112 protein-coding genes, 1 tRNA gene and 3 pseudogenes (1 of these 116 cut by a window edge) are annotated in these 110710 nt (G+C 68.8%); 48 read left to right on the top strand and 68 right to left on the bottom strand.

All coding sequences use genetic code 11. The features are described 5' to 3' along the window. The 7 genes from ACG00X_RS18490 to ACG00X_RS18460 all read left to right on the top strand — a co-directional run. A protein-coding gene (locus ACG00X_RS18490) for a nitroreductase family protein (RefSeq protein ID WP_394490189.1) crosses the window boundary here: on the top strand, positions 1-1114 show its 3' portion. The gene continues 401 nt to the left of window position 1, outside the view; the window shows 1114 of its 1515 coding nt (coding positions 402-1515); its start codon lies beyond the left edge, outside the window; the stop codon is at positions 1112-1114. Between the two features lie 10 nt (positions 1115-1124). Beyond that, positions 1125-2150 carry a lantibiotic dehydratase C-terminal domain-containing protein gene (locus ACG00X_RS18485; protein ID WP_394490187.1) on the top strand — a complete coding sequence of 342 codons (1026 nt, stop codon included), beginning with the start codon at positions 1125-1127 and terminating at the stop codon, positions 2148-2150. A gap of 16 nt (positions 2151-2166) precedes the next feature. Next, positions 2167-3330: an ABC transporter permease gene (locus ACG00X_RS18480; RefSeq protein WP_394490185.1), complete on the top strand. Its 1164-nt coding sequence runs from the start codon at positions 2167-2169 to the stop codon at positions 3328-3330. Between the two features lie 22 nt (positions 3331-3352). Continuing rightward, the gene (locus ACG00X_RS18475) at positions 3353-4549 is read left to right on the top strand and encodes an ABC transporter permease (RefSeq protein WP_394490183.1); all 1197 of its coding nucleotides are present in this window, start codon (positions 3353-3355) and stop codon (positions 4547-4549) included. Next, on the top strand, positions 4546-5631 hold the full coding sequence (locus ACG00X_RS18470; protein WP_394490181.1) for an efflux RND transporter periplasmic adaptor subunit: 1086 nt from the start codon (positions 4546-4548) through the stop codon (positions 5629-5631). Before ACG00X_RS18475 ends, ACG00X_RS18470 begins: the two co-directional genes overlap by 4 nt. A 25-nt stretch (positions 5632-5656) precedes the next feature. Beyond that, complete coding sequence (locus ACG00X_RS18465) at positions 5657-6403, top strand: ABC transporter ATP-binding protein (protein WP_394490179.1); 747 nt, start codon at positions 5657-5659, stop codon at positions 6401-6403. A gap of 343 nt (positions 6404-6746) precedes the next feature. Next, a complete protein-coding gene (locus tag ACG00X_RS18460) occupies positions 6747-7457 on the top strand; it encodes an autoinducer binding domain-containing protein (RefSeq protein ID WP_394490177.1) in 711 nt (236 codons plus the stop codon). A 74-nt stretch (positions 7458-7531) separates the two neighbouring features. Here ACG00X_RS18460 and ACG00X_RS18455 read toward each other — a convergent pair whose 3' ends face one another. Further along, the gene (locus tag ACG00X_RS18455) at positions 7532-7918 is read right to left on the bottom strand and encodes a DUF4902 domain-containing protein (RefSeq protein WP_394490175.1); all 387 of its coding nucleotides are present in this window, start codon (positions 7916-7918) and stop codon (positions 7532-7534) included. 126 nt (positions 7919-8044) lie between these two features. After that, a complete protein-coding gene (locus tag ACG00X_RS18450; protein ID WP_394490173.1) occupies positions 8045-8788 on the bottom strand; it encodes an acyl-homoserine-lactone synthase in 744 nt (247 codons plus the stop codon). A 222-nt stretch (positions 8789-9010) separates the two neighbouring features. Between ACG00X_RS18450 and ACG00X_RS18445 the strand changes: the two genes are divergently transcribed. Next, a complete protein-coding gene (locus ACG00X_RS18445; RefSeq protein WP_394490171.1) occupies positions 9011-9457 on the top strand; it encodes a DUF2141 domain-containing protein in 447 nt (148 codons plus the stop codon). A 102-nt stretch (positions 9458-9559) separates the two neighbouring features. Here the strand turns inward: ACG00X_RS18445 and ACG00X_RS18440 are convergent. The 6 genes from ACG00X_RS18440 to petA form a co-directional block, all read right to left on the bottom strand. Next, positions 9560-9635, bottom strand: a tRNA-Thr gene (locus tag ACG00X_RS18440). Between the two features lie 26 nt (positions 9636-9661). Then, positions 9662-10165, bottom strand: coding sequence for a ClpXP protease specificity-enhancing factor (locus ACG00X_RS18435; protein WP_394490169.1), 504 nt, complete (start codon positions 10163-10165; stop codon positions 9662-9664). After that, complete coding sequence (locus ACG00X_RS18430; protein ID WP_394490167.1) at positions 10165-10782, bottom strand: glutathione S-transferase N-terminal domain-containing protein; 618 nt, start codon at positions 10780-10782, stop codon at positions 10165-10167. The genes ACG00X_RS18435 and ACG00X_RS18430 overlap by 1 nt, the downstream gene beginning before the upstream one ends. A 136-nt stretch (positions 10783-10918) precedes the next feature. Beyond that, on the bottom strand, positions 10919-11689 hold the full coding sequence (locus ACG00X_RS18425) for a cytochrome c1 (RefSeq protein WP_394490165.1): 771 nt from the start codon (positions 11687-11689) through the stop codon (positions 10919-10921). 20 nt (positions 11690-11709) lie between these two features. Beyond that, positions 11710-13173 carry a cytochrome b gene (locus tag ACG00X_RS18420; protein WP_394490163.1) on the bottom strand — a complete coding sequence of 488 codons (1464 nt, stop codon included), beginning with the start codon at positions 13171-13173 and terminating at the stop codon, positions 11710-11712. A 21-nt stretch (positions 13174-13194) separates the two neighbouring features. Then, complete coding sequence (petA, locus tag ACG00X_RS18415; protein WP_394490161.1) at positions 13195-13791, bottom strand: ubiquinol-cytochrome c reductase iron-sulfur subunit; 597 nt, start codon at positions 13789-13791, stop codon at positions 13195-13197. Between the two features lie 174 nt (positions 13792-13965). Here petA and mscL point away from each other — a divergent pair, with 174 nt between their 5' ends. Beyond that, the gene (gene mscL, locus ACG00X_RS18410) at positions 13966-14385 is read left to right on the top strand and encodes a large conductance mechanosensitive channel protein MscL (RefSeq protein WP_394490159.1); all 420 of its coding nucleotides are present in this window, start codon (positions 13966-13968) and stop codon (positions 14383-14385) included. Between the two features lie 142 nt (positions 14386-14527). Then, positions 14528-16951 carry a DUF1631 family protein gene (locus ACG00X_RS18405; RefSeq protein WP_394490157.1) on the top strand — a complete coding sequence of 808 codons (2424 nt, stop codon included), beginning with the start codon at positions 14528-14530 and terminating at the stop codon, positions 16949-16951. Between the two features lie 25 nt (positions 16952-16976). On the opposite strand, the gene pdxA is transcribed toward ACG00X_RS18405, so the two are convergent. Beyond that, a complete protein-coding gene (gene pdxA / locus ACG00X_RS18400; RefSeq protein ID WP_394490155.1) occupies positions 16977-17966 on the bottom strand; it encodes a 4-hydroxythreonine-4-phosphate dehydrogenase PdxA in 990 nt (329 codons plus the stop codon). Positions 17967-18064: 98 nt separating this feature from the next. Between pdxA and ACG00X_RS18395 the strand changes: the two genes are divergently transcribed. Together ACG00X_RS18395 and ACG00X_RS18390 are read left to right on the top strand one after the other, a co-directional pair. After that, complete coding sequence (locus ACG00X_RS18395) at positions 18065-18985, top strand: M14 family metallopeptidase (protein WP_394490153.1); 921 nt, start codon at positions 18065-18067, stop codon at positions 18983-18985. Positions 18986-19072: 87 nt separating this feature from the next. Next, positions 19073-19504, top strand: coding sequence for a hypothetical protein (locus ACG00X_RS18390; RefSeq protein WP_394490151.1), 432 nt, complete (start codon positions 19073-19075; stop codon positions 19502-19504). Between the two features lie 10 nt (positions 19505-19514). Here ACG00X_RS18390 and ACG00X_RS18385 read toward each other — a convergent pair whose 3' ends face one another. After that, entirely contained in the window at positions 19515-20261 is a 747-nt protein-coding gene (locus tag ACG00X_RS18385; protein WP_394490149.1) for a Nif3-like dinuclear metal center hexameric protein, read from the bottom strand. An 11-nt stretch (positions 20262-20272) separates the two neighbouring features. Between ACG00X_RS18385 and ACG00X_RS18380 the strand changes: the two genes are divergently transcribed. Continuing rightward, the gene (locus ACG00X_RS18380; RefSeq protein WP_394490146.1) at positions 20273-21448 is read left to right on the top strand and encodes a S1C family serine protease; all 1176 of its coding nucleotides are present in this window, start codon (positions 20273-20275) and stop codon (positions 21446-21448) included. Here ACG00X_RS18380 and tatC read toward each other — a convergent pair. The 13 genes and pseudogenes from tatC to argB all read right to left on the bottom strand — a co-directional run bounded on the left by tatC (position 21424) and on the right by argB (position 28772). Next, a complete protein-coding gene (tatC, locus tag ACG00X_RS18375) occupies positions 21424-22227 on the bottom strand; it encodes a twin-arginine translocase subunit TatC (protein ID WP_394490144.1) in 804 nt (267 codons plus the stop codon). The genes ACG00X_RS18380 and tatC overlap by 25 nt on opposite strands. Positions 22228-22309: 82 nt before the next feature. Continuing rightward, a pseudogene (gene tatB / locus ACG00X_RS18370) lies at positions 22310-22450 on the bottom strand (Sec-independent protein translocase protein TatB); the annotation flags it as partial. A 104-nt stretch (positions 22451-22554) separates the two neighbouring features. Beyond that, positions 22555-22783: pseudogene (gene tatB / locus ACG00X_RS18365) on the bottom strand (Sec-independent protein translocase protein TatB); the annotation flags it as partial. An 8-nt stretch (positions 22784-22791) separates the two neighbouring features. Further along, positions 22792-23028: a Sec-independent protein translocase subunit TatA gene (gene tatA, locus ACG00X_RS18360; RefSeq protein ID WP_394490142.1), complete on the bottom strand. Its 237-nt coding sequence runs from the start codon at positions 23026-23028 to the stop codon at positions 22792-22794. Positions 23029-23149: 121 nt separating this feature from the next. Continuing rightward, positions 23150-23500: a histidine triad nucleotide-binding protein gene (locus ACG00X_RS18355; RefSeq protein ID WP_394490140.1), complete on the bottom strand. Its 351-nt coding sequence runs from the start codon at positions 23498-23500 to the stop codon at positions 23150-23152. Next, on the bottom strand, positions 23497-23823 hold the full coding sequence (locus tag ACG00X_RS18350; protein ID WP_394490138.1) for a phosphoribosyl-ATP diphosphatase: 327 nt from the start codon (positions 23821-23823) through the stop codon (positions 23497-23499). Before ACG00X_RS18350 ends, ACG00X_RS18355 begins: the two co-directional genes overlap by 4 nt. Further along, positions 23816-24208, bottom strand: coding sequence for a phosphoribosyl-AMP cyclohydrolase (gene hisI / locus ACG00X_RS18345; protein ID WP_394490136.1), 393 nt, complete (start codon positions 24206-24208; stop codon positions 23816-23818). The genes ACG00X_RS18350 and hisI overlap by 8 nt, the downstream gene beginning before the upstream one ends. 4 nt (positions 24209-24212) lie before the next feature. Beyond that, complete coding sequence (locus ACG00X_RS18340; protein ID WP_394490134.1) at positions 24213-24653, bottom strand: NUDIX domain-containing protein; 441 nt, start codon at positions 24651-24653, stop codon at positions 24213-24215. Beyond that, the gene (locus ACG00X_RS18335; protein ID WP_394490132.1) at positions 24646-25575 is read right to left on the bottom strand and encodes an ATP-binding protein; all 930 of its coding nucleotides are present in this window, start codon (positions 25573-25575) and stop codon (positions 24646-24648) included. The genes ACG00X_RS18340 and ACG00X_RS18335 overlap by 8 nt, the downstream gene beginning before the upstream one ends. Before the next feature lie 22 nt (positions 25576-25597). Next, the gene (gene slmA / locus ACG00X_RS18330; protein ID WP_394490216.1) at positions 25598-26239 is read right to left on the bottom strand and encodes a nucleoid occlusion factor SlmA; all 642 of its coding nucleotides are present in this window, start codon (positions 26237-26239) and stop codon (positions 25598-25600) included. 78 nt (positions 26240-26317) lie between these two features. Next, positions 26318-27004, bottom strand: coding sequence for a response regulator (locus ACG00X_RS18325; protein ID WP_394490130.1), 687 nt, complete (start codon positions 27002-27004; stop codon positions 26318-26320). 78 nt (positions 27005-27082) lie between these two features. Beyond that, a complete protein-coding gene (locus ACG00X_RS18320) occupies positions 27083-27766 on the bottom strand; it encodes a pyrimidine 5'-nucleotidase (protein WP_394490128.1) in 684 nt (227 codons plus the stop codon). A gap of 100 nt (positions 27767-27866) precedes the next feature. Further along, positions 27867-28772: an acetylglutamate kinase gene (gene argB / locus ACG00X_RS18315; RefSeq protein WP_394490126.1), complete on the bottom strand. Its 906-nt coding sequence runs from the start codon at positions 28770-28772 to the stop codon at positions 27867-27869. A 105-nt stretch (positions 28773-28877) separates the two neighbouring features. On the opposite strand from argB, the gene ACG00X_RS18310 reads away from it, so the two are divergent. Next, positions 28878-29771 (top strand): cation diffusion facilitator family transporter, encoded by an 894-nt coding sequence (locus ACG00X_RS18310; protein ID WP_394490124.1) that lies wholly within the window; start codon positions 28878-28880, stop codon positions 29769-29771. Continuing rightward, on the top strand, positions 29768-30208 hold the full coding sequence (dtd, locus tag ACG00X_RS18305; protein WP_394490122.1) for a D-aminoacyl-tRNA deacylase: 441 nt from the start codon (positions 29768-29770) through the stop codon (positions 30206-30208). Before ACG00X_RS18310 ends, dtd begins: the two co-directional genes overlap by 4 nt. 3 nt (positions 30209-30211) lie before the next feature. Here dtd and ACG00X_RS18300 read toward each other — a convergent pair whose 3' ends face one another. Together ACG00X_RS18300 and htpG are read right to left on the bottom strand one after the other, a co-directional pair. After that, entirely contained in the window at positions 30212-30886 is a 675-nt protein-coding gene (locus ACG00X_RS18300) for a GNAT family N-acetyltransferase (protein ID WP_394490120.1), read from the bottom strand. A gap of 124 nt (positions 30887-31010) precedes the next feature. After that, positions 31011-32891, bottom strand: a complete 1881-nt coding sequence (gene htpG, locus ACG00X_RS18295; protein ID WP_394490118.1) for a molecular chaperone HtpG — start codon at positions 32889-32891, stop codon at positions 31011-31013. 123 nt (positions 32892-33014) lie between these two features. Here htpG and ACG00X_RS18290 point away from each other — a divergent pair, with 123 nt between their 5' ends. Then, complete coding sequence (locus ACG00X_RS18290; protein WP_394490116.1) at positions 33015-33644, top strand: 2OG-Fe(II) oxygenase; 630 nt, start codon at positions 33015-33017, stop codon at positions 33642-33644. On the opposite strand, the gene ACG00X_RS18285 is transcribed toward ACG00X_RS18290, so the two are convergent. The 7 genes from ACG00X_RS18285 to rsmI form a co-directional block, all read right to left on the bottom strand. Then, positions 33645-34772 (bottom strand): 3-deoxy-7-phosphoheptulonate synthase, encoded by a 1128-nt coding sequence (locus tag ACG00X_RS18285; protein ID WP_394490114.1) that lies wholly within the window; start codon positions 34770-34772, stop codon positions 33645-33647. A 221-nt stretch (positions 34773-34993) separates the two neighbouring features. Continuing rightward, on the bottom strand, positions 34994-35422 hold the full coding sequence (locus ACG00X_RS18280) for a hypothetical protein (RefSeq protein WP_394490112.1): 429 nt from the start codon (positions 35420-35422) through the stop codon (positions 34994-34996). A 10-nt stretch (positions 35423-35432) separates the two neighbouring features. Beyond that, the gene (locus tag ACG00X_RS18275; RefSeq protein WP_394490110.1) at positions 35433-36755 is read right to left on the bottom strand and encodes a hypothetical protein; all 1323 of its coding nucleotides are present in this window, start codon (positions 36753-36755) and stop codon (positions 35433-35435) included. Continuing rightward, on the bottom strand, positions 36748-37863 hold the full coding sequence (locus ACG00X_RS18270) for an HD-GYP domain-containing protein (RefSeq protein ID WP_394490108.1): 1116 nt from the start codon (positions 37861-37863) through the stop codon (positions 36748-36750). Before ACG00X_RS18270 ends, ACG00X_RS18275 begins: the two co-directional genes overlap by 8 nt. After that, positions 37860-40955, bottom strand: a complete 3096-nt coding sequence (locus ACG00X_RS18265; RefSeq protein ID WP_394490106.1) for a hybrid sensor histidine kinase/response regulator — start codon at positions 40953-40955, stop codon at positions 37860-37862. The genes ACG00X_RS18270 and ACG00X_RS18265 overlap by 4 nt, the downstream gene beginning before the upstream one ends. A 251-nt stretch (positions 40956-41206) precedes the next feature. Next, positions 41207-42670 (bottom strand): metalloprotease TldD, encoded by a 1464-nt coding sequence (gene tldD, locus ACG00X_RS18260; RefSeq protein ID WP_394490104.1) that lies wholly within the window; start codon positions 42668-42670, stop codon positions 41207-41209. 121 nt (positions 42671-42791) lie between these two features. Beyond that, positions 42792-43715: a 16S rRNA (cytidine(1402)-2'-O)-methyltransferase gene (gene rsmI / locus ACG00X_RS18255; RefSeq protein WP_394490214.1), complete on the bottom strand. Its 924-nt coding sequence runs from the start codon at positions 43713-43715 to the stop codon at positions 42792-42794. Between rsmI and ACG00X_RS18250 the strand changes: the two genes are divergently transcribed. Genes ACG00X_RS18250 through ACG00X_RS18240 form a run of 3 tightly spaced genes read left to right on the top strand, consistent with a single transcriptional unit; the run spans position 43714 to position 45343 of the window. Next, positions 43714-44106, top strand: coding sequence for a YraN family protein (locus tag ACG00X_RS18250; RefSeq protein WP_394490102.1), 393 nt, complete (start codon positions 43714-43716; stop codon positions 44104-44106). The genes rsmI and ACG00X_RS18250 overlap by 2 nt on opposite strands. 16 nt (positions 44107-44122) lie before the next feature. Further along, positions 44123-44701, top strand: coding sequence for an SIS domain-containing protein (locus ACG00X_RS18245; protein ID WP_394490100.1), 579 nt, complete (start codon positions 44123-44125; stop codon positions 44699-44701). Positions 44702-44731: 30 nt separating this feature from the next. Next, on the top strand, positions 44732-45343 hold the full coding sequence (locus tag ACG00X_RS18240) for a BON domain-containing protein (protein ID WP_394490098.1): 612 nt from the start codon (positions 44732-44734) through the stop codon (positions 45341-45343). A gap of 63 nt (positions 45344-45406) precedes the next feature. On the opposite strand, the gene ACG00X_RS18235 is transcribed toward ACG00X_RS18240, so the two are convergent. The 3 genes from ACG00X_RS18235 to ACG00X_RS18225 all read right to left on the bottom strand — a co-directional run bounded on the left by ACG00X_RS18235 (position 45407) and on the right by ACG00X_RS18225 (position 48609). Next, on the bottom strand, positions 45407-46297 hold the full coding sequence (locus ACG00X_RS18235; RefSeq protein WP_394490096.1) for an NAD(P)-dependent oxidoreductase: 891 nt from the start codon (positions 46295-46297) through the stop codon (positions 45407-45409). Positions 46298-46351: 54 nt separating this feature from the next. Continuing rightward, a complete protein-coding gene (locus ACG00X_RS18230; protein WP_394490094.1) occupies positions 46352-47488 on the bottom strand; it encodes a PilT/PilU family type 4a pilus ATPase in 1137 nt (378 codons plus the stop codon). A 77-nt stretch (positions 47489-47565) separates the two neighbouring features. After that, positions 47566-48609, bottom strand: a complete 1044-nt coding sequence (locus tag ACG00X_RS18225; protein ID WP_394490092.1) for a type IV pilus twitching motility protein PilT — start codon at positions 48607-48609, stop codon at positions 47566-47568. A gap of 71 nt (positions 48610-48680) precedes the next feature. Here ACG00X_RS18225 and ACG00X_RS18220 point away from each other — a divergent pair, with 71 nt between their 5' ends. The 5 genes from ACG00X_RS18220 (at position 48681) to ACG00X_RS18200 (ending at position 53614) form a co-directional block, all read left to right on the top strand. After that, positions 48681-49358 (top strand): YggS family pyridoxal phosphate-dependent enzyme, encoded by a 678-nt coding sequence (locus tag ACG00X_RS18220; protein ID WP_394490090.1) that lies wholly within the window; start codon positions 48681-48683, stop codon positions 49356-49358. 44 nt (positions 49359-49402) lie between these two features. After that, positions 49403-50098: a c-type cytochrome gene (locus tag ACG00X_RS18215; protein ID WP_394490088.1), complete on the top strand. Its 696-nt coding sequence runs from the start codon at positions 49403-49405 to the stop codon at positions 50096-50098. After that, positions 50095-51375, top strand: coding sequence for a c-type cytochrome (locus ACG00X_RS18210; RefSeq protein WP_394490086.1), 1281 nt, complete (start codon positions 50095-50097; stop codon positions 51373-51375). The genes ACG00X_RS18215 and ACG00X_RS18210 overlap by 4 nt, the downstream gene beginning before the upstream one ends. 346 nt (positions 51376-51721) lie before the next feature. Then, a complete protein-coding gene (locus tag ACG00X_RS18205; RefSeq protein WP_394490084.1) occupies positions 51722-53269 on the top strand; it encodes a methyl-accepting chemotaxis protein in 1548 nt (515 codons plus the stop codon). Positions 53270-53296: 27 nt separating this feature from the next. Next, positions 53297-53614: an energy transducer TonB gene (locus tag ACG00X_RS18200; RefSeq protein ID WP_394490082.1), complete on the top strand. Its 318-nt coding sequence runs from the start codon at positions 53297-53299 to the stop codon at positions 53612-53614. Between the two features lie 67 nt (positions 53615-53681). Here the strand turns inward: ACG00X_RS18200 and ACG00X_RS18195 are convergent, their stop codons facing one another. Continuing rightward, entirely contained in the window at positions 53682-54068 is a 387-nt protein-coding gene (locus ACG00X_RS18195) for a cold-shock protein (protein WP_394490080.1), read from the bottom strand. 122 nt (positions 54069-54190) lie between these two features. On the opposite strand from ACG00X_RS18195, the gene ylqF reads away from it, so the two are divergent. Next, on the top strand, positions 54191-55144 hold the full coding sequence (gene ylqF / locus ACG00X_RS18190) for a ribosome biogenesis GTPase YlqF (RefSeq protein WP_394490077.1): 954 nt from the start codon (positions 54191-54193) through the stop codon (positions 55142-55144). 22 nt (positions 55145-55166) lie between these two features. Here the strand turns inward: ylqF and ACG00X_RS18185 are convergent, their stop codons facing one another. Genes ACG00X_RS18185 through ACG00X_RS18175 form a run of 3 tightly spaced genes read right to left on the bottom strand, consistent with a single transcriptional unit; the run spans position 55167 to position 56233 of the window. Further along, positions 55167-55682: a DUF4334 domain-containing protein gene (locus ACG00X_RS18185; RefSeq protein WP_394490075.1), complete on the bottom strand. Its 516-nt coding sequence runs from the start codon at positions 55680-55682 to the stop codon at positions 55167-55169. A gap of 48 nt (positions 55683-55730) precedes the next feature. Continuing rightward, complete coding sequence (locus ACG00X_RS18180; RefSeq protein ID WP_394490073.1) at positions 55731-56078, bottom strand: hypothetical protein; 348 nt, start codon at positions 56076-56078, stop codon at positions 55731-55733. Between the two features lie 8 nt (positions 56079-56086). Further along, positions 56087-56233: a hypothetical protein gene (locus ACG00X_RS18175; protein ID WP_394490071.1), complete on the bottom strand. Its 147-nt coding sequence runs from the start codon at positions 56231-56233 to the stop codon at positions 56087-56089. A gap of 183 nt (positions 56234-56416) precedes the next feature. On the opposite strand from ACG00X_RS18175, the gene ACG00X_RS18170 reads away from it, so the two are divergent. Together ACG00X_RS18170 and ACG00X_RS18165 are read left to right on the top strand one after the other, a co-directional pair. Further along, complete coding sequence (locus tag ACG00X_RS18170; RefSeq protein ID WP_394490069.1) at positions 56417-56662, top strand: hypothetical protein; 246 nt, start codon at positions 56417-56419, stop codon at positions 56660-56662. Positions 56663-56783: 121 nt separating this feature from the next. Further along, the gene (locus ACG00X_RS18165) at positions 56784-57602 is read left to right on the top strand and encodes a M90 family metallopeptidase (RefSeq protein WP_394490067.1); all 819 of its coding nucleotides are present in this window, start codon (positions 56784-56786) and stop codon (positions 57600-57602) included. 7 nt (positions 57603-57609) lie between these two features. Here ACG00X_RS18165 and ACG00X_RS18160 read toward each other — a convergent pair whose 3' ends face one another. The 5 genes from ACG00X_RS18160 to ACG00X_RS18140 all read right to left on the bottom strand — a co-directional run bounded on the left by ACG00X_RS18160 (position 57610) and on the right by ACG00X_RS18140 (position 62471). Beyond that, positions 57610-58164, bottom strand: a complete 555-nt coding sequence (locus ACG00X_RS18160; protein ID WP_394490065.1) for a protein phosphatase CheZ — start codon at positions 58162-58164, stop codon at positions 57610-57612. Positions 58165-58290: 126 nt separating this feature from the next. Next, on the bottom strand, positions 58291-59094 hold the full coding sequence (locus ACG00X_RS18155; protein WP_394490063.1) for a DUF2520 domain-containing protein: 804 nt from the start codon (positions 59092-59094) through the stop codon (positions 58291-58293). 13 nt (positions 59095-59107) lie between these two features. Next, positions 59108-59881, bottom strand: a complete 774-nt coding sequence (locus ACG00X_RS18150; RefSeq protein WP_394490061.1) for a class I SAM-dependent methyltransferase — start codon at positions 59879-59881, stop codon at positions 59108-59110. A 78-nt stretch (positions 59882-59959) separates the two neighbouring features. Further along, positions 59960-61984: an alkaline phosphatase gene (locus ACG00X_RS18145; RefSeq protein ID WP_394490059.1), complete on the bottom strand. Its 2025-nt coding sequence runs from the start codon at positions 61982-61984 to the stop codon at positions 59960-59962. A gap of 10 nt (positions 61985-61994) precedes the next feature. Beyond that, positions 61995-62471: a hypothetical protein gene (locus ACG00X_RS18140; RefSeq protein ID WP_394490057.1), complete on the bottom strand. Its 477-nt coding sequence runs from the start codon at positions 62469-62471 to the stop codon at positions 61995-61997. A 192-nt stretch (positions 62472-62663) separates the two neighbouring features. On the opposite strand from ACG00X_RS18140, the gene ACG00X_RS18135 reads away from it, so the two are divergent. Next, positions 62664-63407: a winged helix-turn-helix domain-containing protein gene (locus tag ACG00X_RS18135; protein WP_394490055.1), complete on the top strand. Its 744-nt coding sequence runs from the start codon at positions 62664-62666 to the stop codon at positions 63405-63407. A gap of 119 nt (positions 63408-63526) precedes the next feature. Further along, positions 63527-65536: a PAS domain S-box protein gene (locus tag ACG00X_RS18130; protein WP_394490053.1), complete on the top strand. Its 2010-nt coding sequence runs from the start codon at positions 63527-63529 to the stop codon at positions 65534-65536. Between the two features lie 34 nt (positions 65537-65570). Here ACG00X_RS18130 and ACG00X_RS18125 read toward each other — a convergent pair whose 3' ends face one another. After that, positions 65571-66332 (bottom strand): Crp/Fnr family transcriptional regulator, encoded by a 762-nt coding sequence (locus tag ACG00X_RS18125; protein WP_394490051.1) that lies wholly within the window; start codon positions 66330-66332, stop codon positions 65571-65573. A 173-nt stretch (positions 66333-66505) separates the two neighbouring features. Here ACG00X_RS18125 and ACG00X_RS18120 point away from each other — a divergent pair, with 173 nt between their 5' ends. Both ACG00X_RS18120 and ACG00X_RS18115 read left to right on the top strand, forming a co-directional pair. Continuing rightward, positions 66506-66988, top strand: a complete 483-nt coding sequence (locus ACG00X_RS18120) for an ornithine carbamoyltransferase (RefSeq protein WP_394490049.1) — start codon at positions 66506-66508, stop codon at positions 66986-66988. 164 nt (positions 66989-67152) lie between these two features. Continuing rightward, on the top strand, positions 67153-68937 hold the full coding sequence (locus ACG00X_RS18115) for an ABC transporter ATP-binding protein/permease (protein ID WP_394490047.1): 1785 nt from the start codon (positions 67153-67155) through the stop codon (positions 68935-68937). Between the two features lie 145 nt (positions 68938-69082). On the opposite strand, the gene ACG00X_RS18110 is transcribed toward ACG00X_RS18115, so the two are convergent. The 17 genes from ACG00X_RS18110 to ACG00X_RS18030 all read right to left on the bottom strand — a co-directional run bounded on the left by ACG00X_RS18110 (position 69083) and on the right by ACG00X_RS18030 (position 89299). Then, positions 69083-71173, bottom strand: a complete 2091-nt coding sequence (locus ACG00X_RS18110; RefSeq protein ID WP_394490045.1) for an RICIN domain-containing protein — start codon at positions 71171-71173, stop codon at positions 69083-69085. A 536-nt stretch (positions 71174-71709) separates the two neighbouring features. Continuing rightward, the gene (locus ACG00X_RS18105; RefSeq protein WP_394490043.1) at positions 71710-72960 is read right to left on the bottom strand and encodes an acyltransferase family protein; all 1251 of its coding nucleotides are present in this window, start codon (positions 72958-72960) and stop codon (positions 71710-71712) included. 614 nt (positions 72961-73574) lie between these two features. Next, on the bottom strand, positions 73575-73949 hold the full coding sequence (locus ACG00X_RS18100; RefSeq protein WP_394490041.1) for a hypothetical protein: 375 nt from the start codon (positions 73947-73949) through the stop codon (positions 73575-73577). Positions 73950-75131: 1182 nt separating this feature from the next. Beyond that, positions 75132-76127, bottom strand: coding sequence for a polymorphic toxin-type HINT domain-containing protein (locus tag ACG00X_RS18095; RefSeq protein WP_394490039.1), 996 nt, complete (start codon positions 76125-76127; stop codon positions 75132-75134). Continuing rightward, complete coding sequence (locus ACG00X_RS18090) at positions 76127-76876, bottom strand: Hint domain-containing protein (protein WP_394490038.1); 750 nt, start codon at positions 76874-76876, stop codon at positions 76127-76129. Before ACG00X_RS18090 ends, ACG00X_RS18095 begins: the two co-directional genes overlap by 1 nt. Positions 76877-76909: 33 nt before the next feature. After that, positions 76910-77839: an acyltransferase domain-containing protein gene (locus ACG00X_RS18085; RefSeq protein WP_394490036.1), complete on the bottom strand. Its 930-nt coding sequence runs from the start codon at positions 77837-77839 to the stop codon at positions 76910-76912. After that, the gene (locus ACG00X_RS18080; protein ID WP_394490034.1) at positions 77836-78711 is read right to left on the bottom strand and encodes a triphosphoribosyl-dephospho-CoA synthase; all 876 of its coding nucleotides are present in this window, start codon (positions 78709-78711) and stop codon (positions 77836-77838) included. The genes ACG00X_RS18085 and ACG00X_RS18080 overlap by 4 nt, the downstream gene beginning before the upstream one ends. Next, positions 78708-79376 (bottom strand): malonate decarboxylase holo-[acyl-carrier-protein] synthase, encoded by a 669-nt coding sequence (mdcG, locus tag ACG00X_RS18075; protein ID WP_394490032.1) that lies wholly within the window; start codon positions 79374-79376, stop codon positions 78708-78710. The genes ACG00X_RS18080 and mdcG overlap by 4 nt, the downstream gene beginning before the upstream one ends. A 3-nt stretch (positions 79377-79379) precedes the next feature. Beyond that, entirely contained in the window at positions 79380-80081 is a 702-nt protein-coding gene (locus ACG00X_RS18070) for a biotin-independent malonate decarboxylase subunit gamma (protein WP_394490030.1), read from the bottom strand. Continuing rightward, positions 80081-80941, bottom strand: coding sequence for a biotin-independent malonate decarboxylase subunit beta (locus tag ACG00X_RS18065; RefSeq protein ID WP_394490028.1), 861 nt, complete (start codon positions 80939-80941; stop codon positions 80081-80083). Before ACG00X_RS18065 ends, ACG00X_RS18070 begins: the two co-directional genes overlap by 1 nt. Beyond that, on the bottom strand, positions 80938-81270 hold the full coding sequence (mdcC, locus tag ACG00X_RS18060; RefSeq protein ID WP_394490026.1) for a malonate decarboxylase acyl carrier protein: 333 nt from the start codon (positions 81268-81270) through the stop codon (positions 80938-80940). Before mdcC ends, ACG00X_RS18065 begins: the two co-directional genes overlap by 4 nt. Positions 81271-81284: 14 nt before the next feature. Further along, positions 81285-82964 (bottom strand): malonate decarboxylase subunit alpha, encoded by a 1680-nt coding sequence (mdcA, locus tag ACG00X_RS18055; RefSeq protein ID WP_394490024.1) that lies wholly within the window; start codon positions 82962-82964, stop codon positions 81285-81287. Between the two features lie 10 nt (positions 82965-82974). After that, positions 82975-84336 carry a TRAP transporter large permease gene (locus tag ACG00X_RS18050; protein WP_394490021.1) on the bottom strand — a complete coding sequence of 454 codons (1362 nt, stop codon included), beginning with the start codon at positions 84334-84336 and terminating at the stop codon, positions 82975-82977. Further along, on the bottom strand, positions 84333-84905 hold the full coding sequence (locus ACG00X_RS18045) for a TRAP transporter small permease (protein WP_394490019.1): 573 nt from the start codon (positions 84903-84905) through the stop codon (positions 84333-84335). Before ACG00X_RS18045 ends, ACG00X_RS18050 begins: the two co-directional genes overlap by 4 nt. 8 nt (positions 84906-84913) lie before the next feature. Beyond that, positions 84914-85930, bottom strand: a complete 1017-nt coding sequence (dctP, locus tag ACG00X_RS18040) for a TRAP transporter substrate-binding protein DctP (RefSeq protein WP_394490017.1) — start codon at positions 85928-85930, stop codon at positions 84914-84916. A 120-nt stretch (positions 85931-86050) separates the two neighbouring features. Continuing rightward, the gene (locus ACG00X_RS18035; RefSeq protein ID WP_394490015.1) at positions 86051-86968 is read right to left on the bottom strand and encodes a LysR family transcriptional regulator; all 918 of its coding nucleotides are present in this window, start codon (positions 86966-86968) and stop codon (positions 86051-86053) included. A 36-nt stretch (positions 86969-87004) separates the two neighbouring features. Then, positions 87005-89299, bottom strand: coding sequence for an aminotransferase class V-fold PLP-dependent enzyme (locus tag ACG00X_RS18030; protein WP_394490013.1), 2295 nt, complete (start codon positions 89297-89299; stop codon positions 87005-87007). A gap of 88 nt (positions 89300-89387) precedes the next feature. Between ACG00X_RS18030 and ACG00X_RS18025 the strand changes: the two genes are divergently transcribed. From ACG00X_RS18025 to ACG00X_RS18015, 3 genes are all read left to right on the top strand, one after another. Then, positions 89388-89864 (top strand): Lrp/AsnC family transcriptional regulator, encoded by a 477-nt coding sequence (locus tag ACG00X_RS18025; protein WP_394490011.1) that lies wholly within the window; start codon positions 89388-89390, stop codon positions 89862-89864. A 99-nt stretch (positions 89865-89963) separates the two neighbouring features. After that, entirely contained in the window at positions 89964-90611 is a 648-nt protein-coding gene (locus ACG00X_RS18020; RefSeq protein WP_394490009.1) for a hypothetical protein, read from the top strand. 62 nt (positions 90612-90673) lie between these two features. After that, positions 90674-91675, top strand: coding sequence for an alpha/beta fold hydrolase (locus ACG00X_RS18015; protein ID WP_419964737.1), 1002 nt, complete (start codon positions 90674-90676; stop codon positions 91673-91675). 299 nt (positions 91676-91974) lie between these two features. On the opposite strand, the pseudogene ACG00X_RS18010 reads toward ACG00X_RS18015, so the two are convergent. Beyond that, positions 91975-92073, bottom strand: a pseudogene (locus ACG00X_RS18010) (integrase); the annotation flags it as partial. A 405-nt stretch (positions 92074-92478) separates the two neighbouring features. On the opposite strand from ACG00X_RS18010, the gene ACG00X_RS18005 reads away from it, so the two are divergent. From ACG00X_RS18005 to ACG00X_RS17970, 8 genes are all read left to right on the top strand, one after another. Further along, the gene (locus tag ACG00X_RS18005; protein ID WP_394490005.1) at positions 92479-92970 is read left to right on the top strand and encodes a hypothetical protein; all 492 of its coding nucleotides are present in this window, start codon (positions 92479-92481) and stop codon (positions 92968-92970) included. Further along, on the top strand, positions 92967-94358 hold the full coding sequence (locus ACG00X_RS18000; RefSeq protein ID WP_394490003.1) for a tyrosine-type recombinase/integrase: 1392 nt from the start codon (positions 92967-92969) through the stop codon (positions 94356-94358). Before ACG00X_RS18005 ends, ACG00X_RS18000 begins: the two co-directional genes overlap by 4 nt. Before the next feature lie 217 nt (positions 94359-94575). Next, positions 94576-94800: a helix-turn-helix transcriptional regulator gene (locus ACG00X_RS17995; protein WP_394490001.1), complete on the top strand. Its 225-nt coding sequence runs from the start codon at positions 94576-94578 to the stop codon at positions 94798-94800. A 101-nt stretch (positions 94801-94901) separates the two neighbouring features. After that, positions 94902-96794, top strand: coding sequence for a YfjI family protein (locus ACG00X_RS17990; RefSeq protein WP_394489999.1), 1893 nt, complete (start codon positions 94902-94904; stop codon positions 96792-96794). A gap of 397 nt (positions 96795-97191) precedes the next feature. Beyond that, the gene (locus ACG00X_RS17985) at positions 97192-98061 is read left to right on the top strand and encodes a hypothetical protein (RefSeq protein WP_394489997.1); all 870 of its coding nucleotides are present in this window, start codon (positions 97192-97194) and stop codon (positions 98059-98061) included. Between the two features lie 31 nt (positions 98062-98092). Next, positions 98093-98617 (top strand): DUF5681 domain-containing protein, encoded by a 525-nt coding sequence (locus ACG00X_RS17980; RefSeq protein WP_394489995.1) that lies wholly within the window; start codon positions 98093-98095, stop codon positions 98615-98617. A gap of 3 nt (positions 98618-98620) precedes the next feature. Next, positions 98621-99028, top strand: a complete 408-nt coding sequence (locus tag ACG00X_RS17975) for a hypothetical protein (RefSeq protein WP_394489993.1) — start codon at positions 98621-98623, stop codon at positions 99026-99028. A gap of 5 nt (positions 99029-99033) precedes the next feature. Beyond that, on the top strand, positions 99034-99234 hold the full coding sequence (locus ACG00X_RS17970) for a hypothetical protein (protein WP_394489991.1): 201 nt from the start codon (positions 99034-99036) through the stop codon (positions 99232-99234). A gap of 326 nt (positions 99235-99560) precedes the next feature. Here ACG00X_RS17970 and ACG00X_RS17965 read toward each other — a convergent pair whose 3' ends face one another. The 4 genes from ACG00X_RS17965 to hrcA form a co-directional block, all read right to left on the bottom strand. Beyond that, positions 99561-99893, bottom strand: coding sequence for a hypothetical protein (locus ACG00X_RS17965; protein WP_394489989.1), 333 nt, complete (start codon positions 99891-99893; stop codon positions 99561-99563). A gap of 238 nt (positions 99894-100131) precedes the next feature. After that, a complete protein-coding gene (locus ACG00X_RS17960; RefSeq protein ID WP_394489987.1) occupies positions 100132-100326 on the bottom strand; it encodes a hypothetical protein in 195 nt (64 codons plus the stop codon). Between the two features lie 254 nt (positions 100327-100580). Continuing rightward, positions 100581-101543: an SDH family Clp fold serine proteinase gene (locus ACG00X_RS17955; protein WP_394489985.1), complete on the bottom strand. Its 963-nt coding sequence runs from the start codon at positions 101541-101543 to the stop codon at positions 100581-100583. A 473-nt stretch (positions 101544-102016) separates the two neighbouring features. Next, entirely contained in the window at positions 102017-103024 is a 1008-nt protein-coding gene (gene hrcA / locus ACG00X_RS17950) for a heat-inducible transcriptional repressor HrcA (RefSeq protein ID WP_394489983.1), read from the bottom strand. 68 nt (positions 103025-103092) lie between these two features. Between hrcA and ACG00X_RS17945 the strand changes: the two genes are divergently transcribed. The 3 genes from ACG00X_RS17945 to rapZ all read left to right on the top strand — a co-directional run bounded on the left by ACG00X_RS17945 (position 103093) and on the right by rapZ (position 106658). After that, entirely contained in the window at positions 103093-103959 is an 867-nt protein-coding gene (locus ACG00X_RS17945; RefSeq protein WP_394489981.1) for an NAD kinase, read from the top strand. A 102-nt stretch (positions 103960-104061) separates the two neighbouring features. Then, positions 104062-105747 carry a DNA repair protein RecN gene (gene recN, locus ACG00X_RS17940; RefSeq protein WP_394489979.1) on the top strand — a complete coding sequence of 562 codons (1686 nt, stop codon included), beginning with the start codon at positions 104062-104064 and terminating at the stop codon, positions 105745-105747. After that, positions 105744-106658, top strand: coding sequence for an RNase adapter RapZ (rapZ, locus tag ACG00X_RS17935; RefSeq protein ID WP_394489977.1), 915 nt, complete (start codon positions 105744-105746; stop codon positions 106656-106658). The genes recN and rapZ overlap by 4 nt, the downstream gene beginning before the upstream one ends. A 66-nt stretch (positions 106659-106724) precedes the next feature. Here rapZ and ACG00X_RS17930 read toward each other — a convergent pair whose 3' ends face one another. Continuing rightward, on the bottom strand, positions 106725-107738 hold the full coding sequence (locus ACG00X_RS17930) for a glycoside hydrolase family 53 protein (protein WP_394489975.1): 1014 nt from the start codon (positions 107736-107738) through the stop codon (positions 106725-106727). 171 nt (positions 107739-107909) lie between these two features. Between ACG00X_RS17930 and ACG00X_RS17925 the strand changes: the two genes are divergently transcribed. Genes ACG00X_RS17925 through ACG00X_RS17915 form a run of 3 tightly spaced genes read left to right on the top strand, consistent with a single transcriptional unit; the run spans position 107910 to position 110583 of the window. Then, positions 107910-108302, top strand: coding sequence for a BlaI/MecI/CopY family transcriptional regulator (locus ACG00X_RS17925; protein ID WP_394489973.1), 393 nt, complete (start codon positions 107910-107912; stop codon positions 108300-108302). Next, a complete protein-coding gene (locus tag ACG00X_RS17920; RefSeq protein WP_394489971.1) occupies positions 108299-110035 on the top strand; it encodes a M56 family metallopeptidase in 1737 nt (578 codons plus the stop codon). Before ACG00X_RS17925 ends, ACG00X_RS17920 begins: the two co-directional genes overlap by 4 nt. Positions 110036-110037: 2 nt before the next feature. Beyond that, the gene (locus ACG00X_RS17915; protein WP_394489969.1) at positions 110038-110583 is read left to right on the top strand and encodes an FAD-dependent oxidoreductase; all 546 of its coding nucleotides are present in this window, start codon (positions 110038-110040) and stop codon (positions 110581-110583) included. The last annotated feature ends 127 nt before the right edge of the window (positions 110584-110710 follow it).

Raw genomic sequence — 110710 nt, 5'->3', positions numbered from 1 at the left:
CCAATGGCTGTACGAAGGCGAGCACCAGGCACTCGCCGTGGCCGGCGGCCCCTGCGACGCGCAGGCCCTGCTGGGCGAGCACCCGCTGGCCGTCATCGGCGTGGCCAGGCACTGGGTTCTGGCCGACAAGTACGGCGACTTCGCCCCCTTCAACGGCATGCTGGAAGCGGGCATGGCGCAAGCGCAGCTGCAACACCTGGCCCAAGCCCTGGGCTGGGCCGCCGAGCCGCTGGAAGGCGACCCCGCCGCGCTGCGCGCCGCGAGCCGGCTGTGCGAACACCCGCTGGAAACCGTGGCCTACGGCCTGCGCCTGACGCCCGCCGCCGGCCAGCGCTGGCCGGCCAGCTGGCCGGGCGACGCCGTCGACACCCCCGTGGCCACGCAGGCGCCGTCGCCACGGCTGGCCGAGGCCTACGACCTGCTGCCCCGGCTGGCGGCACAGTTCGCGGCCATCGGCCCGGCACAGCCCTTCACGCCCGCGCTGCCGCCCACACCACCCCGCTCAGCGCCGGCTTCGCCCGACCTACCGCCCGGCCTGGGCCTGCTGCAGCTGATGCGCGCCCGCAGCGCCGGCAGCGACCGCGGCGGGCTCGCGCCACGGCTGGCGCCGCTGCCCGCCGGCACGCGCGACCAGTTGCTCGCGTTGTGGCGCGCACTGGCCGCGCGCCGCCCGGCCCTGCCCGGCGAGGCCGAACTGCAGCCGCTGCTGATGTGGCTGGACGAGGCCGCCGGCGACACCGGCCTGTTCACCGCCAATGGCGAGTCCGCCGGCGCCATGCCGCCCGCCCGCCTGAAGGCGCTGCTGCAGGGGTCGCTGCCCCATGCCGGCGTGCGCCACAACCTGCACGGCCTGAAGTGCCACGCACTGTGGTGCGCCGACCTGGACGCCGCGCAGGCCCGCCACGGCGGCGCCGCGCTGCGCCGCCTGCACCTGGCGGCCGGCGCCCAGGCGCAGGACTTCAGCCTGGCCGCGACCGCGTTCGGCCTGTTCGCCCGGCCGCTGCGCATGATGCGCGAGGCGGTCCTCGAAGGGGGCCTGGCACTGCCCGGCCCGCTGGTCTACCAGGTGATGTGCGGGCTGAACCGCCGCACCAACACCCGCTGGGAACTCTAGGAGCCCCGCCATGCCGCTCACCGCCCTCCCCGACCCGCAGCACCAGGCCGCGCACGCGCAAGACTGGTTTGCGCTGCACATCTTCCTGGCCGACGCGGCCGCCACCGACCGTTTCTTGCTGGACTGGGTCACCCCACAAGTGCGCCGGCTGATGGGCAGCGGCGCCGCGCGCGGCTGGTTCTTCCTGCGCTACTGGGAGGGCGGCCCACACCTGCGGCTGCGTCTGCGCGGCCTGTCGGCCGCCGGCCGCGCGCAGCTGCTGGCCGAGGTGCGCGCCGCGCTGCCCGGCTATCTGAGCGCCGAGCCGCCCACCCGCGAGCGCTACTACCGCCACCACTTCTTCGACGGCCAGCCGATGGACCCGGCGCAACTGCCGTGGTTCGACGAAGGCAGCGTGCAGGTGATGCCCTACGACGCCGAATGGCGCCGTTACGGCGGCATGGCAGGCCTGGCCGTCAACGAAGGCCTGTTCGACCTGAGCAGCACGCTCGCGCTGAGCCTGGTGCGCGCGAGCACCGCAGACGTGTCGCGCCGCCTGCAGCTGGCGGCCAGCCTGATGCCGCTGTTCGCCCAGGCCTGGCAGGCCGACCTGCCCGGCGTGGCGCGCTTCCTGGACGACTACGTGGCCTACTGGACGGCCAGCTCGGCGCAGGTCCAGGCTTTCGACGCGCCGGGCGCGCTGGCCCCCGCGCCCACCGCCGAGCAATGCCGTCGCCTGGCGCAGCAGCTGCAGGGCGACGCTGACGGCACGCCGCGCAGCCCCGCCGCGCTACTGAGGGCCGGCCTGCAAGCGGCCCGCTCGCAATGGGACATCCAGCGCCACCAGGGCTTGCTGGTGTCGCCCATCACCGATGCGCCGGTGGCCGACGACACCCAGCACCGGCAGGCCTTACAGGCCATGCTGGCCTCGCAGCTGCACATGCTCAACAACCGGCTGGGCCTGGCACCGATGCAGGAGGTGGCGCTGGCACGCAGCCTGGCACGCACCGCTCACGCCCTGGCGCGTGAAGCCGCACCCCACCCCCTGGCCGCTTGACTCGACGGAGGCTGACATGAAGGAACTCTTGGTCGTCATCGAGCAGTTGCGCCGCCAGCGTCTGCACACGCTCATCCTGCTGGCCAGCGTCGCGCTGACCTTTGCCGCCTACACGGTGCTGGGCTCGCTGCGCTACTCGCTGGACAGCGGCGAGGAATCGGTCTCGGGCCAACGCCTCATCATCACGCCGCAGTCGGGCCTGATGGCGCAGCTGCCGATGGCGCAGAAGGCCCGCATCGAGGCGCTGCCGGGCGTGGCGCAGGTGGGCCACGCCACGTGGCTGGGCGCCTACTACCAGGACCAGCGCCAGATGCAGATGGTCTTCGCCGTACAGCCCCAGGCCTGGCTGGCACAGCACCCCGACATGATCGTGAAGCCTGGCGTGGCCGAGGCCTTCTACGCCCAGCGCGACGGCATCCTGGTCAGCCAGGGCCTGGCCGACCGCTACGGCTGGCGCGTGGGCGACGTGGTGCCGCTGGGCAGCATCCTGTTCCAGCCCCCGACCGGCGAGCCCGCGTGGCGGCTGCGCGTGGCGGGCACCTTCACCAGCGCCGACAACGGCGGCGGCCGCAACTTCATCCTGATGCACTACGACACCCTCAACGAGGGCCGGTCGCTGTGGCGCGACACCGTGGGCTCGTTCATGGTGACGGCCAAGCCGGGCGTGTCGGTGCAAGGCCTGGCCAACGAGATCGACGCGGCCTTCGCCACCACGCCGGACCCGACCAACAGCAACACCGACCAGGCCTTCCACAGCGAATTCTTCGCCCAGTTCGGCAACGTCACATTCATGATCAAGGCCGTCGTCGCGGCGGCGTTCGGCTCGCTGATGCTGGTGGTTAGCAGCACGCTGGCGCTGGCGGTGCGGCAGAGCACGCGCGACATCGGCGTGCTGAAGGTGCTGGGCTGGTCGCACGCCCGCGTGCTGCGCCTGGTGTTCTGGCGCTCCGGCGCACTGGTGTGGCTGGGCTCGGCCATCGGCATCGGCGCAGGCGCGCTGTTCAACCTGCTGGTCACGCGGCAGCTGTCGCAGTTCATGCCGGATGTGGTGTTGCCCTGGGCCGTGCTGGGCGAGGCGGCGGTGATCACGATGCTGGTCAGCGTGCTCACGGGGCTGGTGCCTGCGCTGCTGGCGCTGCGCATCCGCCCCCTGCAGGCTTTGACAGTCGACAACGGTTGAGCCGCAGCGCAACCTGACGGCCATGAACACCCCCCTCTCCTCCTCCTGGCGCCAATGGCCGCCGCTGATGCAGGTCTCGCTTGCCAGCCTGTGGCGCAACAAGTGGGCCAGCGCCACGGTGACACTGTGCGTGATGCTGGTCGTGCTGGTGCTGCTGGGCTTCCTCGCGATGGCCGACGGCTATCAGCGCAGCCAGCGCAACACCGGCGCCACCGACGTGGCCGTGATGCTGGCCGAGGAAGCCACCAGCGAGCCCGGCAGCCGCCTGTCGCGCGAGCAGGTCTCGCTGCTGGCCGCCGGCCCCGGCATCGTGCAGCGCGACGGCCAGCCGCTGGCCTCGGCCGAGTTCAGCATGACGGTTGCGGTAGCGCGCGGCGAGCGCGGCCGCCAGAACTTCAACCTGCGCGGCATGGATGCGCAAGGCCTGGCCCTGCGCGGCGGCCTGCAGATCGTGCAGGGGCGGCTGTTCACGCCTGGCCGCAACGAGATCGTCGTCGGCCGCCGGCTGGCCGCCCAGGGCGACGAGCTGGCGCCGGGCCGCACGGTGCGCCTGGCCGGGCGCGACTGGCAGGTCGTCGGGCTGTACGCGCTGGACGCGTCGCTGTTCGAGACCGAAGCCTGGGCCGACGTCGGCGCCGTGCAGGCCGCCTACGGTCGCCAGGGGCAGTTCCAGTCGGTGCGGGCCCAGCTGGCCGGCCCCGACACGGCAGCGTCCCTCGCCACGCTGCAGCAGTACGTGGCGCAGGACAACCGCCTCAAGCTCAGCGTGCAGACCGAGCGCCAGTTCTTCGAGCAGCAGGCCTCGGGCACGCACAACCTGCTGGTCTACCTGGGCTGGCCGCTGGCCGCGGTGCTGGCCGTGGGCACGGTGGCGGGCACGCTGAACACCTTGTCGATCACGGTGCAGGCACGCCGACGCAGCCTGCAGGTGCTGAACCTGCTGGGCTACAGCAGCCGCGTCGTCGCGCTGTGCGTGCTGTCGGAAGCGCTGATCCTGTCGCTGCTGGGCGCGCTCTGCGGCACCGTGGTGGGTTGGCTGGCCTTCGACGGCGTGCACGGCGTGACCGTCGGCAGCGGCTTCACCAGCGTGCATTTCGACTGGCAGCTGGCGCCCGGCAGCCTGCTGGCCGCCATTGCCCTGGCGCTGGCGGTGGGAGCCCTGGGTGGGCTGCTGCCGGCCTGGCGCGTGTTGAATAGCCGTCAAGGAGCCGCCGCATGAACGCCCCCGTCCACCCGCTCGATGCCGGCGCGGATCGCCGCGCGCAACTGATGGCCACGCTGGGCTTGTCGCACCATGGCGCGGACACGAACGCCAGCGCTACTGCGGCGCCGTCACCCGCCGGCCCCGTGCACGCGCCCCACCGGCGTGTGCCGGCCTGGGCGCTGGCGGCACTGGGCCTGCAGACAGTGGCCCTGGCGGCGCTGGTGAGCACCAACCGGAGCGACGCCCTGCCCGGGCTGCTCGGCGCCCAGGCCACCGCTGCACCGGCGCCCGCTGCCGCACCCACCGCGCCACGTGTGGCGGTTCCCGGCGTGCGCTTCGAGGCCTCGGGCTTCGTGGCCGCCACGCGCACCGCGACGGTGTCAGCACGAACCTTGGGTCAGGTGTCCGAGGTGTTCGCCGACGAGGGGACGTTGGTGAAGCGCGGCCAGGTGCTGGCCCGCATGGCCGACCAGCAGGCCCGCACCGAGTTCGGCCTGGCGCAGGCCCAGCTGGCGGCCGCGCAGGCCCGGCTCGGCGCGGCGCAGGCGCAGCTGGACGAAGCCCGGCGCGACCTCGACCGCGAGCAATCGCTGCGCGACCAGAACTTCACCAGCGAGTCACGCCTGAGCAAGAGCAAGACGTCGCTTGACGTGGCACTGAGCAACCTGGCCAGCGCCAAGGCCGACGCCGCGCTGGGCGAACTGCAGGTGCAACGCCAGGCCCAGGCCCTGGAGGACTACACCGTGCGCGCGCCGTTCGACGGCGTGGTGCTGGCGCGCAACGCGCAGGTGGGCGAGATCGTCGCGCCGGGCGGTGCCGGCGGCGGCTACACGCGCACCGGCATCTACACCATCGTCGACATGCACTCGCTGGAGCTGGTGGTGGACGTCAACGAAGACCTGCTCAGCAAGGTCGAACCCGGCCGCAAGGTCAGCGCCGAGCTGTACTCGCACAAAGGCTGGCAGGTGGCCGGCGAGGTGCTGCGCGTGATGCCCAACGCCGACCGCGCCAAGTCCACCGTGCGTGTGCGCATCAAGCTGCTGGACGAAGACCCGCGCATCCTGCCCGACATGGCCGTCAAGGTCTTGTTCCTCTGAATCGACTGATCGCCAAGGAAACGCCATGAGCCAAGCCCCCGCCCTGTTCTCGCTGCAGGCCGTCGTCAAGCGCTACCAACGTGGCGACGACGTGGTCTGCATCTTCAACAGCCTCGATCTGGACATCCACAGCGGCGACTTCCTCGCCATGATGGGCCCGTCGGGCTCGGGCAAGAGCACGCTGCTGAACCTGCTGGGCGGCATCGACCGCGCCGACGCCGGCCGCATCCTGTTCCGCGGCCAGGCCATGGACACGCTCACCGAGGCCCAGCTGTCGCAGTGGCGTGCGCGGCATGCCGCGTTCATCTTCCAGCAGTTCAACCTGCTACCCATGCTCAGCGTGGCGCGCAACGTCGAGCTGCCGCTGATGCTGACGGCCATGTCGTCCGCCCAGCGGCGCGAGCGCGTGGCGGCGGCGCTGGAGCTGGTGGGGCTGCCCACGCAGTCGGCGCGTTTGCCGTCGCAGCTGTCCGGCGGCCAGCAGCAGCGCGTGGCGATCGCCCGGGCCATCGTGTCCGACACCGAGGTGATCCTGTGCGACGAGCCCACCGGCAACCTGGACCGCCACACCTCGGACGAGGTGCTGCAGATCCTGGCGCTGCTCAACCGCGAGCTGGGCAAGACCATCGTCATGGTCACCCACGACCCGCAGGCCGCCGCCGTGGCGAGCCGGCGCATGCATCTGGACAAGGGCCAGTTCCTCGCGCTGCCCGACACCGCGGCCAATGCCGCGCGCGTGTCCGCGGAGAGCGCCGCTCTGGTGGCGGCCTGACCCGCAGCGCACGGCGGCGAGCGGTGCACCGGTGAGGTGCCGTTAGGCGCCGCTCAAGAGGGCCTCACGACAACCCGCACCCCTCCGATCCACGGCAAACCCGCGCATCGCGCCGCCACCACGGGTTTGCCTGTCCAGACAATCAGCGACGGGTGCCTGCCGATGCCGGCAACGATGGCTGGATTAATCACGCCTGCATTGGGCGTTTTCCTGCTGGTGGCCTGACGGCCTAATTCGTATCATCCGCCGCATTAGGAGTGACGAGTCACGTCTCGCAGAAGACCGAACGAAGGAACCCAATCCGGGTTCATCGGGCCCACTCCAGGCCAGAGGAGCTGCAGCGATGGATTGGCAAGCAGGTTTGCTCGACGGAATCGCAGCGCAAGACACGCCCGAGGCGTGCTTCTTGCTGATCGCCGACCATGCGGCGGACATCGGCTTCGAGTTCTGCACCCACGGCATGCGCCTGCCCGTGCCCATCACGCGGCCACGCACGACGATGCACAGCAACTATCCGTCCGCATGGTTGCAGCGTTACCACGAGCAGGGCTACATGGACACCGACCCGACCGTGGCACACGGCATGCGTTCATCGTCCCCACTGGTCTGGAGCGATGCCTTCTTTGCCAACACACCGCAGATGTGGGCCGAGGCGCAGAGCCACGGCCTGCGTCACGGCTGGGCGCAGTCACGGCGCGATGCCGAAGGCACGTACAGCATGCTGATCATGGCCCGCTCCGAAGGGCCGCTGACCGATGCCGAGCTGTCGCGACTGACGCCGCGCATGCAATGGCTGGTTCACGCCGGGCACGAGGCGATGAAGGCCAGCGGGCAGGACCCGGCGCGTGAGCAAGGGGCGGTCGAGCTCAGCGACCGTGAGATCGACGTGCTGCGCTGGACGGCCGAGGGCAAGACCTCGGCCGAGGTGGCAGACATCCTGAACATCTCCGAGCGCACCATCAACTTCCACATCAACAGCGTGGTCGCCAAGCTGGGCGCCTGCAACAAGACCAGCGCCGCGGTTCGCGCGGCCATGCTCGGGCTGCTTTGGTGACTCAGCGGGCTTGCGCCCGCGAGCAGCACGCCCGTCAGCCAGCCACCTGACGCGCCGGCTGGTGGCCCTGCAGCTCAGTGGCGTGAGTCCGGCGGCATCGTCAACACCAGGTCCAGGCTCTCGGCGATCACCCGCTCCCAGCTGGCGCGCGTCATCAACCGCGCCACACACAGCCGCGTGCATTCCACGCCCAGGTCTTCACCTTGGGCGTCCACCACGCGCAGGTTGGTGCGCAAGCTGCTCCACTGCGCCTGCAGGCGTTGCGTGCCGGGGTCGTACACCCAGTCCCAGCTGAAGCTGAGCGCCGGCTTGCGGTTGGCACTGGCCCATTCCGTGTAGCCGCACACGGTGCCGGCCTTGGCCTCGGGATTGAGCGGATCGCTGTCCAGCTCCGAGTACAGGTGGACCTGCTGCAGTTCGAGCAGGTCTTCAGTGCGGAGGCGGATCAGCGGGTCAAACATCGTGGAGGGCATTGGAGCGAGCATGGCTGTCACCGACGGGTTGTCGGCCGGAGCACTCGCCGCGCAGCATAGCGGTGCGCGTGAGCCTGTCGCAGGCGGCTCGGGCCGAACGTGAAGGGGATGGGCTCAGTGCAAGGTGGTGCTGGGGGCGTTGTCGGGCATCTGTGGCGGCGCGTCGGCCGGGGCGTTCACCGCACGCAGCTGTTCATAAGCCAGCGCCTGCAGTTCCTGCAGAACATGCAGCCCTTCGCCGCGCGCCGCGCGCACCGGCGCTTCTTCGGCCAGCGCGGCTGCCTCGATGCGGGCCAGCGCGGCGATGGAGGCTTCGCTCACGGCAATCACGAAGGCGATCACCGGCTTGCCGCCCACCATTTCGGGCGGGCCCAGACGCTGGCATTCGACGCCGGCGCGCTGCAGCAGGCGCTCGACCGGCGGCGTCGACACGGCCAACAGGTGCGTCACGCCGCGCTTGGCGCAAAACCGCAGCGCCTGCAGCAGCACGCGCTCGGCCATGTAGTCGGGCGCCTGGGACGCCTCGGCCCCCTTCGCCGGCATCGCCGCAAAGCGCGAGAGTTCCCAGATCTGCGGGCTGCGCGGTGTCGGCAGGCCATTGAGCAGGCCGGGGAACACCTCCTCGAGCAGATAAGGGCCGGTGGTGGGCAGCAAGCGGCCACAGCCGACGATGCTGCCGTCCAGCCGGCGCGCCACGACGTGCACGGTTTCCTCGTGATCGAACTGGTCCTGCTCGTAGCCCGGCTGCGAAGGCAGTTCCCAACCCAGGCGCTGGACGAACACTTCGTAGCGGTAAGCGGCGAGCGAGTCGTACAGGGCCTGCGGAATTTCAGCGGCGGGTGCACAGACGAAATTCATGGGGTGACTCCGTGGGTCAGCGCGGTTTGCGTGGAACGAATGTTTGCGCAGCCCCGCCTATGGCCCAACTGTCAAAAGCTGCAATCACCCCCGCCCGGCCGCGCGACCTGTCAACTCCTGCAACCGGCTTGCGGCCTGTCAGATCTCGCAGTAGCTGCGTGCCCATGGCGTTCCTAGACTGCCTCGTAGACGGGCATGGGGCCCGCCCCTCGGAGTGACCACATGGACTTCTCTTCTTCCTCACCCGTCGTCGCCGCAGCGCTGCTGAGTCTCGCCGGCCTGGCACACGGCGCGGACACCAGCGCCGAGTTCGTCGTCATGGGCGCCAACAGCAGCCAGGGCACGATGCGCGCCATGCTCTGCACCGAGAAGGAACGCTTCCCCAACGGCTGTCGGCTGTCGGCCCGGGCACCCGCACGCGTGGAAGGCAGCCGCCTCGTCTTCGCCAACCTGCCGCCGGGCCGCTATGCGTTTTCCGTGGTGCACGACGAAGACGACTCGGGCCGTCTGGGCATCTCGCGCATCAGCGGCAAGCCCAAGGGCATCGGCTTCAGCAACAACGTCACCGGCCCGGGCGGCGTGCCCAGCTTCAACCTGGCCGCGGTCGACGTGAAGAACGCGGCGTTCAAGCAGGAGGTGAAGCTGCGCTCGTTCGGCTTCGCCCGCTGACATCGCCTCGCGCCCCGACGCGACGCCCGCAAAAACAAAAACCCCCAGGTCGCGAGGGAACTGGGGGTTCAGGCGTTGTCTGGACCGCGAGGTTCAGAAAACTGGTGCCGGCTATCGGATTCGAACTGATGACCTACCGCTTACAAGGCGGTTGCTCTACCAACTGAGCTAAGCCGGCGAATTTGAGGGCGTGATTCTAGACCCTTACTTGACCCGTTTCAGCGAAGGTCGCGATCCGCCGCTCGGAGATTCGGGTGGCGGCGGTGCATCGTCGCCGTCCGGCTCGCTCGCCTCGCTGGCCAGCCGCAGGCCGCTGCGGCGCGGCTCGGCGGGCGTGGGCACCGGCGGTGCGGCGCCCTCGGGCAGCGGCTCGGGCGCTGGAAAGGCCATGCCCTGACCGTTCTCGCGCGCGTAGATCGCCACGACATGGTCCACCGGCACGATGATTTCGCGCGACACACCACCGAAGCGGGCCTTGAACTGGATGAACTCGTTGCCGAGGTCCAGCCCGCTGGTCGCATCGAAGCCGATGTTCAGCACGATCTCGTTATTGGACACGTACTCCATCGGCACCTGCACCGAGCGGTCGACGTGGACCGCGATGTAGGGCGTGAAGCCGTTGTCCGTGCACCAGTCGTGCAGGGCGCGGATCAGGTACGGCCGGGTGGACGTGCCGTTGCCCGAACCGGAGGCGGGGGTCTGCTCCATCAGCGGCGCATCACCTTTTCCGAGGGCGTCAGCGCCTCGATGTAGGCCGGGCGGCTGAAGATGCGCTCGGCGTACTTCAGCAGCGGCAGCGCGTTCTTCGACATGTCGATGCCGTAGTAGTCCAGGCGCCACAGCAGCGGCGCGATGGCCACGTCGAGCATCGAGAAGTCGTCGCCCAGCATGTACTTGTTCTTCAGGAAGATCGGCGCGAGCTGCGTGAGGCGGTCGCGGATTTGAGCGCGCGCCTTTTCGAGCTGCTTGTCGGTCGCCTTCACGGTGGTGCCGCGGCCTTCGAGGATGTTCACGTGGGCGAACAGCTCCTTCTCGAAGTTCAGCAGGAACAGGCGCACGCGGGCGCGGGCGACCGGGTCGCCGGGCATCAGCTGCGGGTGCGGGAAGCGCTCGTCGATGTACTCGTTGATGATGTGCGATTCGTACAGGATGAGGTCGCGCTCGACGAGGATGGGCACCTCGTTGTACGGGTTCATCAATGCGATGTCTTCGGGCTTCGCGAACAGGTCAACGTCACGGATTTCGAAGTCCATGCCTTTCTCGAACAGCACGAAACGGCAGCGGTGCGAGTAAGGATCGGTGGTTCCAGAGTAGAGGACCATCATGGCTTGGGCTCCCGAGGGGTCAGTCAATCAAAGGCGCGGCGGTGACCGCGCCGAAAAAGCAAACGCAGTGGGTGGCCGTAGCGCGCCCCACTGCGTGGTTCGGCGCCGCCGCGAGGCGACACCGGAACGAACAGGCTTACTTCACGTCCTTCCAGAAGGAGGCGTTCAGCCGCCAGGCGAACAAGGTCAGGATGCTGAGGAAGATCAGCACGATGACGCCGAGCTGGAAGCGGCGGCCCTGTGCGGGTTCACCCATCCATTGCAGGTAGGCGACCAGGTCGGCCACGGCTTCGTCGTACTGGCGCTCGGTCAGTGTGCCGGGCGTCAGTTGCTGGTAGCCGGCGAAGACGTGCGTCTTCTTGTCGTGATCGTGCGGGTCGGCGACTTCGTCGAACTTGGCGGTGCGCTGCCCCTGCAGTTCCCACAGCACGTGCGGCATCGCGACGCTGGGGAAGGCCAGGTTGTTCCAGCCCGTCGCCTTGGTGTCGTCGCGGTAGAAGTTCCGCATGTAGGTGTAGAGGTAGTCCGCGCCGGAGCCCTTGGCGCCGTCGGCACGCGAGCGCGCGATGACAGACAGGTCGGGCGGGTTGGCGCCGAAGAAGGCCTTGGCTTCCTTCGGGTCCAGGCTGACCTTCATCGTGTCGCCGACCTTGTCGGCGGCGAACAGCAGGTTGTTCTTGATGTCGGCCTCGGTCAGGCCGATGTCGCGCAGGCGGTTGTAGCGCATGAACGCCGCAGCGTGGCAGTTCAGGCAGTAGTTGACGAACAACTTCGCGCCGTGCTGCAGCGAAGCCATGTCGGCCAACTTGTCCTTGGGGAACTTGTCCCATTCCATGCCGCCGCTGGAGGCATGTGCGCCGCCGACGAATCCCAGGGCGGTCAGCAGGATGGCGATGAGCTTTTTCATGGGTGTTCTTGCTCCGCAGCTCAGTGGGCGTGGAAGGTCACGCGGTCGGGCACCGGCTTGGGCGTGCCCAGGCGGCTCCACCAGGGCATCAACAGGAAGAAGCCGAAGTAGAACAGCGTGCCGACCTGCGACACCAGCGTGCCGCCGGCGCTCGGCGGCTGCACGCCCAGGTAGCCGAGGATCAGGAAGAACACGACGAACACCACGTAGACGTAGAGGTGCCAGTCGGGGCGGTAGCGGATGGACTTGACCGGGCTGTCGTCCAGCCAGGGCAGGAAGGCCATGATCAGCACCGAGCCGCCCATGACAACGACGCCCCAGAACTTGGCGTCCAGGCCATGCAGGACGGTGGGCACCTTGACGCCCATCCAGCCCAGCACGACGCCATGCACGTCGAACAGGAAGCACAGTGCGGCCAGCAGGCCCCAGTAGCCCACCTTGACCGACGCCGGCAGCGTGGGCGAGCGGCGCACCGTCACGACACCCACCACGCCCAGGAAGGCCCACAGGAAGGGCATGAAGTCCGACGTCGTGGCACGCAGCATCGAGTAGAACGGCGTGAAGTACCAGACCGGCGCGATGTGCGGGGGCGTCTTCAGCGGGTCGGCCGGGATGAAGTTGTTGTACTCCAGGAAGTAGCCGCCGAACTCGGGTGCGAAGAAGATGATGGCGGTGAACACCATCAGGAACAGGCAGACGCCGTAGATGTCGTGCACCGTGTAGAACGGGTGGAAGGGCACGCCGTCCAGCGGCTTGCCGTTGGCGTCCTTGGGGCCCTTCTTGATCTCGACGCCGTCGGGGTTGTTGGAGCCGACGTCATGCAGCGCCAGCAGGTGGGCCACCACCAGGCCCAGCAGCACCAGCGGCACGGCGATGACGTGGAAGCTGAAGAAGCGGTTCAGCGTCGCATCGCCGACGACGAAGTCGCCGCGGATCAGCGTCGACAGTTCGTCACCGACCAGCGGGATGGCCGCGAACAGGTTGATGATGACCTGCGCGCCCCAGTAGGACATCTGGCCCCAGGGCAGCAGATAGCCCATGAAGGCCTCGGCCATCAGGCACAGGAAGATCGCGCATCCGAAGATCCAGACCAGCTCGCGCGGCTTGCGGTAGCTGCCGTAGATCAGCCCGCGGAACATGTGCAGGTACACGACGATGAAGAAGGCCGAAGCGCCCGTGCTGTGCATGTAGCGGATCAGCCAGCCCCAGGGCACGTCGCGCATGATGTACTCGACGGAGGCGAACGCCAGCGCGGCGTCCGGCTTGTAGTGCATCACGAGGAAGATGCCGGTGACGATCTGGATCACCAGCACCAGCAGCGCCAGCGAGCCGAAGATGTACCACCAGTTGAAGTTCTTCGGCGCGTAGTACTCCGACATGTGGACCTTGTAGGCGTCGAACGCGGTCGGGAACCGGTTCTCCAGCCAGGTCATGGTCTTCACGCCCACCGAGGCGCCTGCGGGAGCTTCCTTGAATTCAGCCATGTGTCTTCCCGTTTGCTCTAGTTAGGCCTTCTTGGCCTCGCCGATCAGCAGCTTGGCGTCGGAGAGGTACATGTGGGGAGGCACTTCGAGGTTGTCCGGCGCCGGCTTGTTCTTGAAGACGCGGCCGGCCATGTCGAACGTCGAGCCGTGGCAGGGGCACAGGAAGCCGCCGTTCCAGTCGTCCGGCAGGGAAGGTTGCGGGCCGGCGGTGAACTTCTCGCTGGGCGAGCAGCCCAGATGCGAGCAGATACCGACGACGACGAGGTACTCGGGCTTGATCGAGCGGGTTTCCTTGCTGACGTACTCCGGCAGCGGGAAGGCCTTGCGCTCGGAGGTCGGATCGGCCAGCTGGCCATCGTTCTTCTTGAGGGCCTCGACCTGCTCGGGCGTGCGGCGCACGATCCAGACCGGCTTGCCGCGCCACTCGACCGTCAGCTTCTCGCCGGGCTTGATGCCCGAGATGTCGACCTCGACCGGCGCGCCTGCGGCCTTCGCTCGCTCACTCGGCGCGAAGGTGCTGACAAAGGGCACGGCGGTAGCAACGCCGCCCACGGCACCTGCGCAACCGGTTGCGATCAACCAGGTCCGCTTGCCTTGGTCCACTTGCTGGTCACTCATGAGGGTCCTCTAAAGAGACTTCTGATCAGGGGCAGCCGAGGATTCTAGCGGACACAAATTCGGGCCCCAGGCCTGCGACACTGCCTCCCGGGCGCAGGTTTACCCGCTTTCTGGCCGCGCAAACTTGCCGCCAAGATTGCCTTGATCCACATCAAATCCACGTCAGGAGCGTGCATGAGTTTCTTCTCCGAATTCAAGGAATTCGCCGTCAAAGGCAACGTCATCGACCTCGCGGTCGGCGTGATCATCGGCGGCGCTTTCGGCAAGATCGTCGACTCGCTGGTGGGCGACGTCATCATGCCGGTGGTCAGCAAGATCTTCGGCGGGCTCGACTTCAGCAACTACTTCATCCCGCTGTCAGGGCAGACGGCCACGACGCTGGTGGAAGCCAAGAAGGAAGGCGCCGTGCTGGCCTACGGCAGCTTCTTCACCGTCTCGCTGAACTTCATCATCCTGGCCTTCGTGATCTTCCTGATGATCAAGCAGATCAACCGCCTCAAGCGCGAGCCGGCACCGACGGCGCCCGCAGAACCGCCTCCCACCCCGGAAGATATCCAGCTGCTGCGCGAGATCCGCGATTCGCTCAAACGTTGACTTCGCTCAAATGGCGGTCGTTTTCCCGGCAAACCCGTAAGGAATGGTTACAGCGCCGTTTGTCCCACCCAATTGGCTCGTTGCCGTAAACCCGGCCCCCTCACAAGCGCGATACTTTGGCCGCCTCTGTGCCAACTTCTAGATGAACGCGCCCGAGATTCGCCTGAACCCGCACCTCGAAGCCTCGCTGACACGCCTCCGCCTGGCGGGCGAGCAGGCGGCCGAGCGGTGCGCGGAGGGGCTTGGGCTGTCGGCGCTGGCGGCCGGGCAGATCAAGAAGCGCGATGAGCTGCTCGCGGCACAGTTCGTGTTCCGCCAGCAGCAGGGCGTGTTCTCGCAGCGTTTCCTGCAAAGCCTGCGCAAGCAGGTCTCGGCGGAGCAGTCGGACCCACGCCCTGACAACACTTCCAGCACCAAGAAGGGTTGGGAGGAGCTCTCGCTGATGGATGACGACCAGGTCAACAACCTGGTCGCGGCCGACCGCATCGGGTTGGCCCTCGGCCACCAGAGCGAATGGGAGCTGCGCGAGGTGGAGTCCTATGTCTCCAGCATCCAGTTCGGCGAGCGCAACCCGCTGCGGCCGGAGCTGGTGGCGCAAGCGCTGCTGGATGCGGTGCACAGCATCACCGACGACACCCAGACCCGCCAAACCCTGGTCGACGAGCTGACCCGGGCGCTGGCGCAGGAAATGCGCGCCTGTTATGGCGACATCGCGGAGCTGCTGCGCTCGCGCGGCCTGCGCCCGCAAGACCTGCGCGTGCGCACCGCCCCCGACAGCGATGGCCAGCGCTACGGCGGGGCGGGCGGGAGCGGGGGCGGGAGCGCGCCGACGCAGCCCGGCCACCTGGATTCCGGCCACGGCAACATTTCCAGCCGTGGCGGGCCTTACGGTGGCTCTTACGGCGGCCCCCAAGGCGGCTCGGGCCATGGTTCCTCCGGGTTTGGCGGCCGCGGCGGCTTCGGGGGCGGCGGCTACGGCGGCCGTGGCGGGCTGGGCCGTGTCGACTCCCAGATGATGGACTTGCTGCGCCGCCTGGCGCAGGTCCCCATCACCGTGCACGACGGCTTCGACAGCGGGCATTCCGCCCGCATGGCGCTCGACACGCTGTCCGGCGAGGCCAGCATCTGGGGCCAGATGCCGCCGCCCACCAACGTGATCACGCTGCACCGCGACGAGTTGCGGCAGGCCTCCTCGGGCCGGCTGGATCACATGGTCATCGACGTCGTCAGCAGCCTGTTCGACCAGATCCTGTCCGATCCCAAGGTGCCGCCGCAAATGGCGCGCCTGCTCGCCCGGCTGCAGTTGCCGGTGCTGCGCGTCGCGCTGGGCGACGAGACCTTCTTCTCGTCGCGCCGTCACCCGGTGCGCCAGTTCGTCAACCGGCTGGCTTCGCTGGCCTGCGCGTTCGACGACTTCAGCGACGACCCGGGCCGGGCCTACCTGGCTCACGTGCGCGACCTGGTTCAAGACGTGGCCCAGGGCGATTTCGATCGCATGGACGTCTACACGGTCAAGCTGGACGCCCTCGAGACCTTCATCGCCGAGCAGACCCGCGGCACGCTGAAGGCACTGGGCGGCGATGTCGCCGCCGTCGTCGAGCGCCGCGAGACCGACCTGCGCCTGCAGCAGCGCTATGCGCTGTTGCTGCAGCAGCAGTTGGCCAAGGTGCCCATGCAGGACTTCCTGCGCAGCTTCCTGGCCAGCGTCTGGAGCCAGGCCATCGTGCTGGCGTCGCGCGAGGGCGCGCCGGAGCGGGCGCTGCGGCTGCGCGCACTGGGCCGCAGCCTCGTCATGAGCGTGCAGCCCAAGGGCGGCACCACGGGCCGCGCCGACTTCCTGCGCGAGCTGCCCATCCTGATGCGCACGCTCAACGAGGGGCTGGACCTGATCCGCTGGCCCGAGGCGTCACGCAAGGAGTTCTTCGGCGCGCTGCTGCCGGCCCACGCCGAATCCCTCAAGGGCCAGGCCCCCACGGCGCTCGACACCAACCTGCTGATCAAGCAGCTCGACCAGATCTTCGGCGTCGCCCCTCCCGGCGAAGCCGACCTCGCCAGGCCCGTCGGCGGCGAGACGCTGCCGGCCGACCTGGATGCCAGCCAGCGCCTGACGCCGGCCGAGGCCAAGAGCCTGGGGCTCGTCGAGGAATCCACCGTCGACTGGCATGGCGAGCTGGACCTGGACCTGTCCGGCAACGACGCCATGACGGCCTCGGTGCCGCTGCGCGCCGTGGACATCTCCATCGACGGTTTCCCGGCCGCCGAGAGCGCCGCGGAGCCCAGCGCCGGCGCATCGCTGGTCGACAGCATGCAGCTGGGCTTTGCCTACCAGATGCACACCGGCGACGAGTGGCAGAAGGTGCGCCTGGCTCACATCAGCGGCGGCCGTAGTTTCTTCATCTTCACGCACGGCAGCCGCCACCAGGAAACCGTCACGATGACGGCGCGCATGCTGCGCAAGCTCTGCCAGACCGGCCGCATGCGCGCCTACGAGCATGCCTTCCTGCTGGAGCGCGCCACGGCCCGCGCGCGGGCGCAGCTCGCCGCGCTCGGCACGCCAACGCGCTGAGCCGCGCGCCCTCCCCGTCAGGCCGTCAGGCCGCCAGGCGCCTGGCCATGGCCATCGCGGCGGCCAGGCTGGACGGGTCCGCCACGCCGCGGCCGGCGATGTCGAACGCGGTGCCATGGTCGGGGCTGGTGCGCACGAACGGCAGCCCCAGCGTCACATTCACGCCCTGCTCCACCCCCAGGTACTTCACCGGAATCAGCCCATGGTCGTGCGTCATCGCGACGACGACATCGAACTCGCCGCGGCGCGCGCGCATGAACACGGTGTCGGGCGCGTACGGTCCGGTCGCGTTCCAGCCTTCGGCGCGGGCATCGGCAATGGCCGGCGCGATATGGTGGATTTCCTCGTCACCGAACAACCCACCCTCACCGGCGTGCGGGTTCAGGCCCGCCACGGCGATGCGCGGCGCCGGCACGCCCATGCGCGCCAGCGCCGCGCCGGTGATGCGCACGGTCTCCAGCACCTGCTGGCGCGTGATGCGCTCGATGGCTTCACGCAGCGAGCAGTGGATGGTGACGAGCACCGTGCGCAGCTCCTCGTTGGCCAGCATCATGCGCACCGGCACGCCGCCGGCCAACGCCTGCAGCATCTCGGTGTGGCCCGGGTAGGGCGAACCGGCCGCGTGCAAGGCCTCCTTGTGGATGGGCGCGGTGACCAAGGCCCGCGCATGGCCGGACTGCACGAGCGCCACCGCCGCCTCGATGCAATGCGCCGCTGCCGCGCCGGCCCGGGCATCGACACGGCCCTGCGGCACCGCCGCCAGGTCGGCCGGCAAGCCCTCGGGCGCCCACACCGGCAGGCCGCGCCGGGCCGCGTCGGCCCAGGCCAGCGGCGACGACACGGGCACCACCTCCAGCGCGCCGCCCAGGCACTGCACGGCACGGCGCATCACGTCGACATCCCCCACCACCAGCGCGTCGCGCGGCGCCTCGCGCCGCCACAGTCCGGCGATGGTCTCGGGTCCGATGCCACAGGCATCGCCCATGCTGACGACAAGGGGGGAAGCGGGGGTCATGCCGCATTCTTTCATCACCCGCCCCCTGGGCTGGCAGACTGCGCCCTCCGCCGCCGCCCCGCACATCGCGCCCGCGGCCGCCCCCACGAGGACCACACATGACACACCCCTACCCCATTGGCACGGCCGGCCAGCCCTGGGGCCCGGCAGAAATCGCCAGCTGGCGCGCCGGCATCACCCCGCAGCGTCGCTACGCCGACGACGTGCTGGCCGCCGTCGAGCCGCTGCGCACGCACTTCGCCGTCAGCGAGTACGGCGCGCTCGCGTACGACGGCGAGCAGTTCCCGCTGATCGCCATCCGCAGCCGCGACTGGCGCGACGACCTGCCCACGCTGGTGGTGACGGGCGGCGTGCACGGCTACGAGACCAGCGGCGTGCACGGTGCGCTGGCCTATGTGCGTGACCACGGGCGGGAGACGGCCGGCCGCGCCAACCTGCTGGTCGTGCCCTGCGTGAGCCCCTGGGCCTACGAGCGCATCCAGCGCTGGAACCGCGACGCGCTGGACCCCAACCGCAACTTCCGCGCGGGCAGCCCGGCCGGTGAATCGGCCGCGCTGGTCGCGCTGCTGGCGCCGCTGCATGGCCGCGTGCTGATGCACATCGACCTGCACGAGACGACGGACAGCGACGAAGCGGAATTCCGCCCCGCGCTGGCCGCCCGCGACGGCGTCCCCTTCGAGCCGGACGTCGTGCCCGACGGCTTCTACCTCGTCGACGACGCCGACCACCCGCAGCCCGACTTCCAGCGCGCCGTCATCGACGCCGTCGCCCGGGTCACGCACATCGCGCCGCCCGACGCCAACGGCCACATCATCGGCTGCCCGCTGCAATCGCCCGGCGTCATCAGCTTCGCCGTCGCGAAGAAGGGCTTGTGCGCGGCCATCACGGGGGCTCGTTTTGCGACGACGACCGAGGTCTACCCGGACAGCCCGCGCACGACGCCGCAGCAATGCATCGAAGCCCAGGTTACGGCCGTGCGCGCCTCGATCGCCTATGCGTTGAACGCGCCGCAGGGCTGAGAGCGGCCCCGGATCCTAGGGGGCGAACCACGGCGGCAGCGCGCCCATCCTGCGCTCCAATGCGGCACCACCTGGCTCAAACACCGCATGCGCATGATGTTTCGCACCGCCCTCGCCGCCCTGCTCGCCACGGGCGCTTCGCTGGTTCACGCGGCGCCGCTGGCCTGCATGCAGGAAGGCGTCATCCAGCCCATCCCGCCGGTCTATCTCAAGCCCATCACGCTCAAGGAGTGCACCGACTTCACCGGCCCCGAGGCTGCCGCGGTGGCCGACGCCTGGTGTGACTCGGCGAGCAAGATGACGCTCACGCCCAAGGACACGCCGCCGAAGGTGACGCGCCTGGCCAGCTGCCCCGCCGGCGCACTGGCCGTGTGCCGGTTCAGCGCGCCAGGGGGCCAGGTGCGCATCGGCCGCCACTTCTTCACGGCCGACCCCGCCACCGGCGGCATCGAGAACCTGCGCAAGATGTGCCTGCAGAGCGCGTCCTCCAACCCCGAGTTCACGGTGCTCAAGCCGTGACCGTCGCGGCTCAGGCCGGGTTGTCGATGTCGATGAAGCGCACGTCCAGACCCAGCTCGGCCGCCACGCGCTCGCCAACCCCCTGCACGCCGTAGCGCTCGGTCGCGTGGTGGCCGGCGGCGATGAAGGCCACGCCGGTCTCGCGGGCGTAATGGGCCTGGGGCTCGGAGATTTCGCCGGTGATGAAGACATCGGCGCCGGCGGCGATGGCCCCCTCGAAATAGCCCTGCGCGCCGCCGCTGCACCACGCCACGCGACGCAGCGGCCGGCCGTCACCCGGCACCGCCGTGACGTCGCGACCGGTCAGCGCGCGCAGCTGGGCGCTCACGGCGTCCAGCGTCGTCGGCTCGACGGTCGCCGTGAAACCCAGGTCCTGCTCGCCGAAGCGGCCGTCCGCCACCCAGCCCAGCCGTCGGCCCAGCTGCGCGTTGTTGCCGAGTTCGGGGTGGGCATCCAGCGGCAGGTGGTAGGCGAAGAGGTTGATGTCGTGCGTGATGAGGCGTGCCAGCCGCTGCTTCATCCAGCCGGTCACGCGACCGTCCTGGCCGCGCCAGAACAGGCCGTGATGGACGAGGATGGCATCGGCCTGCGCCTCGATGGCCGCGTCGATCAGCGCCAGGCTCGCCGTGACGCCGCACACCAGGCGCCGCACCTCGTGGCGCCCCTCGACCTGCAGACCGTTCGGCCCATAATCCTTGAACCGCGTGGGCTCCAGCCATTGGTTGAGCTGGCGTTCCAGCGCGGCGCGATCGGTCATGGGGTGATGAAGTGTTGAAGCGGCTCTGGCTGATTTTCGCGCAGGCGGTGACGGTGGCGCTGGCCGCCATGTTTGTTCTCTCGACGCTCAAGCCTCAGTGGCTGTCCCCCGAGCGCCCGCGCGAAGCAACCATCGCCCAGACGGCCCGCCAGATCGCGCTGCCGCCTGCGGCACCTGCCGCCTCCGCCGTGCGCACGGGCTTCGCCGCCGCTGCGCGCGCCGCCGCACCGGCCGTCGTCAGCATCACAGCCAGCAAGGCGCCGGCCCGCGCCGAGCGCGGACAGAACTCGCTGTTCGGCTTCCCGTTCGGCCCACGCCAGCCGCGCAGCACGCCACAGACGGGCCTAGGCTCGGGCGTCATCATCTCGGCCGACGGCGTGCTGCTGACGAACAACCATGTCGTGGACGGTGCGGCCGACATCGAGGTGCAGCTCACCGACGGTCGCCAGGCGCGGGCCACGCTGGTCGGCACCGACCCCGACACCGACGTCGCCGTGCTGAAGATCGCCCTGCCCGACCTGCCGACGATCGGCCTGGGCGACGCCGCCAGCCTGCAGGTGGGCGACGTCGTGCTGGCCATCGGCAACCCGTTCAACGTCGGGCAGACGGTCACGTCGGGCATCGTGTCGGCGCTGGGCCGCAACCAGCTGGGCATCAACACCTTCGAGAACTTCATCCAGACCGACGCGGCCATCAACCCCGGCAATTCCGGCGGCGCGCTGGTGGATGCCGACGGGCGGCTGATCGGCATCAACACGGCCATCTTCTCGCGCAGCGGCGGCAGTCTGGGCATCGGCTTCGCCATCCCCGTGGATGTGGCGCGCCAGGTGGCGGCGGCCATCCTGAAGGACGGCTCGGTCGCGCGCGGCTACATCGGCGTGCAGACGCGCGAGCTGACGCCCGAGCTGGCGGAGGTGCTGAAGCTGGGCAGCACGCGCGGCGTGCTGATCGGCGAAGTCGTCAACGACGGGCCGGCGGCCCGCTCGGGCATCCGGCCCGGCGACGTGCTGACGCGCATCGGCGACCAGCCCGTGAACACGCCGGCCGAGCTGCTGACCAGCGTTGCGGCGCTGAAGCCCGGCAGCCAGGTGGCCATTGGCGTGCAGCGCGCCGGCAAGGCCCTGGACGTCTCCGTCGACGTGGGCCGGCGCAAGCCGCGGGCTCAGCGCCCGTCGGACGACGACTGACCGGCGGCTTCTTCAGGCGCCTGCTTGGCGCGGACGACGTAGCCGGCGGCGAACAGGCCCAGTTCGTACAGCAGGCACATCGGGATGGCCAGCGCCAGCTGCGAGACGATGTCCGGCGGCGTGATGACGGCCGCGATGATGAAGGCCACGACGATGAAGTAGCCGCGCCACTCGCGCAGATTCTCGACCGAGACGATGCCCATGCGCGCCAGCACGACGACGATGACCGGCACCTCGAACGCCGCCCCGAAGGCGATGAACATGTTCATGACGAAGCCGAGGTAGGCCTCGATGTCCGGCGCCGCCGCGATGCTCTTGGGCGCGAAGCTCTGGATGAACTTGAAGACCTGGCCGAACACGAAGAAGTAGCAGAACGCCACGCCGGCGAAGAACAGCAGCGTGCTGGACACCACCAGCGGCACCACCAGCCGCTTCTCGTGCGAATACAGCCCCGGGGCGACAAACGCCCAGGCCTGGTACAGCACCACCGGCAGCGCGAGCAGGAAGCCCGCCAGCATCGTGATCTTGAGCGGCACGAAGAACGGCGCGATGACGTTGGTGGCGATCATCTTCGTGCCTTCGGGCAGGTGCGACACCAGTGGCGCGGCCAGCAGGTCGTAGAGCTGGCCCGGCCCGGGGTACAGGCACAGTGCGCCGAAGCACACGGCGACGGCGATGACGGCGCGCAGCAGCCGGTCGCGCAGCTCCATCAGGTGGGCGACGAAGGGCTGCTCGGTGCCCGACAGCTCGTCGTGGTCGGGATTCTGGAAGGAGCTCATGGTCGGTGCGTGCTGGGCCGCCCCCGACACGCGAAAACCCACGCGAGGGGCTGCGCGCGAAGCGGGCGTGGAGGCATGGGGTTCAGCGCTTCGGGGGGCGGAAGCGGGCGACGCGCGCCGCGCCGGACTGGGTGTGGCGTCGCACGCCGGCCTTCTGCTTGAACCACAGCGGCGTGGCCCCGCGCTTGAGGCGCCAGTTCTTTTTCGGGTGGCGGTATTCGGGCGGCGGCAGCGCGATGCTCGACTCGGCGTAAGCGCCGCTGTCGGACGAGACGTTGCTCCAGGTCTGGTTCAAGGCCTGCGTGGCGGCATTGACCTCCTGGCGCACGCTCTGCTCAACGTCGCTCACCGCCGTCTGGAACTGGCTCTTCATCTTCTGAAGCTCTTCCAGTTCGATGGAGCGGTTGACCTCGGCCTTGACGTCGGCGACATAGCGCTGCGCCTTGCCGAGCAGGGTGCCGACCGTGCGGGCGACGCGCGGCAGCTTCTCGGGGCCGATCACGATCAACGCCACCGCGCCGATCAGCGCGATCTTGTCAAAGCCGAAGTCCAGCACTCGTCAGCTCAGGACTTGGTCTTGGCGTCGACGTCGACCGTGTTCGGGTCGTTGACCTTGTTGACGGTGACCTGCTGCTGGGGCTTGTTGGCCTCTTCGCCGGACACGCCGTCCTTCATGCCGTCCTTGAAACCCTTGACGGCGGCGCCCAGGTCGGAACCGACATTGCGCAGTTTCTTGGTGCCGAAGATGGCGATGACGACGACCAGCACGATCAGCCAGTGCCAAATGCTGAATGAACCCATGATGCTTGCTCCTTGTGGACTGGCTCAAATTCTAGGGGAGGGGCGCACACCGCCAGGATCTGGACGGTAACCGTCCGAAGTCATCGCGACGTCACACCAGTCCGTCAGATGCGGGCGGCTGTCAGCCTTTCAACCAGGGCCGCGGCCCGCCCATGACATGCAGATGCAGGTGAAACACCTCCTGCCCACCGTCCGCGCCGGTGTTGATGATGTGCCGGAAACCATTGGTCACCCCCAGCTCCTTCATCAGCCGCGGGCCCAGTGTGGTCATTCGCCCCAGCAGGCCGGCCTCGGCCTCCGTCACCTCCGCCATCGACGCGATGTGGCGCTTCGGGATGAGCAGGATGTGCACCGGCGCCCAGGGCTGGATGTCGTGGAAGGCGAGGATGTCTTCGTCCTCATAGACCTTCTTGCTCGGGATCTGGCCCGCGACGATCTTGCAGAAGATGCAGTTCGGATCGGAATGACTCACGGCGCGTTTCCTCGTTGGGCGAATTCGGCGAGGCCCGACAGGCCTTCGCGGCGGGCCAGCTCGGCCAGCACGTCTTCCGGCTTCAGACCGAAGTGCGCCAGCGCCACCAGGCTGTGGAACCACAGGTCGGCCACTTCGTAGACCACTTTTTTCGGATCGCCATCCTTGGCGGCCATGACCGTCTCGGTAGCCTCCTCGCCCACCTTTTTCAGGATGGCGTCCAGGCCCTTGTCGAACAGTTTGGCGACGTAGCTGGTGCTCGGGTCGGCGCCCTTGCGCGATTCGATGACCGCGCCGACGCGGGAAAGGATGTCGTCACTCATAGATCTTTTTCGGGTCCTTCAGCACCGGCTCAGCGGCGCTCCAGACGCCGTTCTCCAGCTTCTGGAAGAAGCAGCTGTGCCGGCCGGTGTGGCAGGCGATGCCGGGTTCGTGGCCCAGCTGGGTGATGGTCAGCAGCACGACGTCGTTGTCGCAGTCCATGCGGATGGCGTGCACCTGCTGGAAGTGGCCGCTCTCCTCGCCCTTGTGCCACAGCTTGTTGCGCGAGCGGCTGAAATACACGGCCTGGCCGCGCTCGGCCGTCAGCGCCAGGGCCTCACGGTTCATCCACGCGAACATCAGCACGTCGCCCGTGCCTTGCTCCTGGGCGATGACGGGCACCAGGCCCTTGTCATCCCACTTCACTTCGTCAAGCCAACTGCTCATGGGTTCAGTCTAGGTGAGTGGCACCGATGTGCTGACGCTCTTCGGCAAACCACTGCAACACCGGGATGGTGCCCGGCAGCACGGGCTGCACCTGCACCGGCAGCTCGGCCCAGGCCATCTGCTGGCCTTCCAGCATCTGGAACTCACCGGCCCAGTCGAACACCTTGCAGAAGTTCAGCCGCACCCGGGCATGGGGATAGTCCATGACCAGCGTCTGCCAGGGGTGGGCCGCACCGATCTCGATGCCGATCTCCTCGCGCAGCTCACGGGCGAGCGCCTGCTCGACGGACTCCCCCGCCTCGAGCTTGCCACCCGGGAACTCCCAGTAACCGGCGTAGACCTTGCCCTCGGGGCGCGAGGTCAACAGGAAACGCCCTTCCCGGCCGGCGGCGTCACGCTCCACCAGCACGCCCACGGCCACCTCCACGGGCGTGCGCTCAGACATGATCCAGGCCCTCGGGCGCGTCGTCACCGATGCGCGATGCGGCCGGGCCATCGCCCCCCGCGCCACGGCCGGCGCGGTCGCGTGCGAACTGGAAAGCCACCCGTCCCGAGCGCGAGCCTCGCTCCAGCGCCCAGATCAGCGCGTCCTGCCGCGCGGCGTCGATGGCCGCATCGTCCAGCCCGAAATGGCGCAGCCACTGGGCCACGATGGTCAGATACTCCGCCTGGCTAAACGGGTAGAAGCTGATCCACAACCCGAAGCGCTCGGACAGCGAGATCTTCTCCTCCACCGCCTCGCCGGGGTGGATCTCGCCGTGCTCGCCATGCGTGCCCGCGAGGTTGTCGACCATCTTCTCGGGCAGCAGGTGGCGGCGGTTGCTGGTCGCGTAGATCAGCACGTTGTCGCTGGCGGCGGCGACCGAGCCGTCGAGCACGCTCTTCAGCGCCTTGTAGCTGGCCTCGCCTTCGTCGAAGCTGAGGTCGTCGCAGAACACGATGAAGCGCTCCGGGCGACCGGCCACCTGCTCGACGAGGTCCGGCAGGTCGACGAGGTCGGCCTTGTCGACCTCGATGAGCCGCAGCCCCAGGCCGGAAAACTCGTTCAGCACCGCCTTGATCAGCGAGCTCTTGCCCGTGCCCTTGGCGCCGGTCAGCAGCACGTTGTTGGCCGGCCGGCCCGTGACGAACTGGGCCGTGTTGCGCAGCAGCCGCTCCTTCTGCGGCTCGACTTCCTGCAGGTCGGACAACCGGATGCGGGCGACGGCGCGCACCGGCTCCAGGCACAGCGTGCCGTGGCGGCGCCGGGCGCGAAACGCGGTGGAGGCCGCCCAGTCGGGCGGCGTGGCCGCGCGGGGCAGCACCGCCTCCAGGCGGGTCAGCAGGCCCTCGGCGCGGGCGAGAAAGGATTCCAGAGCGGCGGACATCGCCGCAGTTTAGGCGGCCGCCTCAGCCGATGGCCTTGAGCGAGGCCTCGAGCTGCTCGGTCGGCAGCCGCTTGAAGCCCGACCGCGCATAGCGCTGCAGCCGGCCGATGATGAAGCTGACCCACACCGACGCCTGCACATTGGCCTGCACCGTGGGCGTCTGCACGCCCTGGGCCTCGGCCGCCGCGCGCAGCACCTGCCGCAGCGACGATTCGATGCGGTCGAAGAACTGGTTGATGCGGGCCGTCAGCCGTTCGTTCTCGTACACCAGCGCATCGCCCACCATCACCCGGGTCATGCCCGGGTTTCTCTCACCGAACTGCAGGATGAGCGAGGCGATACGGGCCGCCTGCCCGGGCATGGGCTGCGGCATGTCCACGACCTGGTGGACCAGCCCGAAGACGCTGCTCTCGATGAAATCGATGAGCGCTTCGAACATCTGCGCCTTGCTGGCGAAATGCCGGTACAGCGCGGCCTCGCTGACGTCGAGCTTGGCGGCCAGAGCCGCAGTGGTGATGCGGTCGGCGCCGGGCTGCTCCAGCATGCCGGCCAGCACCTGCAGGATCTGCGTGCGGCGCTCCCCCGGTTTGGGGCGTTTGCGGGGCCCGGTTGTCGAGGAGGCAGCGACCGGTTCGGAATGGATGTCGGTGTTCACATCCGCAATCTTGCCGCAAGCCGACGGCTCGCCAGGTGACGACAGTGCAACCGGTATTGCCGGGCGTGCCTCTTGGCACGATTGCGCTCAGTCTCGCAGCCAGCCCAGGCGGCGAGCTTCGTAGATGGCCTCGACCTTGGAGCGCACGTGCAGCTTGCGGTAGACGCGCTTCACGTAGGTCATGACCGTGTGCGGCGACACCTGCATGAATTGCGCGATCTCGTCGAACGTGAAACCCTTGGCCGCCAGGTGCAGCACGCGAGACTCCTGCTCGGACAGCGCCACCACCTCCTCCGCCGCCATGGCCGCCGCCATCGCCTCGGGAGACGGGCCGCTCGTGCTCTGGGCGCCTGGCGCCAGGCGCACCAGCAGCCGGCGCGCGATGACGGGGCTGATGGGGCTGCCGCCGGCGCGCAACGAGCGCAACTGGCCCGGCAGGTCCAGCGCCAGGCTGTCCTTGAGCAGATAGCCGGTGGCGCCGGCCTCGATGCTGGCGACGACATGCTGCTCATCGCCGAACACGGAGATGACCATGACCTCGCACTGCGGACGTGTCTGCGCGGCGTGGCGGATCAACTCGATGCCGCTGCCGCCGGGGAGGTCGAGGTCGACGAGCAGCACGTCGGGCTGCAGCTGATCAAACATGCGCCGCCCCTGCGGCAGGTCGGGCGCGATGCCCAGCAGCTCGATGTCGGGCACGCTACCCAGGGCATGGGTGAAGGCCTCCCGAAAACGGGCCTGGTCTTCGACGATAAGGACCGAGAACGGTGTCATTGAGGCGTCAGAGCTTTGGGGAACAGAAGAACAGATTGTCGTGGGCCACGATAGCCACACGCCAGCCCTCGATTTGACTCAGCCATTCGGGAACCGAGCCAACGCAACCAGCGAACGCACGCGCCGGCTCACGTAGGCGGGGCGGTGCTGCAGGCGCCGGCCATCGGCGGCCTTGCGCAGCCAGCGCTGCATCCAGACCGTGTGCAGCCCCAGGCTGCGCGCCGCCTTCTGGTGGATGAGCGTGTCCTCGACCAGCACGCAGCGCTCGGGCCGCAGCTTCAGCCGCGCCAGCACGACGCGGAACATGCGCGTGTCAGGCTTGGGGCGGGAGTGGCCGAAAAGCTCCATGTCCTCCACGCAGATCAGTCGCTCGAAGACGTCCCGCAGGCCGATGGCCGCCAGCACGCGCTCGGCATAGCTGCGCGGCGCATTGGTCATCAGCAGCTTGCGGCCCGGCAGGCGGCGCAGCGCAGCGAGGTCATGCGCATGGCCGTGCAGATGCGCCTCCAGCCCCGGCAGGCGGTGCGTCTCGCGCAGGAAATGTGCGGGCTTGACACCATGGTGGCGCTGCAGGCCGGTGAGTGTGGCGCCGTAACGCTGCCAGTAATGGTTGCGCAGCGCAGCGGCGGCCTCCTCGGTCAGGCCGAGGTAGGTGACCATGTAGGCCGCCATGGACGCGTTGAGCTCAGGAAACGCCCGATGCGACGCGTTGTGAAGCGTGTCGTCGAGGTCGAACAGCCAGACCTTGTTGCGTGGGTTCATGTCGTGGCGCGCCGTCTTCGGCCGGCAGCGCAGTGGCTCACCGAGACGAAATCATCGAAAGTCATCCCCTGCGGGTCGGACGCAGAACGAGCCTTTCGTCTCAACGAGACGAAATCATCGTTCCGTAGGCCTGGTCCGTCAGCACTTCCAGCAGCATCGCGTGCGGCACGCGCCCGTCGATGATGTGCACGGCGTTGACGCCGCTCTTGGCCGCGTCGATGGCGCCGGCGATCTTCGGGATCATGCCGCCGCTGATCGTGCCGTCTTCCACCAGCTCGTCGATGCGGCGGGGCGTCAGCTCGGTCAGCAGCTCGCCCTGCTTGTCCAGCACGCCGCGGATGTTGGTCAGCATCAGCAGCTTCTCGGCCTGCAGCACGGTGGCCAGCTTGGCGGCGACGACGTCGGCGTTGATGTTGTAGCTCTCGTTGGCCTCACCGAAGCCGATCGGGCTGACGACGGGAATGAACTGATCGTCCTGCAGCGCCTTCACGACGCTGGGGTCGATGGCGACGATGTCGCCCACCTGGCCGATGTCGTGTTCCTTGCTCGGGTCGTCCTTGTCCAGCATCTTGAGCTGCTTGGCGCGGATCATGCCGCCGTCACGGCCGGTCAGGCCCACGGCCTTGCCGCCGGCAGCATTGATCAGGCCCACGATGTCCTGCTGCACCTCGCCGGCCAGCACCCATTCCACGACGCCCATGGTCTCGGCGTCGGTCACGCGCATGCCCTGGATGAAGTGGCCCTTCTTGCCCAGCTTGTTGAGCGCGTCCTCGATCTGCGGCCCGCCGCCGTGCACGACCACCGGGTTCAGGCCCACGAGCTTGAGCAGCACCACGTCCTCGGCGAAGTCCTTCTGCAGCTCCGGGTCCGTCATCGCGTTGCCGCCATACTTGATGACGATGGTCTTGCCGTGGAACTTGCGGATGTAAGGCAGGGCTTGGGAGAGGATCTCGGCCTTCTCGCGCGGCGCGATGTGGGAAACGTCGGTGAGGTGGGGACTGGTCATGCGTCGGGCTCCGGGGAATGGCCGGCATTCTAGGGAGCGCCTGCGGCCCGCCGGGCGATGACCCACCTGACCCCGGAACAGGGGGCATGGCGACAAAATGGCGGGATGCAAGCCAGCGCCTATCTGAAGCTTTCCATCGCGACGGCGGTGGTCACCATCGCCTTGAAGACGGCGGCGTGGTGGTGGACAGGCTCCGTCAGCCTGGCGGCCGATGCGCTGGAATCCCTCGTCAACCTGGCCGGCGCGATGTTCGCGCTGGCGATGGTGACGCTGGCCGCGCAGCCACCCGACGCCGAGCACCCCTACGGCCACCACAAGGCCGAGTACTTCTCGAGCGGCTTCGAGGGCATCCTCATCATCGCGGCGGGCCTGGGCATCATCTGGGGCGCAGCGGAGCGCTGGCAGCACCCGCAGCCCCTGGAGGGTGTGGGCCTGGGTGTGGCGCTGGCCATCGTCAGCTCGGCGCTCAACGGCGCCATGGCCTGGGCCATGCTGCGCAAGGCGCGCGAGGTGCACTCCGTTGCGCTGGAAGGCGACGCCCGGCACCTGATCACCGACGTCTGGACCTCAGCCGGCGTCGTGGCCGGCCTGCTGGGTGTCATGGCCACCGGCTGGCAATGGCTGGACCCGCTGCTGGCCATCGTCGTGGCCGCCAACATCCTGCGCGAAGGCGTGCACCTGATCCGGCGCTCCAGCCAAGGCCTCATGGACACGGCGCTGGACGCCGAGGCCATGGCGCGCGTGCAAGCCGTGCTGGAGGGCTTTCGCCAGCCCGAGACGGTGCGCTTCGACCACATCGTCAGCCGCGTCGCCGGCCAGCGCCGCTTCGTGGACCTGCACATGCACATGCCCGCCAGCTGGTCGCTCGGTCAGGCGGCGCGCCAGCGCTCGGCCGTCGAGCAGGCGCTGATGCAGGCCGTGCCGGGCCTGCGCGCCACCATCCAGTTGCTGCCCATGGACGTGGAAGCCCATTTCGATGACCCCAAGGATTTGCTGTGATCGCCCTGCTGCAACGTGTTCGTGAGGCCCGCGTGGAAGTGGCCGGCCAGGTCATCGGCCAGATCGACCAGGGGCTGCTGATGCTGGTGTGCGCCGAGCCGGCCGACAGCGAGGCGACGGCCGAGAAACTGATCGCCAAGGTGCTGAAGCTGCGCGTCTTCAGCGACGACGCCGGCAAGATGAACCGCAGCGTGCAGGACGTGGCGGGCGGGCTGCTCATCGTCAGCCAGTTCACGCTCGCGGCCGACACCCAGGGCGGCAACCGGCCAAGTTTTTCAGGCGCAGCGCCGGCCGAACTGGGGCGGCGCCTCTACGACCACACGCTGGCCATCGCGCGCCGCCAGCATCCAGTGGTCGCGAGCGGCGAATTCGGGGCGGACATGCAGGTGCACCTGGTCAACGACGGCCCGGTGACCATCCCCATGCGAATGGCCTGAAGCCTAAGCCGCGAACGCCACCACCGCGGGCGCGGGGTGCGGCAGCGCGGCCCAGCGCTCGGCAGTCAGCTCGTACAAGAGCGATGCGGCATTGCCGGGGCCGTCTGACAACGTGCCCTTGGGCCGCATTCCCAGCCCTTCGAGCGTCTTGCGCGTCGGGGCATTGCTGGGCAGCACCGCTGCGGCAACCGCCGGCTCGTGGCGCTGGTCGAAGGCCTGGCCGAACGCGTGCAATGCCATCTCGGAAGCCAGCCCCCGGCCCCAGGCCTGCGGCGTGAAACGGTAGTACAGGAACAGCCCGTCATGGCCTGCAACGCTGCGGTGCATCAGGCCGCCGAAGCCGATCAAGGTGTCGGGACGCTCACGCTCGGCGATCGCCCAGTGACCGAAACCATGGGCCTGCCAATGGCTGATCCACGCCTGCAACTGGGCCCGCGTGGCGTCTCGGCCTTGCGGCGTCGCGGCGACGCAGAAGCGGGTGACGGCAGGGTCGGCGTAGAGGGCCACCATCGTGTCGAGATCGCTGTCTCGCGGCGGTCGCAGCACCAGACGGTGGGTCAGCCCGGCTACAGGCTGTGCGGTGACGGAGTCACGCGGCTCATTCAGGACCATGAAACGGCAGACGGTCGGTACAAACCCTAGGAGGGTAGCGACGACCGGCCGCGAGGGGAAGCCCAACGAGCCGTAGCTGTGTCATTCCCGTCACAAATACACACAAAACTGCCGCAACACCGGCCTAGCTGTCACGTCGGCGACACGACAACTCCGCGCCGGTGGCGGCAACGCGGCGGGGCCGCGTCTTTCAGCCGATCAGCAGCGCGTTGACGCGCTTCACGTAGGCAGCCGGGTCTTCCAGGTGGCCGCCTTCCGCCAGCACGGCCTGGTCGAACAGCACCTGGGCCAGCTCGTCGAAGTGCGCACTGCCGTCCAGCCGCTTGACCAGCGCGTGCTCGGCATTGATCTCCAGCGTGGGCAGCGACACCGGCGCCGCCTGGCCGGCCTGCTTCAGCAGGCGCGCCAGATGGCCGCTGACGTCGCCCTCCTCGACGACGATGCAGGCGGGCGAATCGACCAGGCGCGTCGTCACGCGCACATCCTTGGCGCGGTCCTTCAGCGCGTCTTTCAGCTTGTCCAGCAGCGGCTTGAAGGCTTCGGCCGTTGCCTCGGCCTTCTTCTTCTCGTCCTCGTCCTGCAGCTTGCCCAGGTCGACGGCGCCCTTGGCGACCGACTGCAATTGCTTGCCATCGAACTCGTAGAGGTGGCTGAGCATCCACTCGTCCACGCGGTCCACCAGCAGCAGCACCTCGATGCCCTTCTTGCGGAAGATCTCCAGCTGCGGGCTGTGCTTGGCGGCGGCCAGCGAGTCGGCGGTGATGTAGTAGATGACCTCCTGGCCGTCCTTCATGCGGCTCACATAGTCGGCCAGGCTGACGCCTTCGTCGGCCTGCGTGGACGCAAAGCGGAACAGCTTGGCCAGACGTTCCTGGTTCTGGTGGTCCTCGCCGATGCCCTCCTTCAGCACCTGGCCGAAGTCCTTCCAGAATGCCGCGTACTTGGCGCGTTCGGCCTCGTCCTCGCTGTTGGCCAGGCTCTCCAGCATGCCCAGCACGCGCTTGGTCGAACCCTCGCGGATGGCCTTCACATCGCGGCTTTCCTGCAGCAGCTCGCGGCTCACGTTCAACGGCAGGTCGGCCGAGTCGATCACGCCCTTGACGAAGCGCAGGTAGACCGGCATCAGCGCCTCGGCGTCGTCCATGATGAAGACGCGCTTGACGTACAGCTTCACGCCGCCGCGCTTGTCGCGGTTCCACAGCTCGAACGGGGCCTTGGCCGGGATGTAGAGCAGCTGCGTGTACTCGCTGCGGCCTTCCACGCGGTTGTGCGTGTGGATCAGCGGCGCCTCGCTGTCGTGGCTGATCTGCTTGTAGAACTCCTCGTACTGCTCGGGCGTGATGTCGCTCTTGGCGCGGCTCCACAGCGCCGACGCCTTGTTGACCGGCTCCCATTCGTCGGTGATGACCTGCTTGGCGTTCTCGACGTCCCAGGTCTCCTTCTTCATCAGGATGGGCAGCGAGATGTGGTCGCTGTACTTGGCGATGGTCGACTTGACGCGCCAGGTCTTCAGGAACTCCTCTTCACCCTCGCGCAGGTGCAGGATGACGTCGGTGCCGCGGCCGGCCTTGGTGATGGTCTCGATCTCGTACTCGCCGGTGCCCTCGCTGGTCCAGCGAACGCCTTGCTCGGCCGGCAGCCCGGCGCGGCGCGTCTCGACGGTGATGCGGTCGGCGACGATGAAGCCGGAGTAGAAGCCCACACCGAACTGGCCGATGAGCTGGGCGTCCTTCTTCTGGTCGCCTTCGAGCTTGGCCATGAACTCGCGCGTGCCGCTCTTGGCGATGGTGCCCAGGTGCGACGCCGCCTCTTCGGCGCTCATGCCGATGCCGTTGTCGCTGATGGTCAGCGTCTTGGCTTCCTCATCGAAACTGACGCGCACCTCCAGGTTGGGCGCATCCTCGAACAGCGCCGCGTTGTCCAGCGCCTCGAAGCGCAGCTTGTCGCAGGCATCGCTGGCGTTGCTGACCAGCTCACGCAGGAAGATCTCCTTGTTGGAGTACAGGCTGTGCGTGACGAGGTGCAGAATCTGTTTGACTTCAGCTTGGAATGCGTGGATTTGCTTGGTCATGGCAATGGAAAAACTTTAGGGAATCGCTGGGCATCGCCGCCCCGAGGGCGGCCACCTGAGGCCGGCTGCGCCAATTTCAAGAGCGGGCCGGCACCAAACCCGTCAGCGTAAACCCATCTCGCCATGAGCACTTCGCACAACCTCGGGCACGGCATCTTTCGCCTGTCCCAAGTCTTCTCCGCCGCCGACTGCGCGCGCTTCATCCAGCAGGCTGAAGGCTTCGGCTTCGAGCCGGCCACCATCAATACCGAAACCGGCGTGCGCTTCGAAAGCGAGGTGCGCAACAACGACCGTGTCATCTTCGACAGCACCGAGCTCGCGCTGGAGGTATGGCGGCGCGTCGCCTTGGACTTGCCGCCTGTGTGGACGGCGCGCGGCCTCTCCGGTCTGAACGAACGCTTCCGCTTCTACCGTTACGCGGCGGCGCAGAAGTTCGACTGGCATGTCGACGGCCCGTTCGAGCGCAGCAACGGCGAGCGCAGCCAGCTGACACTGCTGATCTACCTCAGCGACGGCTATCAAGGCGGCGAAACCACCTTCGACGTCGAGGGCTCGCAACAAGAGGTTCGCGGCGAGCAAGGTGACGTCGTCGTCTTCCCACACCGCCTGCGCCATCGCGGCTCCATCGTTACCGCGGGCACCAAGTACATGCTCAGAACAGATGTCATGTACTACCCGCTGGTGGGTGCGGGGCAATCGAGCTTTCCAAGCCTGGACGCCATCCGCGCGATGGCGGAAGGCGCCCAGCCCTGATCAGCGGCGCGCCCTGACCGCCTCGCTCAGCACCTCCAGCACCGCCAGCGAGTCACCCCAGCCCAGGCAGGCGTCGGTGATGCTCTTGCCGTACTGCAGCGTGCCGGGATCGTCCTGGCCTGGCGTGAACTTCTGGGCGCCGTCGTTCAGGTGGCTTTCCACCATGACGCCGAAGATGGCGTTGCTGCCCTCGCGCAGTTGGCCCGCGATGTCGCGCGCGACGTCCAGCTGGCGGCTGTGCTGCTTGCTGGAGTTGGCATGCGAGCAATCCACCATCAGGCGCTGCGGCAGCTTGGCCTTGTCCAGATCCGCACAGGCGGCGGCCACGCTCTGCGCGTCGTAGTTGGGCGCCTTGCCGCCGCGCAGGATGACGTGGCAATCCGGGTTGCCGCGCGTCTCGACGATGGCGACCTGGCCGTTCTTATGCACGGACAGGAAATGGTGGCCGCGCGCCGCCGCCTGGATGGCGTCGGTGGCGATCTTGATGTTGCCGTCGGTGCCGTTCTTGAAGCCGATGGGCGCGGACAGGCCCGAGGCCAGCTCGCGGTGCACCTGACTCTCGGTGGTGCGCGCGCCAATGGCACCCCAGGAGATCAGGTCACCGATGTACTGCGGCGAGATCACATCCAGGAACTCCGACCCCGCCGGCATGCCCAGTCGGTTAATCTCCAGCAGCAGTTGGCGCGCGATGCGCAGGCCTTCGTCGATGCGGTAGCTCTCGTCCAGGTAGGGGTCGTTGATGAGGCCCTTCCAGCCCACGGTCGTGCGCGGCTTCTCGAAGTAGACGCGCATGACGATCTCCAGCGTGTCGGCATGCCGCTCCCGCTCGGCCATCAGCTTGCGGGCATATTCAAGCGCAGCGGCCGGGTCGTGGATGGAGCACGGCCCGATGACCACCAGCAGCCGATCGTCTTCGCCGCTCATGATCTTGCGGATGCGCTGGCGGGTCTGGCTGATCAGCCCTTCCATCGCCGTGCCGCGGATGGGGAAGAAGCGGATCAGGTGCTCCGGCGGCGGCAGCGGCGTGATGTCGAGGATGCGCTCGTCGTCGGTGGCGCTGGTCTTGTCGTCCTGCGAATACCAGCGCTGGGCTTCGGGTTCGACGGACTGAGGCTGGGTCGCATTCATCTACGGGCACCTTTGAGATAAAAAAAACCGCCGGGCTTGGGACCCGGCGGTTTCAGGGGATTCGGTTTGCGCCTGCGCGTTCACCTCTCCTGCGCCGGGGGGCAGCAGAAGAACCAAAAAAACGCAAAGTAGGCGCGACGGCAAGACATGGCCGGGAATCTAGCACGCCAAGGCGAGCAGGTGGGCTTCGCGACGAGGCAAGGGGCAGTTGCACCCCGTCGTCACGGCCGCGCCCGGTAGATGACGTTCAGGCCTGGCTTCACATCGGCTGCTGCGACGTAGCCGATGGCGCCCGGCGTGGCCTGCACGTAGGCGATCAGCTCGGCCGCACTCGCAAACTCCCGGGGCGGCGCCCCCTTGCCCACATGGCGGCGCACGGTCCAGTAAGAGGCGTAGTGCTCCTCGTCGGTGTTGAGCACCAGCTTCAGAAAGCGCTCGCGCGCGTCGCTGGCGCTGCGCTGGTTGACGACGACGACGGGCGAGCCGGCCAGCTCGATGGTGCGGCCCAAATAGAGCCGCTGCAATGTGGGCGCGTCCACGCGCGCCACTTGTGCGTGGGCGATGACGACGACCGGCGCGTCATCGCCAGCATGGGCCACGCCGAACCACAGCCCCAGCATCCACGGCAGCGATCGCAGGAAGGTGTTCATGCCGCCGTCCTCAGAAGCTGAAGCTGTAGCTGGCCGACAGCACGTCGATGCCCGTGCGTGAGGGCGTCTCGCTGCCGGGCAACGTATCCACGAAGCGGCTGAGCCGCCCGATCCGCGTGTGCGCCCACTCCAGCTTGACCTTCTGGCCGGGCCGCACGCCGTAAGACCCGCCGAGAGCCAACGTGCTTTGGTCCACCGCATAGCCCGTCTCGCCCGCCGCCCGCTGCGCTGCGTTGATCAGCGCAGCCCCGGGGATCGTGGCCGGCAAACGCTGCGTCGTCAGCCGCTGCGCCCAGTCGAGCCGGCCATCGCTGGACTTGAGCCGAGCCCAGCTCGCGTAAGGGGTGAAACGCCCGACCGTGCGCAGCAGCGCGACGTAGCCGCCGCGCGAATCGGAGCCCAGCTCGGTGCCACGCTGTACGTTCGCCGCGAATTCGCCCATCAGACGCCAGCCGGGCGCGAGCGCCTGGTCGACGCCCACCGTGTAGATGAGGTTGCGCACGCTGCCGGTGACGCGCGCGCCGGGGCCGGGCAGCTGGTCGCTGACCTGGTAGTAGCCCAGGCCGGGCGCCACCTCGACGAAAGGGTAGGACACGACCATCGGTGCACCGCTGCGCATGCTCGTGCGGGCGCCGTGCACGCCCGCGCGCCACGTGCCGTTGACCGAGCGCATCGTGAGCACCAGGCCAGCCGACTGCACGCGGATGTCGCGAAAGTTCGCGCCGGCCGCCATCTGCGGCGGCACGCCGTCGCGCAGCCAGAAGCGCGCCGTGGTGCCGATCTCGCCGGCATAGGCGTCCAGGGCCAGCTCGCGCTCGCCCAGCATCCACGTTCTGGCGGCGGCTGCGCCGACGAAGTCCGTCGACGGCACGATGGAGTACATCTCCTGCGGCAGCCGCGCCAGGTCGTAGGTCACGCCGACGTCCATCACCTCGGAATTGAGGTACAGCGGCACACGCATCTTGCCGGCGCGCAGCAGCCAGTCGTCGCCCGGCCGCCAGGCGAGGAAGGCCCAGGCGGGCGTCAGGTCCCAGCGCGCATCGCTCTTGAGCGAAGGCGCCGCCCGCAGCTGCACGGTGGCCGACCACTGCGGGCCGAAACGCAGGTCCGCCTGCCCACCCAGCACGCTGTCGGCCTGCAGCGTGCCGTCGCTGTCGATGTGGCGCCGATAGGCGTAGTCGCGGTTGGAGCGGGCATAGCCCAGCGTGCCGAACGCCGACCACGACAGGTCTTGCCCCAGCGCCGGCTCCGGCTCCGCCCCCAGCATGGACAGCAGCGCCGCCGCGAGAGCGCCGGGCAGCCGCCGCCGGGGTGAACGCAGAAATTCAGTCATGGAATTGCTCCGCGATGGCTCGCATCTCCGCCTGGCAGGCCTGCAGCGCCGCCACGACCTGCGGGTCGAACTGGGTGCCGCTGCCCGCCGAGATGAACTCGACGGCCTGCTCGTGCGGCATGGGGTCCTTGTAGGGCCGTCGGCTGATCAGCGCGTCGTAGACATCCGCCACCGCCATCAGCCGCGCTGCCAAAGGGATGTCCGCGCCGGCAAGGCCATCGGGGTAGCCGCTACCGTCCCAGCGTTCATGGTGGTGGCGGGCGATCTGCAGGCCATAACGCAGCAGCGCACCGGCATCGTCGCCCAGCCGATCCACGGCACGCTGTAGCAGCTCGGCACCCGCCGTCGTATGCGTCTTCATGACAGACCACTCCTCGGCAGACAGCCGGCCGGGCTTGAGCAGGATCTGGTCGGGAATGGCCACCTTGCCGATGTCGTGAAGCGGCGCGGAGCGTGCCAGTGCGTCGATATCCCCGCCCGTCAGCGCCTCCGCCCTGCCCTGCGCCACCAACCAGCCGGCCAGCACCCGCACGTACTCCTGCGTGCGCTGGATGTGGGCGCCGGTATCGCCGTCACGGAACTCCGCCAGCGTCACCATGACGAACAGCGTGGTGTCGCGCAACGCCTCGACCTCCCGGCGGCGCCTGCGCACCTCGCCTGACAGATCGGCATTGCGCCCCTTGAGCCGGTCCCGCGCCAGCTTCAGCAACAGCTGCGTGCGCACCCGCGACAGCAGCGTGACGTTGTTGAACGGCTTGGTCACGAAGTCGGCGGCGCCCGCGTCGAAAGCGGCCGTCTCGTCTGCCGTACCCGACAGCGCCGTCAGGAAGATCACGGGCACGTCGCGCGTGCGTTCGTCGGCCTTGAGTCGGCGGCAGACTTCGTAGCCATCGACGCCGGGCATCATGATGTCCAGCAGCACGAGATCCGGCGGTGCCTGGCTGGCCAGCGCCAGCGCCTTTTCGGCAGACACGGCCAGCTGTACACGGCAGTGCGGCCGCAGCACCTGGGCCATCAGCGTCAGGTTGGCCGGCGTGTCGTCGACCACCAGCACGGTGGCCTGCGGCGGCGCCGGGTCTTGCGCCAACGGCAGGTCACCCCGGCTCATGGGCGGGCCTCCGGCAGGGTCGTGAGGGCAGCCAGCGCCGCATCGAAGTCCAACGCGTTCATCGCCTGCACCAGGCGGCGCAACGTGGGCGGCGGCAGCCGGTCGCCCAGGCTCTGCTGGTGCGCCTGCCACCAGTCCAGCACCTGGCTGTCCGCCGACTCCAGCAACCGCCTGAACTCCGCCAACTCACTCCCCAGCGGCGCCGACGCACCAGCGGCCGGCACCGTCAGGCTGCTCATCCACGGCGGCGCCGGCACCAGGGCGGCCTCGATCTGCGCAACCACCTCGGCCAGCAACTGCGCCACGCTCGGCAGGCCCGCCTCGATGCCGGCCGCGTCGCGCCCCACGACGGCGCGCTCCAGCTGGCGCGCCTGTTCGGCGAGCGCTTCGGCGCCGATCGTGCCGGCCAGCCCATGCAAGGTGTGCACCTCGCGGCGCAAGTCGTCGAAGCCCCCCTCGGCCAGCAGCCGCCACCAGTCGGCCAGGCCGTTGCCATGGCTGCCGGCGAAACCCAGCAGCGTGCGCCGGTACAGCGCCTCGCGCCCGTCGAAGCGCTGCAGCGCCGCCCGCACGTCCAGCGCCGGCATGGGCGGCAGCGTCACGGTCTCGGCAGCCAGCGGCAACGGGGGCCGCGGCGGCGCGGCGCGCGTCTCGCGCCGGAAGGGCAGCAGGCTCGCGACGAAGCGCTCGATGTTCAGCGGCTTGGCGATGTGCCCCTGCATGCCGACGGCCAGGCAGCGATCGCGTTCGTCGTCCAGTGCATGCGCCGTCATGGCCAGCACCGGCAGCAACTCGAAGCCATGCGTTGCCCGCAGCCGGCGCGTGGCCTCGATGCCGTCGAGCACCGGCATCTGCAGGTCCATCAGCACGACATCGAAATGCGCCGGCCCGCGCGACGCCAGCAACTCCAGCGCCTCCAAGCCGTTGCCGGCGAGCTCGACCACAGCGCCACGCTGGCGCAACAGGCCGCTGGCGATTTCCTGGTTCAACGCGTTGTCCTCGACCAGCAACACCCGCAGCCCGTCGAGCCGGTCGCCATCGGCGGGCCGCCTGGCAACCGCCGGCGGCAAGAACAGCTGACGCAGATCCTCGGGCAGCACCGGCTTGTCGATGAAGTCGGTCACGCCCGCCGCCCGCACGCTGTGGCGCACCTCCTCGCTGCCGTAGGCCGACATGACCGCGATGCGCAGGCCTGGCTGCTGCGCCTGCATCGGCCCCAGCACGGTGCTGCCTGTGGCGTCGGGCAGCACCCAGTCCAGCAGCACATGGTCGAACGGCGTGCCGTCGCGCTGGGCCTGGGCCAGCAGGCTCAAGGCCTCCTTGGCCGTCGTGGCGCGGGCCAGGTGGCCGCGCGCGCAGACGCCCAGCGACAGCACCTGGCTCAGCAGCGCCATGAAGGTGTCGGTCTGGTCTTCCACCACCAGCACCCGCGCGGTGACCGCGGCCGGCGGGCAGACGGCCGCCGGCGCCTCCGCGTCCAGCGGCAGCGGCAGCCGCACCTCGAAGCGACTGCCCACACCGGGCTTGCTGGTGGCCTGGATGGTGCCGCCCATCAGCGTGACCAGCCGGTGCGTGATGGCCAGTCCCAGGCCGGTGCCGCCGAAGCGCCGCGTCGTGGACGCGTCGGCCTGCGCGAACTCGCGGAACAGCTTGCCGATCTGCGCGCCGTCCATGCCGATGCCGGTGTCCTGCACGACAAAGCTCAGCCGCACGCGGGCATCGTCGGCATCGCCCTGGGCCGTGCCCACCGTCAGCCGCACCTGGCCGGTCGGCGTGAACTTCACGGCGTTGGACAGCAGGTTCACGAGCACCTGCTGCAGCCGCAACGCGTCGCCGCGCAGCGTGCCGCGGCTGGTCAGCAGCGAGGCGTCGGCGTAGTCGCACAGCAGCTCCAGCTCCTTGGCCTGCGCCGAGTGCCGCACCAGCGCGATCGCCTGGGAGACGACGTTCTCGAGGTGGAACGGCGCCTCCTCGATGCTCATGCTGCCCGCCTCGATCTTGGAGAAGTCCAGCACGTCGTTGATCAGCGCGAGCAGCATGCGCGCCGCCCCGTCGGACTTCTCCAGGTAGTTGCGCTGCTCGGCCGTGAGCTCGGTCTGCAGGGCCAGATGCGTCATGCCCATGATGGCGTTCATGGGCGTGCGGATCTCATGGCTCATGTTGGCCAGAAAGCGCGACTTGGCCTGCGTCGCCGCAGCGGCGGCATCGTGCGCCTCGCGCAGCAGCAGGTGGTCGGCGTCGCGGCGCTGCAGGTCCCGCGTGATCGCGTCGGCCATCTCGTCGAGCGTGCGCGCGAGCGCGCCGAGTTCGCGCACCCGGCTGGCCCCGACGGCGGTGCGGGCCGAGAAGTCGCCCGACGAAAAGCGGTAGGCCGTCTCGCCCAGTTGCCCGATGGGCGCCAGCACGCGGCGGTTCATGAAGATGAAGGCCGCGATCAGCAGCGGCAGCAGCAGCAGATCGCCCACGACGGCGGCCCGCAGCGAGTTGTTGAGCCGCCGATGCGTGTCGTCCAGCTCCTGCGACGTGCGCGCTCGCGACGCCTCATGCAGCTGGGCGACCGCGGCCTGCAGATCGCCGCGCAGCGCCTCGTAGTCGGGCGCGTGCACGAGACTGATGGCGAAGGTGGGATCCGGCACGCCTTCGGAGACGAATTCACGCCGGCCGGTGTCATAGAGCCCCTGGGTGGCCGCGAACGCAATCTTCTCCAGCCCCTGCATGCGCGCCGCCGTCGTCAGCGCACGGCGAACCAGCGCCAGTTCCTGCGGCGAGAACTTCAACGCCTGCATCCGCAGCAGCAGCCCCGGCGACGGCTGCGGGTCGGCCGTTGCCGCGCCGGGCGCCACCTCGCCGTCGCGGCGGGCCAGGATGTCGTAGTAAGCCCGCAAGTAGGCCGGCTTGCCCGTCGTCGTGAAACTCTGCACGAGCTGGGCCAGTCGTTCGTTGTCCCGCTCCAGCGCCTGAACGAATTCAGCCGTGGCGTCCCGCGCGCCCACGGAGGCGCGCACCGAGTCCACGCCGTCGGAGATCACGACGAGGAATGCGAGGTTCGCGGCAAGGACCGACAACACGGCCGCCAGGAACCCCCGGGACACGGTGCGAAGCTTCATTCAGCAGGGTGACGAGCAAACTTTCTTCACCCTTGGATGTTCACCGAGCCTGTCCTTCCACGATCACGCTGCAATCGTTGCGGGAACGGCATTCCGGTAGTTTTGCCTCGCGCGCCGGGCCAACCGCGCGCACGGCCGGCGGGGCGCACCGACGTGCCACCCGCACCACCGCGTCGTCAACGATTGCAAAAGAGGCGCCGGCATCGCCACCCGAAGCGGCGATGCCCCGCCGGCGATCAGGCCGTGCCGCCGACGGTCAGCCCGTCGATGCGCAGCGTGGGCTGGCCCACACCCACGGGCACGCTCTGGCCTTCCTTGCCGCACACGCCAACGCCGGTGTCCAGGCTCATGTCGTTGCCGATCATGCTGACGCGCGTCAGCGCGTCCGGCCCGTTGCCGATGATGGTGGCGCCCTTGACCGGGTACTGGATCTTGCCGTTCTCGACCCAGTAGGCCTCGCTGGCCGAGAACACGAACTTGCCGCTGGTGATGTCGACCTGGCCGCCGCCGAAGTTGGTGGCGTACAGGCCCTTCTTGATGGACGCCACGATCTCCTGTGGGTCGTCCTGACCGCCCAGCATGTAGGTGTTGGTCATGCGCGGCATGGGCACGTGGGCATAGCTTTCGCGGCGGCCGTTGCCGGTGGGGGCGACCTTCATCAGCCGGGCGTTCATCGCGTCCTGGATGTAGCCCTTCAGGATGCCGTCCTCGATCAGCACGTTGCGCTGCGAGGCGCAGCCCTCGTCGTCGACGTTCAGCGAGCCGCGGCGGTCCGGCAGCGTGCCGTCGTCCAGCACAGTGACGCCCTTGGCCGCCACGCGCTGGCCGATGCGGCCCGAGAACGCGCTGGAACCCTTGCGGTTGAAGTCGCCCTCCAGCCCGTGGCCGACCGCCTCATGCAGCAGCACGCCGGGCCAGCCGGGGCCGACGACGACCGTCATCTCGCCGGCCGGCGCCGGGCGGCTCTCGAGGTTGGTCAGCGCCGCGTGCACAGCGTGCTCCACGTAGCTGGCGATCATCTCGTCCGTGAAATAGGCCAGGCCGAAGCGACCACCGCCGCCGCCCGAGCCCACCTCGCGGCGGCCGTTGCTCTCGGCGATCACCGTCAGCGACAGCCGCACGAGCGGGCGCACGTCGGCGGCCAGCGTGCCGTCGGCGCGGGCGATCAGCACCACCTCATGCTCGGCGGCCAGGCCGGCCATGACCTGCACCACGCGCGGGTCCTTGGCGCGGGCCATTTTCTCGGCCCGCTCCAGCAAGGCCACCTTGGCGGCGCTGTCGAGAGACGCGATGGGGTCGGCCACGCCGTAGAGCTCGCGGCTGCCGGCCACATGGCCTTGCGCGGGCACCTTCACGCGCTTGCTCTGGCCGGCCGCCGCGATCGTGCGCACCGTGCGCGCCGCGTCCAGCAGCGAGTGCAGCGAGATGTCGTCGGAGTAGGCGAATGCCGTCTTCTCGCCAGCCACGGCGCGCACGCCCACGCCCTGGTCGATGCTGAACGAGCCGCTTTTGACGATGCCCTCCTCCAGGCTCCAGCCCTCGGCGCGCGTGGTCTGGAAGTACAGGTCGGCATCGTCGACCCGGTGCTCGGTGATGAGGCGCAGCGCCTGCGACAGCGACGCTTCGGTCAGGCCGAAGGGCTCCAGCAGTTGCGAGCGGGCGGTGGCCAGGCGGGCCAGGGTGGGTTCGACGGCGATCATGGGGCGATTCTAGGAACCTGGGCGCCCGACGTGGCAAGACATGGGCATGACCGGCGACAGCGCCCTGCCCGCATCTCCCCTTGAGCGCCCGTGGACAGCCCGGCACGCGCCGGCCGGCACCCTATTCGTCGGCGCCGCGCCTGAGTTTCAGCCCGGCGTCATAGAGCTGGTTGCGGGGTGCTCCGCTGATCTGCGCCGCCAGCGCCACCGCCTGCTTCAGCGGCAGCTCGGCCGCCAGCAGGGCCAGCGTACGCAGCGCCTGCGGCGGCAGTTCATCGTCGGCAGCAGCCTGCGGCGCCTGCGCGTGCAGCACCAGCACGAACTCGCCGCGCTGGCGTTGCGCGTCGGCTGCCAGCCACGCCGGCAGCGTCGCGGCCTCGGCCGTGTGGACGCTCTCGAACTGCTTGGTCAGCTCACGGCAGACCGTCACACGGCGCTGCGGCGCCAGTTCGGCCAGCAGCGCCACCAGGTCGATGATGCGGTGCGGCGCCTCGAACACCACCTGGCTCTGCCCTTCGACGCCGAGCACCGCCTGCAGCGCCGAGCGGCGCTCACCCGCCTTGGTCGGCAGGAAGCCGGCGAAGGCGAAGCTCGTCGCCGCCGTGTCGCCGGCCACGCTGAGCGCCGTCACCGTGCTGCTGGGGCCCGGCAGCGGCAGCACGCGATGCCCCGCGGCCACCACCTCGCGCACCAGCACGGCGCCGGGGTCGGAGATGGCCGGCGTGCCGGCGTCGGACGCATAGGCCACGCGCTCACCGGCCGCCAGCCGCGCGAGGACGGCAGCACTCGCCTCGCGTTCGTTGTGCTGGTGCAAGGCGATGAGCGGCTTGTGCAGGCCCAGGTGGCGCAGCAGGGCGCCGCCCTGGCGCGTGTCCTCGCAGGCCAGCGCATCGGCCAGACCGAGCAAATGGATGGCGCGCAGGCTCAGGTCGGCCAGGTTGCCGATGGGCGTGGCCACCAGATAGAGCGTGGCGGCCGGATACTGCTGGCTGCCGGCGGCGGCCGCGGCGGCCTGGCGCAGCAAGGACTGATCGGAAACGGCGATGTTCAACGGGAGCTCACGTTCAAAGGCGGCGACCAAGACGCGTGGCGACGCGGCGGAAGACGCCGCGCTGGCGCACCTGCGACAGGCCGGCCTGCGTCTGCTGGAGCGGAATTATCGAGTCGCCGCCGGCCCGCGTCGCCATGCCGGCGAGGTGGACCTGATCCTGCAGGATCGCGACGGCACGCTGGTCTTCGTCGAGGTGCGCGCGCGCGCCGATGCCTCGCACGGCGGCGCGGCGGCCAGCGTCACCGCGCGCAAGCAGCAGCACCTCATCTACGCGGCCCAGCACTATCTGCTGCGCTACGCCAGCCCGCCGCCCTGCCGCTTCGACGTCGTCGCGATCGACGGCGCCACACTCACCTGGTTACAAGGAGCCTTCGACGCGGGCTGACTATGATCCCGCCTCCATGATCGAGCAAAGAATCCAGCAGCAGTTCTTCGAAAGCGCCGACCTTCTGTACCAGGCGGCCGAGCAACTGGCCCGCCCCCTGGCGATGGCCGCGCAGATGGTGGTGGACGCCATCACTGGCGGCAACCGCATCCTCTGCGCCGCACAAGGCCTGGCCAGCCTGGATGCCGACTATCTCGCCGCACGCCTGGCCGGCCGCTTCGAGCAGGAGCGCCCGGGCCTGGCCGCCTGGAGTCTGGCCGCCCAGGCCCGCGAGGCGGCGGGGCTGGACCTGGCCCGACTGCTGCAGGCGCACGGCCACCCCGGCGACGTGCTCATCATGATCGAGCCACTGCGCGAGCAGCGTGATGCTTGGCAGCCCGCTTTGGCCGTGGCGCATGCGCAGGAGATGAGCATCATCGCGCTGACCGCCCAACCCACCGGCGCCAACGACGAATGGCGCGGCCTGCTGCAAGACACCGACATCCAGATCCGCGTCAGCCACGGTCGCGAGCCGCGCGTTGTGGAAGCCCAGCGTGTGCTGCTGCATGCCCTGGCCGACGCCATCGACCTGCAGCTGCTGGGCAGCGACGAATAACCCCCCTGGCCCCCCCCTGGAACCCTGAACATGAAGAAGCTCTCCCTGACGCTGACCGCCGCCGTGCTGGCCAGCACCCTCGCCACCGGCTGCGCGCCGCTGCTGATCGGCGGCGCGATGATGGGTGGCGTCAGCGTCGCGACCGACCGCCGCACCTCCGGCGCCCAGCTCGAGGACCAGACCATCGAGGTCAAGGCCGGTGCCCGCGTGCGTGAGCAACTCGGCGAGAAGGTGCACGTCAGCATCAACAGCTACAACCGCACGGTGCTGATCACCGGCGAAGCCAACTCCGAAGAGGCGCGCGCGCGACTGGACGGCATCGTCAGCGGCGTGGAGAACGTGCAGAAGGTGCTGAACGAGGTGGAAGTGCTGGCGGCCAGTTCGCTGAGCAGCCGCGCCAACGACACGGTCATCGCCGGCAAGGTCAAGGCCCAGTTCATCGACGCACGCGACCTGATGAGCAACGCCTTCTACGTCGTCGTCGAGCGCTCGCAGGTCTACCTGATGGGCCGCGTGACCGAGCGCGAAGCCGCCCGGGCGACGGAAATCGTGCGCCAGGTCAGCGGCGTGAAGAAGGTCGTGCGCGCCTTCGAGATCATCAGCGAAGACGAACTCGCGCAGACGCTGCCGAAGAAGTCTTGAGCCCGTCGTCCAGACGCGCCGACGCTCGCGGGCGATGGCCCGCGAGCGTCTCGGCTCACGCGCTCAGAGTCGCTTGATCAGCGACGACGTGTCCCAGCGGTTGCCACCCTGGGCCTGCACATCGGCGTAGAACTGGTCCACCAGCGCCGTCAGCGGCAGGCGTGAACCATTGCGGCGGGCCTCGTCGAGCACGAGGCCGAGGTCCTTGCGCATCCAGTCCACCGCGAAGCCGAAGTCGAACTTGTCCTCGACCATGGTCTTGCCGCGGTTGTCCATCTGCCAGCTCTGCGCAGCGCCCTTGCCGATGACGTCGAGCACCTGCGCCATGTCCAGGCCCGCGTTCTGGCCGAAGCGCACCGCCTCGGCCAGCCCCTGCACGACACCGGCGATGCAGATCTGATTCACCATCTTGGCCAGCTGGCCGGCGCCAGGGCCGCCCAGCAGCGTCACGGCGCGGGCGAAATTCATCGCCACAGGCTTCATCGCGTCAAAGGCTGCCGCGTCGCCACCGCACATGACCGTCAGCGCGCCGTTGACGGCACCCGCCTGGCCACCCGACACCGGCGCGTCGACGAAGGCGATGCCACGCCGGGCCGCCTCGGCGTGCAGTTCACGGGCGACCTCGGCCGAGGCCGTCGTGTGGTCGACAAACACCGCGCCGGCCGCCATGCCCGCCAACGCGCCGTGTTCGCCCAGCACCACGGAGCGCAGGTCGTCGTCGTTGCCGACGCAGCAGAACACGAACGCCGCGCCCTGGGCCGCCTCGGCCGGTGTGGCGGCAACCGCGCCACCGTATTCCGCAGCCCAGGCCTGGGCCTTGGCAGCGGTGCGGTTGTAGACCGTGACCTGGTGGCCGGCGCGGGCCAGATGGCCCGCCATCGGGTGGCCCATGACGCCCAGGCCGAGGAAAGCCACGCGGCGGGCGGGAAGCGTTTCGTAAGTACGGTTGCTCATGTGCTGATGCGTCCGGAATCCCGACACGGCGGCCGCGAAACCGGGACGGGGTGGTCAGATGATCGTGAGGTGTTCCGTGCCGGTGGACAGATCGCCGGAGCGGGCGCGCTCGCTGTTGAGCTTGATCTGCAGGCGCAGGTCGTTCACGGAGTCGGCGTTGCGCAGCGCGTCTTCGTAGGTGACCTTGCCGGCCTCGTAGAGGTCGAACAGCGCCTGGTCGAAGGTCTGCATGCCCTGCTCGCGCGAGCGCTTCATCAGCTCCTTGATCTCGCTGATCTCGCCCTTGAAGATCAGGTCTGAGATCAGCGGCGTGTTCAGCATGATCTCGACAGCCGCCACGCGGCCCTTGCCCTCGCGGCGCGGCAGCAGGCGCTGCGAGATCAGCGAGCGCAGGTTCAGCGACAAGTCCATCAGCAGCTGGGCGCGGCGCTCTTCGGGGAAGAAGTTGATGATGCGGTCCAGCGCCTGGTTGGCGCTGTTGGCGTGCAGCGTGGCCATGCACAGGTGACCGGTCTCGGCGAATGCGATCGCATGGTCCATCGTCTCGCGGTCGCGCAGCTCGCCCATCAGGATGACGTCGGGCGCCTGGCGCAGCGAGTTCCTCAGCGCCGCTTCCCAGCTGTCGGTGTCGATGCCCAGTTCGCGCTGCGTGACGATGCAGTTCTTGTGCGGGTGCACGAACTCGATCGGGTCCTCGATGGTCACGATGTGGCCATAGGTGGTCTCGTTACGCTCGTCGATCATCGCGGCCAGCGACGTGCTCTTGCCCGAGCCCGTGGCGCCCACGACGATGACCAGCCCGCGCTTGTTCTGCACCACCTCGCGCAGCACCGGCGGCAAGTCCAGCGAGGCGATGGTGGGCAGCGTGGACGGGATGGTCCGCAGCACCAGGCCCACATGGCCTTGCTGGATGAAGGCATTGACGCGGAAGCGGCCGATGCCATGCGGCGAGATCGCGAAGTTGCACTCCTTGGTGCGCTCGAACTCGGCGGCCTGCTTGTCGTTCATGATGGACCGCGCCAACTGCAGCGTGTGCTGCCCCGTCAGCGGTTGCGGCGAGACCTTGGTCATCTTGCCGTCCACCTTGATGGCCGGCGGGAACTCCGCCGTCAGGAACAGGTCGGAGCCCTTGCGCGACAGCATCAGCCGCAGCAGGTCGTTGATGAATTTGGAGGCCTGATCGCGTTCCATGATGCTTGTCCTTGTATCGGGGAGTTTTGCCGTCACTCACATGGCAAGCCATATGAGTGACGTCAAACTTTCCTGGCTTAGCCAGGAAAGTTTTCAGGGAACTTGGCCTTGGAGCGTGCCTCGGCCGGCGAAATGATGTTGCGACGGACCAGGTCCGTCAGGTTCTGGTCCAGCGTCTGCATGCCCTGCGAGTTGCCGGTCTGGATGGACGAATACATCTGCGCCACCTTGTTCTCGCGGATCAGGTTGCGGATGGCCGAGGTGCCCAGCATGATCTCGTGCGCCGCCACGCGGCCGCTGCCGTCCTTGAGCTTGCACAGGCTCTGCGAGATCACCGCCACGAGCGACTCCGACACCATCGCGCGCACCATCTCCTTTTCGGCTGCGGGGAACACGTCGACGATACGGTCCACCGTCTTGGCGGCCGACGAGGTGTGCAGCGTGCCGAACACCAGGTGGCCCGTTTCGGCGGCCGTCAGCGCCAGGCGGATGGTTTCCAGGTCGCGCATTTCACCCACCAGCACCGCGTCCGGGTCTTCGCGCAGGGCGGAGCGCAGCGCGTTGCTGAAGCTGTGCGTGTGCGGGCCGACTTCCCGCTGGTTGATCAGACTCTTCTTGGACTCGTGCACGAACTCGATCGGGTCCTCGATGGTCAGGATGTGGCCGTACTCGTTCTCGTTGAGGTGGTTGATCATGGCCGCCAGCGTCGTGCTCTTGCCGGAGCCGGTCGGGCCGGTCACCAGCACCATGCCGCGCGGCTTGAGCGCGAGGTCGGCAAAGACCTTGGGCGCGGCCAGTTGCTCCAGGCTCAGGATCTTGCTCGGAATCGTCCGGAACACGGCGCCGGCGCCGCGGTTCTGGTTGAAGGCGTTGACGCGAAAGCGCGCCAGGCCCTGGATCTCGAACGAGAAGTCGACTTCCAGCGTCTCTTCGTACACCTTGCGCTGGGAGTCGTTCATGATGTCGTAGACCATGTCGTGGACCGCGCGGTGGTCCAGGGCCTCGACGTTGATGCGGCGCACATCGCCGTGCACGCGAATCATGGGGGGCAGGCCGGCCGAGAGGTGCAGGTCGGATGCCTTGTTCTTGACCGAAAAAGCCAGCAGCTGAGTGATGTCCATGGGTTGGGGCCTGTGTTCGCGACGGGAATCGGTGCCCGCCGTGAAACAGGCCCTAAAGTGCTCAGCTGATTATGGCGATCTCAGATTCCCTTCACGTCACCAAAAGCCGCATCGCTGCGGCATGTGTCGCAGCCGGCCGGCCGGCCGACGCGGTCCATCTGCTGGTGGTCAGCAAAACGTTTCCCGCTGCCGCCGTGCGCGAAGCCTTCGCCGCCGGCGCACGCGCTTTCGGCGAGAACTATGTGCAGGAAGGGCTCGCCAAGATCGATGAATTGGCCGATCTGCGCGAACAGATCGAGTGGCATCTCATCGGCCCGCTGCAGTCCAACAAGACGCGCCCGGTCGCCGAACAGTTCGACTGGGTGCACGCCGTGGACCGCCTCAAGATCGCCGAGCGGCTGTCCGAACAGCGCCCGGCCGGGCTGCCACCGCTGAACATTTGCTTGCAAGTCAACATCAGCGCCGAGGCCAGCAAGAGCGGTTTGTTGCCTGGCGACGTCAGGGCGCTGGCTCACCAGGTGGCAGCCCTGCCCCGACTGACGCTGCGCGGCCTGATGGCGGTGCCCGAGCCCGGCCCCGGCGCGCTGGCCCAGCACCAGGCCATGGCAGCGCTGTTCGACGCCCTGAAGGCCGAAGGCCTGGCACTGGACACGCTCTCGCTGGGCATGAGCGCCGACCTCGAAGACGCCATCCGCGCCGGCTCCACGATGGTGCGCGTCGGCTCCGCCATCTTCGGCAGCCGGGGCTGAGGCACCCGCCCAACGGTCGACGCGGGCGCGGGCACACGGACGACATGGCCACCCCGCAGCGCATCGCACTGGCCGCCGCGCTGCTCATCGCCGCCGCCGCGAGCAGTGCCGAGCCGGCCCCCGACACGCTGGCCCAACGCGCGCTCGCCTGCACCGGATGCCATGGCAAGCAGGGCCGCGCCGCGCCGGACGGCTACTACCCCCGGCTGGCGGGCAAGCCGGCCGGCTATCTGCACAACCAGTTGCTGAACTTCCGCGATGGCCGGCGCGACTACGGGCTGATGAGCGAGCTCATCGCCCCCCTGTCCGACGCCTACCTGAAGGAACTGGCGGGCTATTTCGCGTCGCTGGACCTGCCCTACCCACCGCCGCAGGCCCCCACCCTGCCCACACCGGCGCTGGCCCGGGCCGAACAGCTGGTGCGCCACGGCGACCCCGCCCGGCAATTGCCGGCCTGCACCGCCTGCCACGGCGAGCGGCTGACGGGCACGCAACCCGTCGTGCCGGGCCTGCTGGGCCTGTCGCGCGACTATCTCAACGGCCAGCTCGGTGCCTGGCGCAGCGGCCAGCGCCGCGCCCAGCCGCCGGACTGCATGGCGCAGATCGCCCAAGCGCTGACCGACGCCGACATCCACGCCCTGACCCAGTACCTCGCCGGCCAGCCCATGCCGGCCGATCCGCACCCGGCTGCCGCGCTGGCCGCGCCGCCCCCCGTGCGTTGCGGCGGCCTGACGCCATGAAGCGCCTGCTGATCGCGTTGGCGGCCCTGGCCGGCCTGACGGTGGGGGCGGCCTGGGGCCTGCTCGCCTGGCAGCGCGGGCTGACCGACAGCACACCGCCCGCCTTCGCGCCGGCCAGCGTCGCGCGCGGCGCCTACCTCGCGGCCGTCGGCAACTGCGCGAGCTGCCACACCGCCCGAGGCGGCGCGCGCCTGGCTGGCGGCCGGCCCATCCCCACGCCGTTCGGCACCGTCTTCTCCACCAACCTGACGCCCGACGCCACCGGCCTGGGCGGCTGGAGCGCCGACGACTTCTGGGGCGCGCTGCACTTCGGCCGCAGCCGCGACGGCCGACTGCTCGTGCCCGCCCACCCGCTGACGAACACGACACTCGTGACGCGCGAGGACGCCGACGCCCTGCACGCCTGGCTGCAGGCACAGCCGCCGCAGCCCGCACCACGCCGTGAACACGAACTGCGCTGGCCTTACGGCACCCAAGTGGCACTGGCCGCGTGGCGCGCGCTGCACTTCCGCCCGGGGGTTTATCGGCCCGACCCAGCGCGCGATGCCGTCTGGAACCGCGGCGCCTACCTGAGCCAAGGCCTGGCGCATTGCAGCGCCTGCCACGCTCGCCGCGGCGCACTGGCGGGCGACGACGGCCCGGCAGACTTCCGCGGCGGGCCGCTCGCCGGCCTGGGCTGGGTCGCCCCCTCGCTGCTGGACCCGTCAGAAGCCGGTGTGCAGCGCTGGCCGCAGGAGGCCGTGCAGCGACTGCTGCGCGACGGCCATGCGAACGGGCACACGGCCCAGGGACCGATGGCGGAAGTGGTGCTGGGCAGCACGGCCGCGCTGAACGACGCCGACCTCACCGCCATGGCCACCTATCTGCAGACACTGCCCGAACAGGCTGTCCCGCGCCCCACGGGCGCCACCCCGGCACCACGCCGGCGCGAACGAGGCGCCGCGCTCTACCGAGACCATTGCGCGGCCTGCCACGGCACCCAGGGCGAAGGCCGGCTCGATGCCAGTGGCGCTCAGGCCTACCCCGCGCTCGCGGGCAGCCGCCTGGTGACGCAGGCCAGCCCGGCCAACCTGCTGCTCGTCATCGAGCGGGGCGGCTTCGGCCCGGCGACGCCCGGTCATCCGCGCCCTTACGGCATGCCGCCGTTCGCCGGCGTGCTGGACGCACAAGACCTTGCCGCACTGGCCAGCCATCTGAGGGAGTCCTTCGGCCACCACGCGGGGGACGTCGATGCCGTCGAAGTGCTGCGTTGGCGATCGGCAGCCGCTCAGCGCTGACGCCGCGGGTGCGAAACGTCATGGCCCGGCGCCGCCGAGCAAGCAGGCTTCGTCGCGCTACACACGACTTCTGAGTGGAAACCCGCAGGGATCTGCCGAGTTGAGGCGTTCGCTCACCTGAACACTGTCGCCATCGCCACGCACGCTTCAGCGGGGCGATGGCGCCGTCGTGAACGACTTCACGGGGTCGGGACGCCGCAAGTTTCAAAGGGTCACAGGTGACGACACACTCTGCGACGGCCCATTGCTGGGGCGGTCCGACAAGGAGCCGCGGGCCAAGCGCCCATTCCGCGCGCCTGAGCGGCAACCGCCGCAGACACCTGATCACGACAAGGACGAGAACTGAATGAACTTCCTGACGCAATTGCGCATCGGCCCCCGTCTGGCCGTGAGCTTTGGCCTCCTTATTCTTTTGCTGGTGGCCATTGGCGTTTTCGGCGCCTCCAATGCGAAGCGCCTGTCGGAGGACCTTGATCGCACCGCGAACTCCAGCCTCGTCAAGATCGGCGCCGCCAACGGTCTGGAAAACCAGATCAACATCATTTCCCGCGCCGTGCGCGACCTGCTGCTGCTGGACACCGCCGGCGCCATCAAGAAGCAGAAGAAGGCCATCGCCGACGCGCTGGAAGAAGGCGAGAAGCAGCTGGCCAGCCTGGAAGCCGCCATCACCGACGACGCCGAGAAGGCCGCCGTCAACGAAGTGCGCGAACGCAAGAGCAAGTTCCTGGCCGCGCTGGAAAAGTTCCAGAAGGTGCAGACCGACGGCAGCCCCGACGAAGCCCGCGAAAGCCTGATCACCGACCTGCGCCCGGCGCAGACCGCGCTGCAGGAAGGCCTGAAGAAGCTGGTCGACATGCAGTTCGAGAGCGGCAAGCAGCTCGCCACGTCCGGCAACCAGCGCGCCAAGTCTTCGATCGTGCTGACGGTCGTTCTGGTGGCCGTTGCCGTGGTCATCGGCCTGGGTGGTGGCGTGGTCATCGCGCGCTCCATCGTCGGCCCGGCCCGCAAGGCCCAGGGCGCCGCTGAGGCCATTGCCGCTGGCGACCTGACCCAGCGCATCACCGTGGACGGCCGCGACGAGCTGAGCCAGATGCTGCAGGCCATGCAGAACATGCAGCTGGCGCTGTCGGGTGTCGTGCGCGACGTGTCGACCGCTGCCAGCGAGGTGGCCCACAACTCCGGTTCCATCGCCGACAGCAACGCCAACCTGGCCGACCGCACCACACGTTCCGCCGCCAGCCTGCAGAACACGGCCGCGTCCGTCGAGCAGATCGCCTCCACGCTCAAGGGCGCCAGCGACCTGACCCGCCGCGCCGCCGGCATCGCGGTGACGGCCCGTCAGGCGGCCAGCAACGGCGGCACGGTGGTGTCCCAGGTCGTCGAGACCATGGAAGAGATCAGCGCCAGCTCCAAGAAGATCGGCGACATCATCGGCGTCATCGACGGCATCGCCTTCCAGACCAACATCCTGGCGCTGAACGCGGCGGTCGAAGCTGCCCGCGCCGGTGAACACGGTCGTGGCTTCGCCGTCGTGGCGGCCGAAGTGCGCGCGCTGGCCCAACGCTCGGCCGGCGCCGCCAAGGAAATCAAGGTGCTGATCCAGGAATCGACCGTCAAGGTCGAAAACGGCACCACGCTGGTCAACAACGCCGGTGTGACGATCCGCAGCGTCGTGGACGAGGTCAACAACATGGGCAAGCTCATCGAGGAGATCTCGCACTCGGCCCAGGAGCAGGCCACCGGCGTGGGCGTCGTCAACGGCGCGATGAACGAACTCGACAAGGCGACCCAGCAGAACACCAGCCTCGTCGGCGAGCTCAGCCGTTCTGCCGACGCGCTGCGCGACAGTTCCACCCGCCTGATCGAAGCCGTCGGCTTCTTCCGCGCGGCCTGAACTTCATCTCACTTGCAAAGGGTCGCCATGTCCATCCTGCGTTCCGCCACCGTTCTCGCCGCCACGCTGATGCTGGCCCTGGCCGCGCACGCCACGCCCAAGGTCGTCAAGAAGGTGCCGCCGGAGTTCCCCGCCGAAGCCGTCAAGAAGGGCATCTCCGCCGGGTCGGTCAAGGCCAAGCTGACCATCGAAGCCGACGGCAAGGTCAGCGCGGTCGAGATCGTCGAGGCTGAGCCGAAGCGCGTCTTCGACCGTGCCGTCACCCAGGCCTTGATGGAATGGAAGTTCGAGCCGGGCGAGAAGGCGACGCACGAGGTCAAGCTCGTTTTCAAGAACGAAGACTGACCCCGGCACGCGGCGCCACACTCACCACCGCCGGGCAAGCCCGGCGGGTGAGGCACCTTCCACCCTTCTAACGCGGCGCCTGCAGCGCTGCCCGGGCATCGACCTTCGGGTGATGCGGCCACAGGCGCACGGCACTCACGATGAGCATGCCGGCCACGACCGCCCCGGCCAGCAGGCCGAGGCGACGACGACGCCGCCGCGCCTGGCGCACCCGCGCATGGCCCGCGCCACGCGCTGCACTCAGCGCCGAATCCCGCTTGGTCGACGGCTTTCGCTGCAGATGCACGGCCTGCTTGCGACCGTCACGGCCGGCCACGACTTCGAAGCTCAAGGGCTCATCGAGTTGCGGCCCTTCACCATCGGTCGGAAAGGCGGCCAACGTGACGAACACCTCGTCACCGCCACCCGCCGGACGGATGCTGCCGTAGCCTGCATCGTGGTTCCAAGCGACCAAAACCCCATCGAACCGCATACTGCCCTCGAACAAATGACCAAATATTGGCGGTAGCGCGCGGGAGCGCGGCAACCGGATGTAAGCCCCGACAATATCTGCCCCGCCCCAACGCCGATTCACGCATGCCCATCAACTGGTTCCCTGGCCACATGAACTCCACCCGTCAGGCGATCAAGGATCGCGTGAAGGCGGGGCTGGACGTGGTCATCGAATTGCTGGACGCCCGCCTGCCGGGCTCCAGCAGCAATCCGCTGCTGGCGGCACTGACCACGGGGCGACCTTCGTTGAAGGTGCTGAACAAGCAGGATCTGGCAGACCCTGCACAGACCGAGGCCTGGCTGGCGCATTACAACGCCCAGCCCCACACGCGGGCTATCCCTCTGGATGCGGGGGACAAGGCGCCCTCCCGTGCCTTGATCAAGGCCTGCCGCGAACTCGCACCGCTGCGGGGCGACATGCACAAACCGCTGCGCGTGATGATCTGCGGCATCCCCAACGTGGGTAAAAGCACGCTGATCAACACCTTGGTGGGCAAGCGCGCGGCCAAGACCGGCGACGAACCCGGCATCACGAAGCTGGAGCAGAAGTTCGTTCTGGAAAATGGTTTCTATTTGTTTGACACGCCCGGAATGTTGTGGCCGCGCATCGCCATCGCGGAGAGCGGCTATCACCTGGCGGCCAGCGGCGCCATCGGCCGCAACGCGTTCGACGAGGAAGAAGTGGCGCTCGAACTGATCGCCACGCTCAAGCGCCGCTATGCGCCGCGACTGCAGGAGCGCTACGGGCTCACCGAACTCGGCGCGGACGACGCAGTGCTGGAGGCCATCGGCGTCAAGCGCGGCGCCAAGATCCGCGGCGGCGCGGTGCAGATGCACAAGGCTGCCGAGGCATTGCTGATGGACTTCCGCGGCGGGCATCTGGGCCGCATCACGCTTGAAACGCCCGAAGAGATGGCGGCCTGGCGCCAGACCGCCGCCGACGCCGAAGCGCTCAAGGCGGAACAGGCCCAGGCGGCGCGTCTGGCCGACAAGGAACGCCGCAGTGGCCGCCGGCAGGCCGCCAGCGGCGACGCCTGACGCCACACGGTGGCGACCGCCCTCACGCGGGCTGGCGCCTGAGCACGAAGAAGAAGGTCTGCTCGGAGTCTTTCTGATCCATCAGCCCGAGCACCGTGTCATCGTCCAGGCGACGGAACACGTCGATGATGGGCAGTTGGTCGTAGACCATGGCCGCGCTGACGCGGCCGCGATGCGCAATCTCCCGCAACCGCGCCCGCGGGCGGCGTGTCGACAGCAGCGGCAGCGCCCATTGCAGCGCACGGCCGATGGCGGGCGACTTGGGCAGCGGCCAGCGGTCCAGCCAACGCAGCGCGGGCGCCATCCACAGCGGGTTCAGCGCCAGCGTGCCGCCACCGCGCCTGGCAAACAGCAGCGGGTGCACGCACTCCGGGTTGTCAAAGCGCTTGCCCCACCAACCATAGGCTTCCAGCGCGCCATCCAGCGCATGGCCGGTCGGGAAGCCTTCGCCGCGCCAGCAGCCGATCATGAAGCCGACCGTCACGGGCTCCAGCGCGTCGAAGAGTTGAAAGGCCGAGGCCGGATCGCGAGCGTTCATGCGGCCGCATCATCCGGCCCGCCTGCAGCCCCGACAAGCAGGCCGGCGCTACATGCGGATCCAGCCACCCACGCGCAGATGCCAGCGGCCACCCTGGCTCTCCCAGCGGTGCGGCTCGTAGCGGTAACCCGGGCGCGGACGCTCGTAGTAGCCCGGCACCCAGGTGTGGCGCCCGCCGCTCCAGCCCCAATAACCGCCGATCCACACGGCGCCGGGATACGGCACGACAGGCACCATCTCGGCATAAGGTGGTGGCGGCGGTGCATCGACGACCACGACGGCCGGTGCCGGCGCCACATAGGCACCGCCGTGCACATGGTGGGCCGGCACCACGATGCAGCCGGACAGCAGCCCGCCAGCCGCAGCGGCTGCCAACAGAAGCTTGGTGCGCGTCATGGCGGCGCTCAACGGCGACCCGGCTGACCGTAGCCGCCGCGATAGTCACCGCGACCCTCGTCGTGATGGTGGTAGTAGCGATGCGATGGCACGACGATGCAACCGGACAGCAGCGTCGCCGACAGCAGCGCGGCAACAAGGGCGAGTCGTTTCATGGGCACTATCTCCGGGCCGCAAACCGCGCGGCCGCACCCCGTTAACCAGCGAGCCCCGTCGGCGGATGACAGGTTCACAGGAAGTTACGTCCGCCACGCAGCCATGCACCGGCAGACGCCCTGCAGACACGCCGTCAGCGCGCGGTATCCTGCGCCACATCACTTCACCTTTCTGCACATTTCATGACCCGACTGCTGCTCCTCGCTCCCCTGCTGCTGGCCGCCTGCGCCGCCACCGCACCCGACGACAACAAGCAGGCGCAAGAAGATGGCGTCACCTGCCGGCGCGAAACCCAGGTCGGCACGAGCATCCCCAAGTCGCACTGCCGCAGCAACACACAGAAGGCCGCCGACCGGGCCGCCGTCGATGACATGACGCAATCGATCAGAAACCACCCCGGCCAGTCGCCCATGGCCAACGGCAAGTAAACCGCGCGGCGCACGCCGGCGACGACCAACAAAAGACATGCGCTCACGCCGGTTGCCCGACGCAACCAAATCGCGACCGTAGGGGGCTTGCAAAGCCACGGCCCGGGCCCAGTTGCCGCCCATGCCGCTGCTCCTCTGCTTCCTCCTCGTCCTGCTGGCTGCGGCAGGCATCGCGTTGTGGCCGCTGTGGGTGAGGCGTCGGCGTGAGCGCATCGCACGGCAGCCTTTCCCGTCGGCGTGGCGACGGCTGCTGCGCCGGCATGTGCCCCTGGTGGCCCGGCTGCCGGCGCGCCAGCAACTGCGGCTGAAGGGGCTGATGCAGGTGTTCCTGGCCGAGAAGCCCATCCTCGGCTGCCGCGGCCTGCGCGTAACGGACGAAATGCGCGTGACCATCGCCGCGCTGGCCTGCCTGCCGCTGCTGGGCGCGGCGCGCGGGATCTACCCTGAGCTGCGCCAGGTGTTGCTGTACCCGGGCGCCTTCGTCGTCGAGCGGCCGGTGACCGAAGGCGGCGTTCAGTCCGACCAGCGGCGCGTGCTGGCGGGCGAAAGCTGGAGCCAGGGTCAGGTGCTGCTGGCCTGGGACGAAGTCAAGCGCGGCGCGGCACTGCCCGGCGACGGCCACAACGTGGTCATCCACGAATTCGCGCATCAGCTGGACCAGGCCGGCGGCCCTGCCAACGGCGCGCCGGCGCTGCCCACGGCCGAGGCCTATCGGCGCTGGTCGACGGTGATGCAGAACGAATTCGATGCGCTGCGCTGGCGCCTCGCGCAAGGCAAGACCGGGCTCATCGATGCCTACGCGGCGACCGACCCGGCCGAGTTCTTCGCCGTCATCAGCGAGCTGTTCTTCGAGCGGCCGGCGGAGCTGGCTGCCGGGCATCCGGCGCTGTACGCCGAACTGCGCACCTACTACCGGCTGGACCCGGCCGGCTGGCTGTAGCGCCGGTTCAGAAGCCCAGGCTGGCCAGCAGGTCGTCGACGTCGTCCTGCTTGAGCGCCTTGTCAGGCGTCTGCACGCCGCCCAATTCCTCCGTGGCCAGCGGCTCGACGGGTGCGGGCAGAGACTGCATCAGGTCACGCAGCGGCGGCTCGGCGCGCTCCAGCATCTTGCTGACCTTGTTGATGACCTGACCGGAGAGATCCTGAAAGTCCTGCGACATCATGATCTCGGTGTGCAGCGACTTCTCGCGCGCCGCAAAGCTGGCGGCGTCGGCCGCATAGGCAGCGCACAGCTTCATCAGCGCACGGGCACGCTCCTGGCTGATGTTGGTGGACAGCGCCAGCCGGTTCAGCGCGTCGGACAGCTCGCGGCCCTTCTTGCGCACGGCCTCCGCATCTTCCTGCGCGGCCTCGACCAGGTTGAGCACCTTGATCGCGGCCTGTTCGGTCATGCTGCGCACATAGGCCAGGCGCTCCCGCGCATCGGGCAGTTCATCCACCACGTTGTGCAGGATCTGGGCGGCGTCGCCACGGATCATGGCCTGAATGGATGCGTCGGACATCACGAACTCCCTCGATGCGCCCGGCACCACCGCCGGGCTCCAAAGAGTTTAGGAGCCTTGCTCCGCGCTGCGAACAAATGACTGGGAACGAACGCGCCCTTTGTCACATTCACCGAAATCGGGCGCTCAGCCCTCGGACAGCGCGTGCAGCACGGCGGTGACTTGTGCCGCATCCAGCCGCCCGGCCTGCTGGGCCAGCATCAACTGCCGCTTCAGCAACGCGGTCAGCAGATCGGCGTCCAGGCCCGCGCCGGCCAGCGCGTCGAAATGCCGCGCCAGCACCCCGGTGTCGCCGCGCGCCACCGGCCCCGACACCGCCCCGGCCAGCCCGCGCGCGGCCGCCGTGTCCAGCGCGCCCCGGGTCAGCGGCAACAGCGCAGGCAAGGCCTGGTCGTGGGCCAAGCCCGCTGCTGCCCACAGGCCGGCGGCCTCGGCCAGCACCGCCAGCACACCGCTGGCGGCCAAGTTGGCCGCCGCATGGTAGGCGGCGCGCGCGCGCTCAGGCATGGGCGACGGCAGCGCCAGCGGCACCAACCCCAGCGCCTGCGCCAGAGCCCACAGCGGCGCGCGGTGCGCTTCGCCTGCCTCGATGCCGACATGGGCGCCCACCAGCCCGGCGTCGCCGGCCAGCAGCTTGAGCGGATGAAAGCCGGCGGCGGCGGGGGCCGGGGCCAGCGCCTGCAGCGGCGTGGCACCGCTGCAATGCAGCGCCAGCTGGCCCGGGCGCCACGGCAGCCGGGCGGCCAGCGTGGCGATGGCGTCATCGGGCACGGTCAGCCAGACCCAGTCGGCCTGGCTGGCGGCCTCCACCACACCACAGGCGTGCGCATCGGGCTCGCGGCGGCCCACGACAACCGTCTCGCCGGCGCCGCGCAGCGCGGGCACCAGCGCGCGGGCCAGCCGGCCATAGCCGATGACGGCGTGGATCATGCGCGGCCGTGCGTCAGGGTTTGACGAACTTCAGCGTCATGCGGTCGCTCTCGCCGATGGCCTGGTACTTGGCCCGGTCCTGGTCTTTCAGCGCGTAGGTGGGCGGCAGCGTCCACACGCCGCGCGGGTGGTCAGCCGTGTCCTTGGGGTTGGCGTTGATCTCGCTGCGCGCGGCCAGCTTGAAGCCCGCCGCCTCGGCGAACTTGATGACGGTGGCCTCCAGCACATAGCCGCTGGGCGCCTGCGCTTCCTGCGGCCGGCTCGCCGGCAGGCGGTGCTCTTCCACGCCCAGCACGCCGCCCGGCTTCAGCGCCTTGAAGGCGGCGTTGAAGACTTCCTGCGCCTTGCCGGCGGCCATCCAGTTGTGCACGTTGCGGAAGGTCAGCACCGCATCGGCGCTGCCTGCCGGCGCGATGTCCAGCTGGTCCTTGCTCGCGTCGAACGCCGTGATACGCACCTTGCCGTAGACCGACGATGCGTCCATCTTGGCCTTGAAGCGGGCGCTGCCGCCGTCGGCGACGTAGAGCTGGCCGGCGTCACGCAGGTAGGGCGCCAGGATCTCGGTGTACCAGCCGGCGCCCGGCGCCAGCTCGACGACGGTGTCGGTGGGCTTGATGCCGAAGAAGCTCAGCGTCTCGTAGGGGTGGCGGGCCGCGTCGCGTGCGACGTTGCCGACCGTGCGGTGATCGGCCGCGATGGCCGCCTTCAGCGGATCGGCCGGCTGGGCCTGCGCCGCGACGGCGACGACGACGACGAGTGCAAGGGGGGCGGTGAACCAGGCGTTCATGGGTGTTTGTCTCCAGACGGGTCGGCCAGTATCGGCCGCCGGAACGCCCCCTGCCGAACGTCAGCACGCCCGCCTGCGTCAGCGCCGCGGCTTGGGCGGCTTGCGTGCGCCGCTGGTGTCGGCCGGTGCCACCACGCCCTTCACCGCCGCCTGCGCGAGCTTGAAGAAGACGTCGGTGTTGTCGATGACGCCCGTGAACGTCAACGCACCGGGGCCATAGGCCGACAGCGGCACGTCGGTCGCCGTGTGCACGGCCTGTTCACCGGGCACCTGGCCGGTGACGAGGTACTCGCCCAACGCGTCGTCGCGCTCCTGCGCATTGGCGGGGTACCACTTCAGCGGCGCCTCCACGGCGAAGGGCTGCTGGCCGTCGCGCTGCGGCGTCTTCTTCGTGCGCCAGTCCTCGTAGCGGTCGGCGTTGGCGCCGTAGCCCACCAGCAGGCGGTAGTCGATGTCGGTGGTCTCGGGGTAGCCATCCGCAGCAAGGCGGTAATGCGGGAAGCCGGCCTTCTCGTAGGTGCCGACCACGCCGTTGCGCAGGTTGGCCACGCCCTTCTTGGCGGCCAGCTCGGCCAGCGCCTTGTCGGTCACCGTGGCGCCGCCGATCAGCGCGGCGCCGGAGCATTCGTGGTCGGCCGTCACGATGACCAGCGTGTCGCCCTGCTCGGCCGCGAAGTCCTGTGCCACACGCACGGCGCGGTCGAACTCCAGCGTGTCCAGCATCCAGCGCTCGGTGTCCATCGCGTGGGCCTGCTTGTCGATGGACGCACCTTCGATCAGCAGCACGAAGCCCTTGGGCGAACGCTTGAGCACGCCAATGGCCTTGGCCGCCATCTCGTCGAGCATGGGCTGGTCGGGCAGGCCGAAGTCGTCGACGACGCTGCCGCCCTGCAGACCGTTCTTGTCGGTGCCGCGGCGGCCGTTGATCTTGTCCAGCGCCACGTTCATGTTGGAGAACGCGAACAGGCCCAGCAGCGGCTTGGTGGCGTCGGCCTTGTCCAGCTCGGCCTTGGTGGGCGCGTAGCTGAAGCCCGCTGACTGAAACTCCTTGATGAGGTCGCGGCCCTTGTCCAGCGCGCCGGCAGACACGCCCCAGCGCTTGACGATGTCGCCGGTGTGCGCGTCAGTCGCCGAGAAGGCGTAGTCGCTCGTGTCCGTGCGTGCGGAGCCCGGCGTGGCGGCCGGCAGGAACCACTTGCGCCCGCCGCCCATCAACACGGTCAGGCCGGTGTGGGCGCGATCGTCGAAGAACTGGTCGACGATGCCCGTGCCGGCGCCGCGGTTGCTGGTGTGCACGGCGTTGCCGGCGGGCGTGGCATCGAACACGTCGGCCGTCGTCACGATCCCCAGCTGCTTGCCCTGCGTGCGGTGCAGGTATTCGCTGAGGTACTCGATGCGCGGGTTGTCGAAAGCGTCGACCGTGTCGTCGGGGAACACGCCCTCCTCGTTGTTGTTGTTCTTGTTGCCGCTGACATAGCTGGTCATGCCCGGCGACGAGTCGGTGACGATGGAGTTCAGCGACGAGGTCTTGACCAGCGCCGTCGCCGTGAACGTGTCCATCGCCAGCGGCTGCAGCGCCTTGCCCTGCGCGTAGCCGTGCACGATGCGCGCGGCGGTGCGCTGCGACGCGCCCATGCCGTCGCCCAGCAGGATGATGATGTTCTTCACCTGGGGGCCCATCGCGGCCGTGAAGGGCACGACCTCGAAGTTGCCCCGCGCCGTGACCTTCTGGCCATCGGCCTGCGTGGCCTCGACGCTGAACTCATGCTTGCCGGCGGCCTCGGCAGACACCGCGCGCACGGTGGCGATGGTGGTCTCCGCAGCGGCGCCCTTCACACAGCCGGCCGTGCAGTCGCGCAGCGCCACGGGCGCGGCGACCGGCTTGCCGTCGATCAGGAAGCGGGCCGCCGTGATCTTCTGGCCCGCAGCGGGCTTCACGGTGGCCTGCAGGTCGAAGCGCTGGCCCGGCAGGAAGCGCGCGACGACGGGGTCGGCGCGCCCGCTGGCGAACAGCTCGCTGGGCGGTGTCAGGCGGGTCACGCTGGGCGCGGCCAGCGCGGAGCCGGCCGCAGCCAGCGTGGCGAGGAACAGGGCTTGTTTCATCGGAAGGCGTTCAGTGGGAATGGGGCTCGGCGGCGCCGGGCTGGCCCGCCAGCGCGTCGGCGGCCAGGTGCAGGCGCACCCAGCCGACGCGACCGGTCTCGTCTTCGACCGGGCCGACCTCCAGCCGCCCCGTCAACGCGATCGCGCCGGGCTGGTAGGCCACCAGGCGCTCGCGCTGCGAAGCCGCCAGCTGCACGGTGACGGTGGCGGCGGGCAGGTCGTCGGCCTCGCCGTCGGCATGCTCGGCCATCGTGACGGGGCGCGGCGTCAGCAGGAAGCTGCCGGCCAGCGGCCGTTCGCGCCGGACCATGAAGCCGACCAGCCGCACGGCCTGGCCGTCGGCCGCCTTCAACGCGGCCGTGGGCTCCAGGCCACGCGGGCCGATGGGCTGAACGAAGAAGTCGCCAAACGCCAGCGGCAACGGCGCTGCGGCCACGGCGGGCAGCGCGATCAGGCCAGCCAGGGCCAGCAGGGAAAGCAGTCTCATGCGGGGCGTGCCAAAACCGCCGATGCTCACGCGGCTGCATGTCAGCGCTGTGACAAGGCGGCACCGCCCGCCGCCCGCGCCGCGCCAAGCCGCTCTGGCGCCGCGCCGCCTTGACTTGAATCAATGGTGGCGTCAGGGGCGTTACAGTTTGACAACACCGCAGGTCCCGCCCGCACGCCCCCTCTCTTCTCCATGAGCCTGCCCCACGTTGCCGTTCTCGACGATGAAGTCGACATCACCCAGTTGCTGGCCGGCTATCTGAGCGTCCAGGGCTTTCGCGTCAGCCAGGTGCACAGCGGCCGCGCGCTGCTGGAGCTGATGGCCAGCGACCCGCCCGCCCTCGTGCTGCTGGACCTGGGCCTGCCCGGCGAGGACGGCTTCGTCATCGCGCGCCAGCTGCGCGAGCACTGGCGTTGCGGCCTGGTCATCGTGACCGGGCGGGGCGACGCGATCGACAAGGTCGTCGGCCTGGAGGTGGGTGCCGACGACTACGTGACCAAGCCCTTCGACCTGCGCGAGCTGCTGGCCCGCATCAAGGCCGTGCTGCGCCGCATCCTGCCCGCCGAAGCCCCGCCAGCCGCCGCACCACCCGTGGCGCCGCCGCCACCGGCCGAGCGGGCCCGGCTGCAGTTCGCCGGCTGGGCGCTGGACACGGCCGCTCGCAGGCTCGTCGACAGCGCCGGCGCCGAGGTGGTGCTCACCACCGGCGAGTTCGAGCTGCTGCAGGTGCTGGCCCGCCATGGCGGCCGGGTGCTGTCGCGCGACTTTTTGCTGGAGCAGACCCGCGGGCGCGAGGCCGCGCCGTTCGACCGCACGATCGACGTGCTGATCGGCCGGCTGCGCAAGAAGCTGGGCGACAACGCCGCCGAGCCGCAGATCATCAAGGCCGTGCGGGGCGCGGGTTATCTGTTTGTCCCGCCGCTCGACCCGCGCTGAGGTGAACGTGAACCCCTCGCCCGGTCTCGCCCCGGCTGAACGCCGGCAGCCGGCCCTGCGTTCGGCCCGACAACACGTTGATGCGTGGCGCGTGACGCGCTGCGCCATGGACAGCTGACATGGACGCCGAGCTCTACCGCGCGCAGTTCATCGCCAACGCCGACGCGCTGCTGCTCGTCGACGCGGCCGGCTGCATCGCGCTGGCCAACCCGGCGGCGGCGACCTTGCTGGGCTACACGCTGGCGGAGTTCGAGGGCCTGCCCGTCGACGCCCTCGTGCCCGACGCCATCCGCCCCCGCCACGCGGCCTACCGCGAGCGCTACCGCGACGCCCCGCGCCCGCGGCCCATGGGCATGCAGGCCGACCTGGTGGCCCGGCGCAAGGACGGCTCGGAGGTGCCGGTCGAGATCGCCCTGAGCCCGCTGCAGGCGCACGGCCTGCCCTATGTCGTGGCGGCCATCCGCGACGTGAGCGGCTACCCGCGTGTGCAGCAGGCGCTCAAGCGCGCGCGCTACGCCGAATGCATCGCCGACATCGGCCGTTTCGCCGTCGACACGCGCGACCCCCACCTGCTGCTGCAGCGCATCCCGCAGGCGGCGGTGGACACGCTGGAGGCCGACGCGTCGGTCGTCTTCCTGCTCGAGCCGGACCGGCAGGCCTTCCGCGTCGAGGGCAGCGCCGGCAGCGTGACGCCCGAGCCCCTCGGCAGCCGCCTGCCCAACCGGCCGGACACCCCGCCGGGCTATGTCGTCCATGAAGGCCGGGCGATGCAGGTGACCGACTACGCGCAGGAAACCCGCTTCACCGTGCCCGCCAGCTACCTGGACGCCGGCCTCGTGGCGGGGCTGGCGGTGCCGCTGACCGACCGGGGTCAGGTCGTCGGCGTGCTGACGGTGCGCTCGCGCCGCGCCGGCCGTTTCGGCGACGACGAAGTGCAGTTCCTGCACTCGCTGGCCCACCTGCTGGCCGCCAGCCTGCAGCGCAAGCAGACGGAGGAGGCGCTCAACCACGCGCAGCGGCTGGAGAGCGTCGGCCAGCTGACCGGCGGCATCGCGCATGACTTCAACAACCTGCTGACCATCATCCAGGGCAACCTGCAGGTGCTGGAGGACCACCCGGCCGTGGCCGACGACGCGGCGGCGCCGCATTTCGTCGCAGCGGCCATGCGCGCCTCGCGCCGGGGCGCCGAGCTGACGGCCAAGCTGCTGGCCTTCTCGCGCCGCCAGGTGCTGCAGCCCACGCGCGTGGACGTGCAGGCCCTGCTGGAGTCGCTCGCCGACATGCTGCGCCGCACGCTGGACCAGCGCATCCGCATCACGGTGCAGGTGCAGCCGGGCTGCCCGCCCTGCCAGGCCGACCCCGGCCAGCTGGAATCGGCGCTGCTGAACATCGCCATCAACGCGCGCGACGCCATGCCCGACGGCGGCGACCTGTGCTTCGCCGCCCGCCCCTGCGAGGCGCTGCCGGCCGAACTGCAGGGCAGCGGCCTGCCCGACGGTTTCGTGCAGATCTGCATCGCCGACACCGGCAGCGGCATGCCCGACGCCGTGAAGGAGCGCGCCTTCGAGCCCTTCTTCACCACCAAGCCCGCGGGCCGGGGCACCGGCCTGGGCCTGAGCACGGTGTATGGCTTTGCCAAGCAGTCGCGCGGCGCCGTGCTGCTGGACAGCGCACCCGGCGAAGGCACCACCGTGTCACTGCTGCTGCCCTGCCCCGCCGGCACCGTGCGCGCCGACACGCCCGGCGCGGCGGCCCACGGCGCGGTGCCCGCCGGGCTGCGCGTGCTGCTGGTCGAGGACGAGCCCGAGGTGCGCTCCGTCGTCGGCAGCTTCCTGCAGGCGCTGGGCTGCCAGGTCAGCGCCTTCGCCACGGCCGAGCTGGCGCTGCTGGAGCTGCAGGCCGGCCCGCGCTACGGGCTGCTGCTGAGCGACATCGCGCTGGGCGCCGGGTTGCGCGGCACGCAGCTCGCCAAGCAGGCGCAGCAGCACCAGCCAGAGCTGGCGGTGCTGCTGATGTCGGGCTATTCGTCGGAGCTGCTGGACGCCGACGAGGCCTCGGCCTGGGAGCTGCTGCGCAAGCCCTTTACCCGCGAGGAGCTGGCCCGCGCCGTGGCGCGCCTGACGGCCTGATCAGCGGCCGGCGCGCGCACCCGTTCAACCTCGTTCACTGCAGCGTCGTGCTGGCCGGCGCCACGCTGCGCTGCACATAGGCGCCCAGCGCCTGCACGTCGGGGATGCTGACGTCGCGGCGGCCGCGTTCGGGGAAGGCGATGAGCTTGTCGCGCGACAGGCGCGACAGCGCGCGGCTCACGGTCTCCAGCGTCATGCCCAGGTAGTTGCCGATCTCCGCGCGCGTCATGCGCAGCGTGATCTGGTCGTGGCGCAGGCCGCGCTGGGCCATCGCGTCGGCCCAGTAGCGCAGGAACTCGGCCACGCGGGCGTCGGCCGACAGCGTGCACAGGCTCAGCAGCGAGTCACGGTCACGCGTGATCTCGCGGCTCATGGCGGCGTGCAGCACGGCCAGCAGCGGCGTGTGGCGCGAGCAGGCGGCCAGCAGTGCGTCGTAGCGCACCGTCCAGACCTCGCCGGTGTCCAGCGCCACGGCGTCGCAGCCATGGCGGCCGGCGGCAATGCCGTCGAAGCCCAGCCAGTCGCCCTTGAAGTGCAGGCCCACGACCTGCTCGCGGCCGTCCGCCGCCAGGTTGATGGTCTTGAAGAAGCCCGAGTTGATGACGTGCAGCGTGTCGAACGCCTCGCCGGCCTGGTAGACGCTGTCACCGGCATGCACGATGCGGCGGGTGATGACGACATGGTCCTGCAGCAGGCGCAGCGTGTCGGCGATGCGCTCCGCCACGGCATGCTGGGCGGCCGGCACGCGCGGCGTGCTGCGGAAGTCGGCGGTGGCGGCTGCGGCGGTGGTCATCATCATGGGCTCCTGGGCTTCTCGCTTCGATGGACGGAAGCTTAGAAAGCCGCCGACAACTGCCTGAGAACGGCGACGGCCACTCGGAAACACTCGGTAAACCGACGGTAAACGGGCTGCGGAAATTGATCTTCGTCAGCTCGGCCGCGCGGGCCGCGCCTTAGCCTGCCGGTCCCATGCTGCTCGCCCCCTATCCCTGGTCTCCTGCCGACATCAGCGCCGCCGACGGGCAGGCGCTGGTGGCCGGTGCCGAGCGCCTGCGGCTCGCGGCGGCCGGCGCGGGCGGGCTGCGCAAGGTGCTGCTGGGCAAGCGGCTGGCGCTGCTCAGCGACGACCACGACAGCCCCTCGGCCCGCGCGTTCGAGCAGGCCGCCACGGCGCTGGGCGGCCATGTGGCGCGCGTGCGTGCCAGCGGGCCGGGCGAGCACCATGTGCAGGAGCTGGCCTCGCTGCTGGGCCAGCTCTACGACGCGATCGAATGCCAGGGCCTGGCGGCGCCAGACCTGCGCGAGCTCGGCCGCAACGCCGGCGTGCCGGTGTTCGACTGCGTGGCCGGCACCGGCCACCCGCTGTACCGGCTGGCCGCGTCCATGAGCGGCGACACGGCCGCCAACCACGGCCACCTGCTGCAGGCGCTGCTCAGCACCGCGCTGAGCTGAGCAGATTCCCAGCGCCCCCACGGCCGGGGCGGCCGCCGCCCGACTCCCTCCGGCCTGCGCCGGCTGCGGGCGACGCCCGCCCGGGCTGCCGTCCGACAGCGCGGCCCCTTGCGCCGGCCTACGCTGGTTGTATCGCGCCCGCTCGCAACACGCCCAACGCCCACATGCCCACGCCCACGCCCGGCACGCCCTCCGCCTGGAGGCGCTTTCTCGTCGTCGCCCGCCCCTACTGGACGGGCGACCGGCGCCGCGTGGCCTGGGCCGTGCTGGTGGGCCTGGTGGTGCTGATGCTGCTGGACACCCAGCTCGCCGTGCTCGTGAACCACCAGACCGGCGAGCTGACCTCGGCGCTCTCCGCGCGCGACGCCGACCGCTTCTGGCAGGCCGTGCGCACCATGCTGTGGGTGGTGGGCATCGCCGTGCCCGTTTACGCCATCTACTACGCCGCCCGCGACGCCTATGCCAACGACTGGCGGCGCTGGCTCACGCACCGCTTCCTCGACGCCTACCTCGGCGACCGCGCGTACTTCCGGCTCGCCGGCGTCGACAACCCCGACCAGCGCATCGCCGACGACGTCAACACCTTCACCGGCCGCTCGCTGAACTTCCTGCTCATCCTGCTGGGCTCGGTCATGCAGCTGGTGGCGTTCAGCACGGTGCTGTGGGCGCTGTCCAAGCTGCTGGTGGGCTTTCTCATCGCCTACGCGCTGCTGGGCACCGTGCTGTCCATCGGGCTGTTCGGCGGGCCGCTGATCCGGCTGAACTTCTGGCAGCTCAAGCGCGAAGCCGACTTCCGCTTTCGCCTCATGCGGCTGCGCGAGAACGCCGAGTCCATCGCCTTCTACCGCGGCGAGAAGCAGGAGCGCCGCCAGCTCGACCAGCGCCTTCGCGCCGCGCTGCTCAACACCAAGAAGATGATCCGCGCGCAGTTCATGCTGAACCTGTTCCAGCGCTCCTTCAGCCAGCTCAGCCTGCTGGTGCCCTTCGTCGTGCTGGCCGGCCAGGTGCTGGCGGGCGAGCTGGAGGTGGGGCAGGCCGTGCAGGCCGGCGGCGCCTTCGCGGCGGTGCTGAGCGCGGTGTCCGTCATCGTCGAGAACTTCGAGAGCCTGTCGCGCTTCGTCGCCGGCATCGACCGCCTGCACGTCATGGCCGAAAAGCTGGAGCAGGCACCACCCGCCGCCGGCATCGCGCTGCAACCGGCCCGCGAGCTGACGCTGCACGGCCTCACCGTCACCGCGCCCGACAGCGACCGCGTGCTGGTGAAGGACTTGTCGCTCACGGTGCCGGCCGGCGAGTCGCTGCTCATCACCGGCGCCAGCGGCAGCGGCAAGAGCTCGCTGCTGCGCGCCATCGCCGGGCTGTGGACGCAGGGCGGTGGCCGCATCGAGCACCCGCCACAGGAAGACGTGTTCTTCCTGCCCCAGCGCCCCTACCTGCAGACCGGCACGCTGCGCAGCCAGCTCATCTACCCCAGCACGCACAGCACGCGCGGCGACGCCGAGCTGCTGCAGGTGCTGGACGAAGTGCAGTTGCACCACCTGGCCGACACCCCCGCCGGCCTGGACCGCAGCGAGGACTGGGAAAAGCTGCTCAGCGGCGGCGAGCAGCAGCGGCTCGCGTTCGCGCGGCTGCTCGTGCACGCCCCGCGCGTGGCCATCCTGGACGAAGCCACCAGCGCGCTGGACGACGCCAACCAGCAGCGCCTCTACGAGCGCCTGCGCGAGCGCGGCACCACGCTGATCAGCATCGCCCACCGCGCCGCCGTCGCCAGCTTCCACCGCCGCGTGCTGCAGCTCACCGGCGGCGGCCGCTGGAAGCTCTTCCACACACCCGACCCTGCCCTCGCCGCCTCGGCGGCGGGTTCAACCACAGCTGCCGAGCCGGGCGGCGAGACGGGAGCGAAGCGAGCCGCGCGCCAGGCGGGCGGCAGTGACCGGGACGAGCCCTGATGCCGCACGCCGCGGCGCCCCAAAGCGCCCCAAGTCCGGCTTAAAGCGCCGCCGTGGCTCGTGCTACGGCGGGCATTGCAACTGCGAAGAGTGGGCGGCGTTCAACCAGCCAGGTGGGCATGCCGAACTGCCTCCCACCCCCGCATCAGTTGCTGATGCTGGCTTGCGGCCCGGTGGAGCGGGACGGCAGGCTCGCGGGCGCCACGGGCTGGATCGACTTGATGGCCGCCGCCGCGCCAGCGGTGGCCTGGATGCGCGACATCACACCCGCCGAGAGCTTGAAGCTGTCGGTGGTGGCGCCCTGCTTCAGGTTGTTGGGCGAGTTGGCAACGCAGGCCCGGCCCAGGATGGAGCTGCAGCTGCTGTTGGCCTGCGTCAGGTTGGCGCTCAGCGGGGCGAACACCAGGTCATTGGTGCTGTCGGTCAGGATGGGGAAGAAGTAGTCGCCCCCGCCGTAGTAGTTGCCCTCCAGCAGCGCCGCCGTGGCGGGCGTGCCGTCCAGCCCGAAGTAGTAGTTGCCGTCGTAGTAGTTGTTGACCAGGTGGACGATGCCGCCGGTGGCCGCGCTGTCGCTCTTGCCGGTCTCGGGGGAGCGCCCGGAGGTGTTGTGCAGGCGGTTGCCCACCAGCGTGATGGTCTGGTCCTCCGCCAGCAGCAGCATCACCCAGTAGTGCTTGCCGTTGCAGTAGTGGCCGTAATCGGTGGTGCCGTCGAAGAAGTTGTCCGAGATGGTCACGCGCTTGGCGGTGCCCCAGCCGGTCACGATCATCTGGCGGCCGATGCGGGCGAAGTAGTTGTGGTCGATCCAGACGCCGGAGGCGTTGTCGATCGTCACCGCGTCGCCCGCCCAGATCACGCCGTCGTTGATGTCGGTGATGGACAGGTTGCGGATCACGATGTTGGACACGCCGCCGCGCAGGATCAGGCCCTTGCCCTTGATGCCCGAGTTGGCGCCGACACCGATCAGCGTCTTGTTCGAGCCCACCAGCAGCGGCGTCTTGCCGGCCGCATCAAAGGTGATCTTGTACGTGCTGCGGCCCGAGCAATAGCTCTGCACCGCCAGGATGCGCTCGGACTTGCCGTTCACCGAGCAGCTGTTGTTCGAGTACGTGCAGCCCACCTCGGTCTTGTTGCCCTCGGTGCCGCGGAAGTCGATGCTGCCCGAGACGCGGATGATGCGCGGCGTGTTGTCGGTGCAGGTGCTGTTGGACTGGGAGCCGCACAGCGCGGCCTTGAGCTGCTCCGGCGTCGTCACGGTGACCACGCTGCCGCCCTGGCCGCCGGTCACGCCGGCCGCAAAGCCCACCGGGCCGCCAGTGCTGCCGGTGCTGCCAGACACGGCGGTGGCCGTCCATTGCTGGTTGCTCTGCCCCAGGTTGCGGTACTGGATGATGGCCGCGCCGCTGGCGTTGCTGGCGCCCGCCACGTCCAGGCTCAGGCCGCTGGATTTGGCGGTGAGGTAGTAGTGGCCATTGCCGTCCTCGCTGAAGCGCCACTTCTGCCAGTCGGCGCCGCTGCAGCCCCATTGCTGAATGGCCGCGCCGCCCACGGTGGAGGCCCCCGGCACATCCATGCACTGGCCACTGCCCACATTGGTCAGCGTGTAGTCGCCGGCGGCGTCACGCACGACCTTCCATTGCTGGAACGTGGTGTTGGCGCAGGTCTGGCTCTGCAGCGCGGCACCCGCGGCCGTGCTGTTGCCCGCCACGCCAATGCAGTTGCCGGCATCCACGCCCTTGAGGGTCAGCACCGCGCCTGAGCTGGGGCCGCTGCCGTTGAGCGTGGCGCCCGGCAGCTTCCAGCGTTGTTGGGCCGTCGACGACCAGGTGCTTTGCACGATGCGCGTGCCGTTGCTGGTGCCGCCGGCATAGACCGTGAGCGCCAGGCCATTGGCCTTGGCAATCAGCGCGAACTGGCCATTGCCCTGGTCGCTGAGGTTCCACCGCTGGTTGTCCGCGCCGCTGCAGCCCCATTGCTGCAGGTTGTTGTCCACGGCGCTGGTCGCCCCCGGCACATCCAGGCACTGGCCGCTGGCGCTGTTGATGACCTGGTAGTAGCCGGCGCTGTCACGCACGTACTTCCAGGTCTGGGTGGCGCTCTGGTTGCAGCTCTGGGCCTGCACCAGCGTACCGGCGGCCGTGCTGTTGCCCTTCAGGCCCATGCACAGGCCGCTGTTGCTGTCGACCGCGGCACTGCTGGTGTTGGACACCACCGTCTCGGCCTGGGCAGGCTGCATCAGCAACACTGGAAGCAATGCGACCCACAGGGGTGCCGCCGAAAGACGTCTGGTAGGCATGGAGGAGTACCGGGCAAGGGGTGATGGGCAGTGCGGCAGCCAACCCACAAGGGTCAGCCTTTGCGCGTGGCGGATTTTCTGCAGTAAGCGCGCCAAGACCAGGCCTTGCACGGGTACGAAGCAACAGGCGCCAGTAACAAATACGACCAATTGCAACACCCACCCTGACCCATGCCGGGTGACTTGCGCATTCCTCGCTGCGGCTGCGTTAGGCGCGCCCGCGAGGGCCTCACTGGCTGACGGCGCTCCCACGGACGCCGGCCCGGCGCGTTGGGCGCGCACCCGGGGCGATTCCCTGGATGCGAACTGCGCGATTCGGCGGCAGGTTGCCTGATTCAGACCTGGTTCATGAAATTGCCAGCCCGGCGATGTTTCATCGTCAAGCCTGCACGTTCGCCAACAACGCAGCAGATCGGGGCATCAACATCCCGGCGTCAGCCGCACCGGCACAGGCGGCATCCCCCAAAGAAATTCAATCAATGGCTCGGGGCGCGCTCATTGGCCGCCGAGCCCCGCAGCCGTTCGCGCCACGGCACCTCGACGAACCGATAGACCAGCACCGAGGCGCCGACGGTGGCGAGCAGCAGCATGAGGTGCACGGCCGGGGTGGAGAAGCTGCCGAGGTAGCCCATGCGCAGGAAGGTCGTCACCGGCCAATGGATGATGTAGAGCGCATAGCTGGCCTCGCCCAGCACCACCATCCAGCGGCGCTCCAGCAGCACGCTCAGCCACGTGCGCCCGCTCGCGACGGCCAGGATGATGGCCGTGAAGGGCACGATGAAGATGGCGTACTTGACCGACACGTCGAGCAGCCAGAGCCACTGGCTGGGCCCGGTGTAGTCGGGCGACGCGATGCGCGCACACACGGCCACCAAGCACAGCACGACAACACCGTCACGCCGGCGCCGTGACGCGCGTTCGTCCACGGGTGAGCGTGGCCGCGCGGCCGCCCGCCGCAGAAAGTACTGCCCGGCGATGCAGCCCGCCATGAACTCGCTGTAGCGAAGCAGCGGGTTGTAGACCAGCACGAGGTATTGCGTCTCGCCACTGACCGGCCACACGTAGTTGAGGACGTAGATCACGCCGCCATACAGCGCGACGCCACCGAGCACCACGGCCGCGAACAGCGTGGCCAGGCTCGCCGTGCGGCGCACGCGCGAAGACAGCCAGGCGCAGACGAACGGAAACGTCGCGTAGAAGAAGAACTCGGCAGCCACGCTCCACCCGGGCGTGTTCCAGAACATCGCGAACGGCACCGCCGGCACCCAGGCCTGCAGGCCGACCAGATTGAGCAGCCACGACGCCCAGTAGGTTTGCCCCACTTCGGCCAGCTGGCCGGCCTGCGCCCGCTCGATCAGGTGCCAGGGCGTGTCCAGCAGCAGGCCCAGTAGGTAGACGGGGTAGATGCGCGCCACCCGCAGCCGCTGAAAGCGCCAGTACGGCGCTTCACCCACGCCACCGGCAAACCACTCCCGGTAGCGGTAGGTGAGGATGAAACCGCTGAGGATGAAAAAGAAGGTCACGCCGTACTGGCCGCCCACGATGCCGCGCAACAGCCAGCCCGGCAGCGGCCCCAGCAGATCACGGTAGTGCAACACCAGCACCGCGAAAGCCGCGACGAAACGCAGCCCGGTCAGCGCCACGAGATGGTCTCGCGCGGCCGCGCCCTTCGCCCCGGGCGCGCTCACCGCCCCGACAGGCGCCCCGGTGTCGCGATCAGCGATCACCTTGAACCCCAGGCATTGAACTGGCAGCCGGCCGATCGCGTCGCGTCATCGGGCGGCCACTTTTTTGCGAACGAGCCGGCAGGCCAGCCAGCGGATGAATGCTTGAGCTGCTGGCGGTCGGCCACGGCATTTCGCGTGATGTCATCCGCCGGCATTCTGATCGCGCCCCTAGGCTCTCGCCGCGCCGCCATGGTAAGCAGGCGCAATTTTCAATTCGGGGGCAGTTTCAAATTTGCGCGCTGCTGGGCAGGGGGACTGCCGGTTCGGCGGGGTTGCAATTTCAGCTGCGTGATTTTGGGATGACGGTGCCGGGCAGGTAGTTTCCTGGTATCTGATGGGGAGGATTGCGCAGTGCGGAGAAATTCAGCGCGGATTGGTGAGTGAGGGGTTTAAATTTGAGACTTTACCCCGAATTCCTTTCGCGCAGCTCCCCCTCGCCCCGGGCCAGGCGGCCGGGATCGGGGTTTGCAGCGTTCAGCACCTCGTGAAGGCGTTGGGCTTCCCAGCCCAACCTACCGGGCTACCGCGCAGGCTCATGGCGTGAGCCTGCGGAGATTGGTTGCGAATCAGGTCCAGTAATGGGTATCTCTACCGCGATCCCCGAATTTGCGGATTCAGAAGTAAGCCTCAACCAAGAGTCGTACGACTGTTACTACCGCCGGCGCCGCACCCGCAATACCGGCCAACACGGCGACCCCAATCTTGCGGCCAGATGGATTTCCGCTCGACACTTTGCGAGCGATGAGCCAGCAAAGACACACCACTTCAGCACCACTAGCTCCAAGCATCGCAAAACCTGCAAGCAGGCTGGTAAACGACCGCTGCGGCAGCATGCCGCTCGACGTAATCACCGTTAGTAGCAGTACCAGCAGCGCAAGAGCAACGATGATTCTTTCAATCCGAGAAATTGGCGTGCGCATCACACGATCACTTCGTTCCACAGCTGCATACTCCACCGGTACGGCCAGCTGCGGCGTCTGCTGCGCCAAGTTTCGCGCCGAGCGAGATGTAGGGCCTGCTACTTGCGTCCAAGTCACTTTTTAACCATCCATTATCCCCAGCGTTTGCGAATATCCCGGCAGCTTTCACGAGACCGCCGCCAAAGGACTCCCCGAACTTGCCCCCCCCGGTGTAGCCCGCCAATACGTTGCCAAACTCGTTGGCGTTGTATGTGCGCCCTCCGATGGTCCATTTGTCCATTCGATGCGCCCCCTGGATCCCGTTACGAAATCGTACCTACCATCCGGCCCATGATTCCTGTAGGCATCTGCCAAGGACTGCAGTTGCGCCGCATCAAAGAACCCCGCAGTTTCGCATGCATTAAAAGTCTTCAGGCCGGTTGAATCAATTAGCTCGGTAGGTTGGGCTGAGCGAAGTGAAGCCCAACAAATTTCTTTGGCCCAGCTGCTGGTATTCACGTACTCATCCCGATGGATTGTTTGCGAAAACGCTGGAGTTCGCATAACTCATCCCTGCCTACCGAGCTGAGTGCTGGGGTGCGCAGCGTTTACGCCAGCCTACCGGGCTTCCTGCGCTGCGCGCCGGCAGCGGCGGACCGCCCATCTTCAGCTCAGCTACCACCAACAAGGCTGAGGCGCACTTCAGCAGCCCGAATGACGACGCACCCTTCGCTCAAGTAAACGTATGTGTTCCCACCATCCGCAGGCGCCCAGTAGTTGATATTGCCTGCGCGGCTATTGGTCGCCATGCTTGAAAAGTCCGCAATGCAAGACATGTTCTCCACATCGACGAAGTTGATTTCTACTGGACTCCGAACCTTTGCGAAATTCAGGGTCAGGTCTCAAATTTAAACCCCACGACATCAGCGTGCGTCGAATTTCAAACCATCGCCCGACCTGTACACCAAGCGGTTCGGAAAGCGGGGTTTAAATTTGAGACCTGACCCCGATTTGTGCGTGTGTTTGCCACTAGACGGGATCGGCTAATGGGTGACCCCGATTTGCATCAAGAAACCGACGATCGACACCCAGTTGACGCTGCTGTAGTGGCAATTCCGAAGGGCTGACCTATACGGATCAATCACTTACGACGGTTGGCGTCGAACTCGGGTGGGCCGCACCGCTCAGAAATACATCCCGGGCCGCTCCCGCCCTCGTCCCAAGCGCCCACTCAAGCCGCATCCCAGCCTCGTCTACAAGGGGTGATGGGGCTTAAGTTCGGTGGATTGGGCCAATGGGTGCCCCCGATTTCTGCGGGGGGTCCTCACAGTTTTTGTTATGAACCCACAGCCCTGCCTCGCCGACAAAGTAGGTATGCCAATCTTCCACCTCCAGGTTATACACAGTGGTGCTATAGCGCTGGCGGGTTTCGTTGACGGGGTCGCCCCATTTTTCGTAGTCATAGGGCATTTCGTCGGGCGAAAATCGGGGAACAGCGCCCGAAAGGTCTATCAACTCTCCCATGCCCCAGCTAAGCTCCTCCTCGTTATCAAAGGCGACTTCCGCTCGATCGGTTCGGAACAAGTCAAACACGTCATACCGTTGCCCGGCAGTACCGTCAGCAATCACCAAATCCTGTCCCCACCATGGCTTGTCGCTAATCGGAACCGTTCCAGGAATTCCGCGTCCCACCATGTGCATACGTCCCATCGGTACCCAACCATGGGGATAGCTCCAGACCAGATGGTTAGGCGTAGCAAATACCGAATGGCTCGCGCCTTGGCCGTCAGCAGTATCTTGCGACCAAACAAAGCGAATGATCTCTTTATCTTCAAATCTAAAAGTCTTCGCCACTCGCTTGTAGCCTGTTTCGGTGCCTTTCGTGAGGTCATCGGGCCGAGACAACACCAAGTCGCCTACTTGGATTTTCTCGATGGGTTTTAGCCCGTCCTTGGTATGCACCAAAGTGCCGGCGATAAAGCAACCCACCGCAACTTTGCGCAGCTCTGCCAGCGCTTTCTTCTGGAGAGCTTCACCGGCAAATTTAGCTACGTGCAGTTCTTCGGTCCGCTTTTGCAAGCTCTTGCGGAAGACGTTTTCGGACAAGCTCGCGGCCCGGTCGGCGTCGATCAACGACACTTCGGCGGCCTTGCGCAGAGCCGCGCGAGCCTTGTCCAGCAATTCCAATTGCTGCGCCTTTGGCAGGCTAGTGTCGATCTGGCTGACCATCTGATTATAGGCCTTGACAAGAAATTCGGGATTACCCATTAGCCGACCCCGACTTTTCGTTGCGAATCCCAAATTTCAAGCCCTCCGCAGTTCCGGTTGCGCACCCAAATGCCGTGCTCGCCAACGTAATACGTATGAAAATCCTCCACATCTAGACTATAGACCGGCATCTTGAAATAAAGGGCATCCCTGTCATCGGCGTAGTCGATGTCGACCACCGCGTCAATCGCCGAGACTTCTAGGGCCAGCCATTTTTTATGAAAATAATCGCGCAAGTGGCCGAGATCATCAGTTCGCACGGTATTCCTAGCAGGCGTCCACCCGACATTCGGCTGGTCTGAAATGTAGATGTTTTTAATCGTGCAGTAATCGAGGTCAGCCCCATCTTTGTCTTCAAAGTGGAAGTGTGTCATCCCATAGCCTTGCATATTGATGGGGGCCGTCCACCCTTCCTCCTTGGTCCAAAACGGATGGCTGGGTGTGGCAACCAGGCGTCCCACTCTGAAGCCTTGACTGCTGTTGATGTCTTGGTTCGGCAACACATACTGAACCTCGACCACGCGTTCGGGCGGGTGAGCAAACGTCTTGACCACGCGCTTGCAGGCTTGCTCACCACCGTTTTCTGGTTTGGACAGTACCCAATCGCCAACCTGAATCTGCTCAATAGGTTTGAGTCCCTCCTTGGTATGCACGAGAGTGCCGGCCGCAAAACAAGCGCCGCTCTCAAAGCAGCTGCGCACCGCATCCGCCGGCTGGGTGATTTCTGACAGGATTTTTTCTTGCGGCATGGAGAGCGAAACAAAGCCATTAGGGGTGAAGCCTTAATTTACCCCCCCTACCCCCTCCACCCACCGCACCACCCCTTCCACCCCACTGAACTCGTCGATGGAGCGCGCGGGGATGCCGGGGTGGCGCTCGCGCCACATCGCGGCCAGGGCGGCGCCGGGGCCGACTTCCAGCACGCAGCGGGGCTGGCGCTCGGCCAGGGTGTCCATGCAGTCGTCCCAGCGCACGGTGCTGGCGATCTGGCCCGACAGCGCGGGGGCGAGCACGGCCGGGGTGCGGCCGGCGGCGCCGGTGAAGTTGCAGACGACGGGCACCCGCGCGTGGCGCAGCTGCGCGTGGGCGAGTTGCGCCGCGAAGGCCGCCGCAGCGGGGGCCATGGCTGGCGTGTGTGAGGCCACGCCGATGGGCAGGCGACTGCAGCGCAAGCCGGCGGCGCTCCAGTCGGCCGCGCCGGCCTCCAGCGCCGCCAACGGGCCGCCCACGATGACGCGCTCCGGGCTGATGCGGATGGCGATGGCGAGGTCGCTGCCGGGCTGGGCCAGCGCCATGACCCGCGCGTTCGCCTGCGGGCCCTGCACGGCCAGCAGGCCGGCCGGCCGGCCGGCGGCAGCGGCGTCCATCGCCTGGGCGCGCGCGGCGGCCAGCGGCACGGCGGCGGCGTCATCGAACACCCCCGCCGCCGCGAACGCGGCGAGTTCGCCGACGCTGTAGCCGGCCACGGCGACCGGGGCCGGCAATTGCGGCGCCAGCACCCGCCACGCGGCCAGGCACAGGCCCGTCAACAGCGGCTGCGCCACGGCGTTGGCGTGCAGCCAGTCGGCATCGGCCAGCCGGGCCTGCCAGCCGCTGCCGAGCACGGCCGACAGCGACTGCAAGGCCGGCGCGGCCGCCGGCTGCGCCCACAGCCAGGGCAGCATGGCGGCATGCTGGGCGCCCTGGCCGGGGAAGAGCAGCGCCAGGCTCACGGGGCGGTGGGTTGCAGGCGGTCCAGCCAGCAGGCGGCGGCCAGGGTGTCGGCGGCGCCGCCGGGCGAGAGCCGGCGCTGCACGAACGCGGCGCCAATGGCCTGTGCGGCCTGCATGCCGCCGGGCGCCGCCGCCCCGCCGGCCGCCAGGAAGCCACGCGCCGCCGCCTGGGCAAAGCGCAGGCCGCCGAGGCCGCCGCGGTGGGCCAGGTTGCTGTCGTCCAGCGTGGCGATGACGGCGAACAGCGTGTCCAGCCGCGCCGCCGCTGGCGGCAGACCGCGCTGCTGCGCCGCGCGCAGCGCCGGCATGGCGGTGTCGAACAGCGTGGGCAGGCCGGCGGCGGCTTCGGCCGATGCGCTGCGCAGCCCCAGCCGGCGCGCGGCCAGACCGCCTGGCAGCGTGGGCGGGCGCAGGGCGCGCGCCGCGAGCGCCTCGCCCCAGCGCTGCGTGAGCACCTCGCGCAGCGCCGCCGGTGCCGGGCTGCGGCCCTGGGCCGCCAGCACGCCGGCCGACGCGCACAGCAGGCCCAGCATGAAGATGGCGCCGCGGTGCGTGTTGACGCCGCCGGTGGCCGCCAGCATGCGCGCCTCGGCGGCGATGCCGCACTGCTCCAGCGCCTCGAACGGCGCGCCGCCGTGGCCCAGTTCGGCGATGCGCACGAAGTAGCCGCGCAGCGCGAACAGGCTGCGCATGAAGGTGTGGGCATCCATGTCGGCATGGCTGCCCCGGTCGGTCAGCGTGACCAGGCCCGGCTTGGGCGACAGGGCCAGCTCGTCGTGCAGCGCCAGCGTGGCGGCGCGCCCGATCATCTGCGGCGTGGGCACGCGGCGCGGGCGCGGCGCGGCGGCCACGGGCGCGCAGCGGGCGGTCATGCCAGCGCCTCCAGCGAGGTGAGCAGGCTGGCGCCATGCAGCCGCTTGACGAGCAGCGACGCCACGCGGCCGCTGCGCCAGGCCAGCCACTCGCGCCAGGCGACGGCGGCGTCGCCGTCGAACACGAGTTCGCCGTCGAGCCGGCAGCCGGGCGCCTCAAAGGCGTGGAGCGCGGCCGCCACCGCATCGGCCTGCGCGGCGCCGGCCACGCCGACCCACACGTCGAGGTCGGAGCCCTCGCGCACATGCGACAGGCCGGTCAGGTGCTGCCAGCCATGGCTGCCGTAGACACGGGCCGTGGCGCCGCAGGCCAGCAGCGCCACGCCGAGCTGGCGGGCCGGCGCGCGCGCGGCCGGCGGCAGCTGCGTGACGAGCTGGCCGAGTGGCGGGAACTCGTCGAAACGCAGCACGTCGGCGCGGGCCACGCGCAGCGGCAGGCGCCGCCGGCCCCAGCGCTGCGGCGCGCACAGGCCCAGGCTCAGGCCCAGGCCCAGCGCGATGGCGTCGCCCACCTCGGGCTGGCGGGTCACGACGAGCGGCAACTGGTGTGCCGCCCAGTGGCTCAGGCAGTCGCGCGCCTGGGCGTCCCAGTCACCGGCGAGCAGGTGCGCCCAGCCGCTGGCCGACAGCCAGGCGATCTGGTGCCGGTGCAGGGCCACCACCATGGCTCAGGCGGCGTCGAGCACGCGCTGGATGACGCTGGCGGCCAGGCGCCGCCCGCCCCGCGCGGCGCCGGCCTCGGCGCGGCGGTCCTGCGGGTCGGCGTCGGCCAGGGCCTCGCGCAGCGCCTGCGCCAGGTCGCCCTGCCACAGCCGCCGCACGCCGCCCATGGCCACGTAGTTGCGCACGCCGGGCGCGAACACGGGGTTGTCCTGCGACAGCTCGGCCAGCAGCGACTCCGGCAGCTTGGTGACGCGCGCCATGGCCGGCAGCCGCATGACGCGGATCTCGGCCTCGGGCAGCGCGTCGCAGGCATCGGCGATGAGGCCGGACGTGATGAAGCCGCCCGACAGCGCCTGGTCGTAGACGAGGCCCAGCACGCGGTGGCCGCGCCGGCGGGCGAGGTCGATGCACATGCCCAGGTGCGCCATCGCGCGGTTGATGCCCAGCAGCTCGTCCCGGCGGCGCAGCTGCTGGCCTTGCGTGTCGATCAGCAGCAGCAGCGCACGGCCGGGGTGGCGGGCCATGGCGTCGAGCACGGCGCGGGCCTGGCGCAGCGCCAGCTGCACGCCGATGGGGGCGTGGTCGGTGGTGCCGATGACGGTCAGCGGCTCGCCGTCGAACTCGACCTCGCCGTGCAGGAAGTCGCCGTCGCGGGCAATGCCGTGCGCCGCGCCGAAGAGCTGGGTTGCGAGGGTCTGCCAGTCCATCATGGGGCTCCCAGGGCCAGCACGCCGGCCACGTCGAGATCGGGGATGCGCTCGGCGGCGCCCACGCCGAGCGAAGACCACAGCGCCGTGGCCTCCGCGCCGTCGAAGGCCAGGCGGGCGCTCAGCCGCGCGTGCTCGGCCTCCAGCGCGTCCAGCGTCACCGGGCGCGTGGCGCCCAGCGCGGAGATGGCGGCGGTGCGGAAGGCGATGACGTCGTCTTCCACCAGCACGTCGCAGTCGCCGGTGAGCCAGCGGTGCTTGCCGCCGGTGGTGCGCCAGACGAGGGCGCGGTCGCGCGAGTCGAATTCTTCCACGCCGTGCGAGGCCTCGATGACCTCGGGCCCGGACATGGCCAGCCGGCCGATATCGCTCATGACGATGTGGTCGGCGCAGCGCGCCACGATGCCCATGCCGCCGAAGCAGCCACCGCTGCCGCCAATGAGCACGATGACCGGGATGCCGGCGGCACGCACGTCGAGCACGGCGCGCATGACCTCCGAGACGGCGATGAGCCCGGCATTGGCTTCATGCAGGCGCACGCCGCCGGACTCGGCCAGCAGCAGCACGGCGCGGGGGCGGTCGCGCAGCGCGCGGCGCAGCAGGCCCACGAGCTTGGCGCCATGCACCTCGCCCACGCCGCCGCCCATGAACTGCCCTTCCTGCGCGGCCACGAAGACGGGCTGCCCGGCCAGCTGCGCGCGGCCGATGGCCACGCCATCGTCGAAGGACGACGGCACGCCCAGCTGCGCGAGGTGCGGGCTGGTGAGCTTGAGCGCGGGCGGCAGCCACTCGTGGAAGCTGCCGGTGTCGACGATCAACGCCAGGCGCTCGCGCGCCGAGCATTCGGCATAGGAGATCATGGCTGCAGCTCCCGCGCGGCCTGGTCGAGCCGCAGGCTGACGACGGCGGGCGTGGCGCCCATGTCGTGGATGGACAGCTGCACGCCGGCCAGGCCGTGGCGCTGGTGGAAGTCGCGCACGACGGCGGCCCAGATGCTGCCGAAGCCGCGCGCGGAGGTTTCGATGTGGATGCTGCAGTCGTTGCCCGGCGCGGGCTCCAGCAGCACCTCGAGATTGCCCGAGCCGACCACGCCGACCAGCACGGGCTCGAAGGCGCCGGCCGGCCGCGTGCCGGCGAAGGTGTAGTCCAGGGTTTCGAGGCCAGGTTGGAGGCCGGGTTGGAGGCTCATCGTCGGGCTCCGGGTCACCAGTTGCGAAAGCGCCTGGGCGGCACGTACAGCCCGCCCGAGGCGCGCACGAGGTCGCGCATGCTGCGCGCCGCGAGCAGGTTGCGCGTGGCGTCGCGCGGGTCGATGCCGAGGTCGGCCGGGCGGCGGATGACGCCACGGTCGCGCAGGTTCTCCACCAGCCGTGCGTCGCGCGCCAGGCCCACGGCCGTGTAGCCGGCCACGCCGCGGATGGCCTGCTCGCGCTCCTCGTCGGTGCGGCAAAGCAGCAGGTTGGCAATGCCTTCCTCGGTCAGCACGTGGCTGACGTCTTCGCCGTAGATCATGATGGGCGGCAGCGCCATGCCGGCCTGCTGCTGCAGCGTCCAGGCGTCGAGCGTCTCGACGAAGGCGGGCTGCATGTGCTCGCGGAAGGTCTCGACCATCTGCACGACGAGCTTCTGGCCGCGCGGCGTGCCGGCCGCGCCGGGCCGCCCCGCCCTCGCCTCGCCGCCGGCCTTGAGCCAGGCCGGGCTGGCGTGGCGGCGGCCGCGGGCGTCGGCCCCCATGTTGGGTGCGCCGCCGAAACCGGCGATGCGGCCCAGCGTGGCCGTGGAGCTGTTGCCCTGCAGGTCCATCTGCAGCGTGGAGCCGATGAAGAGGTCGCAGGCGTAGTGGCCCGCCGCCTGGCAGAAGGCGCGGTTGCTGCGCAGGCTGCCGTCGGCGCCGGTGAAGAACACGTCGGAGCGCGCGCGGATGTAGTCCTCCATGCCCAGCTCGGAGCCGAAGGAGTGGATGGACGTGACCCAGCCGGCCTCGATGGCCGGGATCAGCGCCGGGTGCGGGTTGAGCGCCCAGTGCTGGCAGATCTTGCCCTTGAGCCCCAGCGATTCGCCGTAGGTGGGCAGCAGCAGCTCGATGGCGGCAGTGTCGAAGCCGATGCCGTGGTTCAGGCGCTGCACGCCGTACTCGGCGTAGATGCCCTTGATGGCCATCATGGCCATCAGCACCTGGATCTCGCTGATCTGGGCCGGGTCGCGCGTGAACAGCGGCTCGACGAGGTTGGGGCGCGGCGCCGGCACGACGAAGTCCACCCAGTCGGCGGGGATGTCGATGCGCGGCAGCGGCGTGCCGTCCGGCACCACCTCGTTGACCTGCGCGATGACCAGGCCGCCCGAGAAGGCCGTGGCCTCGACGATGGCCGGCGTGTCCTCGGTGTTGGGGCCGGTGTAGAGGTTGCCGTGGCGGTCGGCGGCATGGGCGGCGACGAGCGCTACCTTGGGCGTGAGGTCGACGAAGTAGCGCGCGAACAGCTCGAGGTAGGTGTGGATGGCGCCGATCTCGAGGCTGCCGCTGCTCACCAGCCGGGCCAGCCGCGCGCCCTGCGGGCCGGAGAAGGAGAAGTCCAGCCGCTTGGCCACGCCGCTGTCGAACACGTCCAGGTGCTCGGGCAGCGCCAGCACCGACTGCACCATGTGCAGGTCGTGCACGCGCTGCGGGTCGACCTGCGTGAGCGCCTGCGCGAGGAAGTCGGCCTGCTTCTGGTTGTTGCCTTCCAGGCAGACGCGGTCGCCGGGCCGCAGCACGGCCTCCAGCAGCTCGACGATGGCCTCAGTGGCCACATGCCGGCCCTGCAGCCGGCTGCCGAGCGCCTGCGCGGCGCCGGCCAGCCGCTCGCGGCGCTGGCGGTCGCGCTGGTCCCAGACGGGAGCGTTCATGGCGCCTCCTTCAGCGTGCGGCGTTGACGGCGCCCATGACGACGTCCGGCAGGCCCGTGGCAATGCCCGGGAAGATGCAGATCAGCAGCACCGCCAGCAGCATCAGCACGACGAACGGCAGCACGCCCCAGATGATGTCGCGCAGCTCGATGTCGGGGGCGATGTTCTTGATGACGAAGATGTTCAGCCCCACCGGCGGGTGGATGAGGCCGGTCTCCATGACGATGGTCATCAGGATGCCGAACCAGATCAGGTCGAAGCCGGCGGCCTTGAGCGGCGGCAGGATGATGGGCGCGGTCATCAGGATGATGCTGACCGGCGGCAGGAAGAAGCCCAGCAGGATGACCATCAGCAGCACCGCCGCCAGCAGCACCCACTTGGACAGCTGCATGTCGACGATCCACTGCGCCACCGACTGGCTGATGTGCAGATAGCTCATCACGTACGAGAACAGCAGCGACATGCCGATGATGAACATCAGCATGGTCGACTCCTTGAGCGTCGACGTGAGGATGGGCGCCACATCGCGCGGCCGCCACACGCCGTAGATGGCGGCGATCAGCACCAGCGCCAGCAGCGCGCCCAGGCCGGCGGTCTCGGACGGCGTCGCGAAGCCGCCGTACAGCGCCACCATGACGCCGATGAGCAGCAGCACGAACGGCACCACGCGCGGCAGCATCTCGAACTTCTGGCGCGTCGTGAAGCTCTCGCGCTCCAGCAGCGGCGAGGCCGTACCGCTGCGATTGAACTCGGCCTCGGCCAACGCGTGCTCCTTGCGGTAGCGCAGGCCCGCGTACACCGCGAACAGCACCACCAGCAGCACGCCGGGCACGATGCCGGCCAGGAACAGCCGGCCCAGCGACTGCTCGGCCGCCACCGCGTACAGGATCATCGTGATCGACGGCGGCAGCAGGATGCCCAGCGTGCCACCGGCGGCGATGATGCCGGCCGCGAACCCGGGCGAGTAGCCGCGCTTGCGCATCTCGGGGATGCCGGCACTGCCGATGGCCGAGCAGGTGGCCGGGCTGGAGCCCGCCATGGCGGCGAACAGCGCGCAGGCGAACACGTTGGCAATGCCCAGCCCGCCGGGGATGCGCCCCATCCAGACGTGCATGGCCGCGTACAGGTCCTGCCCGGCGCGGGACTTGCCGATGGCCGCGCCCTTCAGGATGAAGAGCGGAATGGACAGCAGCGTGATGCTGGCCATCTCCTCGTAGACGTTCTGCGTGACGGTGTCCAGCGCGGACGCCGGCATGAAGATGGCCATGAACAGCACCGCGACGCTGCCGAGCGCGAACGCGATGGGCGCGCCCGAGAACATGAACAGCAGCGTGACGACGCCGAACAGCGAGCCGAGGACGAGCATGCTCATGCCGCAGCCCCTTGTGATGTCTTGAACAGCCCGTTGAGGCGGGCGATGAGCTGGACCAGCAGCTGCACGCTCATCAGCGTCATGCCGGCGGCCATCAGCCCGTACGGGATCCACAGCGGCGGCGCCCAGGACGACGAGGTCGTCTGCCCCTCCACCCAGGCCTCGTGGAACAGCGCCCACGACTTCCAGGCGAAGAAGCTGCAGAACGCCGTGCACATGAGGTCCACGAGCATGAGGCGCAGCTTGTTCATCGCGCGCGGCAGCAGGCCGGCCACGGCCTCGATGCCCACGTGGCCGCGCAGCGACTGCACGAAGGCGCTGCACATGAACGTGGCGCCGACGAGGCAGAACACGGCCGCCTCGTCCTGCCAGTCGGTGGACGCCTTCATCACGTAGCGCGAGATGATGCTGTAGGTCAGCACGCTGGACGCCACGAGCAGCGCCAGCATGCCGAGCACGACCATCGTGCGGTTGATGAGGTTCAGCCCCCGCACAATGGGCAGCAGCAGGCGGGGCGTGTCGGGGTCGATGCCGGCGCTGGCGGCGCCGGTGTCAAGGCCGTGGCTCATCGTCGTGCTCAGAGCAGCTTCTGGGCGGCCTTGAGGATGGCGGCGCAAGACTCGTTCTTCTCGCCGAAATCCTTCCAGGCCGTCTCGCGTGCAATGGCCTGCCACTTGTTCAGCGTGGCCTCGTCCATGTCGTAGACCTTGGCGCCCGCCTTGGCGTACACCGAGGCCGCCAGCTGGTCGTCGGCCTTGGCCGCGTCACGCGCGAAGACTTCCATCTCGGCGCCGACGGCCATGATGACCTCCTGATGCGCCTTCGGCAGCCGGTTGAACACCTCCTTGGAGATCATCAGCGGCTCCAGCATGAACCAGTAGGTGCGCTGGCGGCCCGAGGTGAGGTGCTTGGCGAGCTCTTCCAGCTTGAAGGAGATGAAGCTGGTGGACGACGTCATGGCGGCATCCATCGCGCCGGTCTGCATGGCCGCGTAGATCTCGTTGGACGGCAGCGTGATGACCGAGGCGCCCGCCTGCTTGAGCATCATGTCCATCTCGCGGCTGCCGCCACGCACCTTCAACCCCTTGGCATCGTCGGGCGTCACCAGGGGCCGCGCGCGGCTGGCCACGCCACCTGCCTGCCAAACCCAGCTGACAATCATCACGCCCTTGTCGTCCAGCACCTTGGACAGCAGCTTGCCGGCCTCGGCCGCCTTCCAGGCCGCGCCCTGCTCGTAGCTGGGCACCAGTGCCGGCATCAGGCCGGCATTCGTCTCGGGCACCTCGCCGCCCGCGTAGGACAGCGGCACCAGGCTCATGTCCAGCGCCCCCTTGCGCATGGCCGAGAACTGGGCATTGGTCTTCATCAGCGACGAGCCGGGATAGACCGACGCCTTCAACGCGCCGCTGGTGCGCTTGTCGATCTCGGCCGCGAAGCGGCGGCACAGACGGTCCCGAAAGTCACCCTCGGTCAGCGTGCCGCTGGGGAACTGGTGCGAGATCTTCAGGCCGCCCGTCTGGGCAAAGGCATCGGTCCAGCCAGTAGCAGCGGCCGCGCCGGCGGCGGCGACCCATTGACGTCGTGTCAGGTTCATCAGGTTGTCTCCAGAGTGCGCCTAGGGTTGGCGGTCAGCATCCTTAGTTTGGAAGCCGCCCGCCCCGCCGATCAATCAACCTCGTCAGGCGACGTTTACGCCGGCTGAAAAGATCGTGGGTTAACCCTTAAGGCTGTCCGCGTGGCTGCGACATGCAGCCAGCAAGGACAGGAGGTTAGGGTCGCGCTCTCGGGTACGCAAGAAGACCACACAGATCCGGTGTGGCATCCGGTATTTTTTCTGTAGCGGCACGAGGCACACATTGCGCGGCAGCACACCGCGAATGCGCCCCGGCAGCAGCGTGCAGCCGATGCCGCCACCCACCAGGTTCATCAGCGAGAAGATGTCGTTGGTCCTCATGACCACGTTGGGGTCGAAGCCCGCCACGCGGAACGCATCGACGAAGCGGTCGTGCGTCACATAGCCTTCGTTCAACGACACGAAGCGCTCGTCGGCGAACGCACTCAGGTCGACCTCGTCCATGCCCGCGTAGCGCGAATCGGCCGGCGCGGCGAAGAAGATCTCGTCCTCAAACAGCGGCTGCGACTCCACGTCCGCGGCGTCCTCGGGCATGCCCATGACCGTCGCATCCAGCGCCCCCTCACGGAGCTTGCGCAACAGCTCGCAGTTGGAGCCCAGCACCAGTTCGGTCTGCACGTCGGGGCGGCGCAGCCGCAGGCCCATGATGAGCGCCGGCACCGTGACGCTGGTCAGCGAGTAGAGCGAGCCGATGCGGATGCGGTCCGCCGCATAGCCGGCGATCTCACGCGTCACGCGGATGCCTTGCGCCATGGCCTCCAGCACCTCGCGCGCCACGTCGGCCAGCGCATGCGCGGCATCGTTGGGCTGCAAGTTGCGGCCCTCCAGCCGGAACAGGCTGCAGCGCGTGCCCGTCTCCAGCGAGTGCAGCGCGCGGTGCACGCTGACCACGCTGATGCCCAGCCGCTCGGCGGCCCGCGACAGGCTGCCGCTCTCCATGAACGCCAGCAGGATCTCGAGCTTGCGGAAAGTGATTTCTTCGTCGATGCGATTGCGCATGGCGCCGCATCCTAACGACTGCCCGCTGCGGCGAAATCAAAACCCGGCAGCGGGCGGCGGCGTTTGGTTCAGCCGGTGAACGCGGGCATCGGCCTGCGGCAGCAAGGCAAAGCCGCCGGCCAGGCTATAGGCCTGCCGGTGGCCCAGCCGCCGCAACGCCCGCGCGGCTTGCGCACTGCGGTTGCCGCTGCGGCAGCAGAACACCAGGCGCACGTCGGCCGGCAGCCGCTGCCAATCGGGCAAACGGCTCAACAGCACGGACAGCGGCACGGCCTCGACCTCCGCCCCGGCAGCGCCGGCCCAGTTGCGGGCCAGCGGGCTCAGGCGCTGCTCGTACGCCTCGCGCACGTCCACCAGCACCAGCCGTTCGGCGCCTTGCAGCCAGTCGTGCAGGTCGGCCGGCCGCACCTCCACGCGCTCGGCCATGCCGCAGTCGTCCACGCGGGCCCCGCAGGCCATGGTGTCGAATTCGGTGGGCGCCAGTTCGCGCTCCAGCGCGGCCTTGGCCTGCGCAAACGCCTCGGCACCCAGGCGGCCGCTCAGCGCGCCCTCGAGCAGCGGCTGCGCGGCGCACTCGATGGCCAGCGTCGTCGCCAGGCGGTTGTCGTAGTCATGCCCCGGCAACAGCAGCGTGTGCCGGCCCACCGCGCCCTCCAGCGCCTGCAGTGAGGCCACATAGGACAGCGGCGCGCTGACCGGGAAATCACTGCGCCCCAGCGCGCCGGGCATGACCGTGTCGCCCACCAGCGCCGCGCGCAGCCCGCCGGCGTCGGCCAGCAGATAGACCGTGGAGTCCTGCGTGTGCCCGGGCACGGCCAGCCGCGTGAGCCGCTGCGCGCCGAAGCGCAGCTCCGCCGCGCCCAGCGGCCAGCCCAGCGCGTCCAGCGGCTCGGGCGGCGGCAGCAGGTCCGCAATGGCGGCACGCAAGGCCTCTGCCGACGATGCGTGGTCGCCATGGCCATGGGTGTCCAGCACGGCGGCCACGGTGCAGCCGCGGCAGCGCAGCCATTGCGCGATCTGCTGCGTCAGCTCGGGCAGCGGGTCCACCACCACGCACTCGCGAAACGCCCGGTCCGCCAGGATGTAGCAACAGGCCGCGTCGACGACGAAGCGCGTGATGCCCTCGGCCGGCAGGGGCACTGCGGCCGGCTCGGGGGTCTGGCAGGCCTCGCGCAACGCGTCGCCGCAGGCCTTGAGCCGGCGGCAGGCCTCGGCCATCACCTCGGGGCTGTCTGCGGCGCCGAAGGACAGGCGCACCGCCGAAGCCGTCTGCCAGGCCGGCAAGCCCATGGCCAGCAGCACGTCGCTGGGCCGCGCCTTGGCCGACCCGCAGGCCGAGCCGCCACTGGCACGCAGGCCGGCGGCGTCGAACAGGTCCAGCAGCGTCCGCGCGGCAAGGCCGGGCACCGAGAGGTTCAGCGTCGTCGGCAGGCTGACCTCGAACGGCGCGTTGAACACCACCCCCGCGAACGCCTCGCGCAGCGCCTGCGCAAGCTGGTCGCGCCAGCGCGCCAGCACCTGCGGCGGCGCGAAGGTCTGGCCGCCCTCCAGGGCCGTCAGCACGGCGCCAAGCGCCGCGATGCCGGCCATGTTCTCGGTGCCGGAACGCTGCGCGCCCTCCTGGCCGCCGCCGGCCAGCAGCGGCGTGAACGGCGCACCCTCACGCACGTACAGCAGCCCCACGCCCTTGGGCGCATACAGCTTGTGGCCGGAGAACGGCGCGTAGTCGATGCGGCGCTCGATGAGGTGCAGCGGCAGCTTGCCCAGCGCCTGCACGCCGTCGACCAGCCACAGCGCGTCGCGCCCCTTCAGCACGGCGGCGATGCCGTCGAGATCGCTGATGACGCCGGTCTCGTTGTTCGCCGCCATCGTGCACACCAGCGCGGCCTGGGCCGCATGGGCGCGCAGCCACGCCAGGTCGTGCCGGCCGTGGGTGCCCACGGGAATGGGCAACAGCCGCAGCTCCAGCCCCAGCAAGGCGTTCCAGTGCGCCAGCGCCTCGGGCACCGCCTTGTGCTCCGTCGCGCCATAGAGCACGCAGCCGGGCACCTGCCGGCCCGCACGGCGCTGCTCGCGCAGGTGCACCATGGCCGACAGCACCGCCGTCTGGATGCCCTCGGTGGCGCCGCTGGTGAAGAGCAGCCGCCCCGTGGGCGCCTGCAGCACACGGCGCGCCGTGGCGCGCACCTCGTCGAGCAGCGCCCGCGCCCGCAGGCCCGCGCCGTGGATGCTGCTGGGGTTGCCAAAGGCCTGCGCCATGACCGACAGGGCCGCCAGCCGCGCCTCTTCGAGCACGGGGGTGGTGGCGTTCGCGTCCAGATAGATTTCCATGGCGGGGGATTCTCGAAACCCACCCCTGGCACCATCTTGCAAAATCCGGGAGAAATTTGCCCACACAAGCAAGCCCGTTCCGGATTTCATGACAAAGACGAAACTCGATTCCATCGACTGCAAGCTCCTCGATCTGCTGCAGGTCGATGCGGAGCGGCAGGTTGCCGAGCTGGCCGAGGATGTGGGCCTGTCTGCCACGCAGTGCTGGCGGCGCGTGCAGCGCCTGAAGGAAGCCGGCGTCATCACGTCGCAGGTGGCGCTGGTGGACCGCGCCAAGGTCAACGTCGCCGTGACGGTGTTCGTGGCGGTGCGCACCAACACGCACACCGAGCAGTGGTTCAACCGCTTCCGGGCCACCGTCGAGGCCATCCCCGAGGTCGTCGAGTTCTACCGCATGAGCGGCGACGTGGACTACCTGCTGCGCGTCGTCGTGCCCGACATCGCCGCCTACGACAAGGTCTACAAGCGCCTCATCGCCGGCACCCAGCTCTTCGACGTGTCCTCCAGCTTCGCCATGGAGGAGCTCAAGTTCACGACGGCACTGCCGCTGTCGTACGTGTCGTAGCGCCGCGCTGGCCGCGGCCCTGCCGCCACCCACGCCCGGCTTTACGTCGCTTCACCGGCAAGCCAAACGAGGGGCATGCGGCACGGTGATGCTGCGCCGATGCACCTGACCTCTGCCTGCCACCGCCCCCGGGTGCCCACCACGCTGCGCCACGCGTCGGCCGCCCTGCTGCTGCTGATCGCCACCGCCTCGCCGCCGTCCATGGCCCAGATGGGGGGCGGCATGGGCGGGGGGATGGGCGGCGGCATGGGCCCAGGCGGCGGCGGGCGCCACAGCGGCGGCGGCCGTGAGGGCGGCAACGCAGCCACGCCGCAGGAGCAGCCCACGCTCGACGACCTGATGGCCCCCGACCCGTGGCGCATCTGGCTCGACAAGCTGCAGCTTGACAGCCCTCGCCTGGCCCTGTCGCCACAGCAGCAACCCGTGTTCGACGCCTTCATGCGCGAACTCGACCTCGCGGCGCAGTCCAACGCCCAGCGCGTGAACCGCGCCGTGCGCCACCGGCCCAGCTCGGTGTCGGCGCTGGTCGACGTCAGCCGCGACCTGCGCACGCAGTCCGACGAAGCCCAGGACTGGGTCGCCGCCCTGGCCGACCTCAGCCAGCGCTGGGAAGCCCTGCGTGCCGTGCTCGCGCCGGAGCAGCAGGCGCTAGTGGACGCGTCCTACCGCGCAGCGCGCGATGCCAGCGCCGCAGGCGCCCGAGGCAACCGCCGCGACCCGCCGGCCGCGAAGGCCGCGCGAAACTGAGGGCCTGCCCCTCCGATCAACCTCGCACAGGAAACACCGTGCCGCCCTCAAGATTCTTTGGCCTGCTGCCCGCCCTGGCTCTGTTCGTTGCCAGCCAGGTGTGCGCCGCGCCGGCCTCGCCCAGCTATGGCGTCGAGCTGCAAGGCTTTGACTACCCGCATCCCGTCGAGCGCTACGCGTTCCAGTCGCAGCGCCAGGCGCTGGAAATGGCCTACATGGACGTGCCGCCGCGCGGCGAGGCCAACGGGCGCGTGGCCGTGCTGATGCATGGCAAGAACTTCTGCGGCGCCACCTGGGAGTCCACCATCGCCGCGCTGGCGGGCGCCGGCTACCGCGTCGTCGTGCCCGACCAGATCGGCTTCTGCGCCTCCACCAAGCCCGCGCACTACCAATACAGCTTCCAGCAGCTGGCCGCCAACACGCAGGCGCTGCTGCAAAAGCTCGGCATCCAGCGGGCGACGCTCGTCGGCCACTCCACCGGCGGCATGCTCGCCACCCGCCAGGCACTGATGTTTCCGGCGTCGGTGGAGCAACTGGTGCTCGTCAACCCGATCGGCCTGGAAGACTGGAAAGCCCTGGGCGTCCCGTCCCGCAGCGTGGACGACTGGTATGCGCGCGAACTGAAGCTCTCAGCGGACAGCCTCCGCAAATACGAGTCCAACACCTACTACGGCGGCCAATGGAAGCCCGAGTACGAACGCTGGGTCACCATGCTCGCCGGCCTGAACAGCGGCCCCGGGCATGAGATCGTCGCGTGGAACTCGGCGCTCATCTACGACATGATCTGGACGCAGCCGGTCGTCTACGAGTTCCCGCTGCTGAAGGTGCCCACCGTGCTGATGATCGGCACCGCCGACACCACCGCCATCGGCAGCGACATCGCACCGCCGGACGTCAAGGCCCGCATCGGGCGCTACGACCTGCTGGGCAAGCAAGTCATCAAGACCATCCCCCAAGGCCGCCTCATCGAATTCCCCGGCCTGGGGCACGCACCGCAGATGCAGGCGCCAGAGCGCTTCAACCGCACACTCGTCGAGGCCCTGGGCGCGCTGGATCGACGGTGAGGTGGCGGGGGCATCAGGCCAGATGCCCAGCTAAGGCGCGGCGGCTCGGCGGCCCTCCCGTCAGCGTCTGGCGCGAGCTGCGGCGCATCAGCATCAAGCAGCTTCGGTCCGATGCTTGCGACCGACTGCAACGCCTGCACAGCACGGCTCGGGCAACAAGCAGGTTCAACAGGACGGGGACGACACGGCGATACGCCACAGCCGCACCCCGTTGAGGTCGAGACCTGGCGCCCGATGACTTCAACGGAAACGGGCTTGCGCAGCATGCGCGACGTTGACAGATCAAGCCTGAGAAACACGTCACGCTTCGCACTGACGGTGTTTGTGGTGGTCGGGAAGCCGACCTTGCGGATGATGGCCTTCCAGGTGCCGGAAGGCGTCTTGATGATGCTGGCCACGAATGGTCTCCTTCGGGTGACGGTGTACCGAAGCTGTGACCTTGGCGGCTATGGTGAATAGCCGTCGACGCAACAGCGCAAGCGCTACGCTGCTGATACCAAACGGGAAATTTTGGTAGGCCGTATTGGACTTGAACCAATGACCAAAGGATTATGAGTTACGGACGGCCGGTTGCGACGGCTTGCGCTGCACTGCTACGCACCGCGAAAACCACGCCCTGACAGGCACTTACGACAGCACTTGATTGCTACCCATTGCGCCCGCCTGTGACGGCTGGTGCTTACAGCGACCGTACACTGGACTGACAGCGGCGCCCGGCAAGGCGCCGATGTAGGTGCACCCCGCGACGGCGGCAACCGTCCGAGGTGCGTGGTCAACCTTCCTGTTACCGAGGACGGTCAACAATGCATTTTCCATCATCCCGCCACCCCGGGAGGGTGCGGCTCGCCTGCGTCGAGAACGCTGGCGCACCCCGCGACCTTGCGGTCATCCCTTTCACCCTCGACGCCACCCGCCCGGCTAACCACGCCGACGCGCTCTACGAGGCCTTCCAGTTCGCATGGCAATGCGTACCCGAGGCGCTGACCGAAAGCTCGTTGCTGGCGATTGCCATCGACGTAGCCGGCCCCGCCGATAGCTGGGTGCCGGTGCTGAACAAGGCCCCGCTATCGACTGCGCAGTTCGTTCACTACGCGCTGCGCTATCAGCAGCGGCTCGCCGAACGGTGCGCTGCCCAGGTGCCGCGCGTGCCGCTGCCGGAGTCATGGGCGCGGCCGGCTGATCGCGTTTTAGCAACGCTAGCGGTAGTGCTGCGCGGACAGCGCGAACTGCATGATCAGGTTGTGCCGGCGCTTGCCTCCCTTGAAGCTGTTGAGCTTATTGGAGGTGCAGCATGAAGAGCAGCAAGGTGAAGTTGACGGTGCCCGTGGTCAAGGCCCACGCCTGCCCGGCAGGTACATCGCAGTTGATCCTGTGGGATACCGAGGTCCGCGGCCTAGGCATTCGCGCCCTGCCTGACCACATCAAGGACGGCGTCACCGTGCGCGGCGCGAAGACCTACGTATTCCAGGGCCGGGTCAAGGGCGCTGGCATTGAGCGCCGTATCACCATCGGCCGCGTTGACGCGATGCCGCTGGAAGGCGACGACACGAGCAAGGACGAAGCCCGGCATGGCGCACGCCAGCGCGCGCGCAAGCTGCGCAACATGATGGACATGGGCCGTGACCCGCAGGCCGAGCAGGAGCAGGCCAGGGTGAGCAAGGTCGTTGACGCCGAGCGCACCAAGGCCGAGGCAGTAACGCTGGACGATGTTCGCGTGCACTACATCGCCAACAAAAAGACCCGCAATGGCCCTCTGAAAGCGAACACGATCCGGGACATCAACATCCACGTAGACAAGTCGTTTGCTGCCTGGAAGGACAAACCCATCAAGGCAATCACGCGAGCCATGTGCGAGGCGCGACATGCCGAGCTAGCACGCGGCGGGCTCAACGGCGACCGGCCGGCGCCAACCTCTGCTCGCGGCGCATTCGTGATCCTCCGCGCCCTCATCAACTGGGCGATGGACAAGTACCGGGTAGGAGACGAACCGCTGATCCGCGAGAACCCAGTGCGCGTGCTGAAAGGCCAGATGGCGCCCCCGAGGGCTCGCTCGGACATGGTTCCAATGGAACGCATCGGCCACGTGTGGGAAGCCCTCAGGTCCATCCGGTCTGCGCCAGCGCTGCCAACTGCGCACACGCAGGCTGACGTGCTGGCATTCATGTTGCTCACCGGAGCCCGCAAGGAAGAAACGCTGGGCTTGACCTGGGACCGCGTTGACTTGCGCGACGACGCTGGATCATGGCACTTGCCAGACTCGAAGAATGGCCGCCCTTGGACATTCCCGCTGTCTGCGCCGGCACGGGCCTTGATTGCGGCCCGTCCACGCCGCAAAGGGTGCGAGTACGTGTTCCAGGCTGCAAAGGGCAATAGCCCCATCGGCGTCCCGCGCGGCGCGGCCATGCGCGCGGTGATCGAAGCCGCGGGCTGCGCCCAAACACGACACAGCCTGCGCGCCACTTTCACGACCCTGGCTCTGAACGTGCTGCGCATCGACCTCGATACCGTGGAACTGCTGACTGGGCACGTTCCAACCACCGTGGTCAACCGGCACTACAGGGAAACCTCCGATCTTCGTTGGGCGGCACCGGAGGTTGAGCGCATCGGCGCCTGGATCGTGACGCAGGCCAACATTGCGGCCGGCCGGAACGTTGTAAAACTGCCTCGGAAAAAGAGTGCCTGATGGCACGCCACGCGATAGCGGATGGTGCGCGTAATCAACCTCCCGGGGCTGGTGAACATGGGTAGTATTTGGTCACTGGCTACCGCGCGCCGTCAGTAACAGCATGGTCTGTTGACGGCGCGGCAGGAACCCGCATGGGCGGGGCACGGATTCGATCAATCCGCTGCCTCGCCCATTTTTATTTCGCGCGTGGCAGCACCCGACGAGGACTGACCACATGAACGCGAACCAATCCCCTGACGACCTCATCGACGAGGCTGAACTGGCTTCCTGGCTGAAGTGCAAGCCCGCCGCGCTGCGGAAGTGGCGTCTGCTCGGCAAGGGGCCGCAGTTCAAGAAGGCGGGCCACCTTGTGCGCTACCGCCGTGGCGATGTGCAGGCATGGCTCGACGCCAGCACCTACACCTCCACGACCTGCCGCGCCGAGCCGGTCGCAGCCTGACCACACCGACGCAGGACGCGCAGTCCTCAGCGTCCACCAATGCAATCGCGCCTCGCAGCCGAGCCGCTGTCTGAGCGCTGTACGCCCGAAGGAATATCACCATGACCGACTGGTCAAAAGAAAGGGCCGAGCACCTTGCCCCGGTGCCGGCCCCAACCAATGCAAACGCGCCCATTGTGGGTACCGTCCCGCTCGCTGGGCAAGCTGAACAGCAGCCGGCCGCCCTGGTGCCCCCAGGTGCCCCGCAAGGCCCGGCCAGCTACCCAGGCCAGGGAGGCGCGGCAAACATGGCACCAGCGCCCGCCCAGGCCGCCGCGCCGCAGTTCTGGCAGCCCGCTCCGCCTCCCAAGGCCCAGCCCTGGGACTTGCCCGGCGCGCAACAGCGTGAGCTTGCCGACAAGATGGCGAAAGAGGCCAACCCGGGGTCGCATTGGCTGGACATTGCCGAGAAGGCCGACTCCATCCAAACGCACCTTCAGCCGGTCGTGTCATTGCGTCGAACGCTGCATCAGAAGGAGTTCCCGTTGGAGCGACTGCCTCCGCTGCTCGCAGCCGCCGTGCGCGAGGCAGAGGGCATCACCCAAGCGCCGTGGTCACTGATCGCCACATGCGCCATCACTGCCGTCGCGGCAGCCGTCCAGTTGCTGACGGACGTGAGCCGAGACGACTCCCTGCGCGGCCCTACTTCCCTCTTCGCAATGACGGTGGCCGAAAGCGGCGAGCGGAAGACCACGGTGGACAAGCTGTTCACCGCAGCCATCCACGAATGGGAGGCCGAGGCGGCAGCAGCCGCAGAGCGGAACATCAAGGCCGCGCGGGCAATGCGCGAAGCCTGGGACGCGCAACTCGTCGGCATTAAGGAGGCCATACGGAAGGCAGCGCGAGATGGCGACGATGCGCGGCAGCGCGAGCTGACCACGCGGATGACCGACCACATGAACGCCGAGCCACGGATGATTTCGGCACCTTCGCTCCTGCGTCAGGACGACACGCCGGAAAGCCTGCTGATGGCGCTCTCCCGCTACCCCGGAGGCTACGCGGCCGTTTCAGAGGGCGCCCTGTTGCTCGGCGCGCACGGTATGAACCCAGAGTCGGTAATGCGCAATCTGGGCCAGCAGAACGGCCTTTGGGACGGACAGCGCATTAAGCGCGAGCGGGTCTCATCGTTCAGCGCTGACGTTGAGGGCGCCCGCCTGACCGTCGGCCTTCAGCTTCAGTCGGCGGTACTGACCGAGTTCCACAAGAAGAACGGCGAGCTGGCAGATGGCATGGGCTACTTCGCGCGCTTCCTGATCAACATTCCGTCATCCACCCAGGGCATGCGCCTCTACCGGCTTTCTAACCACGGCCGGCAGGCACTGACTGCGTTCAAGGAGCGCCTCAAGCATCTGCTTCGGTGCCACCGCCTCGACCCGGACGGCAAGCTGTTGCTCCACGAGTTGAGGCTGAACGCTGTGCCTGAGACGAAAGGCATTTGGATCGACTATCACGACTCCATCGAGGAAGAACTCGGCCCGCGGTTCAAGTACAGCGATGTTCGCGGAGCGGCCAGCAAATCGGCCGACAACGCCGCACGGCTCGCCGCGTGCTTTGCGATGTTCGACGAGTGGCCCACGGACGGCAATGTCGTGATTACGCCTGACCACATGCGGGCCGGCGCGGACGTTGCCCGCTGGTACTTGGATGAGGCCCTGCGCTTCCAGAAAACGATGGCCGTCCCAGAGGCGATCCTTAATGCGGAAGCCCTTGAATGGTGGCTGGCGGAACAGTGCTTCGCGAGGGAAGGAAGAACCTATCCGGCGGCCTCCGTACTTCGACTCGGGCCGAACAAGCTGCGCACAAAGGCCGCCCGCGACGCGGCGCTGGACGTTCTCATTGCCCACGGGCGCATCTACCAAGAATGCGACAAGAAGGACCGGAGCTTGAACACGCTGGTCCTGCCTGCCGCAGTATTGCGGGAGTACCAGGACACGTTCGAAGTGACGACGCAGTAGCATGAATAGCAGCAATAGCGGTAGCAGGCAGCGGCGCGCAGGGCGGCAAATAGCGGGAATAGCAGCAATAGCAGTGGCCACAGGGGGGCGCCCGTGCGTGTACGGGCATGCGCAAAGCATTCTCTTGAAACCTTCATACATCTACTTCTCTTAGCCACAGCAAGACCCGGCCCCGTGGCTATGCCGGCTGGCGCGTTGCCGCTGGGTTGCCTGCTACTGCTATTCCCGCTATTGCTGCTATTGCGCCTGCATCAGCGCGCCGCATAGAACTGCCTGTCCTGTGGCTATGCGCCGCCAAGTGCCTGTTATCAAACCCAATTGCAGGCGCGGGAAGCTACTGTGCTGGGGCGCTGCACGCAGGCTGTACGCCGCAGCAGGTAACCAGCAGGAGCAAACCATGCAAACCGCCACCGACCCGAACGAGACCGAACACGAAGGCGCAGATCCCGATGTGACCAGCGTGCCGCCCGCGCCGCTGCACCCGTCGCCGCTCGACGCCGCATTCCAGGCCCCCAAGGGCCGACCCAGCCCGGCCGCGGATCTCGTGTGGTCGAAAGACCCGCTCGTCCTGCCGTCCGTGTCGCTCGCGCCCGGCAACATCACGGGCCTCGATGGCTACGAGGAGTTCGGAGGCTGGGGCCTGGAGCATGTGGTCAACGCCATGGACGGACTTCATACGGCCTGCGCCAACATCATCGAGGCTCGCAAGTCCTTGCAGGCCGACCCGACGCTGACGGACGCCGCCCGCGCCATCGCTGTCGGCGACTTGGCCGACAAGCTCACCGCCAAGGTGAGCAAGTCCGTTGACGTCTCCCTGGCAACGCTGAAGAAGACCATCGCGGCCGAGCGCGCCGAGCTGTCCAAGCCGCTGGCTGCGGCGGTCAGCCCGGAGCTGGGTCGGGAAATCCGCGAACACGTTAAGTCCCTCAAGCCTGCCGAGCGCATCGGCTTCCTGCAAGCCCAGGCCAAGGCCGGTGACGCGACGACGTTGAGCGCTGTCCTGAAGGCGCCGAGCTACCTTAGCGGGGTCGAGCCCGCCCTGCTGACCACGCTGAACGGGGAGCTGAACCGGGCGCTGAACCCGCAGGCGGTCAAGCGGCTGGCGATGCTCGAACAGGCCGAGGCAAGACTGACCCAAGCAGGCAGCATCTTCCTCGCCAGCGCCGAGCGTGCGGTGGGCGTCAAGCGCGGCGTTGTTGCCAAGCTGCGCGAGCAGCAGGGCCGGGCGCGCAGGTCGCTGGCAGCGCTCGGCGCCGTGCTGGGTTGAGCACTGCAAGAACGAGCAGAAGAACAGCGCCATGACCACACAACACATCCCGCCGCCGTGGGGCACCGAATGGAAGCCCGAGGATCAACCCACACTCCCGACTGAACCGGCGCGCGTCAACGGCAAGTTCGCGCCGGGGTCGAGCGGCAACCCGGCCGGTCGCAAGAAGGGCGTGCCCAACAAGAAGAGTCCGCTCGAAGCACAGGTTGCCGCGCACGGCGAGGCCATCATGCAGCGTGTCATCGCCGCTGCGCTGGAAGGCGACTTGCAAGCCGCGAACATCGCCCTGCAACGAATCAGCCCGGCGCTGAAGGCCAAAGCGCCGACCGTCACGTTTGAACTGGACGCTGACGCGCCGCTGGAAGCGCAGGCCCGGCAGGTCATGGCGGCCATCAGCGCCGGCGAGTTGGACCCGGACACCGGCAAGATGTTGATCGAGTGCCTTCACTCCTTCAGCGCGCTGCGCGTGGCCGACGAGTTGCTGCAACTTGAGAACCAGCCGCCCGCGCTGCCGGCGACGGTCGTGCATGTGGCGCCCGGCGCCGAGGAGGGCTGAGCGATGTTCGACTATCCCTATGAGAACGTCCGCATGGGCATCGCGCCGGATGCGCTACGCGTCATCCGCCGCCACCCAGACGGCCCGACATGGCGACAAACGGTGCTTCGGACCAACGGTGAGACCGACGCCGCGTTCTGCGAGCGCGTCCAATCCGTCGCCCACTATCTGTTCGCCACCGGGCGAAGGACCGATGCCTCGGTCGTGGTGAGTTGCGTCTATGACATGCCGGGCAAGTCTGCGCTCACCTGGCTTGAAGAGGACAACCGGGAGAACGCGCTGGCTTGCCTGTGGTGGATGGTGGAATCGAAGGCGCCCCGCGTGCCTCTCAAGGCTGCTCACAGAGCGCTTCAGGCGCTTCGCGGCGCCTACGGATTGGATGACACATGCGGACATCTGCCTCTGCATTAGCCCGCTTGGCGAAGCTGCGCACACCGGCTGCCCAGGTCGGCGTGATGCTGCTGCCGCCGCCCATGAGCGTTGACGCTTGGGAAGAACGGGCAAGTCGTCAGCAATCGGCTTTGCTTCTGGCCTGTTCCGAGGACCGTGGCGAAGAAGTCAAGCTGCCCGACCTGCCCGACCCCATGACCCGCGCCAACAGATCACCCTCGCGGTGAACCGACCCCGCGCGGTGCAAAGGTCACCGTCTGCCGTGGCGGGGGTACGAGGCCCATCAACGGGACCAGCAGGAGCCGCCTTCTCCTTGGCGGTGACCCTGTACTCGAAGCCCGCCACCGTGCGGGCTTCGTTTTGACCACAGGACACCCAATCCTGTGCCGCTACCCAGTGCCGGCATGACCGGCGCCGCTCGGCTGTACGCAGGCCGTAGTGCGCCACCCGAAAAAGCGGCCCAGGCGCTGCCGCAACCGGCCTCCGCACCCAACCCCTTGCCCTGGCCCGCCGCGACGGCTGGCGGGCCAATTGAACGAGGTTGCCGGGGCCGTCAGTAGTAGCCGGCAATGCAGCCGTCGCCCCCGTCGTACTGGCCCGTCACCTTGTTGAAGCGCCCTCGCTGATAGTTGTCCCACTGTTGCCACGGCGGCGGCCCAGCGAACACGGTCCATCCTTGAGCGCGCAACCAGCGCTCCCGCAAAAGTTCGTCCAGGCGCTTGACGATGAAATCCTGCAGATCGGTCAAGAGGCATTCTTCGCGCTCGGGGCACGCTGTAGTCCGGTCACCCAAGGTATCCCAGACGTCGACCGTGATCACGGTCGCGCCATCGAGATGCACAAATTCAGCAAGACGCTTCGCGGTGGGCGTTGAGGTGGCATTCATTTCATTCTCCGGTGTTGCCGTCACAGGCCAGCCACCAAAGGAAAAAGCCGGCAGGTCGGGCGGTTTGTGAAAACCCCCACCAGCCGGCCCATGCCGACCCGCGCAGTGTCATCGAAGGGATGACGGGTAGGAGCACCGCGCGGTGAAGCGACTCTAGCGCAAGATCGACCCGCAGAGTTATATAAGTCTCGGTCAGCAAAAAGCCGCCCGAAGGCGGCTCCCACGAAACATCAACGGCTCAAGCCGCTTGCTGCTCCTGCGCCAGCCGCAAAGCGCGCCAGCGGTAGAAGCGGATGCCGGCGCTGGTGCGGTTCAGGCCCGCCGCCTCGGCGAGCGCCTGCGCGAAGTTCAGCGCGAGGGCATCAACGCCGACCTGATCGAACAAGGCGTCCAGTTGCTGGGTGACGTTCGGGGTCTGGGTGGCTGTGGTCATGTCGGGCTCCTTCGAGTTGCAGTTGCTGGTGAAGCAATTGCAACTTCGTCGAAGGGCGACCGTCTATCCGAGTCATACGAGCCCGAAGGGACTCTGTAAAATGGCAAAGCCCGCCAACGGGCGGGCTTTGCCGGAAATCGCGTTCGGCACTTCAGACGTGTGAGCGCTTGAGGTTCAACTGCTGTTGCTTGCCCGAAATCATCCGAGCCATGTCGAATGCACGCTCGGCCTGCTGTCGTTGCACTTCCACCGTGCTACTGGGCAGCGTTGCCACCTTGGGCGACGTCAAGGTCTGGTGCAGCGGCGTTTTGCTGCTCAGGCTCAACCGCGTCATCTCCGCTCTCTGCTTGTTGAGCATCGCTGTTCTCCGGTTGCTTGCTTGAAGGTTGTAGCAGGTCACAGAACTCTATCTGATCCCGCATGAGAAACCACAGTGTATTGCATGCGTGTTGCTCTGCGGGCGTGAGGGAATCCACTGAGTTGAACAGTTGGCGAGCTTCTTTTCGATCAATGACAAAGCTGTGCGAGGGGTAGCCCGCAACAAGGTCATCCAACGCCCCCTCCTTGAGATTGCTGCCATGCCCGTTCAAGCGCCGACCGTACTCGCTCGCAATTTGGATTGCTCGCTGCATTTCGCCAATCCTGTTCGGGTCGATCTGCGCATACAACGGCTCCACAACACCGCACGCGAGGCGAGACGCCAGTTCACCCGCCATCTTGGTCGACAAGCGTAGGCGCCCCCGCATCTGAAGCAGGTTCTGGCTGAAGGCCGTCTGAGCATGCTCCAGCGCGACCATAAGAGCCTGCGTGTAGTCCAAGCCGGAGCCCCGCTCCAAGATTTCCGACGGCTTGCTGACTTGAACATCAAGCGGCCCAAGCTCACCAACATCACCAATAGCAAGTTCATCCGCCCCGATGGCAATCAGCGTGCCTGCGCTCTTGCAGTAGCTCGTGACCACAAGACGAACACTCTTGTAGTGATGACGAAGGCATCGAGCCACACGGAAACCGGCATGGGCATCGCCACCATACGTCGTGAGGAAAACCGTGCACTTCTTGCGCGTGCCGCCGTTCTGCTTGTTCTTCTCCAGAACGGTGGTCAGCTTATGGTGCAGCGCCCGCTCGATCGGGTGGCTGATGACAATGAAATCATTGTCCGGATTTGCTTCATACAGGGCGTCGATTGCCGCCTGCGCCACAGCTATCTCATCCGTCATTGCGTCCCCCTGGCTGTCTAGTATTCGAGTGGTAGGCCGTGCAGGACTTGAACCTGCGACCAAAGGATTCCGGTTTGTGGCCGTTTCCGACCTCCCTGGACTATGCCTTCGCCGTGGGCCTTGCGGCCGGTAGGCGGGCGCCGTCTAGTCTCTACACCTTCCCCTTTCAGGGCTTGGCTCGGCATTGCCTTGCGCCCTTGCGGGCCGTCAGGTTTCACCGACTTTGACGCCATTCACTCGGGCGCTTTCGCCTCCCGGTGCACAACTTTCGCTATGAGTCCTCTGCTCTAACCAACTGAGCTAACGGCCCACTGATACAACAACTTCTATTTTCCCTCGCCCCAGGACGCTGACAGCCTGCGTACAGCGGCCCCGCAAACACTGCCACCGCCATAGGTGGAAGCAGTTGTTTATGAGTCCTCTGCTCTGACCAACTGAGCTAACGGCCCCCGGGGAGGAGGCCGGCATTCTAGTCACCGCTGGCTCAGCGCCTGGCCCACCATGCGGGAGGTGATGTCGACGATCTGGATCATGCGGTCGTAGGCCATGCGCGTGGGGCCGATGACGCCCAGCGTGCCCACCACCTGGCCGTCGACCTCGTAGGGCGCGCTGACGATGGACAGTTCCTCGTAGGGCACGACCTGGCTCTCGCCGCCGATGTAGATGCGCACGCCTTCGGCGCGGCTGGAGTTGTCCAGCAGGCGCATGAGCTGGGTCTTCTGCTCGAAGAGGTCGAACAGCCGGCGCAGCGACCCCATGTCGTGGCTGAAGTCCTGCACGGTCAGCAGGTTGCGCTCGCCGGAGACGATGACCTGCTCGTCCTGCTGCGCCATGGCTTCGGTGCCCACCTGCACGGCAGCACTCATGAGCTGGGCGATCTCGCCGCGCAGCGCGTCCACCTCCAGGCGCAGCCGCTCGCGCACGGCCTCCAGCGTGAGGCCGGCGTAGCTGGCGTTGAGGCGGTTGCTGGCCTCGGCCAGCTCGGCCTGGCTCAGGTCTTGGGGCGTGAAGATGACGCGGTTCTGCACATCGCCGTCGGGCGCAACGAGGATGACCAGCACGCGCCGCTCGCCCAGCCGCAGGAACTCGATGTGGTGAAAGACGCTGGGCTTCTTGGGCGACGTGACGACGCCGACGAAGCTCGACAGGTTGGACAGCATCTGCGCGGCGCTGGCGATGACGCGCTGGGGCTGGTCGGGCTGCAGCTGCGCGGTCTCCACGCCGATGAGGCCGGGCTGGGCGGTCAGCATGGTGTCGACGAACAGCCGGTAGCCGCGCGGCGTGGGGATGCGGCCGGCGCTGGTGTGCGGGCTGGCGATGAGGCCCAGCTCCTCCAGGTCGGCCATCACGTTGCGGATGGTGGCCGCGCTGAGCTCCAGGCCCGAGGCCTTGGACAAGGTGCGTGAGCCCACGGGCTGGCCGTCCGCGATATAGCGTTCGACCAGGGTTTTCAGCAGGGATTTGGAGCGCTCATCCAACATGGGCGCCATTCTAGAAAGCGCCCGGTTTCGCCCATGACGGGCAAAACCCCTGTGGTGTAATTTGCCCCATGGCAGAGCGCTTCAAACATGTCGCCATCGTGGGCAAGCATCAGGCGCCTGGCATCCGGCCGGTGCTGGAGGAGATTGCCCAATTCCTGTGCACCCACGGTGTCGACGTCTCGCTCGAAGCCGACACGGCCCAGAACACCGGGCTCACCGGCTACGACGCGCTCTCGCACGACGAGCTCGGCCGGGCCTGCGACCTGGCGGTCGTCGTGGGCGGCGACGGCACGATGCTGGGTTTTGCCCGTGAGATGGCGCGTTACGGTGTGCCGCTGCTGGGCATCAACCAGGGCCGGCTGGGCTTCATCACAGACATTCCCATCGAGCGGTGGCGCGAGTCGCTGGCGCCGGTGCTGGCCGGCGACTACGAGGTGGAGCCGCGCACGATGCTGGAAGGCACGGTGCTGCGCGACGGCGAACCCATCTTCTCGGGCCTGGCCCTCAACGACGTGGTGGTCAGCCGCGGCGCCACATCGGGCATGGTGGAGCTGAAGGTGTCTGTGGGCGAGCAGTTCGTGGCCAACATGCGCGCGGACGGCATCATCGTCGCGTCGCCCACGGGCTCGACGGCCTATGCGCTGTCGGCCGGCGGGCCCATCCTGCACCCGAGCATCGCCGGCTGGCTGCTGGCGCCGATCGCGCCGCACACGCTGTCCAACCGCCCCATCGTGCTGCCCGACAGCGGCGAGGTGCGCATGGAGATCGTGGCCGGTCGCGACGCGTCGGTGAACTTCGACATGCAAAGCCTGGCCAGCCTGCTGCACGGTGACACCATCACGGTGCGGCGCAGCGAGCACCAGGTGCGCTTCCTGCACCCCAAGGGCTGGAGCTACTACGCGACGCTGCGTCGCAAGCTCCGCTGGTATCTATGAAGCCCCTCGTCCAACGCACGCGTTGGCCGGCCTTGCAGGCCGCGCTGCGGCAAGGCCCGCAGGCTCATCGCATCACGTCAACCCGCGCCGTAGTCGACTGACATGCTCCGTCACCTCTCCCTGAAGGATTTCGTCATCGTCCCGACGCTCGAACTCGACTTCGAGCCCGGCTTTGCCGTGCTGACCGGCGAGACCGGCGCGGGCAAGTCCATCCTCATCGACGCGCTGCAGCTGGCGCTCGGCGGCCGGGGCGATGCGGGTGTGGTGCGCGAAGGCGCCGCCAAGGCCGAGATCACGGCGGAGTTCGACACGCCGCCGCATCTGCGCGCCTGGCTGGACGACGCCGGTTTCGACGCCGATGACGCGCTGCTGCTGCGCCGTGTCATCGACGCCGCGGGCAAGAGCCGCGCGTGGATCAACGGCGGCGCCGCGACGCTGACGCAGCTGCGCGAGCTGGCCGACCATCTGCTGGACATCCACGGCCAGCACGCCTGGCAAGGCCTGACGCGCCCGGCCGCCGTGCGCGAGCTGCTGGACGGCTTTGCCGGCCTGGACACCGCGCCGCTGGCCCGCGCCCACGCCGCCTGGAAGCAGGCGGCCGAGGCGCTGCAGAAGGCGCAGGGCTTGCAGGCCGAGGCGCAGCGCGAACGCGAGCGGCTGGCCTGGCAGATCGGCGAGCTGGACGGTCTGGCCCCCGGCGACGGCGAATGGGACGAGCTGAACGCCGAGCACCAGCGGCTGTCGCATGGTCAGTCGCTCATCGACGCGGCCAAGTCGGCGCTCGATGCGCTGGACGACGCGGAGCCCAGCGCGCAGTCGCTGGCCGGCGGCGCGCTGGATCAGCTGGAGCGCGTGCTCGACCACGACGCCCGCCTGCTGCCCGCCGTGCAGGCGCTGCGCGACGTGCAGGCCCAACTGGCCGATGCCAGCCACACGCTGGCCACCTATCTGCACAAGGCCGACCTCGACCCGGCCCGCCTCGCGGAGCTGGACGAACGCGTGTCGGCCTGGATGACGCTGGCGCGCCGCTACCGCCGCCAGCCGCAGGAGCTGCCCGCGCTGCTGACGCAATGGCGCGCGGAGCTGGCCGCGCTGGATGCCGCCAGCGACCCGGCTCAGCTCGAAGCCAACCTCGCCGCCGCACGCAAGGCCTTCGACGCCGAGGCCGCCACCGCCAGCCGCGCCCGCAAGAAGGCCGCCCCGCAGCTGGCCGCCGCCGTCACGGCGGCCATGCAGCAACTGGGCATGGCCGGCGGGCAGTTCGACATCGCACTGGCCCCGATGGACGCGCCGCAGAGCTGGGGCGCCGAGTCGGCCGAATTCCTCGTCGCCGGCCACGCCGGCAGCACGCCACGGCCGCTGTCCAAGGTGGCCTCGGGCGGCGAGCTGTCGCGCATCGCGCTGGCCATCGCCGTGACGGCCAGCCAGGCCGACACCGACAACGCCCCCGGCACGCTGATCTTCGACGAGATCGACGTGGGCATCGGCGGCGCCGTGGCCGAGACGGTGGGCCGCCTCATGAAGCAGCTCGGGCGCGAGCGCCAGGTGCTGGCCGTGACGCACCTGCCGCAGGTGGCCGCGTGCGCCGACCGCCACCTTGTCGTGGCCAAGAGCTTGACGGGCGGCGCCACGGCCAGCCGCGTGTCGCCCGTGGCCGGCGAAGCCCGCGTGGCCGAGATCGCACGCATGCTGGGCGGCGAGCGGCTGTCCTCCACCAGCCTGGCCCACGCGCAGGAGATGCTGGCGGCCTCGTCCAGCACCGCGCGGCCGAAGAAGGCGAAGTCATGACCACAGCTCCCACCGACGCAGACGTGCAGGGCGATGTCGTGCTGCTGACCGGCATGTCCGGCGGCGGCAAGTCGGTGGCCATGCATGCGCTGGAAGACGCCGGCTACTTCTGCGTGGACAACCTGCCGGCCGAGCTGCTGCTGGACTTCCTCAAGCTGGAAGAGCAGCGCGGCGAGCGCCGCGTGGCCATCGCGGTGGACGTGCGCTCGGCGGGCTCGCTGCCGCTGATGCTGCCGCTGCTCAAGCAACTGCGCGCCAGCGGCGTGCCGGTGCGCTCGATCTTCCTGGACGCCAGCAACGAGGCGCTGATGCGGCGCTTCTCCGAAACCCGCCGCCCGCACCCGCTGCGCCAGGGCGGCACCGGCGAGCCCGGCGGCACGCAGGACGACGGCCACCGGCTGCTGAAGGACGCCATCCAGCTGGAGCGCGAGCTGCTGGGCGGGTTGAAGGCCGAGTCCACCGTCATCGACACCAGCCAGCTGCGCCCCGCCCAGTTGCGCGCCTGGCTGGCCGACCTGGTGGGCCCGGACGCCGGCAACCAGCTCACGCTGGTGTTCGAGAGCTTCGCGTTCAAGCACGGTGTGCCCAGCGATGCCGATTTCGTCTTCGACGTGCGCGTGCTGCCCAACCCCTATTACGACCGCGAGCTGCGGCCGCTGACGGGGCGCGACGCACCGGTGGCGGCGTATCTGGCGGCCCAGCCCGAGGTCGGCCTGATGATGGGACAGATCGCCGGCTTTCTGTCGCGCTGGCTGCCGCACTTCGCGGCCGACCAGCGCAGCTACCTGACCGTGGCCATCGGCTGCACGGGCGGCCAGCATCGCTCGGTCTATCTCGTCGAGATGCTGGCGCGGCAGTTCGGCCATCACGGCCATGTGCTGAAGCGCCACCGCGAGCTGGACGCGCGCTGACGCGGCGGCGCGGCCCCGCCCTTTTGCGCACCAACCGGCGGGGCGGTCAGCGCCGGTTGGGCGGCCTCAGAACGGGTCCAGTGCGCTCGTGAAATAGCCCGACCCATTCAGCGCCCCCCAGGTGTAGCCCTGCCAGCCCGGGTAGGCCTGCGGCTCCCAGTACAGCACGCCCAGGCCGTTGGAACCCAGCGCCGTCAAGCGCGTCATCACGTCGGCCAGCATGGCCTTGGCCGCGCCGGCCTGCTGCCAGTCCATGCCCGTCTCGGCGACGATGACCGGCTTGCCGTAGCGCGCGATCATGTCCGCCATGTTGGTCGACAGCTGCGCGTTCAGCGAGCGCCAGTTGCTGGCGGTCGGGTAGTGCGACAGGCCGATGACGTCGTACTTGGCGCCGTTGGCCTTCATGCCGTCGAAGAACCAGCGGAACACGGTGTTGTTGTCGCCGTTGGCCAAGTGCAGCACGACCTTGGCACTCGGGAACACGGCCTTGGTGGCCGCGTAGCCGTTGTTGATCAGGGACACCAGGCCGCTGAAGCTGCTGCCCGATGCCCTGCCCTCCGGCCACAGCATGCCGCTGTTGATTTCGTTGCCCACCTGCACATAGGACACGGTCACGCCGTTGTTCTTCAGGTAGCTCAGGATGCCCTGCGTGTGCGAATAGACGTCGGCCTGCAGCTGCGTCAGCGTGTGGCTGGACCAGGCGGCCGGCTTGGTCTGCTTGCCGGGGTCGGCCCAGGAGTCGCTGTAGTGGAAGCTCAGCATGACCTTCTGGCCCTGCGCGATGGCGCGCTTGGCCTTGTAGAGCGTGTCGGCGCCATCGCACCAGCCGCCGCTGGGGTTGACCCACACGCGCAGCCGTATCGTGTTGACGCCCAGGTTCTTCAGCAGCACGAAGGGGTCGGTCTTCACGCCCGCCGCACTGTAGAAGCTGTAGCCGGCCGCCTCTTCCTGGCTGACCCAGCTCACGTCCGCGCCCTTGTCCAGCGCGGCCGCCGGTAGCGCCACGAGCGCGCCCACCGCGGCCGTCGCGAGGCCCAGGCACCAGCGGCGCAGGCGGCATGTCTTGCTCAGCATCGTCATCTTCTGTCTCCGGTTTGTGTTCTATGAAAAAGCGCGCGACGAGCTTAGGCGCCATGGCGCTCGGCAAATATTCCTTGTTGAGCTGAGGCCATCGAACTTTCGGATAGGGGTTTGCCCACCACAGAACAGCAGTTCTAGACATTTTGTTCTAGAACTTTTATGCTGACTCCCATGAGCACATCCTCCCTCTCCTCCGCGCGCCCGACGGCTGCCGAGCTGGACCTGCTGCAGGTGCTGTGGCGCCTCGGCCCGTCCGACGCGAAAGCCGTGCACGAGGCGCTGCTGCCCGGCCGCCCCGACGCCACCTATGCCACCGTGCTGCGCCAGTTGCAGGTGATGCACGGCAAGGGCTTGCTCTCGCGCGACGAAAGCCAGCGGCCGCAGCGTTACGCCCCCGTGCAGGCGCAGGACAAGCTGCAGCAGTCCCTCGTCAGGGACTTCATCGCCAAGGCCTTCGCCGGCTCCGGCAAGGCGCTGGTGCTGGCCGCGTTGAAGAGCCACGTCAGCGCGAAGGAGCGCGCCGAGATCCGCCAGTTGCTGGCACGCAAGGGAGACGAGGCATGAGGCTGGACATCGTCATGCACGCCTGGGGCTGGGCCTTGTTGAACTTCGTCTGGCAGGGCGCTGTCGTCGGCGCCGGCGCGGCGCTGCTGCTGGGCTTGCTGCGCGGCGCCTCGGCGCGGCGCCGTTATGCCGTCTGCGGCGTGGCACTGGGCCTGTGCCTGGGCCTGCCGCTGGCGCAATGCCTGGACCTCGGCGCCAGCGAGGCGGAGTTCGTCGGCGAGCTGCCGCCGCTGGCCGAGCAGATGCCGGCCCTGGTGACCGCCTGGGCGCTGGGCAGCGCGCTGATGCTGGGGCGGCTGGCGCTGGGGCTGGCGTGGGTCAGCCGCGCGCGCCGGCGCAGCCTGGCCGCCCCGGCCGAATGGCAGGCCCGGCTGGACGCCCTCGCCCACCGGCTGGGCCTGGCACGCGCAGTGCCATTGCGCTTGCTGCCGGAGCTGGCCGGGCCCGTCGCGCTGGGCGCATTCAAGCCCTGCGTGCTGCTGCCGGCCGCGCTGCTGAGCCGGCTGCCGGTCGAGCTCGTCGAGGCCTTGCTCGCCCATGAGCTGGCCCATGTGCGCCGCTGGGACTACCTCGCCAACCTCGTGCAGAGCGCCGTCGAGTCGCTGCTGTTCTTCCACCCGGTGGTGTGGTGGCTGTCTGCCCGTATGCGGGCGGAACGCGAACTGGTGGCCGACGAGATCTCGGCCGAGCTGCTGGGCGAGCGCGATGGCGGCCGCCGCCTGGCGCAGGCGCTGCATGCGCTGAGCGAGCTGCCCGGCGCCGCTGCGCCGGTGACGGCCCTTGGCGCGCGCGGTGGCGACCTGCTGCACCGCATTGAGCGGCTGCTCGCGCCGCGCCCGCAGGCCACCGGCTGGAAGCTGGCGCTGCCCGCGCTGCTGATCGCCGCGACCAGCTTCGTCGTGCAGGCCAAGGGCCGCGACACGCCCAAGGAGCCCAAGGAGCCCGACACAGCCCAGGCCGTCGCCGCCGACGCGCCGCCCGCGCAGCAGCTCAAGCTGCCGGTCAACGCCAAGCACGTCGTCGTCATCGACAACGAGACCGGCAAGGTGCTGATGGCGCGCGATGCTGACGCCGTCGTGCCCATCGCGTCGCTGACGAAGCTGCTGACGGCCATGGTGGTGCTGGACGCCAAGCTCGACCCGAACGAGAAGCTGCGCATCACGGCCGACGACGTCGACACGCTCAAGCACAGCAAGTCGCGCGTGCGGGTGGGCACGCAGATGTCGCGTCAGGCCGCGCTGGAGATGGCGCTCATGGCCTCCGAGAACCGCGCCGCCGCCGCACTGGCCCGCACGTTCCCCGGCGGCGAGGCCGGCTTCGCCAAGGCCATGCAGGCCAAGATCCGCGCGCTGGGCCTGAGCCACACGGCCATCAGCGACCCCACGGGCCTGTCGCCCGAGAACACCTCCACCGCCACCGAGATGGCGGCGATCACGTCGGCCGCCGCGCGCTACCGCGAGATCGAGCGCATCACCAGCGTCAAGAAGGCCAGCGTGCCGGTCGACGGCCGCCCGCGCGAGATCCACAACACCAACCGGCTCGTGGGCGCCAAGGGCTGGAACATCCGCGTCTCCAAGACCGGCTACACCGAAGAAGCCGGCCGCTGCCTGGCCATGCGGCTGATGAACGGCAAGCGCCCGATCACGGTGGTGCTGCTGGACGCCGACGGCTCGGCCCAGCGCCTGCACGACGCGTCGCTGATCCGCAAATCGCTGGCCCGCAAGCCGTCCTGACCATGCAACGCCGTCAACTGATCCTGGCCGGCGGCACGGCGCTGGCCGGCGCGCTGCCGTCCGCGCGCGCGCTCGACTTCGCGGCACCCGCGCCACCGGCGCCGATGCGAGTCAGCGCGGACCGCATCGTCGACATCGCCGTCGGCATTCGCCCCTTCCGGGCCCAGGGCCCGCGCATCGAAGCGCAGCGCCTGTTCGGCAAGCGCGTCGTCCATCACTACGGCCACGGCGGCAGCGGCTGGTCGCTCAGCTGGGGCTCGGCGCAGCGGGCGCTGTCGTTGGTCCGCACGCTGGCCAGGCCCGGCGAGCGCATCGCGGTCATCGGTGCCGGCGCCATCGGCCTCACGACGGCGCGCACCGCGCAGCTGGCCGGCTTCAACGTGCGCCTCTACTCACGCGACCGGCCGCCGCAGGTGCATTCCAGCGCGGCCACCGGCCTGTGGACGCCGGATTCACGCATCGCCACCGACGCGCACGCCAACGAGGCCTGGGCGGCCGACTGGGAGGCCATGGCGCGCGCGTCGTTCAAGGTCCACCAGAGCTTTTAGGAGGCTGTCGGGCTTTGGGCCTGGAGCGCGCCGGGGCGAGTTGCGGGGCAAGGCAAGGCGCCGACGAGGCGTGGGATCGGCCCCCACAACGAGTCGGCAACGCCGAATTGCCCCGCAAATCGCCCCG

It is taken from the genome of Pelomonas nitida, assembly GCF_043555975.1.
GTDB classification, from domain to species: domain Bacteria; phylum Pseudomonadota; class Gammaproteobacteria; order Burkholderiales; family Burkholderiaceae_C; genus Pelomonas; species Pelomonas nitida.
This window is presented reverse-complemented; position numbering and strand designations above follow the sequence as displayed.

Excerpts from the sequence above, each read along its gene's own strand:
- ACG00X_RS18485 (WP_394490187.1), top strand. The coding sequence starts at position 1,125 with ATGCCGCTCACCGCCCTCCCCGACCCGCAGCACCAGGCCGCGCACGCG.
- ACG00X_RS18480 (WP_394490185.1), top strand. The coding sequence starts at position 2,167 with ATGAAGGAACTCTTGGTCGTCATCGAGCAGTTGCGCCGCCAGCGTCTG.
- ACG00X_RS18475 (WP_394490183.1), top strand. The coding sequence starts at position 3,353 with ATGAACACCCCCCTCTCCTCCTCCTGGCGCCAATGGCCGCCGCTGATG.
- ACG00X_RS18470 (WP_394490181.1), top strand. The coding sequence starts at position 4,546 with ATGAACGCCCCCGTCCACCCGCTCGATGCCGGCGCGGATCGCCGCGCG.
- ACG00X_RS18465 (WP_394490179.1), top strand. The coding sequence starts at position 5,657 with ATGAGCCAAGCCCCCGCCCTGTTCTCGCTGCAGGCCGTCGTCAAGCGC.
- ACG00X_RS18460 (WP_394490177.1), top strand. The coding sequence starts at position 6,747 with ATGGATTGGCAAGCAGGTTTGCTCGACGGAATCGCAGCGCAAGACACG.
- ACG00X_RS18455 (WP_394490175.1), bottom strand. The coding sequence starts at position 7,918 with ATGTTTGACCCGCTGATCCGCCTCCGCACTGAAGACCTGCTCGAACTG.
- ACG00X_RS18450 (WP_394490173.1), bottom strand. The coding sequence starts at position 8,788 with ATGAATTTCGTCTGTGCACCCGCCGCTGAAATTCCGCAGGCCCTGTAC.
- ACG00X_RS18445 (WP_394490171.1), top strand. The coding sequence starts at position 9,011 with ATGGACTTCTCTTCTTCCTCACCCGTCGTCGCCGCAGCGCTGCTGAGT.
- ACG00X_RS18435 (WP_394490169.1), bottom strand. The coding sequence starts at position 10,165 with ATGGAGCAGACCCCCGCCTCCGGTTCGGGCAACGGCACGTCCACCCGG.
- ACG00X_RS18430 (WP_394490167.1), bottom strand. The coding sequence starts at position 10,782 with ATGATGGTCCTCTACTCTGGAACCACCGATCCTTACTCGCACCGCTGC.
- ACG00X_RS18425 (WP_394490165.1), bottom strand. The coding sequence starts at position 11,689 with ATGAAAAAGCTCATCGCCATCCTGCTGACCGCCCTGGGATTCGTCGGC.
- ACG00X_RS18420 (WP_394490163.1), bottom strand. The coding sequence starts at position 13,173 with ATGGCTGAATTCAAGGAAGCTCCCGCAGGCGCCTCGGTGGGCGTGAAG.
- petA (WP_394490161.1), bottom strand. The coding sequence starts at position 13,791 with ATGAGTGACCAGCAAGTGGACCAAGGCAAGCGGACCTGGTTGATCGCA.
- mscL (WP_394490159.1), top strand. The coding sequence starts at position 13,966 with ATGAGTTTCTTCTCCGAATTCAAGGAATTCGCCGTCAAAGGCAACGTC.
- ACG00X_RS18405 (WP_394490157.1), top strand. The coding sequence starts at position 14,528 with ATGAACGCGCCCGAGATTCGCCTGAACCCGCACCTCGAAGCCTCGCTG.
- pdxA (WP_394490155.1), bottom strand. The coding sequence starts at position 17,966 with ATGACCCCCGCTTCCCCCCTTGTCGTCAGCATGGGCGATGCCTGTGGC.
- ACG00X_RS18395 (WP_394490153.1), top strand. The coding sequence starts at position 18,065 with ATGACACACCCCTACCCCATTGGCACGGCCGGCCAGCCCTGGGGCCCG.
- ACG00X_RS18390 (WP_394490151.1), top strand. The coding sequence starts at position 19,073 with ATGCGCATGATGTTTCGCACCGCCCTCGCCGCCCTGCTCGCCACGGGC.
- ACG00X_RS18385 (WP_394490149.1), bottom strand. The coding sequence starts at position 20,261 with ATGACCGATCGCGCCGCGCTGGAACGCCAGCTCAACCAATGGCTGGAG.
- tatC (WP_394490144.1), bottom strand. The coding sequence starts at position 22,227 with ATGAGCTCCTTCCAGAATCCCGACCACGACGAGCTGTCGGGCACCGAG.
- tatA (WP_394490142.1), bottom strand. The coding sequence starts at position 23,028 with ATGGGTTCATTCAGCATTTGGCACTGGCTGATCGTGCTGGTCGTCGTC.
- ACG00X_RS18350 (WP_394490138.1), bottom strand. The coding sequence starts at position 23,823 with ATGAGTGACGACATCCTTTCCCGCGTCGGCGCGGTCATCGAATCGCGC.
- hisI (WP_394490136.1), bottom strand. The coding sequence starts at position 24,208 with ATGAGCAGTTGGCTTGACGAAGTGAAGTGGGATGACAAGGGCCTGGTG.
- ACG00X_RS18340 (WP_394490134.1), bottom strand. The coding sequence starts at position 24,653 with ATGTCTGAGCGCACGCCCGTGGAGGTGGCCGTGGGCGTGCTGGTGGAG.
- ACG00X_RS18335 (WP_394490132.1), bottom strand. The coding sequence starts at position 25,575 with ATGTCCGCCGCTCTGGAATCCTTTCTCGCCCGCGCCGAGGGCCTGCTG.
- ACG00X_RS18325 (WP_394490130.1), bottom strand. The coding sequence starts at position 27,004 with ATGACACCGTTCTCGGTCCTTATCGTCGAAGACCAGGCCCGTTTTCGG.
- ACG00X_RS18320 (WP_394490128.1), bottom strand. The coding sequence starts at position 27,766 with ATGAACCCACGCAACAAGGTCTGGCTGTTCGACCTCGACGACACGCTT.
- argB (WP_394490126.1), bottom strand. The coding sequence starts at position 28,772 with ATGACCAGTCCCCACCTCACCGACGTTTCCCACATCGCGCCGCGCGAG.
- ACG00X_RS18310 (WP_394490124.1), top strand. The coding sequence starts at position 28,878 with ATGCAAGCCAGCGCCTATCTGAAGCTTTCCATCGCGACGGCGGTGGTC.
- htpG (WP_394490118.1), bottom strand. The coding sequence starts at position 32,891 with ATGACCAAGCAAATCCACGCATTCCAAGCTGAAGTCAAACAGATTCTG.
- ACG00X_RS18290 (WP_394490116.1), top strand. The coding sequence starts at position 33,015 with ATGAGCACTTCGCACAACCTCGGGCACGGCATCTTTCGCCTGTCCCAA.
- ACG00X_RS18285 (WP_394490114.1), bottom strand. The coding sequence starts at position 34,772 with ATGAATGCGACCCAGCCTCAGTCCGTCGAACCCGAAGCCCAGCGCTGG.
- ACG00X_RS18280 (WP_394490112.1), bottom strand. The coding sequence starts at position 35,422 with ATGAACACCTTCCTGCGATCGCTGCCGTGGATGCTGGGGCTGTGGTTC.
- ACG00X_RS18275 (WP_394490110.1), bottom strand. The coding sequence starts at position 36,755 with ATGACTGAATTTCTGCGTTCACCCCGGCGGCGGCTGCCCGGCGCTCTC.
- ACG00X_RS18270 (WP_394490108.1), bottom strand. The coding sequence starts at position 37,863 with ATGAGCCGGGGTGACCTGCCGTTGGCGCAAGACCCGGCGCCGCCGCAG.
- tldD (WP_394490104.1), bottom strand. The coding sequence starts at position 42,670 with ATGATCGCCGTCGAACCCACCCTGGCCCGCCTGGCCACCGCCCGCTCG.
- ACG00X_RS18250 (WP_394490102.1), top strand. The coding sequence starts at position 43,714 with ATGTTCAACGGGAGCTCACGTTCAAAGGCGGCGACCAAGACGCGTGGC.
- ACG00X_RS18245 (WP_394490100.1), top strand. The coding sequence starts at position 44,123 with ATGATCGAGCAAAGAATCCAGCAGCAGTTCTTCGAAAGCGCCGACCTT.
- ACG00X_RS18240 (WP_394490098.1), top strand. The coding sequence starts at position 44,732 with ATGAAGAAGCTCTCCCTGACGCTGACCGCCGCCGTGCTGGCCAGCACC.
- ACG00X_RS18235 (WP_394490096.1), bottom strand. The coding sequence starts at position 46,297 with ATGAGCAACCGTACTTACGAAACGCTTCCCGCCCGCCGCGTGGCTTTC.
- ACG00X_RS18230 (WP_394490094.1), bottom strand. The coding sequence starts at position 47,488 with ATGGAACGCGATCAGGCCTCCAAATTCATCAACGACCTGCTGCGGCTG.
- ACG00X_RS18225 (WP_394490092.1), bottom strand. The coding sequence starts at position 48,609 with ATGGACATCACTCAGCTGCTGGCTTTTTCGGTCAAGAACAAGGCATCC.
- ACG00X_RS18220 (WP_394490090.1), top strand. The coding sequence starts at position 48,681 with ATGGCGATCTCAGATTCCCTTCACGTCACCAAAAGCCGCATCGCTGCG.
- ACG00X_RS18215 (WP_394490088.1), top strand. The coding sequence starts at position 49,403 with ATGGCCACCCCGCAGCGCATCGCACTGGCCGCCGCGCTGCTCATCGCC.
- ACG00X_RS18210 (WP_394490086.1), top strand. The coding sequence starts at position 50,095 with ATGAAGCGCCTGCTGATCGCGTTGGCGGCCCTGGCCGGCCTGACGGTG.
- ACG00X_RS18205 (WP_394490084.1), top strand. The coding sequence starts at position 51,722 with ATGAACTTCCTGACGCAATTGCGCATCGGCCCCCGTCTGGCCGTGAGC.
- ACG00X_RS18200 (WP_394490082.1), top strand. The coding sequence starts at position 53,297 with ATGTCCATCCTGCGTTCCGCCACCGTTCTCGCCGCCACGCTGATGCTG.
- ylqF (WP_394490077.1), top strand. The coding sequence starts at position 54,191 with ATGCCCATCAACTGGTTCCCTGGCCACATGAACTCCACCCGTCAGGCG.
- ACG00X_RS18185 (WP_394490075.1), bottom strand. The coding sequence starts at position 55,682 with ATGAACGCTCGCGATCCGGCCTCGGCCTTTCAACTCTTCGACGCGCTG.
- ACG00X_RS18180 (WP_394490073.1), bottom strand. The coding sequence starts at position 56,078 with ATGACGCGCACCAAGCTTCTGTTGGCAGCCGCTGCGGCTGGCGGGCTG.
- ACG00X_RS18175 (WP_394490071.1), bottom strand. The coding sequence starts at position 56,233 with ATGAAACGACTCGCCCTTGTTGCCGCGCTGCTGTCGGCGACGCTGCTG.
- ACG00X_RS18170 (WP_394490069.1), top strand. The coding sequence starts at position 56,417 with ATGACCCGACTGCTGCTCCTCGCTCCCCTGCTGCTGGCCGCCTGCGCC.
- ACG00X_RS18165 (WP_394490067.1), top strand. The coding sequence starts at position 56,784 with ATGCCGCTGCTCCTCTGCTTCCTCCTCGTCCTGCTGGCTGCGGCAGGC.
- ACG00X_RS18160 (WP_394490065.1), bottom strand. The coding sequence starts at position 58,164 with ATGTCCGACGCATCCATTCAGGCCATGATCCGTGGCGACGCCGCCCAG.
- ACG00X_RS18155 (WP_394490063.1), bottom strand. The coding sequence starts at position 59,094 with ATGATCCACGCCGTCATCGGCTATGGCCGGCTGGCCCGCGCGCTGGTG.
- ACG00X_RS18150 (WP_394490061.1), bottom strand. The coding sequence starts at position 59,881 with ATGAACGCCTGGTTCACCGCCCCCCTTGCACTCGTCGTCGTCGTCGCC.
- ACG00X_RS18145 (WP_394490059.1), bottom strand. The coding sequence starts at position 61,984 with ATGAAACAAGCCCTGTTCCTCGCCACGCTGGCTGCGGCCGGCTCCGCG.
- ACG00X_RS18140 (WP_394490057.1), bottom strand. The coding sequence starts at position 62,471 with ATGAGACTGCTTTCCCTGCTGGCCCTGGCTGGCCTGATCGCGCTGCCC.
- ACG00X_RS18135 (WP_394490055.1), top strand. The coding sequence starts at position 62,664 with ATGAGCCTGCCCCACGTTGCCGTTCTCGACGATGAAGTCGACATCACC.
- ACG00X_RS18130 (WP_394490053.1), top strand. The coding sequence starts at position 63,527 with ATGGACGCCGAGCTCTACCGCGCGCAGTTCATCGCCAACGCCGACGCG.
- ACG00X_RS18125 (WP_394490051.1), bottom strand. The coding sequence starts at position 66,332 with ATGATGACCACCGCCGCAGCCGCCACCGCCGACTTCCGCAGCACGCCG.
- ACG00X_RS18120 (WP_394490049.1), top strand. The coding sequence starts at position 66,506 with ATGCTGCTCGCCCCCTATCCCTGGTCTCCTGCCGACATCAGCGCCGCC.
- ACG00X_RS18115 (WP_394490047.1), top strand. The coding sequence starts at position 67,153 with ATGCCCACGCCCACGCCCGGCACGCCCTCCGCCTGGAGGCGCTTTCTC.
- ACG00X_RS18110 (WP_394490045.1), bottom strand. The coding sequence starts at position 71,173 with ATGCAGCCTGCCCAGGCCGAGACGGTGGTGTCCAACACCAGCAGTGCC.
- ACG00X_RS18095 (WP_394490039.1), bottom strand. The coding sequence starts at position 76,127 with ATGGGTAATCCCGAATTTCTTGTCAAGGCCTATAATCAGATGGTCAGC.
- ACG00X_RS18090 (WP_394490038.1), bottom strand. The coding sequence starts at position 76,876 with ATGCCGCAAGAAAAAATCCTGTCAGAAATCACCCAGCCGGCGGATGCG.
- ACG00X_RS18080 (WP_394490034.1), bottom strand. The coding sequence starts at position 78,711 with ATGACCGCCCGCTGCGCGCCCGTGGCCGCCGCGCCGCGCCCGCGCCGC.
- mdcG (WP_394490032.1), bottom strand. The coding sequence starts at position 79,376 with ATGGTGGTGGCCCTGCACCGGCACCAGATCGCCTGGCTGTCGGCCAGC.
- ACG00X_RS18070 (WP_394490030.1), bottom strand. The coding sequence starts at position 80,081 with ATGGACTGGCAGACCCTCGCAACCCAGCTCTTCGGCGCGGCGCACGGC.
- ACG00X_RS18065 (WP_394490028.1), bottom strand. The coding sequence starts at position 80,941 with ATGATCTCCTATGCCGAATGCTCGGCGCGCGAGCGCCTGGCGTTGATC.
- mdcC (WP_394490026.1), bottom strand. The coding sequence starts at position 81,270 with ATGAGCCTCCAACCCGGCCTCCAACCTGGCCTCGAAACCCTGGACTAC.
- mdcA (WP_394490024.1), bottom strand. The coding sequence starts at position 82,964 with ATGAACGCTCCCGTCTGGGACCAGCGCGACCGCCAGCGCCGCGAGCGG.
- ACG00X_RS18050 (WP_394490021.1), bottom strand. The coding sequence starts at position 84,336 with ATGAGCATGCTCGTCCTCGGCTCGCTGTTCGGCGTCGTCACGCTGCTG.
- ACG00X_RS18045 (WP_394490019.1), bottom strand. The coding sequence starts at position 84,905 with ATGAGCCACGGCCTTGACACCGGCGCCGCCAGCGCCGGCATCGACCCC.
- dctP (WP_394490017.1), bottom strand. The coding sequence starts at position 85,930 with ATGAACCTGACACGACGTCAATGGGTCGCCGCCGCCGGCGCGGCCGCT.
- ACG00X_RS18035 (WP_394490015.1), bottom strand. The coding sequence starts at position 86,968 with ATGCGCAATCGCATCGACGAAGAAATCACTTTCCGCAAGCTCGAGATC.
- ACG00X_RS18030 (WP_394490013.1), bottom strand. The coding sequence starts at position 89,299 with ATGGAAATCTATCTGGACGCGAACGCCACCACCCCCGTGCTCGAAGAG.
- ACG00X_RS18025 (WP_394490011.1), top strand. The coding sequence starts at position 89,388 with ATGACAAAGACGAAACTCGATTCCATCGACTGCAAGCTCCTCGATCTG.
- ACG00X_RS18020 (WP_394490009.1), top strand. The coding sequence starts at position 89,964 with ATGCACCTGACCTCTGCCTGCCACCGCCCCCGGGTGCCCACCACGCTG.
- ACG00X_RS18005 (WP_394490005.1), top strand. The coding sequence starts at position 92,479 with ATGCATTTTCCATCATCCCGCCACCCCGGGAGGGTGCGGCTCGCCTGC.
- ACG00X_RS18000 (WP_394490003.1), top strand. The coding sequence starts at position 92,967 with ATGAAGAGCAGCAAGGTGAAGTTGACGGTGCCCGTGGTCAAGGCCCAC.
- ACG00X_RS17995 (WP_394490001.1), top strand. The coding sequence starts at position 94,576 with ATGAACGCGAACCAATCCCCTGACGACCTCATCGACGAGGCTGAACTG.
- ACG00X_RS17990 (WP_394489999.1), top strand. The coding sequence starts at position 94,902 with ATGACCGACTGGTCAAAAGAAAGGGCCGAGCACCTTGCCCCGGTGCCG.
- ACG00X_RS17985 (WP_394489997.1), top strand. The coding sequence starts at position 97,192 with ATGCAAACCGCCACCGACCCGAACGAGACCGAACACGAAGGCGCAGAT.
- ACG00X_RS17980 (WP_394489995.1), top strand. The coding sequence starts at position 98,093 with ATGACCACACAACACATCCCGCCGCCGTGGGGCACCGAATGGAAGCCC.
- ACG00X_RS17975 (WP_394489993.1), top strand. The coding sequence starts at position 98,621 with ATGTTCGACTATCCCTATGAGAACGTCCGCATGGGCATCGCGCCGGAT.
- ACG00X_RS17965 (WP_394489989.1), bottom strand. The coding sequence starts at position 99,893 with ATGAATGCCACCTCAACGCCCACCGCGAAGCGTCTTGCTGAATTTGTG.
- ACG00X_RS17960 (WP_394489987.1), bottom strand. The coding sequence starts at position 100,326 with ATGACCACAGCCACCCAGACCCCGAACGTCACCCAGCAACTGGACGCC.
- ACG00X_RS17955 (WP_394489985.1), bottom strand. The coding sequence starts at position 101,543 with ATGACGGATGAGATAGCTGTGGCGCAGGCGGCAATCGACGCCCTGTAT.
- hrcA (WP_394489983.1), bottom strand. The coding sequence starts at position 103,024 with ATGTTGGATGAGCGCTCCAAATCCCTGCTGAAAACCCTGGTCGAACGC.
- ACG00X_RS17945 (WP_394489981.1), top strand. The coding sequence starts at position 103,093 with ATGGCAGAGCGCTTCAAACATGTCGCCATCGTGGGCAAGCATCAGGCG.
- recN (WP_394489979.1), top strand. The coding sequence starts at position 104,062 with ATGCTCCGTCACCTCTCCCTGAAGGATTTCGTCATCGTCCCGACGCTC.
- rapZ (WP_394489977.1), top strand. The coding sequence starts at position 105,744 with ATGACCACAGCTCCCACCGACGCAGACGTGCAGGGCGATGTCGTGCTG.
- ACG00X_RS17930 (WP_394489975.1), bottom strand. The coding sequence starts at position 107,738 with ATGACGATGCTGAGCAAGACATGCCGCCTGCGCCGCTGGTGCCTGGGC.
- ACG00X_RS17925 (WP_394489973.1), top strand. The coding sequence starts at position 107,910 with ATGAGCACATCCTCCCTCTCCTCCGCGCGCCCGACGGCTGCCGAGCTG.
- ACG00X_RS17920 (WP_394489971.1), top strand. The coding sequence starts at position 108,299 with ATGAGGCTGGACATCGTCATGCACGCCTGGGGCTGGGCCTTGTTGAAC.
- ACG00X_RS17915 (WP_394489969.1), top strand. The coding sequence starts at position 110,038 with ATGCAACGCCGTCAACTGATCCTGGCCGGCGGCACGGCGCTGGCCGGC.